At 70.8% G+C, this 111,750-nt stretch carries 102 protein-coding genes, 1 tRNA gene, 1 pseudogene and 1 riboswitch (1 of these 105 only partly in view); of the genes and pseudogenes, 49 read left to right on the top strand and 55 right to left on the bottom strand.

Going from position 1 to position 111,750, the window contains the following annotated elements:
• Nucleotides 1-389: the 3' portion of a dihydrofolate reductase family protein gene (locus ACVCAG_RS20825; RefSeq protein WP_440081482.1), read on the top strand. It extends 184 nt beyond the left edge of the window; the window shows 389 of its 573 coding nt (coding positions 185-573); its start codon lies beyond the left edge, outside the window; the stop codon is at nt 387-389.
• On the opposite strand, the gene ACVCAG_RS20820 is transcribed toward ACVCAG_RS20825, so the two are convergent.
• Nucleotides 371-1,081, bottom strand: a complete 711-nt coding sequence (locus tag ACVCAG_RS20820; RefSeq protein WP_440081481.1) for a helix-turn-helix domain-containing protein — start codon at nt 1,079-1,081, stop codon at nt 371-373. The genes ACVCAG_RS20825 and ACVCAG_RS20820 overlap by 19 nt on opposite strands.
• Nucleotides 1,082-1,445: 364 nt before the next feature.
• Between ACVCAG_RS20820 and ACVCAG_RS20815 the strand changes: the two genes are divergently transcribed.
• The 3 genes from ACVCAG_RS20815 to ACVCAG_RS20805 are packed head-to-tail and all read left to right on the top strand — an operon-like array spanning nt 1,446 to nt 4,050.
• Nucleotides 1,446-2,423, top strand: a complete 978-nt coding sequence (locus ACVCAG_RS20815; RefSeq protein ID WP_447190118.1) for an ABC transporter ATP-binding protein — start codon at nt 1,446-1,448, stop codon at nt 2,421-2,423.
• A 52-nt stretch (nt 2,424-2,475) separates the two neighbouring features.
• On the top strand, nt 2,476-3,237 hold the full coding sequence (locus ACVCAG_RS20810) for an ABC transporter permease (RefSeq protein WP_447190117.1): 762 nt from the start codon (nt 2,476-2,478) through the stop codon (nt 3,235-3,237).
• Nucleotides 3,238-3,246: 9 nt separating this feature from the next.
• On the top strand, nt 3,247-4,050 hold the full coding sequence (locus tag ACVCAG_RS20805; RefSeq protein ID WP_447190116.1) for an ABC transporter permease: 804 nt from the start codon (nt 3,247-3,249) through the stop codon (nt 4,048-4,050).
• Between the two features lie 24 nt (nt 4,051-4,074).
• Here ACVCAG_RS20805 and ACVCAG_RS20800 read toward each other — a convergent pair whose 3' ends face one another.
• Nucleotides 4,075-5,361 carry a hydroxyacid-oxoacid transhydrogenase gene (locus tag ACVCAG_RS20800; RefSeq protein ID WP_447190115.1) on the bottom strand — a complete coding sequence of 429 codons (1,287 nt, stop codon included), beginning with the start codon at nt 5,359-5,361 and terminating at the stop codon, nt 4,075-4,077.
• Between the two features lie 193 nt (nt 5,362-5,554).
• On the opposite strand from ACVCAG_RS20800, the gene ACVCAG_RS20795 reads away from it, so the two are divergent.
• Entirely contained in the window at nt 5,555-6,136 is a 582-nt protein-coding gene (locus ACVCAG_RS20795) for a hypothetical protein (RefSeq protein ID WP_447190114.1), read from the top strand.
• Nucleotides 6,137-6,259: 123 nt separating this feature from the next.
• Here ACVCAG_RS20795 and ACVCAG_RS20790 read toward each other — a convergent pair whose 3' ends face one another.
• Nucleotides 6,260-6,664, bottom strand: a complete 405-nt coding sequence (locus tag ACVCAG_RS20790) for a nuclear transport factor 2 family protein (protein WP_440081473.1) — start codon at nt 6,662-6,664, stop codon at nt 6,260-6,262.
• Between the two features lie 126 nt (nt 6,665-6,790).
• Between ACVCAG_RS20790 and ACVCAG_RS20785 the strand changes: the two genes are divergently transcribed.
• Entirely contained in the window at nt 6,791-7,369 is a 579-nt protein-coding gene (locus tag ACVCAG_RS20785) for an SbtR family transcriptional regulator (protein ID WP_440081472.1), read from the top strand.
• Between the two features lie 90 nt (nt 7,370-7,459).
• Here ACVCAG_RS20785 and ACVCAG_RS20780 read toward each other — a convergent pair whose 3' ends face one another.
• Nucleotides 7,460-7,819, bottom strand: coding sequence for an ATP-binding protein (locus tag ACVCAG_RS20780; protein ID WP_440081470.1), 360 nt, complete (start codon nt 7,817-7,819; stop codon nt 7,460-7,462).
• A 433-nt stretch (nt 7,820-8,252) separates the two neighbouring features.
• On the opposite strand from ACVCAG_RS20780, the gene ACVCAG_RS20775 reads away from it, so the two are divergent.
• The 6 genes from ACVCAG_RS20775 (at nt 8,253) to ACVCAG_RS20750 (ending at nt 14,230) form a co-directional block, all read left to right on the top strand.
• On the top strand, nt 8,253-9,080 hold the full coding sequence (locus ACVCAG_RS20775; protein WP_440081469.1) for a Scr1 family TA system antitoxin-like transcriptional regulator: 828 nt from the start codon (nt 8,253-8,255) through the stop codon (nt 9,078-9,080).
• Nucleotides 9,071-9,277, top strand: coding sequence for a DUF397 domain-containing protein (locus ACVCAG_RS20770; protein WP_440081468.1), 207 nt, complete (start codon nt 9,071-9,073; stop codon nt 9,275-9,277). The genes ACVCAG_RS20775 and ACVCAG_RS20770 overlap by 10 nt, the downstream gene beginning before the upstream one ends.
• A gap of 86 nt (nt 9,278-9,363) precedes the next feature.
• A complete protein-coding gene (locus tag ACVCAG_RS20765) occupies nt 9,364-10,041 on the top strand; it encodes a methyltransferase domain-containing protein (protein ID WP_440081466.1) in 678 nt (225 codons plus the stop codon).
• A gap of 78 nt (nt 10,042-10,119) precedes the next feature.
• Complete coding sequence (locus ACVCAG_RS20760; protein ID WP_440081465.1) at nt 10,120-10,572, top strand: NUDIX domain-containing protein; 453 nt, start codon at nt 10,120-10,122, stop codon at nt 10,570-10,572.
• Nucleotides 10,573-10,706: 134 nt separating this feature from the next.
• Nucleotides 10,707-13,814 carry a CARDB domain-containing protein gene (locus ACVCAG_RS20755; RefSeq protein WP_440081464.1) on the top strand — a complete coding sequence of 1,036 codons (3,108 nt, stop codon included), beginning with the start codon at nt 10,707-10,709 and terminating at the stop codon, nt 13,812-13,814.
• Nucleotides 13,815-13,867: 53 nt separating this feature from the next.
• On the top strand, nt 13,868-14,230 hold the full coding sequence (locus tag ACVCAG_RS20750; RefSeq protein ID WP_440081462.1) for a hypothetical protein: 363 nt from the start codon (nt 13,868-13,870) through the stop codon (nt 14,228-14,230).
• A gap of 197 nt (nt 14,231-14,427) precedes the next feature.
• Here the strand turns inward: ACVCAG_RS20750 and ACVCAG_RS20745 are convergent, their stop codons facing one another.
• From ACVCAG_RS20745 to ACVCAG_RS20735, 3 genes are all read right to left on the bottom strand, one after another.
• On the bottom strand, nt 14,428-14,802 hold the full coding sequence (locus ACVCAG_RS20745; RefSeq protein WP_440081460.1) for a DUF427 domain-containing protein: 375 nt from the start codon (nt 14,800-14,802) through the stop codon (nt 14,428-14,430).
• 148 nt (nt 14,803-14,950) lie between these two features.
• Nucleotides 14,951-15,874, bottom strand: a complete 924-nt coding sequence (locus ACVCAG_RS20740; protein WP_440081459.1) for a GNAT family N-acetyltransferase — start codon at nt 15,872-15,874, stop codon at nt 14,951-14,953.
• A 361-nt stretch (nt 15,875-16,235) separates the two neighbouring features.
• The gene (locus tag ACVCAG_RS20735) at nt 16,236-16,865 is read right to left on the bottom strand and encodes a TetR family transcriptional regulator (protein WP_440081458.1); all 630 of its coding nucleotides are present in this window, start codon (nt 16,863-16,865) and stop codon (nt 16,236-16,238) included.
• A gap of 163 nt (nt 16,866-17,028) precedes the next feature.
• Between ACVCAG_RS20735 and ACVCAG_RS20730 the strand changes: the two genes are divergently transcribed.
• Entirely contained in the window at nt 17,029-18,069 is a 1,041-nt protein-coding gene (locus ACVCAG_RS20730) for an aldo/keto reductase (RefSeq protein ID WP_440081457.1), read from the top strand.
• Nucleotides 18,070-18,167: 98 nt separating this feature from the next.
• Here ACVCAG_RS20730 and ACVCAG_RS20725 read toward each other — a convergent pair whose 3' ends face one another.
• Nucleotides 18,168-18,452 carry an antibiotic biosynthesis monooxygenase gene (locus ACVCAG_RS20725; RefSeq protein ID WP_440081456.1) on the bottom strand — a complete coding sequence of 95 codons (285 nt, stop codon included), beginning with the start codon at nt 18,450-18,452 and terminating at the stop codon, nt 18,168-18,170.
• A gap of 166 nt (nt 18,453-18,618) precedes the next feature.
• On the opposite strand from ACVCAG_RS20725, the gene ACVCAG_RS20720 reads away from it, so the two are divergent.
• The 3 genes from ACVCAG_RS20720 (at nt 18,619) to ACVCAG_RS20710 (ending at nt 20,863) form a co-directional block, all read left to right on the top strand.
• Nucleotides 18,619-18,936, top strand: a complete 318-nt coding sequence (locus ACVCAG_RS20720; RefSeq protein WP_362687523.1) for a hypothetical protein — start codon at nt 18,619-18,621, stop codon at nt 18,934-18,936.
• 134 nt (nt 18,937-19,070) lie between these two features.
• Nucleotides 19,071-19,571 (top strand): SigE family RNA polymerase sigma factor, encoded by a 501-nt coding sequence (locus ACVCAG_RS20715; RefSeq protein WP_440081454.1) that lies wholly within the window; start codon nt 19,071-19,073, stop codon nt 19,569-19,571.
• Nucleotides 19,568-20,863, top strand: coding sequence for a TolB family protein (locus tag ACVCAG_RS20710; RefSeq protein ID WP_447190113.1), 1,296 nt, complete (start codon nt 19,568-19,570; stop codon nt 20,861-20,863). The genes ACVCAG_RS20715 and ACVCAG_RS20710 overlap by 4 nt, the downstream gene beginning before the upstream one ends.
• A 68-nt stretch (nt 20,864-20,931) precedes the next feature.
• Here the strand turns inward: ACVCAG_RS20710 and ACVCAG_RS20705 are convergent, their stop codons facing one another.
• Together ACVCAG_RS20705 and ACVCAG_RS20700 are read right to left on the bottom strand one after the other, a co-directional pair.
• The gene (locus ACVCAG_RS20705) at nt 20,932-21,885 is read right to left on the bottom strand and encodes a PfkB family carbohydrate kinase (protein WP_440081452.1); all 954 of its coding nucleotides are present in this window, start codon (nt 21,883-21,885) and stop codon (nt 20,932-20,934) included.
• Between the two features lie 42 nt (nt 21,886-21,927).
• On the bottom strand, nt 21,928-22,713 hold the full coding sequence (locus ACVCAG_RS20700) for an IclR family transcriptional regulator domain-containing protein (protein WP_440081451.1): 786 nt from the start codon (nt 22,711-22,713) through the stop codon (nt 21,928-21,930).
• 261 nt (nt 22,714-22,974) lie between these two features.
• Between ACVCAG_RS20700 and ACVCAG_RS20695 the strand changes: the two genes are divergently transcribed.
• Together ACVCAG_RS20695 and ACVCAG_RS20690 are read left to right on the top strand one after the other, a co-directional pair.
• On the top strand, nt 22,975-23,847 hold the full coding sequence (locus tag ACVCAG_RS20695) for a DUF4253 domain-containing protein (protein WP_440081450.1): 873 nt from the start codon (nt 22,975-22,977) through the stop codon (nt 23,845-23,847).
• Nucleotides 23,848-24,212: 365 nt separating this feature from the next.
• Nucleotides 24,213-24,363, top strand: a riboswitch (cyclic di-AMP (ydaO/yuaA leader).
• 267 nt (nt 24,364-24,630) lie between these two features.
• Nucleotides 24,631-25,458, top strand: coding sequence for a hypothetical protein (locus ACVCAG_RS20690; protein ID WP_440081449.1), 828 nt, complete (start codon nt 24,631-24,633; stop codon nt 25,456-25,458).
• Between the two features lie 137 nt (nt 25,459-25,595).
• Here the strand turns inward: ACVCAG_RS20690 and ACVCAG_RS20685 are convergent, their stop codons facing one another.
• The 6 genes from ACVCAG_RS20685 to ACVCAG_RS20660 form a co-directional block, all read right to left on the bottom strand.
• Nucleotides 25,596-25,967 (bottom strand): hypothetical protein, encoded by a 372-nt coding sequence (locus ACVCAG_RS20685; protein WP_440081448.1) that lies wholly within the window; start codon nt 25,965-25,967, stop codon nt 25,596-25,598.
• 12 nt (nt 25,968-25,979) lie between these two features.
• The gene (locus tag ACVCAG_RS20680) at nt 25,980-26,366 is read right to left on the bottom strand and encodes a roadblock/LC7 domain-containing protein (protein WP_440081447.1); all 387 of its coding nucleotides are present in this window, start codon (nt 26,364-26,366) and stop codon (nt 25,980-25,982) included.
• A gap of 52 nt (nt 26,367-26,418) precedes the next feature.
• Nucleotides 26,419-27,312, bottom strand: a complete 894-nt coding sequence (locus ACVCAG_RS20675) for a hypothetical protein (RefSeq protein ID WP_440081446.1) — start codon at nt 27,310-27,312, stop codon at nt 26,419-26,421.
• A 4-nt stretch (nt 27,313-27,316) separates the two neighbouring features.
• Nucleotides 27,317-27,697 (bottom strand): roadblock/LC7 domain-containing protein, encoded by a 381-nt coding sequence (locus tag ACVCAG_RS20670; RefSeq protein ID WP_440065748.1) that lies wholly within the window; start codon nt 27,695-27,697, stop codon nt 27,317-27,319.
• Between the two features lie 144 nt (nt 27,698-27,841).
• Nucleotides 27,842-29,062, bottom strand: coding sequence for a DUF4032 domain-containing protein (locus ACVCAG_RS20665; RefSeq protein ID WP_440081445.1), 1,221 nt, complete (start codon nt 29,060-29,062; stop codon nt 27,842-27,844).
• Nucleotides 29,063-29,125: 63 nt separating this feature from the next.
• Entirely contained in the window at nt 29,126-29,773 is a 648-nt protein-coding gene (locus tag ACVCAG_RS20660; protein WP_440081444.1) for a class II aldolase/adducin family protein, read from the bottom strand.
• Between the two features lie 331 nt (nt 29,774-30,104).
• On the opposite strand from ACVCAG_RS20660, the gene ngcE reads away from it, so the two are divergent.
• The 7 genes from ngcE (at nt 30,105) to ACVCAG_RS20625 (ending at nt 36,078) form a co-directional block, all read left to right on the top strand.
• A complete protein-coding gene (ngcE, locus tag ACVCAG_RS20655) occupies nt 30,105-31,559 on the top strand; it encodes an N-acetylglucosamine/diacetylchitobiose ABC transporter substrate-binding protein (protein ID WP_440081443.1) in 1,455 nt (484 codons plus the stop codon).
• Nucleotides 31,560-31,565: 6 nt separating this feature from the next.
• The gene (locus ACVCAG_RS20650) at nt 31,566-32,477 is read left to right on the top strand and encodes a carbohydrate ABC transporter permease (RefSeq protein ID WP_386155842.1); all 912 of its coding nucleotides are present in this window, start codon (nt 31,566-31,568) and stop codon (nt 32,475-32,477) included.
• Nucleotides 32,477-33,385, top strand: a complete 909-nt coding sequence (locus ACVCAG_RS20645) for an ABC transporter permease subunit (protein ID WP_440081442.1) — start codon at nt 32,477-32,479, stop codon at nt 33,383-33,385. The genes ACVCAG_RS20650 and ACVCAG_RS20645 overlap by 1 nt, the downstream gene beginning before the upstream one ends.
• Nucleotides 33,386-33,492: 107 nt before the next feature.
• Nucleotides 33,493-34,095, top strand: coding sequence for a hypothetical protein (locus tag ACVCAG_RS20640; RefSeq protein WP_440081441.1), 603 nt, complete (start codon nt 33,493-33,495; stop codon nt 34,093-34,095).
• Nucleotides 34,082-34,372 (top strand): 4a-hydroxytetrahydrobiopterin dehydratase, encoded by a 291-nt coding sequence (locus ACVCAG_RS20635; RefSeq protein WP_440081440.1) that lies wholly within the window; start codon nt 34,082-34,084, stop codon nt 34,370-34,372. Before ACVCAG_RS20640 ends, ACVCAG_RS20635 begins: the two co-directional genes overlap by 14 nt.
• 18 nt (nt 34,373-34,390) lie before the next feature.
• Entirely contained in the window at nt 34,391-35,353 is a 963-nt protein-coding gene (locus ACVCAG_RS20630) for a pyridoxal-phosphate dependent enzyme (RefSeq protein WP_440081439.1), read from the top strand.
• 152 nt (nt 35,354-35,505) lie between these two features.
• Nucleotides 35,506-36,078 (top strand): hypothetical protein, encoded by a 573-nt coding sequence (locus tag ACVCAG_RS20625; RefSeq protein WP_440081438.1) that lies wholly within the window; start codon nt 35,506-35,508, stop codon nt 36,076-36,078.
• A gap of 142 nt (nt 36,079-36,220) precedes the next feature.
• Here the strand turns inward: ACVCAG_RS20625 and ACVCAG_RS20620 are convergent, their stop codons facing one another.
• Entirely contained in the window at nt 36,221-37,207 is a 987-nt protein-coding gene (locus ACVCAG_RS20620) for a pirin family protein (protein ID WP_362687463.1), read from the bottom strand.
• Nucleotides 37,208-37,372: 165 nt separating this feature from the next.
• Nucleotides 37,373-38,782 (bottom strand): serine hydrolase, encoded by a 1,410-nt coding sequence (locus ACVCAG_RS20615; protein WP_440081437.1) that lies wholly within the window; start codon nt 38,780-38,782, stop codon nt 37,373-37,375.
• Between the two features lie 184 nt (nt 38,783-38,966).
• Between ACVCAG_RS20615 and ACVCAG_RS20610 the strand changes: the two genes are divergently transcribed.
• Complete coding sequence (locus ACVCAG_RS20610; RefSeq protein WP_440081436.1) at nt 38,967-40,793, top strand: ATP-binding protein; 1,827 nt, start codon at nt 38,967-38,969, stop codon at nt 40,791-40,793.
• 30 nt (nt 40,794-40,823) lie between these two features.
• On the opposite strand, the gene ACVCAG_RS20605 is transcribed toward ACVCAG_RS20610, so the two are convergent.
• Nucleotides 40,824-41,672, bottom strand: coding sequence for a fused MFS/spermidine synthase (locus ACVCAG_RS20605; RefSeq protein ID WP_440081435.1), 849 nt, complete (start codon nt 41,670-41,672; stop codon nt 40,824-40,826).
• 124 nt (nt 41,673-41,796) lie between these two features.
• On the opposite strand from ACVCAG_RS20605, the gene trhA reads away from it, so the two are divergent.
• On the top strand, nt 41,797-42,465 hold the full coding sequence (trhA, locus tag ACVCAG_RS20600; protein WP_440081434.1) for a PAQR family membrane homeostasis protein TrhA: 669 nt from the start codon (nt 41,797-41,799) through the stop codon (nt 42,463-42,465).
• 116 nt (nt 42,466-42,581) lie between these two features.
• Here trhA and ACVCAG_RS20595 read toward each other — a convergent pair whose 3' ends face one another.
• Complete coding sequence (locus ACVCAG_RS20595; RefSeq protein WP_440081433.1) at nt 42,582-43,781, bottom strand: amidohydrolase; 1,200 nt, start codon at nt 43,779-43,781, stop codon at nt 42,582-42,584.
• 336 nt (nt 43,782-44,117) lie between these two features.
• Between ACVCAG_RS20595 and lat the strand changes: the two genes are divergently transcribed.
• Complete coding sequence (gene lat, locus ACVCAG_RS20590; protein ID WP_440081432.1) at nt 44,118-45,419, top strand: L-lysine 6-transaminase; 1,302 nt, start codon at nt 44,118-44,120, stop codon at nt 45,417-45,419.
• Between the two features lie 25 nt (nt 45,420-45,444).
• Here the strand turns inward: lat and ACVCAG_RS20585 are convergent, their stop codons facing one another.
• The 8 genes from ACVCAG_RS20585 to ACVCAG_RS20550 form a co-directional block, all read right to left on the bottom strand.
• Nucleotides 45,445-45,699, bottom strand: a complete 255-nt coding sequence (locus ACVCAG_RS20585; RefSeq protein ID WP_362687442.1) for a helix-turn-helix domain-containing protein — start codon at nt 45,697-45,699, stop codon at nt 45,445-45,447.
• A gap of 153 nt (nt 45,700-45,852) precedes the next feature.
• A tRNA-His gene (locus tag ACVCAG_RS20580) sits at nt 45,853-45,928 on the bottom strand.
• A 76-nt stretch (nt 45,929-46,004) separates the two neighbouring features.
• A complete protein-coding gene (gene orn / locus ACVCAG_RS20575; RefSeq protein WP_362687439.1) occupies nt 46,005-46,607 on the bottom strand; it encodes an oligoribonuclease in 603 nt (200 codons plus the stop codon).
• A gap of 22 nt (nt 46,608-46,629) precedes the next feature.
• Nucleotides 46,630-47,829, bottom strand: coding sequence for a DUF2510 domain-containing protein (locus ACVCAG_RS20570; protein ID WP_440081431.1), 1,200 nt, complete (start codon nt 47,827-47,829; stop codon nt 46,630-46,632).
• A 55-nt stretch (nt 47,830-47,884) separates the two neighbouring features.
• Nucleotides 47,885-49,327: a hypothetical protein gene (locus ACVCAG_RS20565; protein WP_440081430.1), complete on the bottom strand. Its 1,443-nt coding sequence runs from the start codon at nt 49,325-49,327 to the stop codon at nt 47,885-47,887.
• Nucleotides 49,328-49,346: 19 nt separating this feature from the next.
• Nucleotides 49,347-51,035 (bottom strand): protein kinase domain-containing protein, encoded by a 1,689-nt coding sequence (locus ACVCAG_RS20560; protein WP_440081429.1) that lies wholly within the window; start codon nt 51,033-51,035, stop codon nt 49,347-49,349.
• A 127-nt stretch (nt 51,036-51,162) separates the two neighbouring features.
• A complete protein-coding gene (locus tag ACVCAG_RS20555) occupies nt 51,163-53,046 on the bottom strand; it encodes a protein kinase domain-containing protein (RefSeq protein ID WP_440081428.1) in 1,884 nt (627 codons plus the stop codon).
• 81 nt (nt 53,047-53,127) lie between these two features.
• Nucleotides 53,128-53,790 carry a pyridoxamine 5'-phosphate oxidase family protein gene (locus ACVCAG_RS20550; protein ID WP_440081427.1) on the bottom strand — a complete coding sequence of 221 codons (663 nt, stop codon included), beginning with the start codon at nt 53,788-53,790 and terminating at the stop codon, nt 53,128-53,130.
• 67 nt (nt 53,791-53,857) lie between these two features.
• On the opposite strand from ACVCAG_RS20550, the gene pdxR reads away from it, so the two are divergent.
• Nucleotides 53,858-55,264, top strand: coding sequence for a MocR-like pyridoxine biosynthesis transcription factor PdxR (gene pdxR, locus ACVCAG_RS20545; protein WP_440081426.1), 1,407 nt, complete (start codon nt 53,858-53,860; stop codon nt 55,262-55,264).
• 174 nt (nt 55,265-55,438) lie between these two features.
• On the opposite strand, the gene ACVCAG_RS20540 is transcribed toward pdxR, so the two are convergent.
• A complete protein-coding gene (locus ACVCAG_RS20540) occupies nt 55,439-56,521 on the bottom strand; it encodes a GNAT family N-acetyltransferase (protein ID WP_440081425.1) in 1,083 nt (360 codons plus the stop codon).
• 197 nt (nt 56,522-56,718) lie between these two features.
• Here ACVCAG_RS20540 and ACVCAG_RS20535 point away from each other — a divergent pair, with 197 nt between their 5' ends.
• Nucleotides 56,719-57,744 (top strand): phosphotransferase, encoded by a 1,026-nt coding sequence (locus ACVCAG_RS20535; protein WP_440081424.1) that lies wholly within the window; start codon nt 56,719-56,721, stop codon nt 57,742-57,744.
• A gap of 311 nt (nt 57,745-58,055) precedes the next feature.
• The gene (locus ACVCAG_RS20530) at nt 58,056-59,369 is read left to right on the top strand and encodes a GH39 family glycosyl hydrolase (protein WP_440081423.1); all 1,314 of its coding nucleotides are present in this window, start codon (nt 58,056-58,058) and stop codon (nt 59,367-59,369) included.
• Between the two features lie 15 nt (nt 59,370-59,384).
• Here the strand turns inward: ACVCAG_RS20530 and ACVCAG_RS20525 are convergent, their stop codons facing one another.
• The 9 genes from ACVCAG_RS20525 to ACVCAG_RS20485 all read right to left on the bottom strand — a co-directional run bounded on the left by ACVCAG_RS20525 (nt 59,385) and on the right by ACVCAG_RS20485 (nt 74,080).
• The gene (locus ACVCAG_RS20525) at nt 59,385-60,608 is read right to left on the bottom strand and encodes a DUF418 domain-containing protein (protein ID WP_440081422.1); all 1,224 of its coding nucleotides are present in this window, start codon (nt 60,606-60,608) and stop codon (nt 59,385-59,387) included.
• Between the two features lie 102 nt (nt 60,609-60,710).
• Complete coding sequence (locus tag ACVCAG_RS20520) at nt 60,711-63,980, bottom strand: hypothetical protein (protein ID WP_440081421.1); 3,270 nt, start codon at nt 63,978-63,980, stop codon at nt 60,711-60,713.
• 278 nt (nt 63,981-64,258) lie between these two features.
• Nucleotides 64,259-65,062, bottom strand: coding sequence for a polysaccharide deacetylase family protein (locus tag ACVCAG_RS20515; RefSeq protein WP_440081420.1), 804 nt, complete (start codon nt 65,060-65,062; stop codon nt 64,259-64,261).
• Nucleotides 65,059-66,009 (bottom strand): glycosyltransferase, encoded by a 951-nt coding sequence (locus tag ACVCAG_RS20510; protein WP_440081419.1) that lies wholly within the window; start codon nt 66,007-66,009, stop codon nt 65,059-65,061. Before ACVCAG_RS20510 ends, ACVCAG_RS20515 begins: the two co-directional genes overlap by 4 nt.
• Before the next feature lie 2 nt (nt 66,010-66,011).
• A complete protein-coding gene (locus ACVCAG_RS20505; RefSeq protein WP_440081418.1) occupies nt 66,012-66,842 on the bottom strand; it encodes a glycosyltransferase in 831 nt (276 codons plus the stop codon).
• A gap of 155 nt (nt 66,843-66,997) precedes the next feature.
• On the bottom strand, nt 66,998-68,125 hold the full coding sequence (locus tag ACVCAG_RS20500) for a GNAT family N-acetyltransferase (RefSeq protein ID WP_440081417.1): 1,128 nt from the start codon (nt 68,123-68,125) through the stop codon (nt 66,998-67,000).
• A 521-nt stretch (nt 68,126-68,646) separates the two neighbouring features.
• Complete coding sequence (locus ACVCAG_RS20495) at nt 68,647-71,088, bottom strand: sigma factor-like helix-turn-helix DNA-binding protein (protein ID WP_440081416.1); 2,442 nt, start codon at nt 71,086-71,088, stop codon at nt 68,647-68,649.
• 201 nt (nt 71,089-71,289) lie between these two features.
• Nucleotides 71,290-73,080: a substrate-binding and VWA domain-containing protein gene (locus ACVCAG_RS20490; protein ID WP_440081415.1), complete on the bottom strand. Its 1,791-nt coding sequence runs from the start codon at nt 73,078-73,080 to the stop codon at nt 71,290-71,292.
• A gap of 370 nt (nt 73,081-73,450) precedes the next feature.
• The gene (locus ACVCAG_RS20485) at nt 73,451-74,080 is read right to left on the bottom strand and encodes a cation transporter (protein WP_440081414.1); all 630 of its coding nucleotides are present in this window, start codon (nt 74,078-74,080) and stop codon (nt 73,451-73,453) included.
• Between the two features lie 161 nt (nt 74,081-74,241).
• Here ACVCAG_RS20485 and ACVCAG_RS20480 point away from each other — a divergent pair, with 161 nt between their 5' ends.
• The gene (locus ACVCAG_RS20480; protein ID WP_440081413.1) at nt 74,242-75,015 is read left to right on the top strand and encodes a DUF4184 family protein; all 774 of its coding nucleotides are present in this window, start codon (nt 74,242-74,244) and stop codon (nt 75,013-75,015) included.
• On the top strand, nt 75,008-75,964 hold the full coding sequence (locus ACVCAG_RS20475) for a TrmH family RNA methyltransferase (protein ID WP_440081412.1): 957 nt from the start codon (nt 75,008-75,010) through the stop codon (nt 75,962-75,964). Before ACVCAG_RS20480 ends, ACVCAG_RS20475 begins: the two co-directional genes overlap by 8 nt.
• Before the next feature lie 147 nt (nt 75,965-76,111).
• On the opposite strand, the gene ACVCAG_RS20470 is transcribed toward ACVCAG_RS20475, so the two are convergent.
• Complete coding sequence (locus ACVCAG_RS20470) at nt 76,112-76,858, bottom strand: phospholipase (RefSeq protein ID WP_440081411.1); 747 nt, start codon at nt 76,856-76,858, stop codon at nt 76,112-76,114.
• Nucleotides 76,859-77,174: 316 nt separating this feature from the next.
• Between ACVCAG_RS20470 and ACVCAG_RS20465 the strand changes: the two genes are divergently transcribed.
• Entirely contained in the window at nt 77,175-77,429 is a 255-nt protein-coding gene (locus ACVCAG_RS20465; RefSeq protein WP_440081410.1) for a hypothetical protein, read from the top strand.
• Here the strand turns inward: ACVCAG_RS20465 and ACVCAG_RS20460 are convergent.
• The 7 genes from ACVCAG_RS20460 to ACVCAG_RS20430 form a co-directional block, all read right to left on the bottom strand.
• A complete protein-coding gene (locus tag ACVCAG_RS20460) occupies nt 77,419-77,820 on the bottom strand; it encodes a RidA family protein (protein WP_440081409.1) in 402 nt (133 codons plus the stop codon). The two genes, ACVCAG_RS20465 and ACVCAG_RS20460, sit on opposite strands and share 11 nt — an antisense overlap.
• A 121-nt stretch (nt 77,821-77,941) precedes the next feature.
• A complete protein-coding gene (gene atzF, locus ACVCAG_RS20455) occupies nt 77,942-79,810 on the bottom strand; it encodes an allophanate hydrolase (RefSeq protein ID WP_440081408.1) in 1,869 nt (622 codons plus the stop codon).
• 129 nt (nt 79,811-79,939) lie between these two features.
• Nucleotides 79,940-81,556, bottom strand: a complete 1,617-nt coding sequence (locus ACVCAG_RS20450; protein ID WP_440081407.1) for a hypothetical protein — start codon at nt 81,554-81,556, stop codon at nt 79,940-79,942.
• Between the two features lie 3 nt (nt 81,557-81,559).
• The gene (locus ACVCAG_RS20445; protein ID WP_440065790.1) at nt 81,560-82,240 is read right to left on the bottom strand and encodes an isochorismatase family protein; all 681 of its coding nucleotides are present in this window, start codon (nt 82,238-82,240) and stop codon (nt 81,560-81,562) included.
• A 241-nt stretch (nt 82,241-82,481) separates the two neighbouring features.
• Complete coding sequence (locus ACVCAG_RS20440; RefSeq protein WP_440081406.1) at nt 82,482-83,129, bottom strand: FCD domain-containing protein; 648 nt, start codon at nt 83,127-83,129, stop codon at nt 82,482-82,484.
• A 127-nt stretch (nt 83,130-83,256) separates the two neighbouring features.
• Complete coding sequence (locus ACVCAG_RS20435; protein ID WP_440081405.1) at nt 83,257-84,282, bottom strand: serine hydrolase; 1,026 nt, start codon at nt 84,280-84,282, stop codon at nt 83,257-83,259.
• A 216-nt stretch (nt 84,283-84,498) separates the two neighbouring features.
• Entirely contained in the window at nt 84,499-85,041 is a 543-nt protein-coding gene (locus tag ACVCAG_RS20430; RefSeq protein ID WP_440081404.1) for a VTT domain-containing protein, read from the bottom strand.
• A 160-nt stretch (nt 85,042-85,201) separates the two neighbouring features.
• On the opposite strand from ACVCAG_RS20430, the gene ACVCAG_RS20425 reads away from it, so the two are divergent.
• The gene (locus ACVCAG_RS20425) at nt 85,202-85,783 is read left to right on the top strand and encodes a hypothetical protein (protein WP_440081403.1); all 582 of its coding nucleotides are present in this window, start codon (nt 85,202-85,204) and stop codon (nt 85,781-85,783) included.
• 139 nt (nt 85,784-85,922) lie between these two features.
• Here ACVCAG_RS20425 and ACVCAG_RS20420 read toward each other — a convergent pair whose 3' ends face one another.
• The 3 genes from ACVCAG_RS20420 to ACVCAG_RS20410 are packed head-to-tail and all read right to left on the bottom strand — an operon-like array spanning nt 85,923 to nt 91,255.
• On the bottom strand, nt 85,923-89,294 hold the full coding sequence (locus tag ACVCAG_RS20420) for a BTAD domain-containing putative transcriptional regulator (protein ID WP_440081402.1): 3,372 nt from the start codon (nt 89,292-89,294) through the stop codon (nt 85,923-85,925).
• 53 nt (nt 89,295-89,347) lie between these two features.
• Entirely contained in the window at nt 89,348-90,409 is a 1,062-nt protein-coding gene (locus ACVCAG_RS20415; protein WP_440081401.1) for a lysylphosphatidylglycerol synthase domain-containing protein, read from the bottom strand.
• Between the two features lie 54 nt (nt 90,410-90,463).
• Nucleotides 90,464-91,255 carry a PIG-L family deacetylase gene (locus ACVCAG_RS20410; RefSeq protein ID WP_440081400.1) on the bottom strand — a complete coding sequence of 264 codons (792 nt, stop codon included), beginning with the start codon at nt 91,253-91,255 and terminating at the stop codon, nt 90,464-90,466.
• A 102-nt stretch (nt 91,256-91,357) separates the two neighbouring features.
• Here ACVCAG_RS20410 and ACVCAG_RS20405 point away from each other — a divergent pair, with 102 nt between their 5' ends.
• Nucleotides 91,358-92,542 carry a glycosyltransferase gene (locus ACVCAG_RS20405; protein ID WP_440081399.1) on the top strand — a complete coding sequence of 395 codons (1,185 nt, stop codon included), beginning with the start codon at nt 91,358-91,360 and terminating at the stop codon, nt 92,540-92,542.
• Between the two features lie 303 nt (nt 92,543-92,845).
• On the opposite strand, the gene ACVCAG_RS20400 is transcribed toward ACVCAG_RS20405, so the two are convergent.
• A complete protein-coding gene (locus ACVCAG_RS20400) occupies nt 92,846-93,244 on the bottom strand; it encodes a hypothetical protein (protein ID WP_440081398.1) in 399 nt (132 codons plus the stop codon).
• Nucleotides 93,245-93,377: 133 nt separating this feature from the next.
• Between ACVCAG_RS20400 and ACVCAG_RS20395 the strand changes: the two genes are divergently transcribed.
• A complete protein-coding gene (locus ACVCAG_RS20395) occupies nt 93,378-94,718 on the top strand; it encodes an amino acid permease (protein ID WP_440081397.1) in 1,341 nt (446 codons plus the stop codon).
• 414 nt (nt 94,719-95,132) lie between these two features.
• Here the strand turns inward: ACVCAG_RS20395 and ACVCAG_RS20390 are convergent, their stop codons facing one another.
• Nucleotides 95,133-96,428: a hypothetical protein gene (locus ACVCAG_RS20390; protein ID WP_440081396.1), complete on the bottom strand. Its 1,296-nt coding sequence runs from the start codon at nt 96,426-96,428 to the stop codon at nt 95,133-95,135.
• A 98-nt stretch (nt 96,429-96,526) separates the two neighbouring features.
• Here ACVCAG_RS20390 and ACVCAG_RS20385 point away from each other — a divergent pair, with 98 nt between their 5' ends.
• From ACVCAG_RS20385 to ACVCAG_RS20375, 3 genes are all read left to right on the top strand, one after another.
• Nucleotides 96,527-96,901 carry an anti-sigma factor antagonist gene (locus ACVCAG_RS20385; protein WP_440081395.1) on the top strand — a complete coding sequence of 125 codons (375 nt, stop codon included), beginning with the start codon at nt 96,527-96,529 and terminating at the stop codon, nt 96,899-96,901.
• An 87-nt stretch (nt 96,902-96,988) separates the two neighbouring features.
• Nucleotides 96,989-97,354: an anti-sigma factor antagonist gene (locus tag ACVCAG_RS20380; RefSeq protein ID WP_440081394.1), complete on the top strand. Its 366-nt coding sequence runs from the start codon at nt 96,989-96,991 to the stop codon at nt 97,352-97,354.
• A 259-nt stretch (nt 97,355-97,613) separates the two neighbouring features.
• Nucleotides 97,614-98,510: a hypothetical protein gene (locus ACVCAG_RS20375; protein WP_440081393.1), complete on the top strand. Its 897-nt coding sequence runs from the start codon at nt 97,614-97,616 to the stop codon at nt 98,508-98,510.
• A 179-nt stretch (nt 98,511-98,689) separates the two neighbouring features.
• Here ACVCAG_RS20375 and ACVCAG_RS20370 read toward each other — a convergent pair whose 3' ends face one another.
• Entirely contained in the window at nt 98,690-99,427 is a 738-nt protein-coding gene (locus ACVCAG_RS20370) for a glycosyltransferase (protein WP_440081392.1), read from the bottom strand.
• A 323-nt stretch (nt 99,428-99,750) separates the two neighbouring features.
• A complete protein-coding gene (locus ACVCAG_RS20365) occupies nt 99,751-100,035 on the bottom strand; it encodes a hypothetical protein (RefSeq protein WP_440065807.1) in 285 nt (94 codons plus the stop codon).
• A 230-nt stretch (nt 100,036-100,265) separates the two neighbouring features.
• On the opposite strand from ACVCAG_RS20365, the gene ACVCAG_RS20360 reads away from it, so the two are divergent.
• From ACVCAG_RS20360 to ACVCAG_RS20320, 9 genes are all read left to right on the top strand, one after another.
• Nucleotides 100,266-101,714: a helix-turn-helix domain-containing protein gene (locus tag ACVCAG_RS20360; protein ID WP_440081391.1), complete on the top strand. Its 1,449-nt coding sequence runs from the start codon at nt 100,266-100,268 to the stop codon at nt 101,712-101,714.
• The gene (locus tag ACVCAG_RS20355) at nt 101,714-102,619 is read left to right on the top strand and encodes a phosphotransferase (RefSeq protein WP_440081390.1); all 906 of its coding nucleotides are present in this window, start codon (nt 101,714-101,716) and stop codon (nt 102,617-102,619) included. Before ACVCAG_RS20360 ends, ACVCAG_RS20355 begins: the two co-directional genes overlap by 1 nt.
• 23 nt (nt 102,620-102,642) lie before the next feature.
• Entirely contained in the window at nt 102,643-103,086 is a 444-nt protein-coding gene (locus tag ACVCAG_RS20350; protein ID WP_440081389.1) for an SRPBCC family protein, read from the top strand.
• Between the two features lie 107 nt (nt 103,087-103,193).
• The gene (locus ACVCAG_RS20345) at nt 103,194-103,940 is read left to right on the top strand and encodes an IclR family transcriptional regulator domain-containing protein (RefSeq protein ID WP_440081388.1); all 747 of its coding nucleotides are present in this window, start codon (nt 103,194-103,196) and stop codon (nt 103,938-103,940) included.
• A 189-nt stretch (nt 103,941-104,129) separates the two neighbouring features.
• Nucleotides 104,130-105,305, top strand: a complete 1,176-nt coding sequence (locus ACVCAG_RS20340) for a 4-hydroxybenzoate 3-monooxygenase (RefSeq protein WP_440081387.1) — start codon at nt 104,130-104,132, stop codon at nt 105,303-105,305.
• Nucleotides 105,306-105,618: 313 nt separating this feature from the next.
• Nucleotides 105,619-106,275, top strand: a complete 657-nt coding sequence (locus ACVCAG_RS20335) for a DUF998 domain-containing protein (RefSeq protein ID WP_440081386.1) — start codon at nt 105,619-105,621, stop codon at nt 106,273-106,275.
• Between the two features lie 166 nt (nt 106,276-106,441).
• Nucleotides 106,442-107,419, top strand: a complete 978-nt coding sequence (locus tag ACVCAG_RS20330; RefSeq protein ID WP_440081385.1) for a phosphotriesterase family protein — start codon at nt 106,442-106,444, stop codon at nt 107,417-107,419.
• Nucleotides 107,420-107,485: 66 nt separating this feature from the next.
• The gene (locus ACVCAG_RS20325) at nt 107,486-108,928 is read left to right on the top strand and encodes a WGR domain-containing protein (protein WP_440081384.1); all 1,443 of its coding nucleotides are present in this window, start codon (nt 107,486-107,488) and stop codon (nt 108,926-108,928) included.
• Nucleotides 108,929-109,026: 98 nt separating this feature from the next.
• Nucleotides 109,027-109,926, top strand: a complete 900-nt coding sequence (locus ACVCAG_RS20320; protein ID WP_440081383.1) for an MOSC N-terminal beta barrel domain-containing protein — start codon at nt 109,027-109,029, stop codon at nt 109,924-109,926.
• 121 nt (nt 109,927-110,047) lie between these two features.
• Here the strand turns inward: ACVCAG_RS20320 and ACVCAG_RS20315 are convergent, their stop codons facing one another.
• The gene (locus ACVCAG_RS20315; protein WP_447190112.1) at nt 110,048-111,424 is read right to left on the bottom strand and encodes a ricin-type beta-trefoil lectin domain protein; all 1,377 of its coding nucleotides are present in this window, start codon (nt 111,422-111,424) and stop codon (nt 110,048-110,050) included.
• 63 nt (nt 111,425-111,487) lie between these two features.
• Nucleotides 111,488-111,750, bottom strand: a pseudogene (locus ACVCAG_RS20310) (chitinase); the annotation flags it as partial.

Raw genomic sequence — 111,750 nt, 5'->3', positions numbered from 1 at the left:
ACGAGCTGTTCGCGCCGGTCTGGCCCGACTCGGAGGACCACGCCGCCTACAAGGAACTGCCCAAGTACGTGGTCTCGTCCACGCTGCCCGACGACGCCCTCGTCGAGGGATGGGGCCCGATAACGATCCTGCGCTCGACCGAGGACGTCGCCGAGCTCAAGAAGAGCGAGGGGGGCGCGATCTTCATCCACGGGAGCGCGGAGCTCGCCCGGCGCCTGTCGGACGCGGGTCTGATCGACCGGTACAACCTGCTCGTCTTCCCGGTGCTGCTCGGAGCCGGGAAGAGCCTGTTCGGCAGGGCGGACAGGGACAAGCAGGCACTGAGCCTCCGGGCGTCCGAGGTTTACTCGAACGGTGTCGTCAAGATGATCTACGACGTCGTCGGCTGATCCAGATCCAGGGCGATCGCACCGCCGGTGCCCTCACGGAGTTGTCGCGCCGTACGCCCGACGTACCGGCGCAGCGCACGAGCCAGGTGCGGCTCGTCGAAGTAGTCGAGCTTGGAGACGACATCGGCGACCGGGGTGCCGGCGGCCAGCAGCGCCGAAGCGTTGCGGACGCGTTCGATCTGCCGTACGGCGCCCCGGGTGATCCCGGTCGCCGCGCGGAACCGGCGTTCGACGGTGCGTTCCGAGACCACTGGACGGTGGCCTCGGCGGACCTCGGCGACGAGCGGGTCACGCACCACGGCCTCGGCGCGCACAAGGCGGTCGACCAGGGCCTCGGCGTCGTCGGGGCCGGGCGTCTCCCAACGGAGACCGTCCAGCGGGAAGGTCCTGTGCGTGGCGTCGGGGAGTTCGACGCCACTGTCGACCAGGGTCGGCGTGGGCACGGCCCGGAGCCAGGTGCCCACCGCGAACTCGATGCCGACGAAGGTCGCGCCCTCCGGCACCGGCGCGGTGCCGGTCCTGGTCTCAGGGCCGGAGATGTTCGCGTGCGCCGTGCCCTCAAGCTCCCAGAACACCAGACCCCAGCACGCCGTCGCCACCGAGGTCATCTCCGCGACCCGCTCGCTCGCACAGGTCCACACGGTGTCGACCCAGGGTGAGTCGGACGCGCGAGTCTCGAACCGCAGTGCCACGGGAGAAGGATAGGCGCAGTTCGTCGTACGCCCGACCGGGCCGCCGTCGTGCCGGCCGCCGCCCGCCTCACCGCGAACCCGTACCGGCCGGAAGCCGGCTGCCGTGACGGTCGTCCCGGAGGCCGGCGAGCCGGACGACGCCCCCGGGTCGCCGGCGGGTTCCTGACCGGCGCGCCGGATCTCCGTCCGGGGCGTGGGTGGCGCTCACGGAAGTGCCGTTTCGGAACGTCCGCCTCGACGTGCATCGTTCCGCCTGACACGTAAATATATTGCGCAAGATGAGATATCTCTTGCAAAATCACGTCATGAAGATCCCGTGATTTATAGGCAACATGACTGATCGTGCTGGGGAGCCGAGGTGTCCATGGCGGGCGATGACAGTGCGGCACCGCTGATCCAGGCGGAGGGGCTGAGGAAGACGTACCCGCCCAGGGACCGGCGAGGCACCGGGTTCCAGGCCGTGGCCGGGATCGACTTCCACGTCGACCGGGGGGAGGCCTTCGGGTTCCTCGGCCCGAACGGGGCGGGCAAGTCCTCGACGATGCGCATGCTCGGCTGCGTCTCCCCGGCCACCGCGGGAACCCTGCGCATCCTCGGCATGGACCCCGCGCGCGACGGCCGGAGGATCCGGGCGCGCCTGGGCGTGGTCCCGCAGGACGACGTGCTGGACCCCGACCTCACCGTGCGCGAGAACCTGACGATGTACGGCCTCTACTTCGGGCTGTCCCGCCGCGTGATCAGGGAGCGCGCGGAGCGCCTGCTGGAGTTCGCGCAGCTGGAGGAGAAGGCGGGCGAGAGCCTGGGGGCGCTGTCCGGCGGCATGCGGCGTCGGCTGACGATCGCCCGCTCCCTGATCAACGAGCCGGACATCCTCCTGCTCGACGAGCCGACCACCGGTCTCGACCCGCAGGCGCGGCACGTGCTGTGGGACCGGCTGTTCAGGCTGAAGCAGCAGGGGGTGACGCTGCTGCTCACCACCCACTACATGGACGAGGCCGAGCAGCTGTGCGACCGCCTGGTGGTGATGGACAAGGGGCTCATCGCGGACGAGGGATCACCCCGGGAGCTCATCCGCCGGCACTCGACGCGCGAGGTCCTGGAGCTGAGGTTCCGGATCGACGAGCACGAGCAGGCCGCGGAGAAGCTCCAGGACCTGGTCAGCCCCGGCGAGGGGGAGCGGGTGGAGGTCCTGCCGGACCGGGTGCTGGTCTACACGCACGACGGCGAGGCGGCGCTGGCCGCGGTCACCGCCGCGCGGATGACCCCGATCACCGCCCTCGTCCGGAGATCGACGCTGGAGGACGTGTTCCTGCGCCTGTCCGGCCGGACCCTGACGGACTGAGGCGGACGACATGTCCACGTTCCTGACCCTGACGGACCGAGGCGGACGACGCATGCCCATGTTCCTTCGCGAGTTCTCCTCGTGGATGCTCCGCTACCGCCGCTCCTGGAAGGGCACCATCGTCATCAGCGTGGCGAACCCGCTGCTCTTCCTGGTGGCCATCGGCGCCGGGCTCGGACAGCTGGTGGACCCCGCGTCGCTGGGCGGCCTGAACTACCTGGAGTTCTTCGCCCCCGGGATGCTGGCCGCCGCGGCGATGCAGAACGCCTACGTCGAGGCGGCGTTCGTGGTCCACAGCTCCCTGAGACAGGGCAAGGGCTACCTGGTGGCCGCCGCGACCCCGCTGGAACCCCGCGACATCATGGCCGGGCACCTGCTGTTCATGGCGTTCAGGATCGGGACGAGCGCGCTGGCGTTCGCCGTGGTGATGGCGGCCTTCGGCGCCACCCGCTCCCCGTGGGCCGTCCTCACCGTGCCCGCCGCCCTGCTGACCGGCATGGCCTTCGCGGCCCCGCTGGCGGCGTGGACGGTGACCGTCGAGACGTTCAACACCCTCAACACGGTGTTCCGGTTCGTGCTGATGCCGATGTACCTGTTCTCCGGGACCTTCTTCGCCGTCGAGACGCTCCCCGACTGGCTGCGCCCGCTGGCGTACGTCCTGCCGCTGTGGCACGGCGTCGACCTGTGCCGAACCCTGAGCCTGGGCACCGCCACCCCCCTCACCTCCGCGATCCACGTCGGCTACCTGGCCGCGCTCACCGCCGGGGGCGTCGCGGTGGCCCTGACCACGTACCGGCGACACATCCACGTCTGAGGGGCCGACATGCCGCAGAACCCGGAGAACCGGGTGCCGCCCGCCGTCCCCCGCTGGGGCGGCGCGCACTTCCTGGTGTTCCGAAACCTCCGGGTGCACACCGGAGGCAACCCGTGGACCATGGCGATGTACTCGATCTTCGAGCCCGTCCTGTACCTGCTCGCCATCGGCGTCGGCATCGGGCGGCTCGTCGGGGACGTCGACGGGGTGAACGTCACCTACGCCGCGTTCGTCGCGCCCGGCCTGCTCGCCACGGCGGTGATGAACAGCGCCCTGTACGAGACGATGGAGGGCGCCTTCGTCAAGTTCACCCACGAGCGGCACTACCGGGCGATCCTGTCCACCCCCGTGTCCCTCACCGGGATCGTCGCCGGCGAGGTGGCGTGGGCGGTGCTGCGCGGCTTCGTCACCGCGATCGGATTCCTCCTCGTGATAACCGTGTTCGGGCTGGTCCCCTGGCCGGACGCCCTGGTCGCGGCGGCCGGGACGCTGCTCGTCGCCTTCGCCTTCGGGAGCGCGGGACTGGCCGTGACGACGCGCATCAGGGCGTGGAACGACTTCCAGTACGTGCAGCTGGTGCTGCTGCCGATGTTCCTCTTCGCGACAACGTTCTACCCGGTCACCGTCTACCCCCGGGTGATACAGGTCATCGTGGAGCTGCTGCCCCTCTACCACGCCGTCCAGCTGCTGCGCGGCTGCGCCCTCGGCCGGATCGACTCCGGCCTGATCGTGAGCGTGCTCTATCTCCTGGTCATGGGAGCGCTGGGGCTCGTCGTGGCCAGGAGACAGTGGGCACGCGTCATGCTCCACTGAAAGGTGTTCTCACCAACGGCGCCTTCACCACAGGGCGATGGAACGGCTCAGGATCCCGGCCGCGTCGTCCTCGCCGACCGGGCGCGGGGCGGTGGCGAGCAGCCGCTGCTGCCTCATCGCCCCCTCCGCGAGCGCGGGGACGTCCGCCTCGGTGTACCCGACGCCGCCGATGCCGTTGGGCATCCCGACGTCGCGCATCAGCCTCGCCAGCACGCCGGGCAGGAACTCCGCGAGGTCGCCGGGCCTGGCGGCGGACGGGTCGAGCAGCTCGGCCGCCCGCACGTGCCGTTCCGGCCGCGCCTCGAAGGTGAACCTGAACGCCTCGGGGGCGGTCAGTGCGACGGCCATCCCGTGCGGCACCATCGGCTCGTCCCCCGGGTAGCCCTCGGGGCGGAAGTCCCGCACGCGCCCGGCGATCGGGTAGGCGTTGGCGTGCGGGATATGCACGCCCGCGTTGCCGAACCCCAGCCCGGCGAACGTCGCCGCCAGCGCCATCCGCGCCCTCGCCTCCTTGTCGTCCCCGTCGCGTACGGCGGCGCGGAAGGACAGCGCGAGCAGCTGCAGCGCCCGCTCGGACCACATGTCGGCCACCGGGTTCGACCCGCAGTACGGGACGCGCTCCTCGGGACGCTTGCGCTCGTAGGAGGTGTACGGGCGGGCGGTGTAGCTCTCCAGGGCGTGGCAGAGGATGTCCATCCCGGAGGCGGCGGTGACCTCCGGGGGCTGGGACAGCGTCAGGTCCGGGTCGACGACCGCCAGGACCGGGCGGAGCCGGGCGTGGCTGATCCCGGTCTTGACCTTCAGATCGAGCACGTCGAGCACGCAGATCGTGGTGCTCTCCGACCCGGTGCCCGTCGTCGTGGGCACCGCGACCAGCGGCTTGAGCGGCCGTGACGGCGCCAGGCCACCTCCCACGGGCGCGTTGACGTAGTCCATCAGCCCGCCCGGGTTGGTGGTGAGCAGGTTGACCGCCTTGGCGGTGTCGATGCTCGACCCGCCCCCGACGGCGACGAAGGCGTCCCACGGGCCGGAGGCGCGGGCGTGCTCGACGGCCGCGAGCAGGCTCTCGTCCGTCGGCTCGACGCGCACGCCGTCGTACACGCCCGCCTCCATGCCGAAGCCCGCGAGCTGCTCGGCGATCCGCCGCGGCGCGCCGGTCGCGGCCACCCCCGGGTCGGTGACGACGAGGACGCGGCGCGCGCCGTACTGCCCGAGATCGAAGCCGATCTCGGCGGAGGCGCCCGGCCCGAACTTCAGGGCGGGGGCGCCGTAGGTGAAGACGGACTCGGGGTTGCTCGGAGTACTGAACACGTCCGGCTCCTCTCTCGCGATTCTGACCCGTGCCATCGGACGGGGGCATCCGCGTCAGCGAGCATACCCATCGGTATGTCGCTCCGGCCCACCCGCCGGTCTTGGGGCTGGAGCCTTTCGAGGGCGACTGGAGCCTTTCGAGGGCAAGAAGCCTGCAAGCCGATGACAAGCCGGGCTCCATATCGTCGCCGCCATGATGAAAAGAACGATCGCGGTGACCGCCGTGGCCGGAGCCGCCGTGCTGGCGGCCCAGCTTCCCGCGTCCGCGGGTTCCTCCACCGCGCTGCTCCGGCTGCGCGCCGGTCTGACGCTGGAGATCCCGAACTCCTGGCGGGTGTACGGGACCGCGGACCAGATCCGGGTGGTGACCGGTGCCTGCGCTCGGCCCGAGGGCGGCTACTTCCAGCCCAGGTGTGACAGCTTCTGGGTCATGGGGCCGAAGACGCTCAGGCGCGGGGGAGAGGGCTTCCGGCGCTACGACCCCACGCAGGGCCCGTACTACCCTGCCTCCGACGTGCAGCGCTGCCTGGCCTACCCCAAGTACGGGCAGGTCATGGGCAAGGCGGTCGTGGTCGGCTACCGGAACGTCGGGGTGGCGCACAGGGCGCACTACCGGGTCTGGCCCGGCCGGTGTGTGTCGTACAGCAGCAGCGAGCAGAAGTCGACGTTCAACCAGCGCGAGTGGTACCTGCCGCAGTCGAAGATCCTCGTCGTCGACCAGTGGGCCACCCCCGGCCTGGCCACGATCCTGAAGAACGCCGTCTGGGACGACTGATCCCGGAACGGGGTCCGGCCCCGGGCAGGACGGCGTGGTGACGGTGAACGGCGGCGGACCAGGGCCTGAACCTGTTCCGCCGGCCTGCTTGCCCGGGTGCCCCGCGAGGGCGTGGAGCCGTTCCTATCCGGCGCCCAGAGGGGCTCGCCGCGCGAGCACCCTGCGATGGCTGATTCGCCAGCCCCGGTCGCCGCGCGAGACCGTGTCCTCGTAGGTCACGCTTCCGCACGTCCCGTCCGCCATGATGCCGATGCCCTTGGACAGAGCGCGTACGTGATCGTCGGCTGTTTCGGTGACAACGATGTTCGTCACGTGGTGGCCGACCGGATTACGCTCGCCCATGGCCAGCGCCGCGTCGCGAAACGCGGCCAGCCCCTCGATGATCCCTCCACCCAGATCACTGACGTCGTAGACGGCGTCGGCGGTGAACAGCTCGTGCAGCCGGTCGAGTCTCCCGGTGTCGATCAGGTGACCGTGCATCGAGATCAGCTCCGCGATGGCCACGCGATCCTCGGCGGTGAGCGCCATGGCAGTCCTCCCGTAAGGCCTCCGATGAGGCCCGTCGTCAACCCGGGTGAGCGATATGGGGACCTCCCCGTTTACGGGTACTACCATAAGCGGGGAAGTCCCCATTAACAAGTCTGGAGCAGGCAGATGGCGCGTACGGGCGACAGGCCGACCACTCCCGGGCGAGGGCGCAGAGCCGACGCCGCACGGAACGCCGGGTTGCTGCTGTCGGCGGCGAGAGAACTCTTCGAAGAACACGGTCCCGAGGTCGCGTTGGACGACATCGCGCGCAGAGCGGGCGTGGGCAACGCGACTCTCTACCGGCACTTCCCCACTCGTGGCGACCTGCTCGTCGCCGTGTACGCGGAGGAGGTCGCCGCACTCTGTGAGCGGGGTGCGGCACTGCTTCGGGAGCCGTCGGCGGTCGAGGCGCTCTTCGACTGGCTGGACGGCTTCGTCGTCCACGTCGCGACCAAGCGTGCCCTCGCCCTCGCGGGCACCGAGAGCAGGAACGAGCGGCGCACCGAACTGTTCGATCGCTGGCATGAGTCGATGAGATCGACCGCGGAGGCTCTGCTCCTCAGGGCGCAGGAGGACGGCGCCGTCCGATCCGACCTCGCGGTAGGTGACCTGCTGGCCCTGACAGGTGCGGCCGCCGTCGCCGGCGCCGACGCGAGCCATGCGCGACGGCTGTTACGGATCCTGCGCCACGGCATGGCACTGTAAGCCCCCAGCGCCCCCCTTGCTCCCCTCGCCGTAATGACGGGGAGGTGTCCGTACGCACCCCACCACCTTCGAGTGGCCGGGTGCGCGGATCTACCCCGGCACCCGGAACCAGACCGACCCGCCCGCGTCGTCGCGGTGCGAACCCCATCCGGCCGCGACCATCTCCACCAGCCACAGCCCCCGCCCGCCGTCGTCGTCCGCCTCCGGCACGCGCACGGCGGGCGCGCTCGCGGCCGACCCGTCGTCGGTGACCTCCACGTGAACCGTCGTGGTGGTACGCGCCACGTAGACGGTCACCCGTCCATCCGCCGTACGCCCGGAGTCGGAGTGGGCCACGGCGTTCGTGGCCAGTTCACTCAGCAGGAGCAGCACGTCGTCGAGCACCGGAGCTCCGACCCGCCCGATCAGCAGGTCGCGCGCCCAGGCCCGAGCCTCCGGAACGGATTCCACCCGCCCGGGAAACACCTTCCGCCACGCGCCGTACGGCCCACCCGCCCACGGCGCTGTCGCAGCTCCGTCACCGTGATGTCCAGGACAGCCGTCCTCTTTCCCCGCGGTCTCCTTTTCGGATCTCACACGGTCACCGCCGTCACGCTCCTGTCCTCCGAGTGCCTCCGGCGAGCGCGATCGAGGCGTGAAAGGTCGCCGTTCTGGTCATTCATCACTCGTCTCGTCCCTGGTTAAAGGCGATGGGATGCTTTCTTTTCCGTCCTGTCGAACCGAGAGGACGTGTGATTAGATTGCCCTCATGAGAGGTGAGGACATAACCGGATCGGTAATCCGAGAGATAGCTGAAAATGCCGACGGCCGGCCTGTCGATACCAAGAGCTGACATCGCCCATTAACCCAAAAGGCCGTTTTTCTCTATTTCAGGAGGAATGCGATGAGCGTCGAGACCTCCCCGGAGCCCGGATCTCCGCACGCGCGTTTCGGGGCCGAGATGCGCCGGTTGCGCGAGGCCGCGCAACTGTCCCAGAGCGCAGTGGCCTCACGCCTGGGATGCACGCAGACGCAGGTGAGCCGCCTGGAGTCCGCCACCCGCACGCCGTCGAGATCCGACGCCGAGCGGCTCGACCTGCTCTTCGGCTCCAACGGCAGCACGCACTTCACGGACCTGCGCCGACACATCGTCGCCCGCCCCAGCGGCCCGGCCTGGTTCATCGGCTGGGCCGAGGAAATAGAACCCGCCGCCCTCGTCCTCCGCTCCTGGGATCCCCTACTTGTCCCAGGTCTGCTGCAGACGGAGTCCTACGCCCGGCACCTCTTCACTCATGGCCCCCGCGCCACTCCCGACGAGGTGGAAGAGCGTGTCCAGGCTCGCCTGCGCCGTCAGAGAATCCTCGACAAGGACAACCCCCCGATGCTCCTGGTCCTCATCGACGAGGGCGTCCTTCGTCGTCGCGTCAACGGCCCCGAGGTGATGCGGGAACAACTCGGCCACCTGCTGGAGGCCGCCCAGCGGCCTACGCTCGCCGTTCAAGTCGTCGATCCGGATTGCACCGCAGGTATGTTGGGCGCTTTTATGATCGCCGAACTCCCGAACGGTCAACCGGACACCATCCATGTGGATTCGTCGATCGAAGGGCACGTCACGACCGACCAGGATTCCGTGACCTCGATATGGAACAGATATGAATCCATACGTCGATGGGCTTATCCTGACCGCATGTCCCTCAAAATGATCGAGGAAGCGAGGCAGGAATGGACCTGAGCGCCGCTGTGTGGCGGAAGTCGTCGCGCTCCGGAGACAACGGTGGCCAGTGTGTCGAGATCGCCGCCAACCTGCCGGGTGTGGTCGCGGTTCGCGACAGCAAGGACCCTCGTGGCCCCAAGCTCCTCTTCACCCCCGCCGAGTGGCGAACCTTCGTCGATGGCGTCAAGATCGGTGAGTTCGACCGACTGACCTGACGGGAAACACGACACCCGGCGCCGTCGAGAACCGGTTCAGCTTCCACCGGACAGATGCGGCGACCGACGAGAGGGAGTGCGCCCCCTTGGCGGAACTGCTCGATGACGAGGCGTTGGAGCGCTCGTCGGTGGTGGCGAACCGGGTGATGAACCGGGAGCGAGGGCTGACCGGTTCCAACGGGTACGGCCGGGAGCTGGGCATCGAGGTGCTGGAGGTCCTGCGTGAGCGGACTCCGACCGGGCGGCGGGTGCGCTGGCTCGACCTGTGTTGCGGTTCGGCCCGTGCTCTCTTCGAGGCCTCCCGACACCTCGGGGACGAGGTGGAGATCGTCGGTGTCGACCTGGTCGACTTCTTCGCCGGGCCGTCGCGCCCGCCGAGGCTGCGGCTGGTCACCGTCTCGATCACCGGCTGGGAGCCCGAGGAACCTTTCGACCTGATCACCTGTGTCCACGGTCTGCACTACGTGGGCGACAAACTCGGTGTCCTGTCCCGGGCCGCCGGCTGGCTGGCCGAGGACGGCCTGCTCGTCGGCAACCTCGACACCCGGAGCGTCCTCGTCGAGGACGGCGTGCCGGCGGGGCGCCGGCTGGCCTCGGCGCTGCGGGAGGCCGGGCTGGACTACGACCCCCGGCGTCGCCGGATCACCTGCCGGGGCCGGCGCGTCGTCGAGCTGCCCTACCGCTATCTCGGCTCCGACGACCGCGCCGGACCCAACTACACCGGCCAGCCCGCGGTCGACTCCTACTACGTTCACGGTTCGTGAAGCCGGGCTCGGGCGCCATGGCCCGAGCGGGTAGCGTCTGATCTTCAGGCGGGCGCCGGCCCGCGGATGGGACTCACCGTGAAGAAGCTGATCATCCGGCTCTGGAGGCTGACCAGCGGCTCACTCCAGTGGCGCATCAACTGGCTTCGGCACGCCACGTTCATGGTCGGTGTGACCGGCGTAGTGCGCGACCAGGACGGCAACGTCCTCCTGCTGAAGCACCGCTTCTGGCCGGAGGGCAGGCAGTGGGGTCTCCCGACCGGCTACGCGAACAGGTCGGAGACCTTCGAGGACACGGTCCGCCGCGAGGTGCGGGAGGAGACCGGGCTGAAGGTCCACGTCGGGGAGCTGGTCCGCCTGAGGAGCGGCTACCGGCTGCGCCTGGAGGTGGCCTACGAGGCCGAGTTCGCCGGCGGCACGCTCAAGCTCGACGATTTCGAGATCCTGGAGGCGAGATGGTTCGCCCCGGACGACCTGCCGGCGGAGCTTCAGGAGTCACACCGCCTCCTCATCCAGCGTAAGTACATCTAAGGCCTGTTTCATAAGTTGATCACAGCCACTCGTTGATGGCGGCGACCGGTGAGATTTGGGTACGGGGGTACTCAGGCGCCGGACCGGCCCACGACGGACGATGCTCTTCTGGCAGCACTCCAGGGGAGAACGTCATGGGCTTAAGAACGAAGGCCGGTCTGTCATTCGCGGCGATGCTGGCGCTTTTCCTGGCCTCCATACCGCTCATCGCCACTCCTGCGGCGGCGGCGCCCCCCGGCATCAAGATCATCTTTGAGATCGAGTACCTCTTCCAGGTCGAGGACCCTGACAGCGGAGGGGTGGGCGACGGCGACTACTTCCCCAGGGTGAAGATCGCCGATGGCCCGCTGGTGACGGGCCCCCGCATCGAGGACGACGAGTTCGAGCCCCGCGGCCTGCCCGAGGCGCCCGGCGGCTGGACCTTCACCTACGAGAACTGGCCCGGCGACAAGCCCACCGTGGACATCACGGTCGCGATGTGGGACTACGACAGCGATTTCAACTCCAACTCCGACCGGATGGACATCAGCCCCAACAACGAGGACTGGGAGCTGAACCTCACCTACGACCTGCGCTCGGGCACACTCTCGGGCGACCAGCTCGTCTTCGGCACCCCGTGCGTCCGGTCCGACGGCCGGACGGCCAAGGGCCAGTCCTGCATCCAGGGCGACGGCGACCATGGCATCCCCCGCAACAACGACGGCCGGATCACCAAGATCGGTATCACCGCCGGCGCCGAGATGCCGGACACCGACCTCGACGGCATCCCGGACCTCATCGAGCTGTCCGGCATCAGGAACGCGGCCGGCGACGTGCTCGTCGACCTGCCCGCGCTCGGCGCCGACCCGTGCCGCAAGACGGTCATCCTGCAGCTCGACCACATGGAGGACGCCGCCCCCGCCACCAGGCACTCGCACGAGCCCAAGGCGGGCGCGATCGCCCTGGTCAAGAACGCCCTGGAGGACGCGCCCATCGCGGCCACGAGTCCCTGCCCCTACCCGGGGACGCGTCAGGACGGCATCGACTTCATCTACCGGGAGGGCGCGCAACTGGCCGAACAGGCCCAGCTGGGCCTGAACACCAATGACTTCCGCAATGCGCGCACCGCCAACTTCCCGGCCGAGCTCGCCCCCTACGCGCACTACGGGATCTTCGCGCACCGCCTGCTGAACGCCGTCGGAACCTCCGGCCAGTGCTGCGAACCCGTCCGTGACAACAACAAGGACTTCATCGTCACTCTCGGCGACTGGCGGACCATGTGCGTGGCCGACTTCACCGCCGACTACGGCGGCGACGGCATGCTGCAGACGACCGCGGCCGGAGACGACGTCACCACCGGAACCCAGATCCACGTCGGCGACAACCGCAGGTGCGACACCACCAGCGCCCACACGACGGACGTGCAGGTGCTCACCCGGGGCACGGGCGATGTCGACGCCAATGTCGGCACCGACCAGGACCAGGCCGGCACCATCCTGCACGAGCTCTTCCACGCCATGGCCCTGCGGCACGGCGGCAACGAGAACGTCAACAACAAGCCCAACTACCTCAGCGTCATGAACTACTTCTTCCAGACGGGCATCCCCAACAGCGCGCCGCCGCTGCTGGTCGACGAGTTCCGCGACTGGAGGGTGGGCGCAGTGCGGCTGGACCTGTCCGACGGCGGGCTGCCCCAGCTGGTCGAAGGCGGGCTGAACGAGACAGCGGGCATCAGCGACGGCACGGACTGGACGTTCTGGTGGGCCCCCAACGTCGCCAACCCGGGCGGCGACCCCGTGATCCGAGCCGGCGCCGGCAACGGGCCGCTCAACTGGAACGACAACCGCACGGCCGGCACCAACGTCCCGATCATCGACACGACGAACCAGCCGGTGAACATCAACGACGCGGACGGCCTGACCACGCTCACGGACCACAAGGACTGGCCCGCGATCAGGTTCAGGGCGCAGTCCCCCGACCGCGTCGGCTGGGCCTGCAGCGCCTGGCCCGCGGGCGCGCCCACCTGCGGAGGCGCCGGGGGCGACGTGGAGCCGGAACTGACCTTCGACACCGCGATCCGGCAGGAGATGTCCTTCTTCAACCTTTACAACCCCGACCTGGCCATCGAGAAGACCGTCGACAAGGCCGACGCCGAGCCCGGCGACACCCTCACCTATCAGGTCAAGCTGGACAACATCGGCACAGGCGCAGCGACCCAGACAAGCGTGAAGGACGCCCCGCCGGCCGGCGACGTCCAGACGCGTCAGGTCGGGCAGCTCGGCGCAGGCGGCACGAAGACCGAGGCATTCACCTATGAGGTCCCCTGCGACACCGAGGACGCGAAGGTCCTGACCAACAAGGCCGAGGTGACCGCGAAGGACCTCGCCGGTGGAGCCGAGGCCAACACGGCGAACAACTCCGCGACCGCCTCGACCAAGGTCCACGCGCCCAAGCTCACCCTGGACAAGCGCGCGACCGCCACGGTCAACGCGGGCGAGGCGATCACGGTCGACCTGAAGGTCGCCAACGTCGGCAGTGGCAAGGCCACCGGCGTCGTCCTGACCGACACGCTCCCCAAGGAGGTCTACTACAGCCAGGCCCTCGACCAGGGCACGGGCCCCAAGCCGACCGGGGTCACCCGCAACGCCGACGGGACGACGACGCTGACGTGGTCGCTGGGCGAGCTGGCCGCGAGCGGTGACCAGTCGGTGCAGTTCACGGCCAGGCCCAGCCTGCTGTTCGTCGCCGGGGACAAGCTGACCGACCACGCCTCCGTGGCGTACGGCAACGCCAACGGCTGCACCTACGAGCCGGTGGCCGCGTCGGCCACCACGACGATCACCGAGGTCACGCCGACCCGTGACCCGCGCTCGCACGGCTACTGGAAGACCCACCCCGAGGCCCGCACAGCCGAGTTGCTGGCCCGGGTCCAGGCCACCTACCAGCAGTTCGACAGCTCCGCGAACGGGGCGCTCGACAACACCGAGGCCGACGCGGTGCTCTCGGCCGGCGGTTCACAGCCTGGTCCCGCCAGGTTCCAGCTGCTGGCGACTCTGTTCGACCTGGCCGCGCGGCAGATCAACGCCTCGACGAAGATCGACAGCAGGCTCACCCGCGCGCTCGGGACGACCACGGTCGGACAGGCCGTCCGGTACGGCTTCGCCACGCTGGACCTGCCGGTCAACAGCTCGACGGCCCAGCGCTACGCCGACACCACCGCCCTGCTCGACGAGATCGTCAACAACAGGAGCGAGGTCTACTAGGCCTGTTTCAGAAGTGGATCATATGAATGATCCACTTCTGAAATGGTCTCCGGGTGAGTCGTGGGGATCTGACCGCCGCACAGTGGGCGGCACTGGGAAACCGGCCCGCCGCCCGGCGTCTGCTCCAAGCGCTCCTGCTGGGGATGGAATCGGTCATGGACGGCTCTGCCCCTGATCGCCCTCGTCCCGGCACCGGCGGGGCCGCCGCGACACCCGGGGAACCCGCCCCCACCCCCGCCAACAACTGCGTCGTCGATGTGATCGGAGGATTGGACGAGCCAGGAACGGAGCACTGCTTCCCCACGTTCACCGAGGCGATCCGGTTCGCCACCGACGACGCCGTCACCGACGCTCCGCCCACCGCCGTCGAGGGTGTGGACGACCCCGTCCTCGACGCGCTGCTCGGTCGGAGCTGACCGGCAGTGCCTTACCGGCCCGAGCGGCGGTCCGCACAGGCCGCCGCTCGGGCCCGGCCGTGTTCCCGGTTCCCGGAAAAGGTCTCGCACCGGGAACGCCGAGGACACCGGGAACACCGGGAACCCAGGAAACACCGGGACACCGGAGACGCGGAGCACAGGGAGCACCGGGAAAGCGCATCGGGTCCAGGCGGTGGCTACTCGACCACGATGGAGTCGACCCGGTCGGGATAGAAGGCGACATGGTCCTTGATCTCGGCGACGGCCGGGTGCGGCGACTCGTAGAACCACACCGCGTCCACCGCCTGCTTCCCGTCCACCGTGACGGTGTAGTAGCTCGCGTCGCCCTTGAACGGGCAGTAGGTGGCGGTGTCGGTCCGCTCCAGCAACGAGCGGTCGACGTCGGCGATCGGGACGTACTGCACCGGCGGGTACGCCGCCTCCCGCAGCGTCAGCGCGCGCCGCGAGTCGGCGACCACCTGGCCCCCCACCGAGACGACGACCCGGGCCGGGTTCGCCGTGATCGTGATCGGATGACTGGGGCTGGGCTGCAGGATGGGCTTGTCGGTCATGGCGGGACCCCTTTCTGTCATGTCCAGTCTGCCGGACCGGTGTGCCCGCGCCCTCGCGCCCCCCGCGCCCCCGCGCCCTCGCGCCCCCCGCGCCCCCGCGCCCTCAAGTTCCCAGGGTGAACATGGGCCGGACACTTCCGCGCATCGTTCACAGATCACGCAACAGGCTCCAGTATCCGACGTCCGGCACCATGCCGAGTGCCTTGTTGGCACGGATGATCGGCGTGTTGGATTCGTCGTTGTGGGTGGTGACGCTTTCGGCCCCGGTCCGCTGGGCGTACAGAAGTGAACCCGCCTTCACGGCGGTTGCCACTCCCTGTCCCCGGAAGTCGGGATCGGTGCCGGTGAAACGCACGTACCAACTTCGCCCCTGCGGTATCAGGATGCTCATACCCTTGTGCCGGACGGACCCGGCATCGGGTGAATCGGCAAGCAGATACACGCTCCCGGGTGGGAATTGCAGAAGTCGTGCGCGAACGTCGACAGGGCGGTTTCCGTAGGGGAGGGGAAGCCCGATCCTGCAACGTGTGAAGCACTCAAGGATGAGGTCTTCTTCGGAGGCCATGGTCGCTCTCCGGATGCGCACCCCGGCTCGTTCGGCCGTCTCGGCCGCCCGCGCGGCCAGCGAGTACCCGGAGCCGGTCAGGTCGAAGCGGAAACCCAGGCTGTGATGCGCGACCGTGAAGCCGTGACGTTCCGCGAACGCGCGCCCGCGAGGCAGATCGTCCCGGATCGAGCAGGTCGCCGTTCCGCCCTTCAGGAGTCGCAGCCCGGCCTCCACCCGCTCGGCGAGTGCCGAGCCGACGCCGAGACCCCCGGCGCCCGCGTCGACGGAGACCAAAGCCGAGACGGTTTCGGGAAACACGGGATCCGCCGTGAGTTTCGCCGCACCCACGACGGCGTCCGCTCTTGCGGCGACAATCGCGAGAAGAGGCGCGGGGGCCGAGTTTCCGGCCAGCTCCGACAGGAGAACGTGGCGGACATCGTGGGCGCTCGTCTCGTTCAACAATTCGACGGCACGGGAAAGGTCCTGCGGGCCCATGGGGCGTATCTGGTATTTCTGATCACTCACGGGAAATTCTCTGTTCAGTCTCGATATGGAGATTCGCCGCAGGGGGAGCCCTGGTCGCGACAGTCCTCCCGAGGGGTTTCCCGGGCATGCGGCGAGCCTTCCGAAGGGAAAACGCGTCAAGGGGTGGGGCCGTGGCCGGCGGCCACGATCCAGCACATCACCCTGAGCTTCGTTCACGGGGCTCGAAGCAGGCCCTGAGCGGGCAGGTACCGGCAGGGCCACCCAGGAGAAGGCGCGCCCGCGGGGCTTGTGCTCGAACGCCGGACAGGGAATCGGCGGGCCGTCGTCGAGGCGGCCATACGGACACCCCTCGACGCGTGCGGCCGACTCGCGCCTGAAGCGTTCGCCTGCTCTGAAGCGTTTACCTGCCGTGGTCCGCCGGGCGGCGGAAGACGCCGTACCACCAGGTCAGTGCCATCTCGCGGGCGAACGCGGCGTCGTCGCCGGGATCCCCGGCGGTGACATGGTCGACGAGGGCCCGTTCGCCGCCCATGACGATCACCCGGGTGGCGCTCACCGGGTCGAGGTCGGCGGGGACGTGGCCCGCGTCCTGCTCGGCGCGGAGCATCGCGATCGTCCAGTCCGTGAACTGGTTGACCTCCCTGCTCCAGAAGTCACGCACGGTCGCGTCGTAGGTGGCGACCTCGGCGATCGCCTGCCGTACGGCGGCGTGTTTCCGGTAGACCTCCACCACCCGCAGGAAGGCGTCCGCGAGACGTTCGGCGCCGTCCGACGGGTCCCACGCCGAGGTGAGGTCGAACGAGGAGGCCATGAGCTCGGTGGCCAGACGCATGAGCAGGTCGATCTTGTCGCGGAAGTGGCTGTAGAAGGTCGAGCGGGCGACGCCGGCCTCAGTGGAGATCTGTTGCACGCCGAGCTCGGTGAAGTTCGCGCCGTTGATCAGGAGACGCTGCGTCGCGGCCAGGATCTCCGCCTCGGCCGAGGTGGGACGGCCGACGCTCGCGGTGCGTCGTCGAGTAATCGAAGGCATATCCGGATCCTAGGTCGTCGCTCGGCGGCGAACGGCGCGCTACACCTCGTCCGGACATCGTGTAGCGTAATTTTCGGACACAGTGTCCGGACGTAGCGACCGAACGGGTGCGGGATGCCCGGCCGACTGCCGTGGACCGGACGTACACGCGAAGGAGTAGCTGGTGAAATATCGTCTGCTGGGACGTACCGGGGTCTGGGTCTCGGAGATCTCCCTGGGCGCGATGACGTTCGGCGGCAAGGACCACCCGGTGTTCCACAACCTCGGGGCACTCGGGCAGGAGGAAGCGGATCGGATCGTCGGCACGGCACTCGACGCCGGGATCAACTTCATCGACACCGCCGACGTCTACGCCGACGGCGAGAGCGAGGAGATGCTCGGCCGGGCGGTCGGACGGCGACGGCGGGACGTGGTGCTCGCCACCAAGCTGTTCGCTCCGGTCGGGCCGGGACCCAACGACCAGGGGCTTTCCCGTCTGCACGTGATGCGGGCCCTGGAGGACAGCCTGCGCCGGCTGCGGACCGACTACATCGATCTCTATCAAATCCACAACTACGACCGCCTGACGCCGCTCGAGGAGACGCTGAGCGCGCTCGACGACGCGGTACGACAGGGCAAGGTCCGCTACATCGGCTGTTCCAACCTCGCCGCCTGGCAGGTCAGCAAGGCGCTGGGCATCTCCGCGCTGCACAACCAGGCGAGGTTCGTCGCCAATCAGATCCAGTACTCACCGGCGACGCGCGACGTCGAGCGTGAGCTGGTGCCGTTGGCGGAGGACGCGGGGCTGAGCCTGACGGTGTGGCAACCGCTTCTCGGCGGATTCCTCACGGGCAAGTTCGACCGAGGCGGGGCGACCACCGAACAGGACTCCCGCCGGGCCCGTAACGGCTTCGACTTCGTGCCGTTCGAGGAGGAGAAGGGCTTCACGGTGCTCGACGTGCTGCGGACCGTCGCCGCGCGGCACGAGGTGAGCCCCGCCCGGGTCGCGATCGCCTGGCTGCTCGCCCAGCGCGCCGTCACCAGCGTCATCGTCGGCGCGCGCAAGCCGGAACAGCTCACGGACAACATCGCCGCCGGTGACCTGACGCTCACCGAGCAGGATCTCGCCGAACTCGACGAGGCCGGCCGGCCGCCGGTCGCCTACCCGAACTGGATCCAGGAGTGGTCCGCCCAGGGCCGGACCCCGGCCGGAAACCTGGCCTGACGCGCCGCCTCGGGTGACGGGCGCGGGGGAACGGTCCGGCCTGGATGAGGACGCCGGCATTTGTAAGGGGGATTCGTAAGGGGGAAGAGCCCGCCGGGTCAGGCGGGGCCGACACCGGAGATCTGGTAGCGCGCCACCTCGGCGTCGCGGATCGCCGCCTCCTGGTCGTCGCCCGGCCCGGAGCCCCGGAAGGCGTCGAGGGTCTCCTCCGACTCCCACCGCTCGTAGACGTTGATCCGGCCGGCGTCGACGAGGTCGGCGCCGAGCGTGAAGTCGAGGCAGCCGGACGAGGCGCGAGCCTGCTCGACCACGCTCACGCACCCCCGCAGGTAGCCGTCACGGGCATCGGGGTCGACCCGGATCCAGCCTGAGACAATGATCATGACGTCAGGGTACGGTCCGCCACCGACAGAACCGCCGTCACGCGCGACCGGGTGACCGGCGGGCTTGGCAGGCGCCGATCTTTCCGTACCGTTCGCGCATATCAGGCGTCCGCCGGGCACGTAGGATTCGACGGCCGGGCAGGCGAGGCGAGAACGAGGACGTGGTGTGAGCTTTGATCTCGGAGTCTGGTTCGGGACCGAACCGATCACCGCACGCGAGGCCCTTCTCAGGTATCTCGCCTGGGACGAGAGCGGAGCCGCCCCCGGTGAGCCGCGCCCGGAGGTGGCGGCCTTCTACGAGGAGCTGACGGCGCTCTTCCCGGACCTGACCGCCGAGAACTACGGCACCTCGCCATGGTCCGAGCCGCTGACCGTGGGTGAGGACTTCGTGCTGATGAACGCCGTCTTCCCCCGGGCAGGAGAGGTGTGCCGCGTGGTGCTGGAAATGGCGGCACGGCATCGGCTCGTGCTCTTCGAGCTCTAGCGGGCCGTGGCAGACCGCGGGGAGCGGGTGGACGGCGACGTCTTTCGCCGCCGGATTCAACAGTTTCGCCGCCGAGTCCGTCTGAGTTGTGACGGAACCGGAAAGCTGTGACGGACTCGTAAAGGCGAAGGCAATTGGACGACGAATCCCGTTTCGCGGACTTCGTCGCTGAGCGGGCGGATGCACTGCTGCGTTACGGCTACGTGCTCAGCGGTGACCCTCACGACGCGGCCGATCTCACCCAGGAGGCGCTGGTCCGGCTGCATCGGGCGTGGTCCCGGGTGCGCCGCAAGCACGATCCGGAGAACTACACCAGGATGATCATGGCTCGGCTGCACATCGGCACCTGGCGGCTGCGCCGTCGCGAGCGGCTCACCTGGGACCTTCCGGAAAGGGCCCATCTGGACGTGCTGCCCTCCGACGTGGAACAGGGGTTGTGGCGGGCGCTCGAAGGTCTGCCCCGCAAGCAGCGGGCCGTGCTCGTCCTGCGGTACTACGAGCAGCTGACCGACGTGGAGATCGCCAATGTTCTCGGCATCTCCCGGGGGACCGTCCGCAGTCACGCGTCGCTCGGCCTGAACAGGCTTCGCTCCGCCGTACCCCATCCCGCAGCGGCCAACGGGAGCACCCGATGAACGACGACCTGGAAGCCAACCTCCGCAGTGCCCTCGGCCACGCCTCCGAGCGCGCGCCGCACGCGCCGAGCAGCCTGTCCGCGCACATCGTGGCCCGTTCCCGGCGTCGCGGGACGCGCGCGCGGGCCCTGGCCACCGCCGCCGCGGCCCTCGCCGTGGCGGTGGTGGCGGGTGGGCTCGCGGTGGCGGTACGCGGCGCCGCGAACCATCCGGACCCGACGGCGGCGGACCCGACGGCCGTGTCGAGCGCCGGGACCGCGGAGCCGCGCCTTCCGGGCGAGGTGTCCGAGATCCCGGACCCTGTCGAGAAGGTCTGGCCGCAGGCGGTCAGGAAGATCCCGGCCCTGCTGCCCGACGGGCGCGAACTCCGGCCGCACGCCTTCATCGACGACCACACGCTGCTCACCGGGACCTGGTCGAGTCTGGAGAAGTCCGACGCCCTCTACGCCTACGACATGGACAGCGCGAAAATCCGCAAGATCACCGACATTCCCACGCCGAAGGGGACGGTGACGTTCGCCTTCGACTTCACCATCGGCGCCGGACAGGTGGTCTGGTGGACGACTCGCAACATCGGTGACGAGAAGCTCGCAGATCTGTGGGCGGCCCCGCTCGCCGGCGGCGAGGCCCGGCTCGTGGCCTCGCACCGGAACGGCGAGGAGGACGCGGACGAGGCTCTCGACCCGCCGGCCGTGACCGGCGACGGCAGGATCGCCTTCTCCTTCAGGGAGAGCGACGGCGTCTTCACCGTCCCCCTCGGGGGCGGGGCGGTGAAGCCCGTCGCGGGCGCGGAGAGACATCACGTCATGCGCTGGCCGTGGGTCGGTACGGCCGGGATGTTCGACTTCCTCGAAGAGACGACCTCCGCCGAATTGACGGCCCTGGCCGAACTGCTCAACGTGGAGACCGGGGAGAAACGCACGGCAGTGGTCAACCCCGGTGAGCTCGACGTGCAGTGCGGGCTGACCGCGTGCATCGGCAGGAAGGCCGGCGGCGGGTTCTTCCACCGGCTGCGCGACGGTTCCCGGGAGAAGGAGTTGCCGTTCGTCCCGGCCCATGCGTCCGGCGATTTCGTGGGCCGCTTCCAGAGCTCGACCTACCGCAAGGAGAGGAAGTCGGAGGGTGCCCTCCTGCACGATCTGGTCACCGGCAGATCCGGCGATTTCGGGGTCCGTCCCGGCAAGAACGGCCTGCAAATACCGGGGCCGGGGGCCGGGATGAGCGGTGAACGGCTGATCAGCTACCGGCTCGGGGACCAGCGCGTGGTCATCGACCTCAGCAAGATCGACTAAGGCGCCGTCGCCACGGGCCCGGCGTCCCGCCCCGCACCGCGGGCCGCCGCTCCCGGGAAGGGCCCGGTTCAGCGGCTGACCGCGTCCACCGTGTCGGCCGGGCGCAGCAGGTCCAGGTCGGAGCGGCGGGGCAGGCTCTCCCAGTCGCCGTCGGCGGTGACGGCGAAGGCTCCCGCGGCGCCGGCCGTGGCCAGGCGCCGCTCGGGGGCCGCCCCGGCGAGGGTCTCGGCGATCCAGCCCGCGGCGAAGGCGTCCCCGGCGCCCACCGGGTCGAGCTCGACGACCCGGTAGGGCTCCGCGTGCCGTACGGTGCCGTCGGAGAGCTCTATCGCGCCGAGGGCGCCGCGCTTGATGAGGACGTGGCGCGGGCCGAGGGCCGACAGGGCTCCGGCCAGGGTGAGCGGGTCGTCCCCCTCGACGACCAGCCGGGCCTCGGCCTCGGTCGCGAACAGGACGTCCACGGAGGCGACGGTCTCGCGCAGCGCGGCGGAGGCCTCGGCGGGCGTCCACAGGGCACGGCGGTAGTTGACGTCCATCGACACGATCGCGCCCGCGGCGCGAGCCTCGGCGATCGCGGCCCGCACCGCCTCGGCGGCGGACGCCGACAGCGCGAGCGTGATGCCCGTGACGTGCAGCACGCGTGCCGAGCGGATCAGCGAGACGTCCAGGTCGGAGGGGCGCAGCCGGGATCCGGCGCTCGCCGAGCGGTAGTAGCGCACGTCGACCGTCTCGGCCGTGCGCCTGCTCTTGATCATCAGGCCGGTGGGCGCCTCGGGATCGACCCGCATCCCCCGCACGTCGACGCCCTCGCCGGCCAGCGTCGAGCGCAGCAGCTCGCCGAACTCGTCGGCGCCCACCCTGCCGATCCAGGCCGCGCGCCCGCCGAGGCGGGCGACGCCGATGGCCACGTTCGACTCCGCGCCGCCCACGCCGAGCCCGAAGTCGCGGGCGTGCCTGAGCGGGCCGGTGCGCCGCGCGGTGAACAGCGCCATGCTCTCACCGAGCGTTACCAGATCAGTCATGGAAAACGGGTCCTTAGGGAGTCGGCGGGCGGGCTTCGTCGGTCATCGGGTCGACCCGAGCTTTCTGGAGATGCGCAGGGCCGTCTCGGCCACCAGGGGACCCAGGTCTCGCACCCGCGCGGCGGTGATCCGGGAGGTGAGGCCCGAGATGGAGATCGCCGAGGTGGCGACGTCGTTGTGGTTGAAGATCGGCGCCGCGACGCAGCGCACCTCGGGCTCGTTCTCGCGGTCGTCGACCGAGTAGCCCCGCTGCCGGATCCGGCCCAGCTCGGCGCGCAGGCGCGCGGCGTCGGTGATGGTGTACCGGGTGACGTGCGGCATCCCGGCGGCCACGATCTCCTCGACGGCCTCCTCCGGCTGCCAGGCGAGGATCGCCTTGCCCACGGCGGTGCGGTAGACGGGGTTGCGGCTGCCGATGCGCGAGGCCATGCGCACGTTGGTCTCGTTCTCGACCTTGTCGATGTAGACCACGTCGGGCGGATCGTAGACCACGAGGTGGACGGTCTCCCTGGTCTCCGCCATCAGGCGGTGCGACTCCTCGGCGGCCACCGTCCGCAGGTCGAGGGTGGACAGGTAGGCCTGCCCGAGGTGCAGGGCGCCGCTGCCCAGCCGGTATGCGCCGCTCCTGCGGTCGCGCTCCAGGAGCCTGGCCTCGATGAGCGGGGCGGTCAACCGGAGCACCGTGCTCTTGGACAGGTCGAGCGCCTCGGCGAGCCGGGTGAGCGACAGGCCGTGGCCCGCACCCGCGTGGTCGCGTACGTGCGCGAGGACGGCGAGGGCGCGTCGGAGCGAGGCCGACCGGTTGCGTTCCGGAGCGGGCTCACTCATCGCGGCTTCCCAATGTGATCCGGCAATCGAATACCTGGTCAAGGTAGGCGAGTACCCCGCCCTGCGGCCACTTTGCAGCACAACGTTCTGCACTGCACAACAAACCGCGCCTGGCCGGCCGGACGGACGGTGGAGGACGGGCACCCACCCGGTTCCGTTTCTCCCCACTACCGATAATTTTTGCCTGGACCAGGGCAGAACTGTCCCTCGGGATGGTTGACAGGCCAAAATTGGTCCGTGGTCAGGATCGGATCGGTAGAGATGAGCGATTGTGAGAGTGAGCGACTTCCGCCAGTTCTGGGCCAGCTGTTCGCCGATGGAGCCGACGGAGCCGACGGGAGCGAGGGCGGCGACGGGACCGGCGGGGGCAGGGGCAGGAGGCTCTCGGTGGAGCTGCCGCCGGGGGACGTGGTGTGGCCCGACCCCGGTTACGCCCAGCTCGCCGTCCGTCGCCGTCCGGCGTTCTGGCTCAGCGAGGTGGCGGTCTCCGGCGAGTACTGGGCGCGGCTGAGGGCCCAGCACGAGCGGTCGGGCCTGTGGCCGGTGCTGCTGGAGGACTCCGTCCAGCCCTGGTCGGCCGGCCAGATCGCCCCGGACACGGCCGGTCAGATCGACAACTACCACGCCGCCGCGTTCATGGCCGAGGTGTGGTCCGACTGGATCGCCAAGGCCAACCTCGACCAGCTCGAACTGCTCGAGCCCTTCGGACCCGAGTGCCCCGGCCCGGCCCCCCCGGGCAGGCTCGCCGCAGACCCCGGCGTGGTCGCCGACTGGTACGCCGGGCTGGTGGCCGAGCGCAGGACCCCGCTCGGGCTCGTCGCGGTCGAGCGCGGGGCCGACGCCCTCGCCGTCATGGGCTGGCAGGGCGCCCTCAACCACAACGAGTGGATGGTCCCGCTCGCGGCCGTCGTGCGCAGCTGGGAGGACAGGTTCGGGGTGCGGGTGGTCGGCATGGGTTTCAACACCCTCGACCTCAGCGTCGCCGCGCCCCCGACCACCTCCGAGCACGCCCTGCACGTCGCCGCGGAGCACTGGACGTTCTGTCCCGACAGCATCATCCAGGGGGCGGGGAACCTCATCGACTACGCCGAGCAGATCAAGGGCAGGAACGCCTGGTCGTTCTGGTGGGACTGAGCGGGGCCGGGCGGGACCGGTCGGCCGGGGACGACCCGCGGGGCGGGCTCCCCTTGAGTGAACCTTTACGGAAAGGGATCGGCCGGCCTGGGGAGGGCTCGCGAGGCGGCGTTCCGCCGCGTGGATCTCCGGGCGCGGGGCCCTGGAACGGGGCCCGGGACGGGGTTTCGGGGCTGGACACCGAGATGGGGGAGACATCCGTGCTGGTAGGACGGGTGTTGGCCTGACGGGGCGATCGATGAGGCTTCCTTGAAGCTTGTAGGTAGATCTTCTGGGGTTTTCATGGTGTTTGCTTTGCTTTGTCCGGTTTTGGTGGGTAGTGTCCACAGTCATCGGTAGGCGACCTGCCCTTCACAAGAGGGAGCGGCCGGCCGACGTCGAATCCCGAGGGCCCGCAGGGGCCCCGGAGCCGGGGAACCACTTTTCCGGGGTGAATCCGCCGCGACCACGCGGCGGTAGGGCAACTCCACCGCCCGAACCCGTCAGCTAACCCGGTAGACGAGATGGAGAGGAGATCCCCTCATGGATCACCGCGTTACCACGTCGGTGCAGCCCTTGTCCGTGCCGACCACCTGAACTTTTCCCCCCTTCCGCCGACATCCCCCGTTCCCCCCGGACCTTCTCGCCGCGCCTGATCGCGGCACCTTCCAGATCGTGCTCCGCGTAGCGATTGCCTGAGATTCCGGCTACGCCCCCTTTTCCGACGAGCGCGTCCCCGCCAGTGCACCCCTTCGGTGTGTCGCACGTGGCTGCCCCGTTCCCTCGCGAAAGAGCCTTTTCTCCATGCGCCCCTTCCTTGGTTTGCACAAGAACGGCCTGAGCAAGTTCACCTGGCAGAAGAACAAGCCCCGCGGAAGCCGCCTCGCCGCCGCCGCTCTGGTCGGCGCGAGCGTCCTCGCCGCCACCGGTGTCGCGGTGGCGCTGCCCGCATCCACCTGTTTCGCCGCCACCGCCGACCCCGAGGTCGGGGTGGCGAAGGCCAGCGCCGAGTCCGTCCTCCTCCAGGGCGCGACCACGGCCTCCTACTTCTGGGACGACTCCTCCGGCCGGGCCGGTGACACCGGTCTGCCCGCCAGCGGCCGGCCGATGCAGAAGGGCATGATCGCCAGCCCGAGCTGGCCCCTGCTCACCGAGGGTTACCTCATCTACAAGGGCAAGAAGGCCAAGTTCTTCGTCGGCGACCGCGGCCCCGGTTCCCCCTCGAACCAGGGCATCATGATCGACATCGACGCCAAGACCTTCGCCGACCTGACCGGTGGAACGTTCAACGCCAGCACGCTCGGCGTGGACGGCAACGGCGGGATGGGCCACATCGACATCAAGTACGTGGTCACCAAGTGGGGTGACGGTACGGGGATAAAGAACCACCCCGTCGCGTTCTCCACCGGTGCCTGGAGCCGCAGGGACACCAGCCCGGCCAAGCCTCCGACGGTCGTCTTCGCCAAGGCCCAGGAACTGGGGATAGGCGTGCAGACCCAGCCGGTGAGCGCCGCGGTGCGGCCGTGGACCGGCAAGCCCAAGGTCATGGTCGAGTCCGCCTCCTGGCACGCCCCGGCCGGCGTGGCCGTCGCCGGTGCCCGCGCCGCCGAGATCGGCGCGGGGAAGGGCTGAGCCGGAGCCGCCGCCCTCCGGAGTCCTCCGGGAACGCTCCGAAAGGGCTCCGGGAGGGCTCCGGGAGGACTCCGGGAGGACGCTGAGAGGACTCCGGTGCGGTCCGTGCCTCCCGGGGCGCGGACCGCACCGGAGGATCAGACTTCGAGCTTCTCCTCGATGCCGCGCAGGGTGTGCCGCGCGAGCGCGAGGTTGGCCCGGTTCCGGTCGAGAGCCAGGTAGAGGAACAGCCCTTTGCCGCTCCGGCCGGCGATCGGGCGGATCACGTGGTACTGCGTGCCGAGCGTGATGAGGATGTCCTCGATGCCGTCCTTGAGGCCGAGCGACTCCATGGTCCGCATCTTGGCCTTGACGACCTCGGTGTTACCCGCGGCCGCGATCTGGAGGTCGAGGTCCTTGGACCCGCCGAGCGCGCCCAGCGCCATCCCGCTGTTGTAGTCGACGACGACCGCGCCGACGGCACCGTCGATCGCCATCATCTCCTTGAGCGAGATGTCCATGTTGCCCATTGCTGTCTCCGATCACTGGGGTATCGATGTGCGCGAACCGGCGGCGGCCAGTCTGGCCGCCGTCTTGCGGCCCTCCAGCCGGAGCAGCCCGAGGTTGGTCCCCGGGCGCGCCAGGACTGTGAGGACGATCTTGGGTCCGGCGGCGTAGAACGCCGCGTAGCCGTTGGTGCCGGAGATCAACGTCTCCTCGAAGGTGCCCTTGCCGGCCATGCTCGTCATCCGGCGGCTGAGGGCCAGCACCGCGGAGGAGAGCGCCCCGGTCTGCTCGGTGTCCCTCTCCAGGTCGCTCGCTATCGTCAGACCGTCGACGCTGCACGCGATGCTCCCGTTCACGTCGGGTACGCGTTCTCGCAGCGCCGCCATCTCGCGCCGTATCTCCTCACGCAGTTCCACCGGCATCCTCCTTCCGATCAGCTTCAGCGTCCGCAGCCTTATCGGCATGTGACCGGGCTCAAGTCATCGCCTCCAATGCGTTCCTGAGCCGGATGAGCAGACTGACGTCGGCCGGGTCCCCGTTCGCCCTGGGAAGCCACTGCGACGTCTCCGGAGAACCCGTACCGGCCGCCGGGATCTCCGTGGCACCCCTCGTCCGCCTGGGCAGCGGCGCCGGCGCCTCGGGAGCCCCGGGAGCCCCGGGAGCCCCGGGGGCCTCTGCCGGAGCGGGCTCCGGGAGGCGGAGCAGCCCGGACGAGGCGAGCTGCCGTACGGCGAGCAGTACCGAGTACGCGGGACGGCCCAGCTTGCGCGCCAGGTCGGCCGGGGTCGCCGTGGAGTCGGCGCCGACGAGCACCTCCCACTGGAGCGAGCTCAGCACCACCCGCTGGGCGCTGATGCGCCCCAGCGGGACGACCGGGAGCGTGTCCAGCTCCGCGGACGGCCAGGTCTGTTCCAACTGCGCCTTCCTTCGCTCGCACTCCCGGAGCAGGCCGGTCGCGTCGAAGTACCACTGCGGTCCGAGCCAGTGCCGCTCTCCCCGCCGGAACCTGGGCCGGTGCCCGGTGGCCTGCAGCAGGAAGTACGCGGCGTCGAGCACCGCGCTCAGCACGCAGAACTCCAGTTCCCCCCTGGTGAGCAGGCCCCGCGCGACCAGCTGCTCGCCCCCCGACGGCTGGGGGGTACGCGCGTCCGGTGGCCGGCGGGTGGCGGCCTGCCTGACCTGCCGTACGGCGTGGGCGGATATCCCGCGGCAGGCGCCCAGCAGGTCCTCCAGCCGGGGGGCCGCCGCGCTCTCGGCATAGGTCACGCGACCGTCGGTGAGGTAGATGATCCCCGCCTTGCCGAGTCGCAGGGAGCCGGTGGCGTGGTCGCCGGCGAGCCCGCTGAGGATGTTCTCGACGTTCGGCATGATTTCACGTCGATATCAGACGGCCGGAAAGGGCCTGGAGACGGTGGCGGGCCAGTGCCAGGTTCGAGCGTTCGAGATCGAGCCTGACATAAATGACCAGAGGGCCGTCGAAAAGCGTTTCCAGCGGCCGCAGCAAATGGTGGCCGCCGTCCGTGGTGATGATCATGTCGTTGATCCGGACCGTGCCGCCGGGCGAGGCGAGGGCGAGCCCGTCGAGCGTCGCGCGCAGGGTCTCGCTCAGCCCCGCGGCCGACCTCTCCACGTCGGCGTGGCGGCTCGCGCCGCCGGTGGCCACCGCGGTCCCGCTGGTCTGATCGATGAGGATCGCGTCCAGGGCACCGGGGATGGCCATTACCTCGGTGAGGCAGTCTTCGATTCCGAGCACGTGCTCTCCCTCGCCAGCGACTTCAAGCGTCGCCCGGTCAGCGTAGGGACACCTCTCGGTAACCGAACTTCCTGGCTAGGGCTTTGATAGGAGAAGGCATACGATTCTCCAACCGAGTAGGAAGTTACATACCCTGGGTGGAAATCAACCCGTTGGGTCGTCGGTGATGAGTGCCTTTTCGTCCGGCTTGAAAACAAGAATGTTCTTCACATAGGAATTCACCGCGGCGGGCAGGCCGACGTCGTTCCCGGCCTCCTCCGACATGTACCAGCGGTGGTCGAGCACCTCGTGGAAGAACTGGGCGGGCTCCAGCTTGCCCCGCAGCTCCTGGGGCACGGCCAGCACCGTGGGCTGGAAGACCTCGGCCAGCCAGCGGTGGGCCACGATCGCCTCGTCCTCGTGGCGGAGGCCGTGCGACACGCGGAAGGAGTCGAGGTCGTTGAGGAGGCGCCTGGCCTGGTTCTCCTCCACGTCCAGTCCGGTCAGCCGCAACAGCCTGCGCTGGTGGTGCCCGGCGTCCACGACCTTGGGCCGGACGATGAGCCGGCCGGTGCCCGCCTTGCGGCGGACCATCATCTCCGCGACGTCGAACCCCAGGGAGTTCAGCCGGCGGATCCGCTGGTCGATCATGTGCCAGTCGACCTCGTCGATGATGTCGTCGGAGGTGAGCTCGCTCCAGAGACGGTGGTAGCGGCGGACGACCGAGTCGGCGATCTGCTCGGGGTCGATGGAGGGGTGCAGCAGCTGACCCGCCTCCAGGTCGAGCATCTCGCCGAAGATGTTGGTGTGCGCGACGTCGATGTCGTACAGCCGCTGGCCCTCGCTGAGCATGGGGTGCAGCTCGCCCGTCTCGGCGTCGACCAGGTAGGCGGCGAAGGAGCCCGCGTCCCGGCGGAACAGGACGTTCGACAGCGAGCAGTCGCCCCAGTAGAAGCCGCTGATGTGCAACCGCACGAACAGCACGGCCAGGGCGTCGAGCAGCCGGTTCAGCGTCTCCGGCCGGACCGTCCCGGACATGACCGCGCGGTAGGGCAGGGAGAATTGCAGGTGCTGGGTGACGAGCGCCGAGTCGAGCGGCTCGCCGTTCGCGTCGGTCCGCCCGGTGACCACGGCCACCGGCTCGACGGACGGGGTGTCCATCCGGCTCAGATCCCACAGCAGGCGGTATTCGCGCTTGGCGTAGTACTCGCTGATCTCCTTGATCGCGTACACCTTGCCCGACAGGCGGGCGAAGCGCACCACGTGCCGGGAGATGCCGCGGGGCAGGGAGACCAGCCGGTGCTCGGGCCACTGCTCCAGCGGGACGTCCCAGGGCAGGCGGATGAGGTCCGGATCGCTCGGGGCGCCGGTGAGCTGGAGGGGCATGCGGTCAGTCCTCGCGACGGGAAGTCCGGCGGTGTGCCGGTCGGACAGGTGGTCGTGCCGTGGTCAGTCCTCGCGGCGGGGGAAGGTGGGCGGGTCGAAGGCGCGCCGGACCACCGCGGCGAGTTGCTCCTCGGTGAGCACGCGGGGTTCGCCGACGCTCCTGGCCCGTACGTAGACCTCGCAGAGCCACTCCAGCAGCCGGGTCGCCTCGAAGGCCCCGTCCAGGTCGTCGCCGATCGTGACCCCGCCGTGGTTGGCCAGCAGCGCGGCACGCCTGTCCTTGAGGGCGGCCCTGACGGAGGCGGCGAGCTCGGGGGTGCCGTAGGTGGCGTACTCGGCGACCCTGACGGTCCCGCCGAGCAGCAGGACGTTGTAGTGGATCGGCGGCAGCTCGCTCATGGTCGTGGCGACCACGGTGCCGAAGACGGAGTGGGTGTGCACGACGGCGCCCGCGCCGGTGGCCGCGTAGACCGCCAGGTGCATGGGGGTCTCCGAGGACGGCCGCAGGTCGCCCTCGACGAGGTGGCCCTCGATGTCGACGACCGGGCAGGCCTCGGGCTCCAGCCGGTCGAGGGAGACGCCGCCGGGCGTCACGGCGACCAGATCGCCCGCGCGCACGCTGAGATTTCCCGCGGTCCCGACGACCAGTCCGGTCGCGGCGGCCCGGTGGCCGTACTCACACAGCAGTCGGCGCTGTTCGGCCAGCAACATGTCCCCAAAAGTAGGGGGTTGCGGTATCAGGCGGCAAACCCTCATTATCTGGTCTAGACCGGTTGTCGCCCCTCGATGACCGGGGAGCATGGTTCCTTTACCTTCCCATCGGCCGTGCGTCAACGGTTGGCCGGGAAATATCGGCTACTGTGTGCCGTTCTGTCATTGGATTGCACTTCCCTGGCGTTTGGTTTCTACCAGATATGTCGCGAGGACATCACGGCTCGGTCTAGACCGGATACGAGCTCTTGACGGTGGACTCCGGGGGTACGTACCTTCGGGCAAACGTTTAGGAAACTTTCCTAATTGATCCCCCGTTCAGGAGGGTTACATGTCCAACTCGGCCGGTACGCCCGGAGATATCACCCGGCGGCAGATGCTCCGCCGGATCGGCATGAGCGCTCTGATCGCCGGCCCCGGCGCCGGACTGCTCACCGCCTGCGCCACCGGCGGCGCGGCCCCCGCGGCCCCGGCCTCCGCCGCCCCCTCCGCGGGCGGCGCGGTCTCCGCGAAGAACCCGTTCGGCGTCGCCGCGGACGCGCCGCTCGAGGTCGTCATCTTCAAGGGCGGCCTGGGTGACAGCTACGCGACCGAGGTCCACGAGCCGCTGTACAAGAAGGCGTTCCCGCAGGCCCAGATCAAGCACGTCGCCACCCAGCAGATCGCGCAGACCCTGCAGCCGCGGTTCGCCGGCGGCGACGTCCCCGACATGATCGCCAACTCCGGCACCGACCTGATGGACAACGGCGCCCTGCAGCAGGAGGGCCAGCTCCTGGAGCTCACCGAGCTGTGGGACGCCCCCTCGATCGACGACCCGAGCAAGAAGGTGCGCGACATGGTCGCGCCGGGCACCGTCGAGTCGGGCCTCATCGCCGGCAAGCCGTACCTGATGAACTACGTCTTCTCCGCGTACGGCCTCTGGTACGACTCCGCGCTGTTCGAGAAGAACGGCTGGACCCCGCCGAAGACCTTCGAGGAGTTCAAGGCCTTCGCCGAGAAGGCCAAGGCCGCCGGGGTCACCCCCTTCGCGTACGCGGGCAAGAACGCCGCCTACTACGCGTACTGGATGATCCTCATCTCCGCCGCGAAGATCGAGGGCAACCAGATCCTGGTCGACGTCGACAACCTCGTCGACGGTGTCTGGCAGCGCGACTCCATGAAGCAGTCCGCCGCGGCCTGGGCCGAGATCGCCAAGTACATGGACAAGTCCTTCGAGGGCCTGATCCACACCGAGGTGCAGCTCCGCCAGAACCAGGGCAAGGTCGCACTGTACCCGTCGGGCTCCTGGCTGGAGAACGAGCAGAAGGCCCAGACCCCGGAGACCTTCAAGTACGCGCTGACGCCCACCCCCAGCGTCACCGCCGCCGACAAGATGCCGTTCGAGGCCATCCGCGCCGCCGCCGGCGAGGCCTACATCGTCCCCGCCAAGGCCAAGAACCCCAAGGGCGGCCTGGAGTACCTGCGCATCATGCTCTCCAAGGAGGGCGCGCGCGGCTTCACCGAGAAGTCGGGCAACATCACCGTGGTGACCGGTGCCGCCGACGGCCTGGAGCTGTCGCCCGGCAACGCGAGCCTCAGCGCCGCGCAGACCGCCGCCGGCCAGAACATCGTCACCTTCAGCAGCTTCGAGAACTGGTACAAGGAGTTCGAGACCGAGCTGCGCAAGCAGACCAACGCGCTCATGTTCGGCCGCATCTCCGCCGACGAGTTCTGCGAGAAGATGCAGAAGGCCGCCGACAAGACCAAGGCCGACTCGTCCATCACCAAGCAGAACCGGACGGTGTAGCTCCCGATGCGGCAGGGCAAGTATCCGTTCATCGTCGGCTTTCTCGCCGCGCCGGTCCTCCTCTACGTGGTCTTCGTGATCAGCCCGTACATACAGGCTTTCTACATCTCGATGACCAACTGGAAGGGCATCTCGGCGAACCCCCAGTTCATCGGCCTGGAGAACTTCACCAGGCTCTTTGACGACGAGGTCTTCTGGGCCGCGGTGCGGCACCACGGTGTTCTGCTGCTTGTCATGCCGCTGGTCACGATCGTGATCGCCCTGTTCTTCGCCTTCCTGCTCAACCTGAGCGGCGGGCAGCGGGGCGGCCGGATGACCGGGATCTGGGGTTCGAAGGTCTATCGTGTGATCTTCTTCCTGCCCCAGGTCCTGGCCGTCGCCATCGTCGGCGTGCTCTTCCAGGCGATCTACCGCCCGGACGGCACCGGCGTGATCAACGGCCTGCTCGGCAAGGTCGGCATCGACCCGGTCGGCTGGCTGATCGACCCGGACATCGCCCTGTTGTCGATCATCGCGGTGATGGTCTGGCAGGCCGTCGGCTTCTACGTGGTCCTGTTCTCGGCCGGCATGTCCTCCATCCCCAAGGACGTGTTCGAGGCCGCCGCGCTGGACGGCGCGGGCCGGTTCACCCTGTTCTTCAGGATCACGATCCCGCTGCTGTGGGACACCATGCAGGTCGCCTGGGTCTACCTCGGCATCGCCGCCTTCGACGCCTTCGCCCTGGTCCAGGTCCTCTCGGTCGACCGGGGCGGGCCCGACAACTCCACGACGGTGCTGCCGATGGAGATCTGGCGCACGGCGTTCAACTTCTCCAAGTTCGGCTACGCGTCGGCGATGGGCGTGGCGCTGTTCTTCATGACCATCACGTTCGCCGCCCTCACCCTGCGCGTGACCCGGCGCGAGAGGATCGAGTTCTGATGGCCACGGACACGGCGCGCAAGCCCGACGCCACCCGCCCCTCCGCCCCCGCGCCCGTCAGGCGCCGCGTGAAGAACCCGCTCGGGGTCTTCGGCGCGCTGTCCCACGTCGCGCTGCTGGTCTGGGCGATCCTGATCATCGGCCCGATCGTCTGGACGTTCCTGTCCTCCTTCAAGACCAACACCGAGATCTTCGGGGACGCCATCACCCTCCCGGCCTCCTTCGGCTGGGACGCCTGGGGCCGGGCCTGGGAGAAGGCCCACATCGGCCAGTACATGCTGAACACCGTCTTCGTGGTGGCGTGCAGCACGGCGGGCACCATGCTCCTGGGCTCGATGGCCGCGTACGTGCTGGCGCGCTACACCTTCCCCGGCAACAGGCTCATCTACTTCCTGTTCGTGTCGGGCATGACCTTCCCGGTCTTCCTCGCGCTGGTCCCGCTGTTCTTCGTGGTGAAGAACCTCGGCCTGATCGACACCCACCTCGGCTTGATCCTGGTCTACATCGCCTACTCGCTGCCGTTCACCGTCTTCTTCCTGTCGGCGTTCTTCAAGACGCTGCCCACCTCGGTGGCCGAGGCGGCGATGATGGACGGCTGCTCGCACACCCGGACGTTCTTCCAGGTCATGATGCCGATGGCCAAGCCGGGCCTGATCAGCATCACGATCTTCAACATCCTGGGCCAGTGGAACCAGTACCTCCTGCCGATCGTGCTGCTCTCGGGCAACGTCGAGGACAAATGGGTGATCACCCAGGGCGTCGCCAACATCTCCACCAGCGCCGGGTACGAGGCCGACTGGCCGGGCCTGTTCGCCGCGCTGAGCATGGCCATCATCCCCGTCATGATCATTTACATCATCTTCCAGCGCCAGATCCAGTCGGGCCTCACCTCCGGCGCCGTCAAATGACCGGATCCGGTCAAAATACGAGCTCCGGCGAGTAATCCCAGGAGTGTCGTCGGGAGTCGTTCATATTCGGAACGACTCCTGTCCCCTCCCCACGGAGAACCCGACACATGGCCCTCCTCGACCAGGACTTCCCCTTCCCCTTCTTCGGCGCGGGGGAGGCGAGCTACTACATGTGGGCCGAGGTGCACGTACGCTTCGCCCGGCAGCCGAGCACCTCCCAGCGCGCGGTCATCGTCGACACCGTCCCGGCGCCCCTGCGCGGGGCGCTCGACTGGTGCGAGGGCCGCCAGCTGATGGTGGCCAGCGGCCTGTTCCTGCACGGCACGGTGGTCCACTCCTACCCGGCCGTCCCCGGCGAGTCCGACCGCATCGGCGACGACGGCTGGCTGTACGCCGCCCCCTCCCGGATCGCCGCGCTCAACGCCGACATCGAGAGATGGCTGCTGCGCATCCACCGGGAGTGCCCGATCCTGGCGGCCTACCGCGCCGAAGACCCCGACAGCGGCGGCACCCGCCTGTCGGACTGGCACGAATGGAGCCTCGCCCGGCTGCCCGGCCTGCTGCCCGAGCTGGAGCCCCTCCTCGACCAGGCCAGCCACGCCACCGCCATGGCCCAGGGCATCATGGCCATGGCCCGCCGCGCCGGAAGCCTGCCCAGGCTTGGCGTCTTCGCCGGAGACATGATCTCCTGGGAGGATGAACCTGCTTGACGACTCCGCGGTGGACGAGCGGCTGACCGGCCTGCCCGAGTGGCGGCGCGAGGGCGACGAGATCCGCCGCACGATCACCGCCACCGACTTCCCCGCCGCGATCCGCATCGTGAACGAGATCGCGGTCGAGGCCGAGAAGCTCGACCACCACCCCGACATCGACATCCGCTGGCGCACCCTGCACCTGGCGCTCAGCACGCACAGCGCGGGTGGCCTGACGGAGCTCGACTTCACCCTGGCAGCCCGCATCGACGAGATAGCCTCGGCCGGCGCCTGAACCGCTCCTCGGCCGATCATGACCGATCCGGGACACGGGCCGCGGGAGTTCGACCGGACGCCGTCCTCGCCCCTCGTGGAGCTCGACGACCCCCGGCTCGCCCGCGCGGGCGTACGCGTGATCCTGAAGCGTGACGACCTGATCCACCCCCTCCTGCCGGGCAACAAGTGGCGCAAGCTCAAGTACAACCTCGCGCGGGCCGCCGAACTGGGCCACGAGACCCTGCTCACCTTCGGCGGCGCCTACTCCAACCACGTGCGGGCCGTCGCCGCGTCCGGAGCCCGCTTCGGGTTCCGGAGCGTCGGCGTCATCCGGGGCGAGGAGCACCTGCCGCTCAACGACGTGCTGGCCTTCGCCGCGCGCTCGGGGATGCGGCTGGTCTACATGGATCGCACCACCTACCGCGCGAAGGGCACCGCGCCCGTGGTCGAGGAACTCCACCGGAGGTTCGGCCGGTTCTACCTGCTGCCCGAGGGCGGCAGCAACGAGCAGGCCGTCCGCGGCTGCGCCGAACTCCCCGGGGAGATCGACGTACCGTTCGACGTCGTGTGCTGCCCCGTCGGCACCGGGGGCACGCTCGCGGGCATCGCCGCAGGGCTGGCCGCCGGGCAGCGGGCCCTGGGCTTCTCCGTCCTGCGGGGAGCGCGGTTCCTGGCCGACGACGTCGCCAGGCTCCAGGAGGCCGCCTACGGCGAGGTGTCGGCCAACTGGACGATCGACCACGACTTCCACGCCGGGGGCTACGCCAGACGCGCTCCCGAACTGGACGCGTTCGCCGACGACTTCGCCCGCCGGCACGGGATGTCGCTCGACCGGATCTACGTGGCGAAGATGATGTGGGGCGTCTTCACCCTGGCGGAACGCGGGGCCTTCCCCAGGAACACCACGGTCGTCGCCGTGGTGACGGGTCCGATGGAGGCGGCTCCGTCCTCCCGCCCAGCGCGGGCCGACGACGGCGGGTGTCTCCGGCCCCCGCCGTGACCTCCGCCTTCCCGCGCGGCGCGGGGACCGTCCGGCCCCCGCCGCGGATCTCCGGGGCGGCGTGGCCGGGAGCGGTCAATACCGAGCGTGGTCGTATGATCACTCGATATGGTGGGCGCTGCTCTTCTCCGGCCCGGTCAAGGAGATCGTGGATGCGCATTCTGGGAGTTCTCGCCGCCGTCGCCCTGCTCTGCACGGGCTGCGGCGAGCAGGTCGCCGCGCCCCATCCGGCCGGGCACAGTCCCAGCGCGGGTCCGAGCGCCGAGGGGATCCGCCTCGCCGGAGGCGGCACGTTCACCAGTCCCGCGCCGCGCGCCACCGCCATCGTCTACGACACCGCGCTGGTGCCCCCCGGAGCCTCGGCGCGGGTCACCGTGGAGTCGGGAGCGGTGCTCGCCACCGCCAAGGTCATCGCCAAGGGCATGCTCCACAATCGCACCTACGGGGCGCACCTGCACGTCAACGCGTGCGGTTTCAAACCGGAGGACGCCGGGCCGCACTACCAGCACTCCCATACCCAGGCGAGCGCCGAGAACGAGGTCTGGCTCGACTTCACCACCGACGTCCGGGGCGACGCCATCGCCACCACCACCCAGGACTGGGCGCTCGTCCCGGGCCGGCTGCCCAAATCGCTCGTGATCCACGCCAAGCCCACCCGCACCACCGGCGCCGAGGCCGGCAGTGCCGGCCCCCGCGTCGCCTGCGTCACCCTCACCGAACGCTAGGTCCGGCATGAGCCAGGCATGAGCCCGTCGGCGGGTCCCGGTGCCGGGGCCATGGCGTCCTCGGCCGCGATGTTCCGATCCGTGCCGGATCCCGGCCTCCGGGCCGCGCCGGATCCCGGAGGCCGGGCCGCGTGTTCCGCGATCAGGCGTGACCGGCGGGGATGGTGCCGAGACGACCGGCCTGGTAGTCCTCGAACGCCTTCGCCAGCTCCGCCTGGGTGTTCATCACGAACGGCCCGTAGTGCGCGACCGGCTCGCCGATCGGGCGGCCTCCGAGCACGATGACCTCCAGGTTGGGGCTGCGGCTCTCCTGGGTGCCGGCCGCCGAGAGCGTGATGGTCTCGCCGTCGGTGCCCAGGCCGGGAAGGTTGCCGAAGCCGTCGAAGACGGCCAGCTGGCCCGACTCGATCGGCTGCCGGTCACCGCCGACGGTGCCGCGTCCCGACAGGACGTACGCGAGCGCGTTGAAATCCTTGCGCCAGGGGAGCGTCAGCCGGGAGCCGGGGCTGAGGGAGGCGTGCAGCAGGGTGATCGGCGTCCGGGTGGAGCCGGGGCCGGTGAACTCGCCGACCTCGCCCGCGATGAGGCGGACCAGCGCTCCGCCGTCGTGGCTGCTGAGCAGCACGACGTTGGTCCTGCCGATGTCCTGGTACTTCGGCGCGACCATCTTCTCGCTGCCCGGCAGGTTGACCCAGAGCTGGATCCCGTGGAACAGGCCGCCCTTCTGGACCAGCCACTCCGGGGGGGCCTCCTTGTGCAGGATGCCGCCACCGGCCGTCATCCACTGGGTGTCGCCGTCGGAGATCGTGCCGCCGCCGCCGTGCGAGTCGGCGTGGTCCATCACGCCGTCGATCATGTAGGTGACGGTCTCGAAGCCCCGGTGCGGGTGCCAGGGGGTGCCCTTGGGCTCGCCCGGCGCGTAGTCGACCTCACCCATCTGGTCCATCATGATGAACGGATCGAGATACTGGGACTTGATCGTCGCGAGTGCCTTGCGGACCGGGAAACCCTCTCCCTCGAATCCGCTCGGTGCGGTGGTGACGGCCAGCACCTGGCGCTCGCGGGTCGCGTTCAGCGGCTGCGGCAGGCGGGGCAGGGTCAGCGGGTTCTCTACGGTCACGGCCGGCATTGTGGATTCCTTCCTGCGATGTTCGCAGGTGATAACTCAGTTGATGTTTCAACTATTCCATGACGAACGAGGCCGTGGCAACGAAGTGCCACGGCCTCGACGGTGAAGCCCGCCCGTCCGGGGGACCACCTTCCGGCGGCTGTTCACCGCCGCCCCTGGAAGTGACTACTTTCGGGTGGCCAGCGCGAAGCCGCCCCGGCTCAGCGAGATCAGCTCGGAGGCCGCGACCCGCTCGTCCAGCGCGCCGGCGGGGTCGCTGGTCAGCGCGGTCACGACGTAGGTCCTCCCTCCGGCCGAGCGGGCCAGGTACGACAGGTCGAAGACCCCCATCTCGGAACCGCCCTTGGCCCAGACCAGCGGCCACTTCTTCTCGTCGAGCCCGAGGCCGACGTCGTTGGCGGACATCACCGCGCTCACCTGCCTGCCGCCCAGCTTGAGAAGCCCCGCGTAGGCCCGGCAGACGTCGCGGGGCGAGCCGAACCACTCCAGCGTGTCGATCTCCCTGGGCTTCTGCCAGAGCACGATGTCCGACAGCGACTGCCCGGCGACCGTGTCCTTCAGGTAGGCGCGCTTGCCGGCGGTGTCGAGCGCCAGGTAGGCGCGGGCCTGCGCGGGGTGGTTCACGCCCTTGAGCAGGAAGACCTCGCGCGTGGTGAGGAAGGGGAGGTTCCGCTCGGGATGGCTCGACCACCGCCGTACCTTGGCCTCCACCGCCTTGCGGCCGACCGTGTGGATCAGGACGTCGGTGGCGGTGTTGTCGCTGATCGAGATCATCAGCTTGGCGGCCTCCCTGACCGTGGTGGTGCCGCCGTCGGGGCGGCCCGTCAGCCCGTCCTCGCCCAGGCTCTTCCACTCGGGCTTGATCGTGAGCTTGGCGTTCCAGCTCAGCCCGCCGTCGCGGATCTTCTCGGCCACGGCGCCCAGCACGTACAGCTTGAAGATCGAGCCCAGCGGCCGTACCGTGTCCGGCGCCACGGCGTGCGCGACGTCGCACCTGCCCCGCGCGTCGATCTCGGCGGCCAGGAAGCCCACCCGCGGCGCGACCTCGCGGAGCCGGGCGTCGAGCTTCTTCCAGCTTCCGGGAGCGGCGGGCATGGAGGGCTCGGGGGGCGTCAGCCCGAGCAGGTTGATCTTCCCGTCACCGTCCACCCCGAGCTGCAGGGCGAACGCCTGCTCGCCGATCACCCCGGTCCCGGCCAGCGCGGACGGCGTCTCCTTGGTCAGTTTCTCCAGGCGGAACCCCTTCGACGCCTTGAGGAAGGCGTTGACGCCGTTGACCGTCAGCGACGAGAGGTAGCCGGAGTTGAGATGCTCCTTGAGCTCGCTCTCCGCCAGCGGTGCCCGGTCCGGCGCGCCGAGGAACCAGCGCAGCCGCCGGCCGGCGGGGCTGTCCGGGATCTCCGGCTCGGCGAAAGGTCTTCCCGCCGTGACCGTCTCGGCTGTGACCGCTTCCACCGTGACCGCCCCCGCCGTGACCGCCGACGCGGGGACGGCCAGTGGCAGGGCCGTCATCGGAACGGCCGTGACGGCGACGGCGACGGCGAGCAGGCGCTTCGATCGGAACGGCAACCGCATGAGATGCTCCTCGGGATGTTCTCCGGCGTTGCGGCCATCTCCCCGATGGCCCTCATCCGAAACTAGGAAGCGTTCCCGGCTCGTGACACCCGGCGGTCCTCCGTCCCGCCGGTGCGGCGAACCGCACCGGACGTGCGGACAACCCCCTGGACGGCGGAGCCCGCGGCAGGTCACCCTACGTCCCATGACGTCCACGGCCTCTCGAACCGCTCCGGCGCCCGCATCACCGCCGGGCCCGTCGGGCACGTCGGCGTCCGCCCCGGTCCGCGCCCTCGCCGTGTCCATGGCCGCGGTGTCGGTGGCCGGGATGGTCGCGGGCGGCGTGCTGGAGGCCGGTATGCCCGTGCCGTTCAGCCAGTGGCTGTTCGTCGTGGCCTGCGCGCTGCTGCCCTCGGTCGGCCTGCTCATCGCGGTCAGGCGTCCCGACAACCCCTACGGCTGGCTGCTGCTGGCCACCGCCGCCTGCCTCGGCCTCGGCTGCCTCGGCGTGGGCGTCCTGGTGGCGTACGGCGACGCTCACGGTCCCCTCGCCGTGGCCGGCGCGCTGCTGACCTCGCTGTTCTCCGGCTTCTACGGTCTGAGCTGGGTGTTCATCCCGCTGATCTTCCCCGACGGCAGGTTGCCCTCGCCGCGCTGGCGCCCGGTCGCCTGGATCGCGGGGGTGGCGATCCTCCTGCACTGGCTGGGCATCCTGCTGAGTCCCGACGAGGTCTACGCCTCGGCCTTCTCGTACGGCAACCCGCTGGGGCTCGAGGGCACGGCCGGGCTGCTCGCCGCCCTGGTGGGCGGGTTCGGGCAGCTGGTGGTCTTCCTCGTGGCGCTGTCGGTGCTGGCCTCCCTCGTACTGCGCCGGCGGCGCGGCACCCTCGTCGAGCGACGCCGCCTCCGCTGGATGATCCTCGGGATGGTGGCCGCCCTGGGCGGCTCCGTGACAACAATGATCTTCGGGCAGGGTGGCCAGGCGGTGAGCTGGGTCGGCGCCGTGACGGCGGTGGCCGCGCTGCCCGCGGTGATCGCCACCGTCGTGTTCCGCCACAACCTGCTCGACATCCGGATGGCGGTCAGGGGCTCCAGGTTCTTCCTGGTCTTCGACCTCAGGCCGACGGTGGACGAGCTCCTGACGGAGCTCGGGCCGGGCCTGGAGGAGGCGGACCCGGTGGAGCAGCTGGGAAGGTTGGCGGAGGCCGTACGGGCGGGCCTGGAGACGCGGTGGGCCGCCGTGGCGCTCGCGGACGGCACGCGGGTAGTGGCGGGCCGGGAGGACGGGGAGGCGGTGCTCACGGTCCCGGCGGGGCTGGGGCACATCGCCTGCGGCCCCAAGGTCGCGGGGCGCTTCAACGCCGAGGACCGCAGGCTGCTCGGCTCGCTCGCGGTGCCGGTCGGGCTGGCGATCCAGAGCGCGGGACTGGCGGCACGCCTGGTCAACGCCCAGGAGGCCGAGCGGCGGCGGATCGAGCGCAACATCCACGACGGGGCACAGCAGCAGCTCATCGCGCTGATCGCGGGACTGGAGCTGGCCCGCGCCACCGGCGGTGGCCCCGGCAGCCTGGCGCTCCTGCGTGAGCAGGCCCGCCAGACCCTCGTCGACCTGCGGGAACTGGCGGCGGGCATCCACCCGTCCGTGCTCAGCCAGGGCGGCCTGGCGGAGGCGGTCGAGGAGCGTTGCTCGCGGCTGCCGGTCGCCACGACCGTGACGGTCGATCCGGCGCTCCGCTCGCGGCGCTTCCCCGACGAGATCGAGGGGGCCCTGTACTTCACGGTCAGCGAGGCCGTCGCCAACGCGCTCAAGCACGCCGAGGCCTCCAGGATCGAGGTGCGGCTGGCCTGGTCCGGCGGGCGCCTGCGGGCCGCGGTCTCCGACGACGGCAGGGGTTTCGAGCGGGGCGAGCCCGGCCGCGGGGGGCTGAGCGCGCTGGCCGACCGGATGGCCGCGCTCGGCGGTGGCCTCGACGTCTCCTCGACGCCCGGCGAGGGCACCCTGGTCGGCGCCTGGGTTCCCGTGCCGGGCTGAGGGGCCAAGCCGAAGGGGACGGCGAGTGGGTCAGCCGAAGACCGCGGGCGGGGGGACGGGGACGACCACGGCGTCGCCGTCGTTCAGCGGGCGGGCTCCGGCGATGAAATTGACGATGTCCTCGCCGTGCACGCAGCGGGCCTGCGTGAGCCCGCCCGCGGCCCTCCGGGTCAGGCCGGAGACGGGCAGGGGCACGCGGGAGGCGGCGACGATGAGGTTCCCGAAGCGGCGTCCCCGCATGACGCCGGGCTCGGCGAGCAGCACCACCTGGGGGAAGGTGCCGCGGACGGTGGCGAGCACCCGGCGGGTGAAGGCCAGCCCCTTGCCGTCGGCGACGTTGATCAGCAGGGTGCCGCCCGCGCGCAGGACGCGGGCGACGTCCCCCATGTACTCGGAGGTGGCCAGGTCGATCGGCATCGTGGCACCGCTGAAGGCGTCCAGCACGAGCAGGTCCGCCGAGGCGTCGCCGAGCCCGGCGGTGGCGGTGCGGCCGTCGAGGATCCTGACCTTGAGCCGGGGTACCGACTTCAGCCGGAGCTGGTCCCTGACGAGCTGGACGAGCCCCTCGTCCGGCTCGGCGACGACCTGCCGGGAGCCGGGACGGGTCGCCGCGACGTAGCGGGGCAGGGTGCAGGCGCAGCCGCCCACGTGCACGGCGTCCAGCGGACCCTCGTCGAGCAGGTCGATGACGTCGGCCATCAGCCGGACGTACTCGAAGTCGAGGTAGGTGGCGTCGTCGAGGTCGACGTACGACTGCGGCACGCCGTCCTTGGAGACGACCCAGCCGGAGGGCCGGTCGAGGTCCTGCAGGAGATCGACCTCGCCGAAGGTCACCGGATACCGTCCCGGCATCGGCTCCCGCGCTTCCCGCCTGCCCATCGGTCCGGTCCTCTTTTCCCTGATGTGAACCCGAAGGGGAAACCATATGCGCAGCCGCGACCGGTTGACGCCATGTAGGACAGATCACAACCTACGGATGCGTAACTTACGCTAGCGTAGGTTCATGGCCCCGATCCTTGCCGAAACGCTCGCAGAGTCCGTCAAACCCCGTCTTCGGGGCTGGTTGCACGCCGGGGCGCTGCCCGTGGCGCTCGTCGCGGGATTCGTCCTCGTCGCCCTGGGACCCACCCTGGAGGCGAGGCTCGCCGCCGCGATCTACGCGATCACCTCCGGCCTGCTCTTCGGCATCTCGGCCACCTACCACCGCGGGACGCTCTCCCCGCGCTCGGAGGAGGTGCTCCGGCGCCTCGACCACGCCAACATCTACCTGATCATCGCGGGCACCTACACGCCGTTCGCGCTGCTCGCCCTGGACGGGGCGGCCGGCGCGGTGGTGCTCGGCGTGATCTGGACCGGCGCGACCGCCGGGGTCCTCTTCCGGGTGCTGTGGACCGCCGCCCCTCGATGGCTCTCGACCGCGCTCTACATCGCCCTCGGCTGGACGGCCGCCTTCGTGCTGCCCCAGCTCGTGGAGGGCGCGGGGGTGGCCGCGGTGGTCCTGCTCTTCCTCGGCGGGGTGCTCTACACGGCGGGCGGGGTCGTGTACGGCATGCGCCGGCCCGACCCCTCTCCCCGCTGGTTCGGTTTCCACGAGGTCTTCCACGCCTTCACCGTCGCCGCCTACCTGGCGCAGTACGCGGCGGTCTCGCTGGTGGTCTACGCGGCGGTGTGACGCGCCGACGGGCCCCGTACCGCCCGGCCTGTCCGGCCCGTCCGGCCCGTGTCATCCCGCGCCCGGTCCACTCGTCCCGCGCCCGGCACGCTTCGCGCCCGCCCCGCCCGGTTCGCTCAGCGTGCGGCGAGGGTGAGGCGGCGGGTCGCGAGCTCGGCGTAGAGCGCGGCGCCGTCGGGCAGCACCGCGTCGTCGAACCTGGCCTCGGGGGCGTGGTTGTAGGCGGCCCTGCCCGGATCGACGTCCGCCGGGCAGGCGCCGAGTGCCACGAAGGCCGACGGCACCTGGTCACAGACGAACGAGAAGTCCTCGGAGCCGGTGAACGGCTGGGGAGCCTCGACGAAGCGCCGCTCGCCGTAGACCTCGCGGATGGCCTCGCCGGCGAAGCGGGCCTCGGCGCCGTCGTTGACCGTGACCGGGTAGCTCACCTCGTAGTCGGCGTCCACCTCCAGCCCGTGTGCCGCCGCGATGCCCCTCACCAGGGTCACCGCCCGTTCCTGGACGCGCGCGTGCGCGGTGGCGGAGAACGACCGGACCGTGGCCTCGAAGCGGGCCTCCTCGGGGATCACGTTGTCGGCGCTGCCCGCGTGGAAGCTGCCGACGGTGACGACCACGGGGTCGAACACGTCGAACCCGCGCGTCACCATGGTCTGCAGCGCGGTGACCATTTCGCACGCCGCGGGGATGGGGTCCTTGGCGCGGTGCGGGGAGGCGCCGTGGCCCCCGGCGCCGCGCACGGTCACCGTGAACCTGTCCACGGCGGCCATGATCGGGCCACTCCGGGTCACGAAGACGCCCTGGGGGAGTATCGAGCTGATCACGTGCAGGGCGTAGGCCGCGACCGGGCGCTCGCCCGTCACGTCCAGCACGCCCTCGTCGATCATGATCTTCGCGCCGCCGGGGCCCTCCTCGCCGGGCTGGAACATGAAGACCACGTTCCCCGCGAGCCGGTCGCGCCCGGCGGCCAGCAGGTGCGCCGCGCCCGCCAGCATGGTGGTGTGCAGGTCGTGGCCGCAGGCGTGCATCCGCCCGGCCATCCGCGAGGTGACCGCGGCGTCGCCCCGCTCGGTGACCGGCAGGGCGTCCATGTCACCCCTGAGCAGTACGGTCGGGCCCGGCAGGGAGCCGCGCAGCACGGCGGTGATCGAGCTCAGCCTCTCGCCGAGCCGTATCTCCAGGGGCAGGCCCGACAGTGCCGTCAGCACCTTCTCCTGCGTGCGTGGCAGGTCGAGGCCCAGTTCCGGCTCCCGGTGCAGGGCGTGCCGGAGGCGGACCAGCTCGTCCCGCATGTCGGCTGCGGATTCGCGAAGGGACATCGGGCTTCCTCCTGGCGGTCGTACGGCCTTATCGCACGATAGGCCGATTTAACCGGTTTGTGGGCTCGAGAGGGGTGATCTTCGGGAAGGGAGACGGTCATCCGGGGAGACCGGGTCGCACGGCTCCGGGTCCGAGTCCGGGTCCGAGTCCGGGTCCCGCCCCGGCTCCGGGCGTACGGTCCCGCGCCCGGACCGCGTTGTCCCGCGCTCGGACATCCGTGCCCTGGTCGCGCGTACGCAAGAAAATCTTCACAAGAATCGGATCTAGCGCGTAACGTCTCCGTGTAGATGTGTCAATGACGGGGGATCATCTTCTCGGACCACCGTGGAGGGTACATGGACGTTCATGGCCGTCTCGCCCGTCATCTGCTCGTCGACGGCTACCGGCTCGTGCTGGACCTCGAACGGAGCCGGGGGTCTCGCCTCGTCGACGCCCACACCGGCCGAAGTTATCTGGACTTCTACACCTTCTTCGCCTCGGCGCCCCTCGGGGTGAACCCGTTCGACGACGATCCGGAGTTCCTGGCGCTGCTCGGCAGGGTCGCCGCGAACAAGCCCGCCAACTCCGATCTCTACACCACCCACCTGGCCGACTTCGCCGAGACGTTCGCCCGGGTGCTCGGCGACCCCGAGCTGCCGCACCTGTTCTTCGTGGAGGGCGGCGCCCTCGCCGTGGAGAACGCGCTGAAGTGCGCCTTCGACTGGAAGAGCCGTCTCAACGCCTCGCGGGGGCGCTCCCCGGAGCTCGGGACCAAGGTTCTCCACCTCACCCGCGCCTTCCACGGGCGCAGCGGCTACACGCTCTCGCTGACGAACACCGACCCGATCAAGACCGACCGCTTCCCGAAGTTCGACTGGCCCAGGATCGAGGTGCCCGCGATCCATCTCGGCGACGTCGAGGCGGCCGAGGAGAGGTCCCTGGCCGCGGCGCGGGCGGCCTTCGAGCGCCACCCCCACGACATCGCCTGCTTCATCGCCGAGCCCATCCAGGGCGAGGGCGGCGACAACCACATGCGGGCGGAGTTCCTGCTCGCGATGGAACGGCTCTGCCACGAGCACGACGCCCTCCTCGTCATGGACGAGGTGCAGACCGGCGCGGGGACCACCGGCACCCCCTGGGCGTACCAGCAGCTGGGCCTGCGCCCCGATATCGTGGCCTTCGCCAAGAAGGTGCAGGTGGGCGGGATCATGGCGGGCCGCAGGGTCGACACGGTGCCCGGCAACGTGTTCCAGGTCAGCGGCAGGATCAACTCGACCTGGGGTGGCGGGCTGGTCGACATGGTCCGTTCCCGCCGGATGCTGGAGATCGTGGAGCGCGACGGCCTGATCCCGCGCGCGGGCAGGCTCGGCGCCGAGCTCCTCGCGGCGCTGCGGGAGATCCAGGAGAGCTACCCCGACCTGGCGGAGAACGCGCGCGGGCGCGGCCTGATGTGCGCCTTCGACCTGCCGGACGCGGTGGAGCGCGATCTCCTGGTGGCCCGCCTGCGGGAGGAGGAGGGCGTGCTGGTCCTGCCGTGCGGCGAGCGGTCGGTACGGCTGCGACCGGCGCTCTCGATCACCTCGGAGGAGCTGGGGGAGGGCACGTCCGCCATCGCCCGTGCCCTGGAGGCCTCCCGCTGCCTGCGCCTCTCCGCCTAGCGGTACCGGGGTTCCCCGCGCCGGGCTAGTGGGGCTGAGGTTCCTCGCGGGCCGCCCGTTCCAGCCACAGGTCGATCGCGGTGACCCGCGAGTCGACGCCGAGCTTGGCGTAGATCCGGTTCACGTGGTTCTTCACGGTCTTCTCGCTCAGGAACAGGTGCTGGGCGATCTGCCCGTTGGAGCGACCCGTCGCGATCAGTTCCATGACCTCGGTCTCACGCCTGCTCAGACCCGTCACGACTCTGGGCTCTGCGTCGAACGGGGCATCGTCGACTCTCATCCGGCCTCCGTGGCTGCAACACGGTCAGGTCGCCGAAACCCCCGATCCTAACGGCGTAGCGATAGCAGCGAGCATAACCTGCAATATCCACTTTTGGTGGGTAATGAGGCTGGAAATGAAGAACGACCGGTCCCTGGGGACCGGCCGTTCTCGTGGGGTGAGCGAGGGGACTTGAACCCCCGGCATCTAGGACCACAACCTAGCGCTCTGCCAACTGAGCTACGCCCACCATTGCCGCCGCAGCAGCACATGAAAAGTGTAGCGGTCTTTGGGAGTCGTTTCGTACCGGGTTTCTCGTGAAACGCTCAAGCTCTGTGCGTGGACACGCCCTCGGCCAGTTCCCTGGCGGTGGCGGAGTCGGGGCCCGGCTGGGGCACGAAGACCGCCGCGCGGTAGTAGCGCAGCTCCCGGATGCTCTCGACGATGTCGGCCAGCGCCCGATGGCCGCCCTGCTTCTCGGGCGAGGCGAAGTAGACCCGGGGGTACCAGCGCCGGGCCAGCTCCTTCACCGAGGAGACGTCGATCATCCGGTAGTGCAGGAACGCGTCCACGGCCGGCATGTCGCGGGAGAGGAACGACCGGTCCGTGGAGATGGAGTTACCGCACAGCGGGGCCTTCTTCGGCTCCCGGATGTGGCCCCTGATGTACTCGAGCACCATGGACTCGGCCTCGGCCAGCGTGACACCGCCCCCCAGCGCGTCCAGCAGGCCGGAGGCGGTGTGCATCTCCCGCACCACCTCCGACATCTGCTCAAGGGACTCGGGCGGGGGCTTGATGACCACGTCCACCCCCTCGTCGAGCTGGTTCAGCTCGCCGTCGGTGACCACGCAGGCCACCTCGACAAGCGCGTCACGTCCAAGGTCGAGCCCGGTCATCTCACAGTCGATCCAGACCAGCAGGTCACTCATAGCCCTCAGGGTAGTACTCACTTCACGAGAGCTTGAATGACTTGATCACCTTGTCTGCCACGGATAGGTCGAGATTGTCCGGTACGGAGACGTAGGCCAGCGCCGGACGCCTGCCCTCGCCGCGATCGACGATCACGAACGCGGCCCGCTCCCGCTTCCACTTCCAGCCGTTGGCCTTCGACTGCTCGGAGAAGTCCAGGTCGAAGACGAACAGCCAGGCGTCCCTGCCGCTGACCTTGACGGCCTTGTCCTCGACGATCTTCCGGCGGTGCGGGGGAGCGTAGAAGGCGGGCTCCACGACCTGCAGCAGCGTCGTGGCGACCGAGCGCATGCTGTCGACGCCCTGGTAGCCGTACTGGTCGGGAAGCTCTCCGGTCAGCACGTTGCCGAGCCAGTTGCCGCCCCTGCCGTCGAAGTTCTCCTGGGCGACGGCGACGGCCGCGCTGGTCCAGACGAACCCGAGCCCGCCGCCGACGCTGGGAGGCACCTCCCACGGCTCGCCGGGCATCTCGTACGACAGGCCGGTCACCGGGTCCGTGACGCGCCCGTCCACGGCCTGGGGCGGGGGCGGCGCGCTCTGCGAGGGCGCGGGCGTCGCCTCGGGAGTCGGCTCCTGGCTGGGCTCCAGGGTCGCCGTGGGAGGCGGTGTGGGGAGTCCGGTGGGCCCGCCCGCGGTGTTCCCGCGCTCGGGGCTGATCAGGTACATCGCGGCGACCACGATCACGACGATCAGGATCAGCACGCCGCCGCCGCCCAGGATCCACGGCAGAGGGCCGCTCTTGCGCGGCGGCGGCCCGGACGGGTAGCCGTCGTACGGCGGGAGGGGCATCTGCGCCGTGTGGCCGTTCGGCGGCCCGCCCCACTGCGGCTGTCCCGTGCCCGACGGCACCTGCGTGGCCTGCGGGTGCGTGGCCGGACCGGACCACTGGCCGGAGGGGCCGGAGGGGCCGGGGGAACCTGCCCCGGGGGGTCCTTCCGGCGCGGGGCGCGGCCCCATCTGCTGGGGGCCGAGCCCGGTCGGATGCGGCCCTGTCCGCCCGGGGCCGGGTCCCGCGGAGTGCGGCTGGAGGAAGGGGCCGGTCTGTGGTCCCGGCGCCGCGCCCTGCCCTGCGGGAGCGTCCGTCTGATGGGTGGCGTCGGTCCACTGGTTGCCGTCCCACCACCGCAACAGCGGTGAGCCGTAGGGGTCGGGATACCAGCCGGAGGGGGTCTGCGTGGTCATGGCCGCCAGAGTAGTAAGAACGGCTTTATGCCGCATTGTGGACCTTGGTGATCACTCATGAACATTTGTAGGTGAAGGTGGCTCTGTCCTGAAGCTTCTTCCCCTCGGGGACCGGAGCGAGCAGCATCAGGGTGGCGGTTCCCTTGAAATTTCCCTCGCCCTTGACCGTCCACTCCAGGCTCACCTCGTGCGAGGTGTCCCCGGACGCGAGCCGGTCGGTCTGCGCGATCGGCTCCTTGCGGTCGCTCCGCTTCCACTGGTAGCGGACCTCACCGCCCGCGCCGTTGGTGGACAGCACGCCGGTGATCTTGACCGTCGTGTCGCACCCCTGCGCCTTCCTCGGGGCGCTGACGTCCACCTTCGTCACCTCCAGCGGTGTCGCCGGACCCCGGAACAGCCAGATCGCCAGCGCGCCCACGACCATCAGCGCGAGGATCGCCGCGGCGAGGACCGTACGGCCGCGCCTGCGCCGCGCGCGGGGAGCCGTGGCGGCGGCGAGCCTGCCGGACGGCAACTCGGTCTGCTGCTGGTCCCGGCCGGCCCGCCACAGCTGGGCGGCCGTGGTCTCCGACGGCACCCCGGGACCGAACCGCATGACCACGTCCTCGGGCCGGCGCTCGTCACCCCCCGCGCCGCGCCGGTCGCCGGCCCCAGTGGCGCGCGGATCATCGGCCTTCGGGACGTGCAGCAGCGTGACGATGTCCCCCTCGTCGGGGGCGGGCCGCGCGGGGGCCGGATGCCCGCCGGAAGCGGGCGCCTCGTGCCCCGGCCACCGGTGCAGGGTGGCCACGAGCCTGTCGCGGGTGGTGAACCCGGACGGCAGGACGTCCCGCCCGGCGAGCAGCGCGTCGCGCGCGGGAGCGAGCCCCCTGATGGAGGCCGTCGCCGCCACCCTCTCCAGCAGCCCGGCGGCCCCGCGGTCGGCCGAGGCCCAGGTCGCGGCCAGGCCCCGGGCGAGCGACGCCCAAGCCGCCACGTCGCGTTCCGGCGCGGGAGGGCGGCCGAGCAGGGCGTCGGCCAGCCCTCGCTTCGCGAGCAGCGCCGACCCGTCCGAGGCGATCACCACGGTGCCCGGGTGCAGCTCCCCGTGGGCGAGCCCGGAGGCGTGCACGGCCAGCAGCGCCTGCGCGGTCTCCACCAGGACGGTGGCCGCGCTGCCCGCGTCGGGCCGGGGCGACCCGGGCGAGCCGGACGACAGCAGGTCGCCCACCGTCGGGCTGACCGGTTCCGAGGTGATCAGCCAGACCTCGTCCCTGGCCGTGATGAGGTCGGCGATCGGGACCAGCCCGGTCGTGCCGCTCTGGGTGAGCCTGCGGTCGGCGACCACGGCCGCGACCAGCCGTTCGCGCGCCGCGGGATCGGCGACCAGCCGGGGATCGAACCTGAGCGCGCTCCCCGGCCGCCCGTCGGCCGCGACGGCCGACGACCAGATTCCCAGGTCGTCCGCCCAGGTACGACCGGTCAGCCGGAACCCGGCGGCGCCTCCCCCGGTGCTCATATCGCGATCGTTCCCCTGTCTACCGGCGTTTCCGGTGCCGTCCCGCCATGCCGCGCTTGACGGCCAGTGTGAACGGTACGGCACCGCTCGTCACCAGGCCCAGCGCGAGGAAAGCGGCCGGGGTCGCCTCCACGGGCGGCAGGGGCGACGCGGTGAGGCGCGGAGGCGGCTCGGTGTTCGAGGGCGAGGTGCCCGGCGACGAGGGGTCCGTCACGGTGGGGGAGGGCTCCGTGGTCGGCTCCGTCGTCCGGGTCGGGGCCGCGGTCGGCCGGGTCGGGGTGGCGGACGGCGGCCTGGTCGTGGGACGGCCGGTGTCGCGGGGACCGTCCAGGGTGGCGCTTTCCTCCGAGGTGGGAGTCGGCGCCGGCTGCTGCGTCGGCTTCCTCGTCGGCCGTGTGGTGGGCCTTCTGGTGGGCCTCACCGACGGCGTGGGCGTCGTGGCCGCCGACGTCGCGGTGGGCGCCACGGGCGGAAGGCCCGAGGTGGCGGCGGTGCTCGGGGTCGGGGTCGGCGAAGGCGTCGGCGTGGCCGCGGACGGCGACTCCTCCACCGGCTCGTCGGTCTCGTCGGTCTCGTCCCCGGGGATGAGCGTCTCCAGCGGGTCCGAGGGGGTCGGGCTCTGCGAGGTGACGGAACTCTGTGACTGGATCTCCGTGGAGTCGCCCGAGCCGACCAGCACCGCGGTCAGCCCGCCGATCACCGCGATACAGCCGACGCCGATGAGGATCTTGACGCTCAGCTTGCTGATCGAGGAGGTTTTCTCCCAGCCGCCGTCGCCGCCGTCGAGCTCGGTCATGGCCAGCGAGGTGTCGGCTCCGGGGACGGGCACGTCCAGCGGGAACATCGCGGCCAGCAGCCCGGCGATCCCGGCCAGGCGGCGACGGCCGCGCTCCTGCCAGTCGGGGCCGTAGGCGTCGGCGGCCACCGCCTCCAGCTCGGTGAGGAAGGCGGTGGCGGTCGGCGGCCGGTCGGCAGGGTGCTTGGCCAGACCGCGCTCGACCAGCCCCTGCAGGGCGGTGGGCACCTCCTCGATCGGCGGAGGCGTCACCTGGTGCTGGCGGGCCAGCGCGGCGATGTTCGTGGCCCGGAAGGGGCGGGTGCCGGTCAGGCACTCGAAGAACACGACGGTGGCGGCGTAGACGTCGGTGGCGGGCCCGGCGGGGCCGCCCACCCACTGCTCGGGAGCCATGTAGGGCGGCGTGCCCGCGGGGGTGTCGCCGTCGCCGGAGCGGACCGCGATGCCGAAGTCGACGAGCTTGCTCCTCCCGTCGGCCTCCACCATCACGTTCTCGGGCTTGAAGTCGCGGTGCACCACACCCGCCGAGTGCGCGGCGGCCAGTCCCAGGAGCGAGCCCTTGAGCACGAGCAGCGCGGCCTCGGGGCCGGTGGGCCCCTCCGAGCGCAGCAGCGCCCGCAGGGCGACGCCGTTGACCAGTTCCATGACGATGGCCGCGCCGTCGCCGGTCTCGACGTAGTCGTACAGCCGGACGGAGTGCGGGCTGCTCAGGGTGTTGAGCACCCGTGCCTCGTGCCGGAAGCGGGCCACGAACCCGACGTCGCTCCTGAGCTCGTCGGACAGGTACTTGATCGCCACCATGATGCCGTCGGCGTCGTGCCGAGCCATCACCACACGCCCGGCCGCACCGGCGCCCAACTCGCGGATCTCGGTGTATCCGGGGACTCGCCAGGCCGATGGCGTGCCGTACATAACGGTCTCCTCAGTTGTCTGGGCCCCCACCCATAACAGACGGACCGTAGCCTAGCGATAGATAGCGGCATTCCGCTCATTAACCGCGAATCAGTCTCACAGTACGGAGCTGATCAGTGGTTATCCGCTACGCGCGGCTCGATTCCCCCGGCGAGGAAGGTATGACCGAAATACCCATTTTCGGTCTTGCGCTGCGGGTGGCCGACGGTTTCGCGGTGGCCCGCGCGGTGCGGGTGACCGTCACCTGCGGTCCGGGGCGAGTGGTGCGGGTGACCGTCGGCCTCGGAGTGGGCTTCTGCGTGGGCCTGGAGGTGGGCGCGCCCGTCCCGGGCGCCGTCGGAGCCGGCCTCGGGGTGCGCGTCGGCCCGGCGCACGGGGAGGTCTCACCGCTCGCGCCGCTCGCGCGGCCCGAGGGGAGACCGGTCACCACCACGTTCCAGGCGGCCCCGCACCCCACCCGGGGAAAGCCGAACCTGACCGTACGCGAGTAGCTCGTCGCGCCCGACAGCGGCACGACCGTCCTCCGCACGGCCTGACCGGCGCGGAAGACCACGCGCAGGCGTACCTGCCGGGCGTTCGCGGTGTCGACCGAGACCGCGACCAGGGCCGCGCCCCGCGCGTTGACACGGGCCCGCACCACCTCCACCCGGCGTACCCCCACCTCGGGCGGCGCGGTGGAGGGGCCGGTCGTCGGCGTCGGAGGGGAGGACGGTGGCGGCGTCGGCGGCGTCGGCGGGAGGGAGGACGGCCGGGGCGTCGGCCCGCCGGGCGTGCCGGTGGCGGGGGGAGCGCTCGTCTCCCCGGCGGTGGGGCCGGCGGAGGGGACGCTCTCCCCGGTGGGTCCGGACGACGGGACCGGTTCCGCGGACGCGGGAGGGGAGAAGGCCGCGGAGGAGGGCGCGGGCAGGGACGGCGACACCTGGCCCCGCGTGCCGGGCGAGGGGGGCAGGGGCGGCGTCGCGGCGACCACGTCGATCGTGCGAGGCCGCTCGGGCCCTCCCGAGGTGAGGGCGTACACGCCGGCGCCGCCCGCGACCAGCATCACCCCCGCGGCGCCCGCCGCCACCCCGGCGGACTTCGACCGCAGCGTGTCCAGCACCGTCCTGAACAGCGTGGTCCCGGCCACCGGGCCGGGGGCGGCGGGCGGGAACAGCAGGGGAAGCAGCGCCACCAGGGCGGCCAGCCGGGCCCGCCCGCGCTCCTCCCAGTCCTGCCCGTAGCCCGCGACCGCGACGCTCTCCAGCTCCGCCAGGAACTCCCCGGCGCCGGCCGGCCGGTCACCGGGCCGTTTGGCCATGCCCCTGGCGACCAGGGGCCTGACCGGCTCGGGGACCTCCTCCACCGGGATCGGCGCGGTCATGTGCTGGTGCATCAGCACCACCCGCTCGCCGGAGCGGTACGGGCGGTGCCCGGCCAGGCACTCGAAGAAGACCGCCGTCGCGGCGTAGACGTCGCAGGCGGGGGAGGCGGGGGCGCCCGCCCACTGCTCGGGAGCCATGTAGGGCGGGGTGCCCGCGGCCCGGCCGCCCTCTCCCGCCCGCACGGCGATGCCGAAGTCGACCAGCTTGCTGATGCCCGTGGTCTCGACGAGCACGTTCTCCGGCTTGTAGTCGCGGTGCACCAGCCCGGCCCGGTGAGCGGTGGCCAGCCCCGCCAGCGAGCCCTTGAGCACGGTCAGCGCCGCCTCGGGCCCCGTCGAGCCGTGCTCGCGCAGCAGCTCGCGCAGGGAGACGCCGTTGACGGCCTCCATCACGATGGCGGCGCCGCCGGGCACCTCGACGTATTCGTACAGCCGGGCCACGTTCTCGTCCGCCAGCTCCACCAGGAGCCTGGCCTCCTCGCGGAAGCGGGCGAGGAAGCCCGGGTCGTCCCTGAGCCACTCGGCCAGGTATTTGATCGCCACCCGGGTGCCCGACTCGTCGTGACGGGCGAGGACCACCCGCCCGCCGCCGCCCGCGCCGAGTTCGCGCAGCTCGGTGTAGCCGGGGGGTGTCCAGCCGATGGCCGTCATGGCCGCCTCCATGGTTCGGGGGCCGGATAGGGGCCTCGGTATGGAGACGCGTGGCGCGTGGGACGGGTTTGCCGGAGAGGCTTACCGAACGGGCATGGTTCGCGACGCGATGTGCTCGGGTACGGCCAGGTCCCAGCTCAGCGCGGGATCGGGCTCGGGCGTGCCCCAGACCTGGCGCAGCGGCAGGACCCCGGCCCAGATCGGCCGCCCGTAGTCCTCCTCGTCGTCGACCGGCGGGCCCTGGCGCACCTTCACCGACGCCTCGGCGAGGGAGAGGGCGAGCACCATGGTCGCGGCGAGCTCCTTGCCGGTGGGCCTGCGGGTGGCGTCCCACTGGCCGGGGGCGAGCTGTTCGGTGATCGCCCGCAGCCCGGCCAGGCGCTCCTCGGCGTCCACCACCCGGCGGGGGCGGCCGTAGACCATGGCGGAACGGTAGTTGAGCGAGTGGTGGAAGGACGAGCGGGCGAGCACGACGCCGTCCACGTGGGTCACCGTGACGCAGACCTCGTCCGCGTTGCGCAGGGAGGTCGCGCCGGTGGAACCGTGCAGGTAGAGGGTGTCGCCGATCCGGCCGTAGCCGGTGGGGACCACCATCGGGGAGCCGCCGACCAGGACGCCCAGGTGGCAGACCAGCCCGGCGTCCAGCACCGCGTACAGGTCCTCCCGGGAGGTCCGGCCCCTGTCCTTCGCGCGGTTGAGGGTGGTGCGGGGAGTCGTGGAGAGCGTGGGGAGCGTGGGGAGCATGGCACTAACCTAGGAAGAAGTGGATATAAAGAACACGTCCACTTTCACACGCTTACAGGAGACCACTTTGCCGCGCTCCTCCGTCGACCTGCCCGTATCGGTGGACCGCGAGGCCGGTACGGCGCTCGCCGTCCAGCTCGGCGACCGTCTCAGGGACGCCATGCGCGGCGGCGCCCTCTCCTCCGGAGAGCGCCTGCCCTCCACCCGGGCCCTCGCCCGCCAGCTCGCGGTGAGCCGCACCGTCGTCACGGAGGCCTACCAGCAGCTGTACGCGGAGGGCTGGCTCGAGGGGCGCCACGGCTCGGGCACCTACGTGGCCGACATGGCGGTTCCCGCCGAGGGGAGGGCCCCCGTTCCGGCGGCGCCCGTTCCGTCGCCGGTCGGCGGGAACGGGAACGGGAGCGGACACGGGCACGGGAGCGGGCGGGGGATGATCGACCTGCGTCCGGGACAGCCGTGGGTCCACGACTACGACAGGGCGGCCTGGCGCAGGGCCTGGCGAGGGGCGGCCGACCTGCCGCCGGAGAGCGATCCCGACCCCCGAGGCCTGCCGAGGCTGCGTGCCGCGCTGGCCGAGCACCTCCGCAGGACCAGGGCGATCCCCGTCGGGCCGGAGAACATCATGGTCACCCGGGGCACCGGCAACGGGCTCGACCTGATCGCCGCCACCCTCCTGCGGCCCGGTGACCGGGCGGGCGTCGAGGAGCCCGGCTACCGCGTCGCCAGGAACGTCTTCGCCGGGCGGGGCGCCGAGCTCGTTCCCTGCCCGGTCGACGAGGACGGCGTCATCGTGGACGATCTCCCCGGCGACCTGCGCGTCCTGTACACCACCCCCGCCCACCAGTACCCCCTCGGCGGGCGCCTGCCCATCCCGCGCAGGGAGCGTCTCCTCACCTGGGCCCGCCGCACCGGCGCGATCGTCGTGGAGGACGACTACGACGCCGAGTTCCGCTACGACGTCGCCCCGCTGCCCGCCCTGCACGGTCTCGATCCCGGCCGGGTGGTGCTGCTGGGCAGCCTGAGCAAGGCCCTGTCACCCGACATCGGCGTCGGCTGGCTGGTCGCCCGCCCGAGCTTCGTCGAAGCCCTCGCCGTGACCAGGGACGCCCTGGCCGACCGCACGAGCGGCCCGGCCCAGCAGGCGGTGGCGGCGCTCCTGGAGAAGGGGGACCTGGACCGGCACCTGCGCCGCACGCGCCTGGAGTACGCGCGCCGCCGCGCCGCGGTCGTCGACATCCTCGGCTCCGGCAGGGTCACGGGCGACACCGCGGGCCTGCACGTCATGGTGGAGTTGCCCGAGGACGCGGTCGAGCCCCTGGTCGAGGCGGCCCACGCCCGGGGCGTGCTGCTCGACTCGATGGCCCGCCACTACTACGGGCCGCGGCTGCGGCACGGCCTGGTGATCGGCTACGGCTCCGCGTCGCGGGCCGACCTCAGGCGAGGTCTCTCGGTGGTCGCCGAGCTGATCGGCTGACCGGTCCCCGGGGCCGCCCGGCGGATCGCGGGAACGGCCGCGCGCGTTGTCGCGGAGCGACCGTCGCCGGGGCCGCCCGGCGGGGTACGGGGACGGCCGCGCGTCCTGCGGGGCGACCGGTCACCGGGTCCGCCGCGGCGTGGGACCGTTCCCACACCGCGGCGGCGAACCGGCTCACGCCTGCATGGACGTCCTCAGGCGGCCGTACGTCTTGAGGGCGCGGTCGGCGGTGGTGCGCAGCAGCGGGCTGGCCAGGACCGTGCCGCGCGCCTTGCGCACCGGCACGCGCAGCATCCAGTGGAGCCCGGCGCCGGGGCTCAGCCGGGCGATCCGGCCCTCCGCGACCTCGTACTCGCCGTTCTTGAGCTTCTCCTTGTACTCCTTCTCGCCGCGGCCCATGTCGATGACCTGGATCCCGGCCTCGGCGGCCTTCTCGGCCATGGCCAGGTGGTGGATCAGGCCGGGGGAGTATTTCGCGAAGGAGGTGTCGTAGGCGGGGAACCAGCCCGCGAGGGTGGTGGCGGTGCGCAGCCCGAAGTGCCCGGCGACCGGCTTGCCGTCCGCGTACAGCATGTCGAGGACCCCGCCGAAGTGCTCGGTGTCGGTGGCGAGGAACCGCTCGACCAGCTCCACGATCCACGGCCGGGCGAACCGGTCGGTGCGGCCGGTGCGGCGGTACTGCTCGGTCTTCCAGCCGAGCAGCGTGCGCAGCGGCGCCAGGTCGGTGGTGGCGTAGTCGTGCCGGAGCGGCCCGACGTCGCGCTGGAGCTTGCGGCTCTTGTACGCCGTCGAGCGGTAGGTCTTGCCGGAGGTCACCTTGATCGTCTCGATGTACGGCTCGTAGCCGTCACGCAGGTCGATGATCGGCGAGGGGTGTCTGCAGTGCCCCGGCTGGAGCAGCGGCTGCCCGGCGATCAGGTGGTCGAACTCGTAGACGGCCAGGCCGCACTCCCTGATCAGCCGTTGCGCGTCGATCTCCACGTCCTTGGCGTGCACCAGCCCCTGTGCATCGGTCAGGCCCGCGGCGACGGGCATGCCGATGCCCATCGGATGGCGTTCGAAGGGGAAGAACCCGACCACGTCCGGCCCGTCGTGCAGCACCGCCACCCGGACGCGTTCCTGGAGCGCGCCAACGGTGACGGTGAACTCAGGAGACAGGAAGGGGTTGTCGAAGGCGGGGTCGGCGCCTTGAAGGGTTCTCCATCGGTCGATGTCGGCTGGGCCGAGGTCACGGGGCTGAACGATTGAGACGCGCATGAGCTCCTACTGGGATGTGCGGGGTCCCCTACGTCATCCAATGAAGGATGTCGCAAAGCCCAAGCATGCTGGTAGGCACGTAATGTAACGATAAAGGACAGAACGCAGCTCGGGTGGTGTTGACCGCAACGTTTCGGAATCTCATTGGGCGACCCCGGCTGGCGCCGCTGACCCGAGTGACGTTCTAATGGTTGGCCATGAGCACCCCTGGCATCGACTGGCCACGCCTTGTCGGATGGATCGCGGCCAATGTCCCGGGCGTCGGTGAGCCTACCGGGGTCTCCATGATCGCGGGCGGCAGATCCAACCTGACGTACGTCGTCGAGACCTCCGGGCGCCGCCTGGTACTGCGCCGCCCCCCGCTGGGGCACGTGCTGCCGACCGCCCACGACATGCGGCGCGAGTGGCGGGTGATCTCGGCGCTCGCGCCGACCTCGGTCCCCGTGCCCGAACCGGTCGCCTTCTGCGACGACCATGACGTGATCGGGGCGCCCTTCTATCTCATGGGACACGTGGACGGCGCGGCCGTGCGGACCCGGGAGGACGCCCTGGGGCTCACCCCCGTCCAGACCCGGCGGCTGTCGGAGCGGCTGGCCGAGGTGCTCGCCGCCATCCACGCGATCGACTACAAGAGGGTGGGGCTGGGGGACTTCGGGCGTCCCGAGGGATACATGGCCCGCCAGCTGGAGCGCTGGGGGCAGCAGTGGGAGCGGTCGAAGACCGCCGAGCTGCCCGCGTACGACCGCCTGGTGGCCCGCCTGCGCGAACGCCTGCCCGCGCGCTCCGCCTCGACGCTGGTCCACGGCGACTACCGGCTCGACAACACGCTGGTACGGCTCTCTCCGGATCCCGGCATCCTCGCCGTCGTCGACTGGGAGATGTCCACGCTCGGCGACCCGCTGGCCGACCTCGGCCTCACCCTCACCTACTGGCAGGACCCCGGTGACGAGGAGCGCGCCTCGGTCCCGGTCGCGGCGGGCGTCACCGTGGCCCCGGGCTTCCTCACCGCCCGCGAGTTCGCCGCCCACTACGCCAAGGTCTCCGGCGCCGACCTGTCCGACCTGGACTTCTACGTGGCCTTCGGCAACTACAAGCTCGCCGTCATCGTGGAGGGCATCCACGCCAGGTTCAGGCAGGGCAAGACCGTCGGCGAGGGCTTCGAGCACATCGGCGCGGCCGTCCCCACGCTCGTCGACCGGGCCCTGAGGGTCCTGGGCGGCTGAACGGCCGCCCGGTGGTCCCCGCGCTCGCGCCGCCGGCGCCGGGATCCGCGGCCGGGGCAGGGCCGGGTGGGCGCACGGGCGGACGGCAACTACCGTAGAAGTTTCAAGCGTCATGCAAGCCGCCGCGGATACGCTGGCGGCGCGGCCGGTAACGCTTGCCTGTGAACCATGCCGGGGCACCGTCACGTCCGACGCCGCTATGGAACGCTACATTCGTTGACCTGCGAGGATCGAGGAAATCGGTGATACCGACTAACGGACGGCACCAGCGACGGCGCCCGGCCTGGCCGGTCGCACTGGGAGCGTTGGTCGTGACGGCGGCACTCGTGGTCGGCATCATCGCCTATGCCGCCAAGCCGGACGTTCCGCGCGGACAAACCATGACCATGGCCCCGACTCAGGCGGCGCCCGTGCTGGAGGCACCCCCCGTCGTCCAGGACTGGCCGCGCTGGGGCATCACCCACACGGAGTTCAGCGCCGACAACGAGGGCAGCGAGGTCACCGAGGCCGCCTCCCACATGCTCAGCCGGGTCCCGATGCTGCAGAACCAGCACATCATGGGCTGGGGCGCGGGCAACCCCGAACCGGCGCCGGGCAGGAACGACTTCCGCGACCTCGACCGCCGGATCAGGTTCATGTCCGGCTCCCAGTCCATCCCGATCATCACGCTGTGCTGCTCGCCGGACTGGATGAAGGGCGGCAGTTCGGGCAGGACCGACTGGACGCAGCTGGAGACCGCGCCGCGGCCCGAGCACTTCGACGACTACGCCAAGCTCGCCGCGACCGTCGCCAGGCGCTATCCCACCGTCAAGCACTTCATGGTGTGGAACGAGCTGAAGGGCTTCTGGAACACGGCCCAGAACCGCTGGGACATCGAGGGCTACACCGAGTTCTACAACAAGGTCTACGACGCGCTGAAGGCCGTCGACAAGAACATCAAGGTCGGCGGTCCCTACGTGTCGGTCGGCAGCACCAGCACCCCCGAGCAGGGGGCGGAGATCCAGGGCCCGTGGGGGAGCATCGTCCAGCGCGACCTGGAGGCGGTCGAGTACTGGATCGAGAACAAGAAGGGCGCCGACTTCATCGTCGTCGACGGCGCCTCGGTGACCAAGGAGGCCGGGGCCTTCCCCGACGAGTTCACCGCCCTGGGCAAGTTCGGCGCCCTCACCCGATGGCTCCGGGAGAAGAGCGGCGACCTGCCGGTCTGGTGGGCCGAGTGGTACGTCGAGCCCATGAACAGCGACTGGGAAGAGGACCGCCGCATCGCCGTCCACACGGCCGCGATGATGGAGTTCGCCACCAGCGGCGTCACCACCTCGCTCTTCTGGAACCCCCAGCGCAAGTCCACCGGTGACGACCAGGCCTGCCCCGGCTGCCTGTGGCACCCGACCACCGGTGTCGAGATGCCCATGGCGGGCATCATGAGCGGCTTCACCAAGTGGTTCCCCCTCGGGGTCCCGCTGGAGGCGGTGACCTCCTCGAACGCGAAGGTGCGGGTCCTGGCCCAGGAGCGCCAGCTCGTGATGGTCAACACCACCGCCGCGGACGCCGTCACCGTCGTGGACGGCAAGCAGTTCCAGCTCAAGCCGTACGAGGTCAAATGGAGCGAGCGCGCGGGAGCCTAGCGACGCCGGCGACGTCTAGACGTCGCCGCCCGGGGAGCGGGCGGGCCTGCGCCGGTTGGTGAACCAGCGCAGCAGCCACTCCACCGGCCCGTAGCGGTGGCGGCGCAGCCACCACCGGCTCCAGACGGCCTGCACCGCGAAGATGCCGACGCCGATCGACACCACATGGAACGGGCTGACCTGGTCGACCAGGCTCAGCCCGTAGCCGGTGAAGATCAGCGAGCTGATCAGCGACTGTCCCAGATAGTTCGTCAACGCCAGCCTGCCGGGCGCCACGAGCGCCCCGGCCAGCCGCGGCACCGCGGGCAGCAGGCGCAGCAGGGTGGCGGCGTAGGCGGCGGCCAGCAGCGGCGCGGTGACCAGGTTCACCGCCTGGCCGACCATGTGGTACGCGTGCCCGCCCCCCGACCAGGTCGAGTGCGCGTAGACCAGCGCCCCGGCGAGCCCCGCGGTGAACCCCGCCCACTGCAGCCGCCGCAGCGTGGCCGTGTGCCCGGACAGGTCGGTCAGCAGCCGCAGCTTGCCCAGGGCCAGCCCGACCAGGCACGCGGCGAGCACCGTGGGCCCCTGGAAGAAGACCCGCAACACGAAGATCTTGGCGAGCTTGTGCAGGTGCTCGTTGATGATCATTGACGCGGAGCCGTGCAGGGCCCGGTCCGACACGGCGGCCTGCGCCGCGCTCTCCGACACGGCCTCGGAGGCGTCGGTGCCCAGCGCCGCCAGCACGGCCAGCAGCAGCACCCCCACGGCCAGCGCCACCGTCATCGCGAGCGCGGCGATCATCGCGGTGCGCGGGGTGATCCGCCGCACCGCCAGCAGGACCAGCCCCACGATCGCGTACGTCGCCAGGATGTCACCGGGGAACAGCAGGATCCCGTGGGCCAGGCCGAGCAGGAACAGCCCGCCCAGGCGGCGCAGGAACCGGGGGACGAAAGCCGCCCCCGACCTGTGGGCCGAGTCGATCTGGAGGGTGAAGCTGTAGCCGAACAGGAAGGCGAACATCAGATAGAACTTGTTCTCGAAGAGCACCGAGACGACCCAGCGCACCTCCCAGTCGAGCGGCGCCGAGAACGACGGCGCCGCCAGCCCCGCCATCCGGTATCCCGAGGCGAGATAGGTGATGTTGACCACCACGATGCCGAACAGCGCGAAACCGCGCAGCGCGTCGACCGCCGCGATCCGCCGTCCTGTGACCTCGGTGGAGGCCCCCGCCCGGCCACGGGGTTCCTCTGCGAGCATCTGACCGTCCTTCGAGCAGTTCGAGACGTGCGCCCCCCGGCGAACGGTGCTCAGTATGGCGCGCCCCGATCGTCCGCCGAGAGACTTTGTCCTTTGCTGAGGTCAGGAGCCGATGACGATGAACCTCTCCACGATCACCCCTACGGCCAGCACGAACGCGGGCACCGCGACGAGCAGGATGCGCCTCCTCGTCCTGGACGCCTGATCGCGGCCACGCAGGCGGAACACCTCGTAGCCGAACAGCGCGATCCACGTCACGCCCAGCGCGCCCAGGCCGATCGGCGTCCACGGAGAGGTCGGGTCACTGCCGCCGGTCGGCGCTCCCGGCTCGGGGATCTCGGCCCCCTCGGGGTAGGTCTTGAGCGTGTAGACGGCGGCGTCCTCACCGTTGAAGACCCGCTTGAGCTCCTTGTGGGCGTCGAGCGCGGCGCGGAACCTCGGCGCCCAGTCCGTCGGGAAGCCGTGGTTGAGCTGCAGGTATCCGGCCTGCCCGCGGGTGGCCACCAGATAGGTGTTGGGCGGCGACACCCGGAGCTTGTCGATCACCGTGGAGAGCTGCGCCGGGTTCTTGTCCACCAGCACCTGCTGGTAGGAGATCTTGTCGAAGTCGCGTTCGCCCCACGGGATGCTCGGGGTGACCTCCTCGCCGACCACCGGGACCAGGTAGAGGACGCGGGCGCTCGGCTTGTCGTGGTCGTAGACGTAGTGCATCGCCGCGACCTCGCTGGCGGAGACCCGCTCGAACTGCTCGTTGCCGTACCGTGCGACCAGGAAGACCATCGCCAGCACCATGGCGCACCCGGCGGCCAGCAGCAACGAGATCCGCCGCGTCAGCTCCGGGTTGAACCGGATGTTGCGCTTGCGGATCGGCACCGTCTCCTCCGGCGCGTCCTCGGTGCCCGCCGGGAGGTTCGGGAAGAAGGCGTACGCGGCCAGGATGCAGGCGCCGGGCAGCGCGAACAGGTAGATGCGCAGGCCGATCTCGCCGCCGTAGTTCTGCAGGCCGAGGGCGAGCACCGGGATGCACAGCAGCAGCAGGGCCGCGCGGTCGCCGACGCCGCGCCGCAGGCGGCGGAACAGGCCGGCGGCGGCCAGCGTCAGGATGACGCCGCAGATGCCCAGGCGGGCCATCAGGACGAGCGCGTGCTTGGGGTCGCTGCCGTCGATCCGGTCGCCGGTGTTGCTCTGGAGGTTCTCCAGGATCCGGCCCAGACCGCCGAAGAGCTGGTCGATGTGCCCGCTCCAGAAGGCGACCGTCTGGTAGCTGATCCACGCCAGCACCATCAGGCCCAGGAAGAAGGGCAGCCCCCAGCTGAGCGAGGAGCGCCGCAGCAGGATCAGGCCGGTCAGCGCGCCGAGCATCATGAACGGCGTGATCTGGTGCGAGGCGGTCGCGGTCGCGAACAGGCCGATCAGCACGATCAGCATGATGGCCCGGTCGTAGACGCCGGTGGAGTGCGGCAGCTCGCCCGGCGTCAGCCCGTCCAGGCGGGCCAGCAGCCGCCGGACGAACCCCTTGGCCGGCATCGGTTTCTCGCGGGGCTCCACCTTGCCGAACCAGCGCAGCACGATCGCCACGAAGGCCAGGTAGATCGCGTACGTGAAGCCCTGGGAGGAGAAGTAGTCCTGGCCGATCCACTGCACGATGACGAACAGCAGCGCGGCGAACCAGCGGGCCCGGGTGGTGGCGACGACCTGGCGCAGGATCAGCACGAACGGCAGGAGGTACAGCAGGTTCGACAGCAGCGGCGTCCACCGCATGATCGTCGTCAGGTCGGTGACCCCGGCGGCCTTCGTGATGAACCCCACCAGCGCGAAGAACCCCGGCCACGCCAGGCGGGCGTCGAGAAGGGCGGAGGACTCGCCGGTGCGGTTGATGTACTCCACGAAGCCCGCGTGGACGTAGGCCGTGTGGAACCTGGCCTCGTCCTCGATCAGGGCGGCCGCCCCGTGTAACGCGAAGGTGATCGCCGCGATCTGGAAGAGCAGCAGGAACTTGCGGTCGGTGTTCTGCGCGATCGTGACGAAGAACGCGACGAGCATCAGCAGGATCGCGGCGAACGCGGTCGGCGGCATGGCCGAGATCAGGCCCACACCGTCGATGTCGTTCAGGTCGACGCCCCGCAGCGGGCCCGGCGCGACGCGCAGGGCCAGCACGTACATGATCAGACCCTCGATGGTGAGGACCGGCGGCAGCCACACCATGGCCGACTGCATCACGGCCTGCAGGCGTGAGGGCCTGGCGGCGGGCGTCGCGGACGGGGCCCCGGCGGCGGTCGCCGCGGACGGAGGCATGGCGCTGGTCGCCGGTGCCGCCTTCCCCGCTCCCTTCCCGGCCCCCTGTCCCGCCCCGGAACCGGTCCCCGAGCTCCTCTGCGTGCCCTGTGGGGCCTGGTGGGCCGCTGGGGTTTCTGTGACCTCGGGGAGGGGCTTGGAGACTTCCAGGGGCTGCCTGGGCGCCCCGGCGGACCTTCCCCGCGGCTCTCCGCCAGGACGCCCGGCGGACTCCCCGGAGTCAGAGGGCTGCGAGGACGCTGAGGATCCCGCGGCCGGCGAGGGTTCCGAGGGTTCCGAGGGTTCCGAGGGTTCCGAGGGCCTCCGAGTGGTGGAGGCGGGCTTGAGGAGTGGCGCGGCCCGGCCGGGCAGGCGCATCTCCGCCGTGGTCTCGAATCTGTCCTCGTCCTCGTCCCCGGTGGGCGCGGGCGGGGCCTCGGCCGTCTCGGCCGTCTCGGCCGTCTCGGCCGTCTCGGCCGTCTCGTCCTCGGAGACGCCGGCCGGGGGCGAGGCGACCGGGCGGAGGGGAAGCCTGATGACGGCGGTGACCTCCGGGTCGTCGCCGTAGACGCTGTCATCCGGCGCGTCGCCCGCTTCGTCCGAGGTGTCCGCGGCATCCGTGGCGTCCGCCTCGTTCAGGGCGTCCGCGTCGTCCGCGTCGTCCAGAGCATCCGCCTCGTCTGAGGCGCTCGCGGCATCCGCGGTATCCGCCTTCTCTGAGGCGTCCGCGTCGTCCAGCGCGTCCGTGGCGTCCGTGGTATCCGCGGCGTCCGTATCCGGCGGCGTGCCGTCGTCGGCCGCGTCGTCGCGCGGGTCGCCCCCCGAAGCCTCCTCGCCGTCGGACGTCTCGCCGCCGGGACCGTCGCCGTACGGGCTCCCGCCGGGCGTCTCGCCGTCGGACGTCTCGTCGCCCGGAGCCTCGCCCTCGGCGATCTCGTCGTCCGGGAACTCGCCGGGAGCCTCGTCGTCAGGCGCTTCGAAGGGCGCCGTGCCGGTGGGCTCGCCGTCGGACCCGGTCCGGGTTCCGTCCGAAGGCGCGGGGTGGGTGGGATCGATCTCCCCGACCTCGGCGGTCTCCGCCGCCCCCGTCGTCGTCACGTCATTACCTGCCCGTTGCCTCACGTCTAACATCATGGCGGCTACGCGGACCAGGGTGTGACGAGTCACCGCGGAGATCCGTCATGTCCGGGCGCTTCGCGTAGATCGTTAAGAAGCGGTACAGCGGCCGTTCTCCAGCCGGGCGGCCCCCCTCCCGACGCCTCCGCTCCCGGGGGAAGGGGCGCCGGACGGAGCGGGGACCGCCGGTCACACCGGGTCGGCCACCGGTGCGCGACCCGCCCCGCGGATCGCGCGTCCCCCGGAGCGCACCCGGCCGTTCACGCCTGGCCGCGCACCCGGCGCAGACCGTATCGTGTGCGCCTGACGACGGCGTATCCCTTCGTCAGCATTCGTTCCCTCATGTAGATCAGCGGGACCTGGTTTCCCTCGACCGCCCGGCTGAACATCTTCATCGACGTGCCCTCGGCGACGGTCAGGCGCGGCAGCGCGAGCACGTCGTGCCGGTCGGCGGCGATGGCGTTGTTCACCGCGCAGGCGGCCCAGTATCCGGCCTTCCTGACCTCGCGCCGCACGCGCACGCTGGAGTAGCCGTACGGGTAGGCCATCGTCGAGACCAGGGAGCCGATCTTGTCCTCCAGCAGGGCCTTGTTGCGCCGCAGCTCCTGGCGGAGCTCGTCCTCGGGCAGCTGGTCGAGCTGGGGATGGCTGTGGCTGTGCCCGCCGATCTCCATGCCGCACGAGGCGGCCTCGCGGGCCTGGCTCCACGACAGCATCGTGTCGAGGGGCCTGCCCGCCGCGTCCTTGCCCGCGTCGCGGACCCACCCGCTGGTCAGGAAGACCGTCGCGGGGAAGTCGTAGCGTTCGAGCAGGGGCAGCGCCTCGCTGTGGAAGTCGGCGTACCCGTCGTCGAAGGTCACCACGACCGGCCGCTCCGGGATGGAGCGGCCGTTGTTGTTGTGCAGCGAGGCGACCAGGTCGGCCACCGTCAGCGGCGTGAAGCCGTTCTCCTTCAGGTAGGCCAGCTGCTCGGCGAAGGCCGAGGGGCGTACCGCCAGCGGCTTCGTCTCGGCGTTGGGCCGGTCGGAGACCGAGTGGTACATCAGGATCGGTACGCGGATCATGACGCACGCACCCGCTTCAGTTTCAGTCGAAGGGAGCCGACGATGTAACCCCAGGTCGTCCAGGCGAGGCCGACGACGATCGCCCCGGCCCTGCCGAGGCCGGACGGGTCGCCCCGCAGCGCCTCGCCGACCCCGCGCAGCGCGCCCAGCGGCAGCGCCTTCAGCGCGTGGGCCCGCTCGCTCGACAGTCCGTCGCCGGCTCCCACGCTCTGGGCGACCAGAGCCTTGGACAGGCCCTCGGCGAAACAGCGCGAGCGGAAGTAGGCGAACGTCGAGCGTACGGGCGGCACCTTGTGGCCGATCACCGCGGCCGGTTCGAACAGCATTCCCGAGCCCGGCATCCGCTGCGAGAGCCGGATGCAGAACTCGGTCTCCTCACAGCCCAGCGGGCGGGGTTTGCGTCCCTGCACGCTGCGCCCGATGCCGGTGTGGAACCCGCCGACACCGCCGATGACCTCCCTGCGGAAGGCCGCGTTGCCGCCCATGACGTTGCGGATCCGGGCTCGTTCCGTGGGCATGCCGAGATAGCTGCACCCCACGGTCCAGTCGAACTCGTGGGGATACCAGCCGGGCCGGTGCCCGATGCCCCACAGCGGCCTGGTCAGCCCGCCCACCCCCACGATGGTCGGGTCCTGGAAGCCCTCCTCCAGTGCTTCCAGCCAGCCAGGCTCCGCGACGGCGTCGTCGTCCAGATACGCCACGATGTCGCCGGAGGCGGTCGCCGCACCGGTGTTCTTGCCACCGGACAGCCCTTTCTCCTGAGCGTTCTCCACCACGATCGCGCCGGGATACTCCTTCTTGAGCCTCAGGTGGAGATCCGGGTTGTAGTCGACGACCAGGATGATCTCGTGCGGCTCGTGCGTCTGGTTCTCGACCGACTCGACGGCCGCCCGGATGTCCTCCCAGCGGTCCTCGGTGTAGACGCAGATGACGACACTGCTTCTCATGGTTACGCGGCGCCCTGGTCGGCGGCCGGGGCGGCGGTGGCCGGCTCGTGAACGACGGGAGCCGGGTTGCTCCGCCACTCGCGGATGATGGTCTTCAGCACCCGGATGCCGTCGCGGACGGCGTGCAGGTTGCTCTCGCCGTGGATGCGGCAGCGCTCGTGGCTGGGGACCTCGTGAACCTTGAGACCGGCCTTGGCGGCGCGGACGTTCATCAGGGTCTCGATCTCGAAACCGTCGCAGTCGAGGTTGAGGACGTCCAGGTGGCGGGCCCAGAAGGCGTTGTAGCCGTAGCACAGGTCGCTGTAGCTGGTGCCGTACATCCTGTTGACCAGCGCGGTCAGTGTCTTGTTGCCGAACTTGCGGATGAACGTCAGGTCGTCGCTGCCGCCGCCGGACGCGTACCGCGAGCCCTTGACGAAGTCGGCGCCGGTGACCAGCGCGCCCACGAACTGGATGATCTCGCGGCCGTCCGTGGACCCGTCGGCGTCGATCATCACGATGATGTCGCCGGTGCAGGCGGCGAAGCCCGCCGACAGCGCGTCACCCTTGCCCTTGCCGGTCTGGTGCACCACGCGGACGTTGGGACGCAGCCTCCTGGCCACGGCGACGGTGTCGTCCTTCGAGTTGCCGTCGACCAGGACGATCTCGTCGATCCACTGCGGCAGCGTGGCGAAGACGTGCGGAAGGTTCTCCGCCTCGTTCATGGCGGGGACGACGACGCTGACGGTGGGGGAGATCGCCATGTTGGGCGTGATGGGGGTGAACCGCTCGATGGGTGGCACCGCCCTCAGCGGTGGCTTGTTGTTGTAGTGCTTGGTGATCTCGGGACTCATTGTGACGGATGTCCTTCCGGGCGGTCGGTCGTCAGGGGTGACTGGCGGACGGACCCGGGGCCTTCGCCGGTCGGGACGACCGGCGGAAACGGCGAATGCGATGAGGGATGCATGCGAGGGTCCTGGCGGGTGGTGTGGTGATGAACGGGAGCGGTCTAGCCGACTCCCCATGGTTCCTTGACGACCGGAGTGCCTGATTGGTTCTGCGCGGGGGCGCGCATACGGCCGAAACCCTTCAGCACACGATCGGCAAGCCTGTACAAATTCGGGCGATCTGTAACGATCGTTCGTGCCTTGTTGACGGGGGTGCGGCCGATCCAGTGGACGGCGGCGGCCGGGGAGGGACGCGACACGCGGCCTTCCGCGACGAAGAGGTCACCGCTTTTCAACCAGCTCTTGTACTCGCGTCCGCCCTTGCCCATGTCGACCTGCTGCAGCCCGGAGTTCGCGGCGTGCTCAGCCATGTGCAGGTGGTGCATGATGCCGGGGGAGTAACGCGCGAACTCGGTGTCGTAGGCCGGGAACCAGCCCACCAGGGTCGTCGCCGTCCGGAGGCCGAAGTGGCCGGCGACGGGCCTGTCTCCGGCGTAGACCATGGTCAGGACGCCCGCGAAACTCTCGGACCTCGCCGCGTGCATCTCGTCGAGCAACTGGACGATCCACGGCTGGGCGAAGCGGTCGACCCGGCCGGTCCTGCGGTACTGGTCGGACTTCCAGTTGGTGAGCGTGCGCAGCGTGCCCGGGTCGGCCGAGTACCACTCGAAGCGGATCTCGCCCTGCTCGCGGCCGAGCTTGCGCTCCTTGTAGCGGACCGTCTTGAGGTTCTTCGGCGAGTTGGCCTTCACCTGCTCGATGTAGGTCTCGAACCCCACGCTGAGGTCCATCACCGGAGCCGGTCGCACGTCCGACTCGTACGGTGCGAACGTCGGCTGGCCGGGGACCAGGTGGTCGAAGTCGAAGACGGAGAGCTTGCAGGCGCGCAGCAGGGTCCGGACGTCCAGCTTGAGGCCGGGGACCGAGATCAACCCGTGGCAGGTGGTCAGGAAGCCGCCGAGAGGCTTGCCGATCCCGAAGCTGTGGCGCTCGTAGGGGAAGAACCCCACGATCTTGCCGCCGTCCTGGATGACCGCGACACGGACGTAGTCGCGCAGCCGCCCCATGGCGAGTGTGAACTCCACGGAGAGGAAGGGGTTGTCCAGCGACGGATCCGCCACCTGCAACTCCCGCCATCGTGAGATCTCGGGCTCCCCGAGGTCCTCCGGGCGAACGATGACGATGTTCACCTTGACCTGGCCCCCTGTTCGGTCTGCAAGCTCCCGCTCCCCCGATACAACACGCGTAGTACGTATATGAAGCCGCCGAGCACCGCAATCGTCGCGACTCCGGCACGGGGCGACCATGCGTCAAAGGTAAGCATGGCAGCGGCCAGGAGAACGTTCACAACCAGGCTCGCTGCCGCACCCACTGATAGTGCCGCAAGCGGGTCACGATCACGCAACAGTCCTACCACTGCGGCGCCCGGAACGACCAACAGGAACAGGGGCGTAAGGAACAAGCGTAACGGAGTGTCGATGTCGGCTAAGGCGATCACGGCTCCCGCGACACAGGCGAGAGTGAGGGCCCACTTGAGCCCCCTGCGTTTGATCGACATCTCCGAGCTCCTGGTTGGTAATGACGTGACTGATCGCGCTCTTCATGTGACCAATCACTCAACATGGACGTCAATGCCGACGCTCGGCACCAGTCCATGGTTTACCTGATCCACGGGAGAAGTCTCGGTGTTAGGTAAAACGAGATGCGGGAATCAGCCCGTCGCCTCCTCGGAGCTCGCTCCGGCGGAGGGGGTCGGGGTCGGGTCGGGAGCCGGCTCGTCCTGAGGGGTGGAGGCCTCGGATTCAGGGCTTTCCCAGGAAATCGCGCATCCGGCGTTGCCCCCGGCGGACCTGAACGCGACCCGCCCGGTGCCGCTCTCCGACGGATCCTTGGCGGTGACCCAAATCACGCTGCTCGAGCCCGCCCTCAGCTGCCCTTGCGCGGGATGGACGTCGAGCCCGCCGGAGGTGGTCGCCGACCACGAGACCGTGGCGTTGCGTGCCGCGAGCCGGATCTGCCCGGCGCCCTCCCCGATGTCGCCCGGACACGAGACGCTCAGCCGTCCGGCCGCGGGCGGCCTGGCGGCGGTGCGGGTGGGGCGGGGCCGCCCCGCCGTGGGCGCACGGCTCGGTGCCGGTCGCGCCGCGGTGGCGGTGGGGACGGCGGGGGCGGGCGCCTCGGTCCTCCGGCTCCGCTTCGGGGTGGGCGTCGGCGCGGCCTCCGCCTCCGGGTCCTCCGGCGGCGAGCCGGGCTCCGGCTCGGGGCCGGGCTCCAGCGTGATCAGCGCGGGTTCCGTCCCCGGCGCGGTCTGGGGGTCCCTCAACGCCCCTCCGGCCAGGTCCTGCCCGCCCACCACGACCACCGCCCCGGTGGCGGCCAGCACGCACACCACCGCCAGCAGCACCGGCCCCCTGCGCCCGCGCCGCCGCCGCCGCTGCGCGGGCGGCGCCTCCGTCCTCCGCTTCCCCTCGCCGGTGGGCGGCGGTGTACGCCGGACCCCGGGGTCTCCCGCCGGTGACGTGCGTCGTACCCTGGAAGCCTCCTCCGGTGACGTGGGCCAGACCTCGGTGCCACCGGCCGGCGGAGTGGGCCGGGCCTCACCGCCCTCGGGAGACTCCCCGGGCCACGCCTCGTCGGGGGACGACGCGGGCCACACCTCGTCGTCGGGAGACGACGTGCGCCAGACCTCACCGTCGGGGGACGGCGCGGGCCACACCTCGTCGTCGGGAGACGACGTGCGCCACGCCTCGCCGTTCGCGTACGGCGGTGTGCGCCAGGTCTCACCGTCCGTTGACACCTCGGTGTTCTCGGGTGGTGTGGTGCGCCACGCCTCGCCGTCCGCGGGGGGTGCCGGCCAGGCGTCGGGGTTCGTCGTCGGTGCCGGCCAGGCCTCGGCGCTCACGGCCGGTGCCGGCCAGGCCTCGATGTCCACGGGGGGTGGCGCGTGCCGCGCATCGCCGTCCGCGGGCCGTGACGCGCGCGGGGTCCCGGCGTCCGTCCACGGTGCCGCGCGTCCGGGCTCGCCGTCCGCCGGCGACGCCATCACGTACCTCGGCGCCGTCCCGATCTCGGGGTGGCGCGGCACGCTCTCCGGGGAGCGTGTCCCGGTGTCCGCGTGTCCCGCCCGCGCCTCCGTCCCGGTCGGCCACGCCCTCGCGTCCGGGTGTGACGTCCCGGTGTCCGCGGGGAGCGCCGCGTGCCGGGAGCGGGTGCCCCCGGGGGGCGTGCTCCCCCCGCCCGAGGGAGAGCTCTCGTCGCGTGCCCGCCTGCCGCCCGCGCCCCTCCTGCCGCCCCACCGGCGGCCCCCCGTGCGCCGTTCGGCCGCGACGGGGAAACCGGCCTTGTCGAAGCCGTTCCCGGCGACGATGGCGGCGCGGTCCTCGCGCGCCTCCGGGTTCACGCAGGTCTCGATCACCCGGCGGCGCAGGGAGAGCGGAGGGTAGGCCAGGGGCACCAGGTCCAGCAGCCGCCCGGCCGAGACGTGCCGATCCCTGCGCTCGACGCAGACCTCGCAGCGGCCGATGTGGGCCGACAGCCGCCTGCGCAGCAGCGTGGTGAGGGGGCCCTCCCACGAGTCCACCATCGCCGACAGGTCGGGGCAGTGCGCCCGGCCGACCTTGGCGAGCACCACGGCGGCGGCCGCGTTCTCCAGGTGGTCGCGGGCCCGGCCGAGTCTCGCCGTGACCTGGCGGGAGGTCAGCCCCAGCACCGCGCCGACCTCGCCGCTGCCGAGGTCGTGGCGGAGCGACAGTTCGAGCACCTCGCGCTCCTGCCCGCTCAGCTCCGCCATCGCCTCGTGGACCAGGGCCGCCAGCTCCCGCTCGCCCGGGTCGTCGTGGACGTCGGGCGGCGGCGCCGACCCCCGCGGGCCGTCGCGCCCCTCGTCCGCGCACCGGATCCGCACGAGCGCGTACAGCCACGCGCGCAGGCGGCCGGGCTCGCGCAGGCGGTCCACGCCGCCCTGGGCCGCGACCAGGGCGGCGTGCACGGCACCGGCGGCGGCCTCACGGTCGCCCAGCAGCGAGTGGGCGTAGTCGTTGAGACGTTCGGCATAGGAGTCGTAGAGGCTCGCCGGCGCCGTTGTGTCGGCACGCCGCAGCGCCTCAACGAGTTGTTGATCGTCGGTTCGGCCGACGGTCGGCCATCCGGGCACGGACATTCCTCCCCCGCGAGACGGGCTCGTTCACGGGTTTCACCACTCACCCGTTCCAGCCCACACGCGTAGGACGCCACCTCCCGGCAACCGGTTGACCAAAGGGGTTCATATCATGCCGACACGGTATGACCTGGGAAAACTGCTACGGCTGGTGCCAATGTGACACCAGCCGTACAGGATGAAGGTGAGGAGGAAGGGTCAGTCGCAGTTGGGAGCGCAGAGCCGGCGCTTCATGCCCTCCAGGAAGAACTTCCTGACCTCCAGGATGTTCTTGGCGATGTACGCGTCACCGGCGGTCGCCTTGGCCAGGGCGTCCATCTGGCGCTTGCCCTTGGGTGCGTCGGGGCCGAAGGCGATGATCAGGACGCTGACCGGCTTCTCCGGGTCGAACTGCTCCTTGAGCCGCTTCAGGATCTGCTGGTTGCTGATCCCGCCGTCCGGGTCGTCGTTGCCGGCGCCGTCGGTGAGGATCAGCACCGTGTTGATCTTGTCGCTCTGGTACTCGTCGGTCATCTGCTTGTAGGCGGCGGCGAGGGTGTCGTTGAGACCGGTGTCGCCGGTCGACTTCGCCCGGGTCGTGATCAGCCTCTGGTTGATCACGTCCCTGCGCAGGACACCGTTCATGTCCTCGGTGAGCGGGCCGACCGGGACCGTCTCGCGGTAGTCGACCCCCTGGCCGTTGAGATGGGTGGAGAACTCCCACAGTCCCATCTCGCTCTTGGCCGGGAAGAGCTTCATGCCCTCGACGGCGATCCTGCTGATCGCCTGCATCCGGGTCAGCCCGGTACCGGGCACCGGGAGGGCCATGGTGCCCGAGACGTCCAGCAGGGTGATGAGCCTCGTACCCAGCTTGATCCGGGACCAGGTCTGGGACATCCTCGCGACGGTCTTGCCGTCGGGCGGCTCGATCGCCTGCGGGGCCTTGGCCTGGAAGCCGTCGGAGCCGGAGATCGCCTTGCCGCCCTTGCCGTCAGGGGTGCGGAACCCCTGGTCCTGCAGCGTCTTCCTGGACGCCTCGCTGCCCAGCTCCTTGCGGAACGCCTCGGCGGCCTTGCGCACGGCGGCGTCCTCGGCGGTGATCACCACCGGGTAGTCGAGGTTGATCGTCCCCTCGGCCGGATAGAGCGGCACGGCCGGGACCTCGGGCTTCTTGGACTTGTTGAACGCCCAGACCCCCTGCTCCGAGGAGATGCCCAGCGGGGCCTTGCTGCCCTTGACGCCGAGGCTGGCCAGCAGCGCGTCCTGGTCGCGGACCGTCGACGTCGACCCCGACAGGCTCTTGAGCGCGCCGACCAGCTGCTCCTCGCCCGCGCCGGAGGCCGTGGCCACCCCGGCGGCGGCCAGGAGCGCGCCGAGCCCGGCGGCGTTGAGCGAGGGATCCAGCACGAGGACGCGAACCTTGCGGCCTGGACCGTCCACGTTGGCCACGTTGGCGGCGTTGATCATGCCGCCCCAGCTGGCCTCGCCGAAGCTCTTCTTCAGGTTCGGCACCACCGAGCCGGAGGCCACCATGACGATGGGGGAGTGGGCGATGGACTCGCCCGCCTCGGGCACCTCCTGGTTCCTCGCCCGCAGGTTCGTCACCCACAGCTTCGAGTCCGGGATCCACATGTCCATCGCGGCGGCCTTGCCGCCGCTGAAGGAGGAGGCCACGGTCGCCGAGGCGCCCTTGGTCACCGTGACCGTGGCGCACCTGCCCTCGACGTCGTGGGCCGCCTTGTTGAAGCGCCCGGCGATCTGGGACAGGGCGGGCTGGATGTCCGGGGAGGCGGTGATCCGCAGCGGGAGCGCCTCGCCCCCGCACGCCCCGGCGCCGCGGTCGCGGTTGATGACCACGAACGCGGCGACGCCGAGCAGCACCGCGAGGGCGACGGACCCGGCCAGCGGGACCAGCACCTTGCCACGCCCCCCGCGCCTGCGTCTGGGCTGCGGTTCCTTGTACGGGGTGTAGCCGTCCTCGAGTTCATCCGTCCGGTGACGTCCGCCCACGATGTCCTCTTTGGTGTCGATGTCATGGAGCTAGCGGGTCACCCTATCGGGAGGTCGTCCGCAATATTCACGGAACTGTACTGGGAATGGTTACTGGGGCAAAAAACGCATTTCGGTACCGCTGTTACCGTATGTGTCGATCACGAAGCCCTGCGTCCGCGCGGGCCGCGGACGACCGGCGGTCGCGGAGATCACCTGGTCGGGCGGCAGAAACGCGGCAGGAACAACGGAAGATCGGCAACGGGAGACAGGTGACCGGCGGCCGGTGGAACCGGATGGCCGGCGACGGGGAAAGGCGATCGGCGGCGGCACCCGCGGCGATCGACGGACGGCGGCCGGGGAGCCCTGCGGCGGCGGTCGGGAAGGGCGATCAGTGGCAGCAGGAGTGCCCGCGCCACGCCCTGAGACCCTCGCGCGCCGCCACCGCCGCCAGCAGAACCGCCATGGCGGGATCGATCCACCACCACCCGGCGGAGTTCAGCGCGAGCCCCGCCAGCACCCCCGCCGCGAGCAGGGCGCACAGGAGATTCTGCGTCCCCTCGCCTGCGGTCGCCGCCGAGTGCAGCCGCACGCCCAGCCGCCGCTTGGCCATTCCCAGGAACGGCATGCCGACCACGCTGGCCGCCGTCACCACGATCCCGAGCACGCTCGGCACGGCCCGGTGGCCCGCGTTCAGGTCGTGCGCCACGTGCAGCACCAGGTAGGGGGCGAGGATCCAGAAGCTGATCGCCACCGCCCTGCGGGCCCGTACCTCGGCGTGCGCGGACCCGGTCCTCGCCCCGGTGAACCGCCAGACCACGATCAGGCTGGCCGCCGCCTCCACCAGGGCCGACACGCCCCAGCCGATGAGGGCGACCGAGTGCGCCCCCAGACCGGCGGCGATGCCGAGCACGCTCTCGGCGCCCAGCCAGACCAGAGTGGCGAGGGAGAGCGCGCGAGCCCTGCGGGCGTCACGCAGCCACTCGGCGCTCGGCGGCGCCAGCACGATCTGATCGGTCACGACGACCTCCGGATACCGATCGGCAGCGCTCGGTAATCTATACGTCACGAAGTGTGTGAGGCGGGAAAGTGGTAAAGCTCCACGCGGTGACAGCGGCGTGTTCCCACGAGGCGGCCGTGTCGCAGGATTGAGCCGTCCAGCAGATCGTCGGAGGGAAACCCGTGCCGTTCACGCCCAGTCACGTCGCAGCCGTGCTGCCGTTGATCTCCTCGGAGCGGATACGCCGGTTCCTCGATCCCTGGGCCCTCGCCCTGGGCGCCATGGTGCCCGACCTGCCGATCTTCTTCCCGTTCCTGCCCGACTACATGATCTGGCACTCCCTCAGGGGCGTCCTCACGATCGACCCGTTCGCCGTCGTCGTGCTGCTCGCCGTCTTCCACCTGGTGCTCCGCGACCCGCTGACCGCGCTCCTGCCTCCCACCCTCGCCGGGCGTGCCGCCTCGCTGACCCCCGGCATGTACGGGCTGCGGCGGCTGCCCGCCGTGATCGCCGGAGGCGTCGTGGGCGCTCTCACCCACAAGCTCTGGGACTCCTTCACCCACTCGTACAGCTCGGCCCTGTGGGGCTGGAGCTGGCTGGACACCCGGGTGGCGGGAGTGATCCCCCTGTTCCGCCTGCTGCAGTACACCTCCACCGTGATCGGCCTGGTGGTCGTCCTCTGGTGGGCCTGGCGCGGACTGGCCGGGATGGAGCCGCGGCCGGTGCCCGAGCGGCTGCTCCTGCCCGCGGGCGAGCGGGCGGCCGTGCTCCTGGCCACCGCCGTGTCGATCCCGCTGGGCGCGGTCGCCTGGGCGGTGGCCTTCCCCCCGGGCAGCGGGGCCGAGCTCGTGACGAGGCTGGGCGCGGGGGTGGTCGTCGGCTGCTCCGCGATGCTGCTCGTCTACGCGCTGATATGGCAGCTCAGGCGGGTCATGGCAGTATTCGAGGGTGCCTGAAGCCATCGACCCCCACCTGGCCGACTACGCCAACCTGCGCGACGTCGAGCTGCGCAAGAGCATGGAGGCCGAGCACGGCCTCTTCATCGCCGAGGGGGAGAAGGTCATCCGCCGCGCCGTCGCGGCGGGCCACCCCGTGCGCTCCGTCCTCCTCACCTCGCGCTGGGCCGAACCCCTCGCCGACCTCCTCGGCCCGCTCGGCGATCGGGTCCACGTCGTGGACGACGCCGTCATGGAGGACGTCACCGGCTTCCAGGTCCACCGAGGCGCCCTCGCCGCCATGGAACGCCTTCCTCTTCCGGGGGTGGAGGATCTCCTGTCCGGCCGGGCCGCTCCCGGCGATGGGAGTCACCTCGCCCCGGCGGGGCCCGATCCCGAGGCCGCCGAACTCACGGCACGTCCCCTGCGCGGTTCCGCGACGGGGTCCGACCGCGAGGACGGCGAGCCCGTGGCACGGACCGGCTCACCGCCCCGGCGCATCCTGGTCCTCGAAGACCTCGTCGACCACGGCAACGTCGGCGCCATCTTCCGCTGCGCGGCCGCCCTGGGAGTGGAAGCGGTGATCCTCTCGCCGCGCTGCGCCGACCCTCTTTACCGGCGCTCGGTGAAGGTGTCCATGGGAGCGGTCTTCGCGATCCCGTACGCCCGCATGACCGACTGGTACGCCGGCCTGGCCGAACTGCGCGGAACGGGCTTCCGGACGCTGGCCCTCACCCCCGACCAGTCCGCCACGCCCATAGACAGGGCTCCCATGGCCGACCGGGTGGCCCTGCTGCTCGGCTCGGAGGGGGACGGGCTCTCCTCCCGCTGGCTGCGCGAGGCCGACGAGGCGGTCTGCATTCCGATGAGCCCGGCCGCGATGGGCATGGGCGTCGACTCCCTCAACGTGGTGGCCGCGGCGGCCATCGCCTGTCACGGCCTCATGCGAGGTTCGATCTCGGCGCCGTGAGGTGCTTCGATGACGCCGCTCACCACCACCCTGTGCACGCGATGTCGGGCCGGTTTCCGGCTTTACCGCAGGCGCGCATGGTGTAGCCGGAATGATTGTGCGCGACTGTGTACACCTGACGCCCCCCGTAGGGAATTCTGGTCACACTCAGTTGCTTCCAGGTGCCGCCGCCGTCGATCGACCAGTCGACCCAGACCGAGTCCCGTGGGATCCATTGGATGTCCTCCCCCACGCGCAGTCGGCGCCGGAGTGAAAACGTAGTTCGAACGTCCTGCCGAGCAGAGGCGCCGATCTTTCCGTCGAGATGAGCGTGGGATTCCACAGGTTGGGGTTTTCCCCGGCCCGGCACTTCGATGGATGCTGTGCCCCAAGACGGCGGACGGCGTAGTGGTAGAAGTCCGCGAGCCTATGGCATTCCTGCTGCGCGGCCCAGCCCCTGTACTCATCGCAGATCGTATACATGTCCTTCCTGAAGTTGTCGTCGACGCGCTTGCGGTTTTCCTCGGTGAGACGGTGCTGGATCCGGTAATTGCGATAACCGAAATCGTGGCGTCGGCAGGCGTAGTCGAATCTGTACCCCGATGGTGTGTCAGGTGACTTGGAGCAGTCGTCCGCCGTCCATCTGGGAGCGTCTCCCGAGCTGTTGTGCTTCTCGTCCCATACGGCCTCGAACTCGTCCAGGGAGTACTCGAAAGGGTGCCGGTCCGTCGCCTCCTCGAGATCGTCGAACGTTCGGAGCGTTCGAGCGTTCTCGGATCCCGCCCTCGTGGTCGCGCTCGCGGCATGCGTTCCGGTCGGGAGGGGGACGGAAAGGATGAGCGCTCCGGCTGTGCGCAGGACACGGTGAGGGCGATGGGGCATCTTTTCTCCGTTGGTTTTATCGGCGACGCGCATGGTGGAGACGTTCGCTTGTCGCCTACTTCTTATTCTCCGTGCCTTGTCACCTCAATCGTGCGCGATATTCCTGCCACGTTTCCGCCACCCGGCCGGAATTCCCGTGCCTCCGGTGTAAGAATATCGCAGGAAAGGACGCGGGGGCATTGATTTGACAGAGTGCGACAAAGGGTTTTATCGGAAAAGAATTCTCTTTGTGTGAGAAGTGTGGATTTCTTATAAAAATGAGAGGATTGCAGAACGAAATAACCCTTGCCTGCCTCTGGCGCGTCGCATCTTCGGTGGGTGATCGGGTTTTTTCACCATGGAGGTGGCGGTGCGCCTGCGCAGCAGGGTCATCCTGGCGACCGTCCTCACCGTCGCCGCCTGCGCTGTCGCCTGGCTTGCGTGCCTTCGGGTCGGGCCTGATGGCGACAGCACGGGAACGGTCGTCGGTCTTGTCGCTTTCGCGGTGGGGGCGCCACTGACCGTGTGGGCCGGTCCGGAGGATGAGGCGTTCCTGGTGAAGACCTTCAAAGGCTGGACGGAACCGCCGACGACCATGCGCCTGTTGCCGCTGGTCAGTCGATGACCAGTGCCGCGGGACGGCGCGCGTCCACCTCGATCTCGATCTTCATGCGGGGGTCGGCGAGGCCGCACACGAGCATCGTCGCGGCCGGGCGGACCTCGCCGAAACGGCGGCGCAGGGCCGGCCAGCAGGGCTCGAAGTCCTCGCGGTCGGGCAGCATGTACCGCACCCGGACGACGTCGGCGAACGAGCAGCCCGCCCTGGCCAGGGCCTCCTCGATGTTGCGCAGGCACTGCTCGGCCTGCTCGACCACGTCGTCGGAGATCGTCATGGTCGCGTAGTCGTAGCCGGTCGTCCCGGACACGTGCACCCGGTCGCCGTCGACCACCGCCCGCGCGTATCCGATCCGCTCCTCGAAGGTCGAACCGCTCAGGATCGCGAACCGCTCAGTCATACGGCCAACCGTAGATCCCCGGTCCGGTTCGCGCACGGTCCGTCTCCCGGGCCCGCGTCTCGGCGGGCGCGGGCCCGGACGTGCCGGAGCCGTCGCCGGTCCGGGGGCCGGATCGTCGGGACTACGGCAGGGAGAGGAGATAGTCCGGCCAGCTGCCGTGGTGACTGATGTCGGGGGCCTGCTCGGTGGCGTACGGCTCGCAGAGGAAGCCGTGCACCGCGCGTCCGTCGGAGAGCCGGATCGTGCCGAGGCCGAGGGGCGGGGTGGTCTGCGTCAGCAGGACGCCGAGTGCCGAGGTGCTCAGGTCGTACAGCTCGACCTCCACCTGGGCGCCGCCGGAGGTCGAGCGGACCAGCCCCGGGCGAGGCATGTCACCGTCGTCCAGGGCGTAGAGGCGGTAGAGGGGGGCCGTCAGGGCGATCCCCAGGCCGGTGGCGCCGAGGGAGGTGAGCCGGCCGTGCAGAGGTTGGCCGGAGCGGTGCGCGCCGACCACGGCGAGCACCGCCCGCGCTTCGGCGGGGTGGGCGAGGGAGGCGGCCGGTCGAGCTTCTGGTGTGCGCGTGCCCGGGACGGGGACCGCGGGGCCGCCGGTCAGGCTGTGGAAGGTGGCGCCGAGACCGGCGAGGAGTTCGTCGGAGCCCGCCGGTCCCAGGAAGGTGACGCCGTGCGGACGGCCGGTGGTCGTCGTTCCGGCCGGTACGGAGATTCCGGCCAGGTCGAGGAGGTTGGTGAAGGTGGTGTAGTGGCCGAGGATCGCGTTGCGTTCGATCGGGCTCTCGAGCATCTCCGCGACGGTGAAGGTGGTGGGCACGGTCGGGACCGCGAGGACGTCCATCGAGGCCCATGCCCGCCGGGTCTCCGCCTCCAGCGCGCGCAGGCGGTAGAGCCCCTCGAAGGCGTCCACCGCGCTGAGCGCGCCGCCGCCGGACAGCACCTTCAGGGTGACCGGGTGGACCTCGCCGGGGTTGCGGGCCACGAAGTCGCCGACCGCGGCGAGCCGTTCGGCGAGCCACGATCCCTCGTACAGCAGCCGTCCCGCGGCGAGGAACGGGTCGAGGTCGACGGGGACGAGCCGGTGACCGAGACCGGCGAGCCGTTCCGCCGCCTCCGCGAAGGCCGCCTCGGCGGCGATGTCGCCGAAGAACTCCGGTTCGCGCGGCACCCCGATTCGCAGGGGGTACGCGGAAGGCGGCACCGGACCGGGGACGGGGAGCGCGCGTGACCAGGGGTCGGCGGGTTCGAAGGCCGCGATGACGGACAGGACGGTGAGGCCGTCGGCGGCCGAGCGGGTGAAGACGCTCGGGCAGTCCAGCGACGCGCACGCGGGCACCACGCCGAGCGTGCTGACCAGGCCACGGCTCGGCTTGACCCCCACGGTTCCGGTGAGCGCGGCGGGCACCCGGCCCGACCCGGCGGTGTCGGTGCCGATGGCGAACGAGACCAGGTCCGCGGCCACCGCCACCGCGGAGCCCGAGCTGGACCCGCCGGAGATCAGGCCCGGTACCAGCGGCGACTCGCACGCGCCGTACGGGCTGCGGGTGCCCGACAGCCCGGTGGCGAACTGGTCCAGGTTGGTCTTGCCGACGAGGAGGGCGCCCGCCGCGAGCAGCCGTTCCACCAGCGGCGCACCGCGTCCCGGGACGTGGGAGTAGGCGGGGCAGGCCGCGGTGGTGGGCAGCCCGGCCACGTCCACGTTGTCCTTGACCGCGAACGGGACGCCGTAGAGCGGAGGACGGTCGTCCGGGTCCGGCCAGCGGCGGGCCAGCTCGGCCGCGTCGCCGAGCAGGTCCGCCGCCGGGCGCAGGGTGATCCACACGTGGTCGTCACCCCGCGCCGCGATCCGCGCGAGCACCTCCCCTGCGACATCGCAGGGGCGGGCCGTCCCGGAGCGGTAGAGACCGGAGAGGCTCTCCAGGTCCAGGCGAAGCGTGCTGTCCGTGCTGTTCGGGGTGGGGTGGGGCGTGCTGTCCGGATCAGGCGGAGGGCGCATGTGCCTTTCCTGTGTGTACGTGGTTTCCGGTGCCCGGCATGGAGGCACGGGGACGCGGACCGGTTCGCGGGAGTCGTCGGCGTGCGGCGTGCCCCGCGAGCCGGTGCCGGCCGGTTCGCGGGGCACCGCTCACGAGGTGGCGGGGGCCGCCGGCGAACCCGCGGCGACGGGTCTCGCGGCGGCAGGCTCGGGTGCGTCGGCGGCGACCGCCGCCTCGTCCGACGGCCTGGGCTTGAGGAATATGAAGGCGAGCAGGATCAGCCCCGCGAAGAGGTAACCCAGGGAGACCTGGCCGTTGGCGTTCCACTCGACCCGTTCACCGTGGATCAGGCCGACGAAGGCCAGGGCCGCGCCGGCGAAGGCGTACCCGGCGGCCCACAGGAACGACCGGTCGATGACGAAGGCCGTGATCGAGCCGAGCACCAGGCCGGCGAGCACGGCGCCCCCGCCGAGCAGGGCCGTTCCCTCGTAGACCGTCCCGCTCTGCGCGATCGTGTCGTACCCGACCTCCCGCGCGCTGGTCCCCGCGGCGGCGAGCGCGTTGTCCATGTAGCCCTGGGCCCAGGCGGCGATGTTGGGAATGATCGCGATCACCACGGCCACCGCGTGCGCCTTCGGCACCGACTGGAACGCCTGGGCGCCGATGAGCAGGCCGATGTAGAGCAGGATCGGCACGATCGCGGGCGCCGGCAGCACCGCGCCGAGCAGCGCGAACATGCCGAGGAAGCAGAACAGCGCGATCACGACGCCGCTCGCCATCGAGTAGCTCGTACGGCCGCCCGCGGACTTCCACCCCGGGTGGCCGATGTAGACGGCGGGCGGGAACGGCGAGCCCAGCATCGAGCCGACCACCGCGCCCGCGCCGTCGGCCAGGAGCACCGAGCGCAGGTTGTACGAGTCGCCCGCGGCGGCGGCGCTCTCCACGTTGCTCATGCCCTCGGTGAAGTTGTAGATGCCCAGGGGGATGGCGGTGGCCAGCAGCGGCGAGACCTGGCCGAGCCCTTCGAGCAGGCGGTCGATGTTCAGTGACGGCAGGCTCACCGCGATGTTCTCGGCGGCGGCGCCCACGTCGGCGGGGTTCATGTAGCCGCCGATCCAGGCGATCGCGGTACCGGCGAGGAGCGCGGCGAGCCCGACGGGGATGTTGCCCGGCAGCCTCAGGTCGGTGAAGAAGCCGACCATGATGATCACCAGCACCGGCAGCGCGATCCAGGCCGCCTCCCACATCTGCGCGGCGGGCCGCATCGAGATGAAGGCGATCGAGATGCCCGCCAGGGTGCCGAGCATCGCCGCCCTGGGAGTGAAGCGGCGGATGTACGGGCCCACGAAGGCGCCGATCAGCACGATGACGCCGATGATGAAGCACCAGGCGAGCCCCGCCACCCAGGCCTGCAGGGGGTTCCTGGTCGCCAGGTAGGTCGGCAGCATGATCACGAACACGACGATGAACATGTGCGGGACGCTGGGCCCGTACGGCATCGCGCACACGTCGGTGCGGTTCTCGCGGCGGGCGAGCCGCCGGGCGAGGTAGGTGTAGTACACGTTGCCGATCAGGAGCTGGATGCCCATCGCCGGGAGGATGACGCCGAAGACGTCGGAGCCGGGCAGGTGGACGACCCCGAGGCAGAGGCCGCTCAGCACCAGCACGTTGACCATCACGTTGAAGCCGAGGCCGAAGAAGGCGTTGGTGTCCCCGCCGACCCACCAGGGGAGCTTGAGTTTGACGGCGCCGGTTGTCGTGGTCATCGGTCAGCTCCGTGTTTCGAGTGCCTTGAGATAGCCGCCGGAGGGGGCGACCCAGCCGAAGATGCCGCCCTGGGCGGCGATCATTTCGAGCCCGTACCGCTGGAACTCGGCGAAGTACGAGCCCACGCAGTCGGACAGGACCAGGCACTCGTAACCCCGGTCGTTCGCCTCGCGGACGGTGGTGTGCACGCACACCTCGGTGGTGACACCGGTGACGATCAGGCTGCGGATGTCCGCCGCCCGCAGGGTCCGGTCCAGGTCGGTGGCGTGGAAGGAGCCCTTGCCGGGCTTGTCGACGACCAGCTCGCCCTCGGCGGGGGCCAGTTCGTCGATGATGTCGTGGCCGTACTCGCCGCGGATCAGGATCCGTCCCCGGGGGCCGGGGTCCCCGATGCGCAGCGACGGCGCGCCGCGGCCGAGCTTGGCGGGCGGGCAGTCGGACAGGTCGGGCAGGTGACCCTCGCGGGTGTGGATGACGGTCATCCCCGCCGCGCGGGTGGCGGCCAGCACCTCCTGGAGCGGCGGGATGACCCGCCGCAGCATGGACACGTCGTTGCCCAGGGTCTCCCCGAAACCCCCGGGCTCGACGAAGTCCCGTTGCATGTCGATGAGCAGCAGCGCTGTGTGTCGCGGATCGAATCCGTATGCGTACGGCTCGGCCTCGACGAGAAGCGGATCGGACACGTTGACTCCGTTCCTCGGATCCTCCTTTTGTCGATTGTCGACAGAATTGTGTCGGTGGTTTTCCCGCCCGGTTACGCTTCTGTTAGCGGCTCGGACCGGAGCGTGATCGCACCGCCCGGCGCGCGCCTCCCCGGTGGCCGGGCGTCGGCCGGGACGGTCGCCGAGCTCGATCAGGTCCCGGTCGGGATCCGGATGCGGACGCCGGTCGTCGGGCCCGGGACGCGCCCCTCGGCGGAGGTGTTCATCCGATGTAGGTGCGCGCCCCGTGCCGGGACAGGGCGTCGAGCGCGGTGGCCGGGTCGCCGGAGGCGATGGCCTCGAAGAGCCGCCGGTGCCGCTCCACCCCCTCGGACGGAGCCCGCTGCTCGGCCTCCCTGCGCAGGTTCGCGGCCATGTAGAGCTGCAGCTTCAGGATGACGGGCTCGTACGCCATCAGCAGCTGGCGGTGGCCCGCGAGCGCGACGAGCGCGACGTGGAAGCGCCGATGCGCCTCGTTCTCGCTGAACGGGTCGTCCAGCCGTACCGCCGACGCCATGCCCTCGAGCGCCTCGGCCAGCGCGGTCATGCCGTGGGCGCCGGAGAGCGGCAGCGCGGTCTCGACCGCGTAGCGTTCGAGCACGTCGCGCAGCCCGAACAGCTCGTCCACGTCGTCCCCGGTCAGCTCGGTGACGCGGGCTCCCCGCCGGGGCAGGTGCTCCACCAGCCCCTGCTGCCCGAGCGACCGAAGTGCCTCGCGCAGCGGCGCCCGGCTGATGCCGAACCTCTGGGTGAGCTGCTCCTCGATCAGCCGCTCGCCCGGCGCGAGGGCACCGGAGAGGATCTCGTGACGGAGCCGCCGCATCGAAAGCTCGACCAGGCTGGGGTGTTTCAGCTCCCCATCGGGTTCCACCCGTCCATCTCCTCTCGACGTGTGGAACAAACTCTCTCAGAGTTCGGCAGGATTTCCGCGCGCGGGATGGCGGCGCGGCCGGGGGACGGCCCGCGCGCTCGCCGGGAGCGCGCCCCTTCCGCCGTTCTCAGAGGTCCGGCGGGGTCTGCTCGCTCGCCCAGTCGAGGAGCCGCGTCGCGCTCTGGAAGCGCCGGTCGGCGTTGGACTCGCCGAGGATGACGCCCACGAGCCGGTGGCCGTCGCGGTCGGCGGCGAAGGACAGGCAGTATCCGGCGGCGCTGGTGTAACCGGTCTTCAGGCCCATGACCCCGGGTGTCTTGCCGAGCAGCTTGTTGGAGTTGGTCCAGGAGTGCGCCCGGTGCACCTTGGACTTCGCCACGACGTGGCGCCTGGTGGACGCGATGATCCGCAGCAGCGGGTCGCGCAGCGCGAGGTCGGCCAGCTTCGCCTGGTCCAGCGCGGTGGAGTGGCCGGGAGCCGGCTTCGGCAGGCCGTCGGCGTTGGCGTAACGGGTGTCGACCAGCCCCATCGAGCGGGCCGTGGCGTTCATCTTCGCCACGAACCTCGCGTTGCCGGGACCGTAGACGCGGGCCAGGGCGTGGGAGGCGTCCGCCCCCGAGGGGAGCATGACCGCGTAGAGCAGGTCCCTGACGGTGAGCCGCTCCCCGGCGCGCAGGGAGGCGTGGGTCGCGCCGTTCGCCGCCGCGTGCCGCACGTCCGCCGCCTGGATCGTGACGGTGTCGTCCGGCTTCGCCTCCCTGAGGACGACGTACGCCGTCATGACCTTGGTCAGGCTGGCCACCGGCATCCGCTTCCCCGCCTGCCTGCTCAGGTGGACCGTTCCCGTGCCCGCGTCGTACAGGTACGCGGCCCGTCCCGGCACCGAGGGCACGGCGCGCCGCTCCGCCGCGGGCGCGGAGATGAGGGTGAGCGCGCCGGACGCGGTGGTGAGGACGGACGCGCGGGGCGCGGACGGCGCGGTGACCAGGGCGGACGCCATGGCCCCGGTGCTCTGGACGTGCGCCGGAGACCTGCCGGGCGGCGCGGGTGCCGAGGACGGCGAGGCCAGAGCGGGCACCGGAGACACGGTGGCCAGGGTGACCGCGGTGACCAGCGCGGCGCGGGCTATGAGGCGTGTTCCCCCGTGATGCATGCGAGCCATGCTGACAGAGGCCACCGTTGATATGCGGAAGTTGGCGGTTTGGCTATGGAAAAGTTGACATCGGTGCCGTGTGCGGACGTGAAGGGACGATCACGGGAACGATCTCACCCGGCACATCCGGGTTCGCGCGACACGCGGGGCCGCCGTACGATCCCGGCCGGTGTCTCGCCCGGTGCCCGGATTCGCGCGACCGTCACGACCCGCGGCTCAGGCCGCGGTGGCCAGTCTCTCCGCCTCGCGGCGGGCGGCCCGGTGGCGGCGCCAGCGGACGAACCCGACGACCACCGCGACCGCCACCAGCGCGGCCAGGCCCGCCAGGAGCGGCGACCGCGCGGCCAGCCCCAGCCAGCCCCAGATCACCGAGTACAGGCCGAAGGAGGTCACCGGCACCCAGGTCAGGCAGCCGAGCGCGCTGGCCACGACGTACCAGGGGTAGGAGATCCGCAGCACCCCGGCCACCCAGGGCAGCGTGTGGCGCAGCCCCGGCACCCAGAAGCAGGCGTAGACGGCGAGCGCGCCCCACTTCCTGACGACGTTCTCGACCCGGGTGATGTTCTCCTGGCCGATCTTGGCACCCAGGCGCGAGGTGTAGAGCCTGGAGCCCACGACGTGGCCGATCCAGTAGTAGGCCTGGAACGCGCCGAACAGGGCCACGCCGCCGACGATCACCCAGAGCCACAGGGGCATGCCCAGGAAGGACGCGGAGGCCGGGTCGGGGATGCCCGCCACAACAGGTCGCACTCTGAACATCACCACCACGGTCGTTCCACCTGCCTACCTCGATATTAGGGCGGGCTTACCTGAACCGGCGGACCGGTGCCCTTCCCGGCGACCCGGCTGCAAGCGGACGTCAACTCCGGAGCAAGAGCCGTGGCGTACACCTGGGATGTAACGAAGGAAGGTGTCTGTCATGAGTCCGCGTAGCAGTGTGGCGCCGATGGTGGCGAGTGGAACCGCGAGTGCCGTCAAGCTGCTCGTCGCCACCCTCGCCTTTGCCGGAGCCTACCTGGGGGTGGAGGCCACCCACGGCACCCAGGCCCGGATCCCGGCCGGCGCGGCGGCGCAGGCGCCGGTGCGGACGGTGGAGCTGTCATCGCGGTCGATGCCGGCCACGGAGCGGGTCCCGGCCGCCACGGAGCGGGTCTCCGCCACGAGCGAGGTTCCCGCCGCGGGCACGGTCACGGCCCCCGGCACGGTCACCGTCAGCGTGCTCGACGCGCTCGGTCCCTGCGACAGGCTGTACCAGGTTCGGAGCGTCGTCGGCAACGACGACCCCCGGGCCACCGTCTCCTACGGCTGGCGCCTGGAGCGCTGGAGCCCGGGCACCCGCCGCTGGCAGACCTACCTGGGCACCGGGTCCGGCTTCGGTGGCGAGAGCCAGACCGTCGAGTGGCAGCCCAGGATCGTCAACAACCCCGGCTGGTACCGCGTCGTGCTGTCGGTCTCCGGCGACGCCCCGCTGCGCAGCAAGAAGTTCCTCGTCAGCTGCTGATCCGCCCGCTCCGCGCCTCTTCCCTGGCGTCTGCCCCTGGGAAACGCCCCCGCGGGAAGCGCCGACCCCGGGAGGAGCCGACCCAGGGAAACGCCGCCCCAGGAGAGGCCGGCCAGGGGAGGCGCCGGCCCGGGAGGCGTCAGCCGCCGAGGGAGCGCTGTGCCGCCTCCACCCAGCGGCCCACGCCGACCCGCTCGGCCACCGCGAGGGCGTTCTCGTAGTGCGGCTTCACCGCGTCGGTGAAGCCCAGCCGCAGCGCCAGATCGCCCAGGGTCAGGGCGACCGGCCATAGCGCCACCACCCCGGTTCCGGCGCCCGCGATCCGGTCGGCGAACGGCTTCAGCGTGTCGTACGCCTCGATCATCCGCTCCCGGTCGTCCAGCAGCATGCCCGCCAGGGCCCGCCAGATCATCGCCAGCTCGTAGAGGAAGTCGGGGCGCACGGGCGTCTTCACCGCGATGACGGCCCTGGCGTCGCGGTGGTGGCCCGCCGAGGCGAGGGCCACCGCGTAGGCGTCGAGGGTCCACTTGGCCCCGCGCTGGTGCGCCTCGGCCAGCGGCTCGACCATCTCGGCGGCCCGCCCGTTCACCAGGTGCAGGCAGAACGTGGTGATCAGCGGCAGGTCCTGGCGGCCCTCCAGCATCCCGGCCTTGGCGGTCAGCCGGGCGGCCTCGCGGTAGGCGCGCTCCGCCCCGGCGAAGTCACCGGCGATCATCAGGCGCTGCCCGGCGTACCAGGCGACCACCGAGGCCGGCGCGGACAGGCCGTACTGCCTGGCCAGCCGCTCGGCGGCGGCCACGTGCGCGTCGGCCTCGGCGAACGCGCCCGAGGCGGCCGCGCACTCCATCAGCACCAGGTGGGCCAGCGCCTGCACCGAGATCTGCCCGGTCGCCTTGCCGACCTCCAGCAGTTCCCTGCCGATGACCTCGCGCTCGCCCACCGGGGTGATCCCGTACGACTGGCGCAGCCGCCCGCTCAGCGCGGTCGCCAGCAGGGCGGGGTCACCGGAGCGGCGGGCCAGCTCCTCGGCCTCCAGCGAGGCCTGCTCGCCCCGGGGGGTGGCCGACCCCTCCAGCTCCAGCGCGAGCGTGGCCAGCAGGCTCGCCCGCAGCGACTGCTCACCGGCGGGCAGCTCGACCAGCGCCTGCTCGGCGACGTCGACGATCTCCCAGGCGGTGCGGGTGAAGTCGCGGGCCATGCCCTTGTGCGGCACCGCCAGCGAGGCGGCCACCCGGGCGGTGAGTTCCAGGTTGCCCAGCGGCAGCGCCGCGTCCATCGCCTCACGCCGCCGCCTGCGGGCCGCGGCCATGTCGCCGCAGAGCGCCAGCGCCTTGATCAGCCGCAGGGTCAGCAGCAGCCGATCCCTGGTGCTGTCGGGCGTGTGGGTGATGCCCGACCTGTCGAAGGCGGCGATGGCCTGCTCCCACAGGGTGGCCGCCTCGCGGTGGGCGAAGCGCCGCTCGGCCTGCTCGGCGGCGAGCCCGGCGTAGTGCACCGTCTTGCCGGCGGTCTCGCTGGTGCCCGCCGAGTCGTAGTGGTGGGCCAGCGCGGCCACGTCGCCGGGGTTCCTGCGCTCGATCACCGAGGCCACCGCGGCGTGCAGCCGGGAGCGGCGCAGCCGGGAGGCGTCGGAGTACAGGGTGTCGCGGACCAGGTCGTGGTCGAAGCGCAGCATGCCGGGGCCCGGCTCGGTGACCAGACCGGCGAGCAGCGCCGCCTCCACCGCGTCGACCACGGCCTCCTCGTCGCCCGAGACGTCGACCAGCACGTCCACGTCGACGTCCCGGCCGATCACCGCGGCCTGCAGCAGGATCTGCTGGGCGGTCGCGGGCAGCCGGGAGATCCGCCTGCGCAGCACGTCGCGGACGCCGGAGGGCACGCCGGAGATCACCTCGGCGGCCGTCGCGCGGTCGCTCACCGCCTCGGCGTCGAGCAGGCGCACCGTCTCACGGACGAAGAAGGGGTTGCCGCCGGTGCGCTCGACGATGCTGTTGACCGCGTCCTCGTCGACCTCGCGCACGCAGGTCGCCCTGACCAGCTCGGCCACCGCCTTGGTGTCGAGTCCGGTGAGGCCGACCCGGACGGGACCGAGCCTGGCCAGCGCGGCCAGCACGTCGGCCTGCTGGTCGCTCAGCTCGCTGTCGCGGCAGGTCACCACCAGCAGCACCCGGCTGGTGGCGAGGAGGCTCGGCAGCGCGCGCAGCAGCGCCAGCGTCTGGTCGTCGGCCCAGTGCAGGTCCTCCAGGGTGAGCAGGATCGGCGTCTCCTTGGCGACGGCGGCGAGGTAGCCGCCCACCGCCCGGTGCAGCCGGAACCCGCCGGAGGCCTGGTCGTCGTCGGGCTCGGGGGCCGCGTCGTCGAGGAGCGGCGCCAGCAGCGAGGCGTACTCGCCGGGCCCGGCCGCGTTCACCAGGGTGCGCAGGATCTCCACCCACGCCCAGCCGGGAGGCGTGGCGCTGCTGTCGGGACAGGCGCCCGAGGAGATGCCCCATCCGTCGTCGGACAGCCGCCTGATGAGCTGGCGGACCAGGGTGGTCTTGCCCGCGCCCGCATCGCCGCTGATGATCGCGACGGTGAACCGGCCGGTCCTGGCCGCGGCGGTGGTCAGCCTGCCGAGCTCGGCGTCGCGGCCGACGAACGGCTCCGGCTCCAGCGGGGGAAGCTCCACCTGGGCCACCGTGGGCCTGGGCGGCCAGGTCTCCGCGGCCACCTGCTGGCGCTGCCTGCCCGGCGGCGGGGTGGCGAGTTGCAGGCCGGGATCCTGGGACAGGATGTCGGACTCCAGCTTGCGCAGCGCCGGGCCCGGGTCGATGCCCAGCTCGTCGGAGAGGATCGTGCGCGCCCGGCGCAGCGCCGCCAGCGCGTCGCCCTGCCGCCCGCAGCGGTACAGGCCCAGGGCGAGCAGCCGCCAGCCCTCCTCGCGGAGCGGGTGCTCGGTGGTCAGCGCCTCCAGGTCGGGCACCGACTCGGCGGGCAGACCCATCCGCAGGCCGCTGTCGGCGTGCCGCTCGCGGGCCACCAGGCGCAGCTCGGTGAGCCGGTTGACCTCGGCCTCGGCCCACGGCTGGTCGGCGAAGTCGGAGTACGGGGTGCCGCGCCACAGGCCCAGGGCCTTCTCCAGGCGGGCCCGCGCGGAGGCGGGGTCGTCGCCCTCCAGGTGCTCTCCGGCGGTACGGACCAGCGTCTCGAAGCGGAGCGCGTCGACCTGGTCGGGAGCGGCGCGCAGCGCGTAGCCCGAGGCCACGGTCACCAGCAGCCGGTTGGGGCCCCCGCGCGGACGGCCCGGCTCCAGCACCCTGCGCAGCCGGGAGATGTAGACCTGAAGACCCGATTGGGCACCCTTGGCCGCGTCGTCGTCCCACAGGTCGTACAGCAGGGAGTCGACGGGAACGACCTGCCCGCGCGCGACGAGCAGGCGTGCCAGGACCGCACGTTGACGAAGCCCGCCCAGGTCGAGCTCGTCCTCACCGGAATACGCCTCGACCGGGCCGAGAACTCGGAAAGCCACCATGTCAGCCGCCACGCTATGTGGGCCTTCCAATCGCATACAAGGTATTTCCCAATCTAGCGGCTGATCGACTCCTTTTCAGGGGCCGGAGTGGCGTTCTCGCGCCTGCGCAGGAACGTCCACACCCCCAGCGCCAGCCCGCCGAAGGGGATTTCGACAGTGTAGGTCCAGAACCCGAAAAGCAGGGCGGCGGCGGTGGCGGAGTCCAGCGGAGCGCCGAAGAAGACCAGCGCGCCGATGGTTCCGGCCTCCATTATTCCGGTACCGCTGGGAGTCACCAAAGCGGTGGTCAAGACCCTGGACAGGGCGAAGGCGGCGATCGACTGCGCCAGGCCGGGGTAGGCGCCGGTCGCGTGCAGGCAGACGACGAGGATCAGCCACTGGAAGCCGAGGAAGAAGACCATGCCCAGCGTCAGCCCGGCCCAGCGGCTCCGCACGATCTCGGAGGTGTCGGCCCGCAGCCTGACCAGCGCCCCGGAGGCGGCGTGCTCGCCGGGACGGATCCGGCCGGGCAGCAGCCGGGTCAGGGCGTCGAGGCCGCGGCCCAGCACGTTCGCGGCGCGGTCCCAGTAGAGGGCGACGGTCACCACGGCGACCAGCGCCAGGATGGACAGCACGCCGACCCAGCCCGCCCTGGTCACCGAGGGGCTGAGCGGCTGCCCGCTGAACAGCAGGGCCACGATGCCCGCCGCGGGCAGCAGGAAGCGGAACAGGGTGTTCCAGATGCCGGTGGTCAGCGTGGAGACCACCACCGGCCGGGTGGGAAAACCCCACCCCCTGGTCATCGCGAACGTCATCGCCACCCCGGCCGCGCCGCCGAAGGGGAGCAGGTTGCTCACCGCGCTGCCGCTCGCGTTCAGCGTCAGGGCCTGCAGGTGGGTCAGCCCGGGAAGGGAGGCGGTCAGCACGAAGGTGTAGGCGAGGAGGCTGAGCAGCCAGACGGCGGCCATCAGCGCGACCTCCCGGGGCCCCAGCGCGGCGAACTGCGCGCCGATCTGCGCCCAGGAGACGTGCTTGCCCGTCAGGGCCGCCACGACCTGGGGCATGAAGAACACGAGCGTGGCGGCGAGTGCCAGCGACACGACCGACAGCCCGACCTGGAGCAATCTGCTCTTCATGTGACACGCCCGCTCTTCATCCGGCACCCCCGGCCAAGTCTGCCGGTCCCCACCTCATCCTTTCGGAGGAACTTCGAAGGGGTGCCTCAGCCGGGAGCCTAGAGGGGCGTCCCTGCGGACGTACCACTCGGTGCCGAAGACGAGACGGTACAGAGGCTGGGGGATCTTGAGCATGACCCCGAGCGTGCGGGTGTCGGCCCCGGTGGCCTGGGAGGCGTGGGCGGCCATGCTCGCCCGCTTCTGGCGGGCGAAGCGCCGCACCGCGACCCGGTGGGTGATCACCTCGCCGGGGGAGTACGCCCGCTCGAAGGCCCGGATGTCGAGCTGCGGGTAGAACCTCCTGGCGAGCCGCAGCCCCCGCAGCAGGGGATCGCGGTTGACGGTGGCCTCCAGCACGATCGGGGTCCTCGCGATCTCGGCCGCCCGGCCGCCGACCCGGTGCACCTGGACGTGGTCGGGATGGCCGTAGCCGCCCGCCGGGTCGTAGGTCGTCAGCAGGTCGGCCTTCTCCTCGGTGAGGATGGCGGCCAGCCGCCGGGCGGCCTCCTCGGCGTCGGCGTCGATGAAGGCGTCGTCGGGCCGGTCGTCGGCGACCCCGCCGCCGGGCGCGAGCCCGGAGTCGCCGTAGCCGAGGTTCACCACGCGGGCGCAGCCGAGTGCCGCCGCCGATTTGTACAGCTCGGCCATGCGGGCGGCGCCCAGCGCCTCACCGGGTTCGAGGTCGGCCTGGCCCCGCTCTCCCGAGGTCGCCACGACGAGCACCACCCGGTGGCCCTCGGCGGCGAGCATCGCCATGGTGCCCGCGGTGAGCAGGGCCTCGTCGTCGGGATGGGCATGAAAGAACACTGCTGTCTTGACACTGCTGATCAGGCTCACTCCGTTCGCGCGACTCGGACGCGCCCACGCGGGGCACGCAGGCATGATCTCACGCGGGTCTACGCTGGCACGGTGAGGATCCTCCACATCAGTGACTGTTATCTGCCGCGTCTCGGCGGGATCGAGGTGCAGGTCGCCGATCTGATCCGGATGCAGCGGGAGGCGGGTCACCAGGTCGAGGTGGCGACCGCCACCCCGGGGGAGAGCCTTCCCGGGGTGCACAGGATCGTCGCGAGACTACCCTTCGACCTGCCGGTCCATCCGTTCGGGACGGGACACCTGCTCCGTCTGGTGAGAGCGCGGCGCCCCGACGTGGTGCACGTGCACACGGGCGCGGTCTCGCCGTTCGCCTGGATGGGCGTGCGGGCGGCGACCCGCGCGGGCCTGCCCGTGGTCGTCACCGTGCACAGCATGTGGGACCCGGTCACGCGGGCGGTCTACCGGGGACTGCGGCTGCTGTTCGGGTGGCACCGCTGGGGGCTGGTGGGCACCGCGGTGAGCGAGGCCGCCGCGCTGCCGATCCGCGCGGTGGCCGGGGCCGGCGTGCCGGTGCACGTGGTCTCCAACGGCCTGGACGTCTCCGGCTGGCGCTCCGCGCCCCTTCCCGCGTCTCCTGCGCCGTCTCCGGCCGATCACGTACGCCCCGGGCCGGGCGGGGATCCCTCGCCGCCCGAGCCGGAGGGCGGTCCGGTACGGCCCGAGCCGGTGCACGTCGTCGCGGTGGGGCGGCTCGCGCCCCGCAAGCAGCCGGTCCGGTTGCTGAAGCTCCTGCGGGAGGCCCGTGCCCAGGTGCCGGGGGAGACGCCGATGCGGGCGACCGTCGTCGGGGACGGTCCGGCCCGGTCGCAGATGGAGCGCTATCTGAGGGCCAACGGCATGACCGGCTGGGTCTCGCTCCCCGGCCGCTACAGCCGCGACCAGATCCGGGAGCTGCTCGCCTCGACGGACGTGTTCGTCGCCCCAGCGCCCCGCGAGTCCTTCGGGCTGGCGGCGCTGGAGGCCAGGGCCGCGGGGGTGCCGGTGGTGGCACGCGCGCAGAGCGGGGTGGCCGACTTCGTGCGGCCCGGCAAGGAAGGGCTGCTCGGGAGGAGCTTCGACGACCTGGTCGCGTCAGTGGCCAGGCTGGTCCGCGACCGCGAGCTGCGCGAGTCGATCGCGGCGAACAACCGGGAGACCGAACCCGCCCGCAGCTCCTGGCCCGCGGTGCTCGAGGGCTTCGAGCGCTGCTACGAGCAGGCCCGCGCCGCCAGGACCTGACGTGCCCCGCCTCGCGCGGGCGAGGTCCGGCGGTCGCGTGGGCCGGGGCGGAGCCGGGCGGGCTGGGTGGGCCGGGTGGGCCGGGTGAGGCGGGGCTGAGGCGGGGAAACGTGCGAGGCCCCTGCCGCGCGGCGGCAGGGGCCTCGATGGAACCCGATGGAACCCGATGGAACCCGATGGAGATGGTCGGTACGGCCGCCGCACCGCACTGCCCCCCGCAGGCGGGGCGGCGGCCGTACCCGGAGTGCCTCCTGTCACCAGGGGGCACGAGTCCGGTGGACGGGTTCGTCCAGGAGCGAGCGCCTAGGAGCAGGCCGCGGCGAGCTTGGTGCTCGCCTCCTGGGCCTTCGTCGCCAGCGATCCCGCGGCCGTGGCGGCCGCGGCCGGGTCGTTCGGGTCGATCTTGACCGACTCGAAGGACGTGGCGAGGTCGTTGAGGGCGGTGGCCACCTCGCCGTCGGCCGTGCCTGCCAGCGCCTTGAGGTCGGCGGCGAGCTTGGCGGTGGCGTCGTTGTACTTGTTGAGGTCACCGGCGCTCGCCGCGGCGGCGGTGGTGAAGTCCGCGAAGGGCTTCGACCACGCGGCCTCGGTGCAGACCGCGCTGTTGGCGGACGACGCGCCACAGGCGGCGGTCATCGATATGAGAGCGATTCCCGCGGCGGCGGCGACGGCGAGACGGCGGGAAGAGAGGGCGCGGAACATTTCTGCCTTTCATTGCATTTCGTGACAGTTGGAACTGTAGGCAGGGTTCCTTGCGGATCACTTTCATGGCACTTACAACAGTGACTCGTGTGACCTGACGTGATTTCGCCCCCGCGGTGGGTAAGGGCGAGGCATGGCTGAGGCGATCGTCGATCCCGGTTCCGGTCAGCACTCGCTCAAGCGGGTCATCGGGCGCAGGGTCCTCCTTCTGTTCGTGGTGGGCGACATCCTCGGCGCGGGCATCTACGCCCTGGTCGGGAAGGTCGCCGGACACGTCGGCGGGGCGCTGTGGGTGCCCTTCCTCGTGGCTTTCGTGCTGGCCGCGCTGACGGCGACCGCCTATGCCGAACTTGTCGGCAAATATCCTCAAGCAGCCGGTGCTGCGCTTTATGCCAATAAAGCGTTCAATATTCCCTTTGTCACTTTTATCGTGGCGTTCGCGGTGCTGATGAGCGGGATCACCTCGGCGAGTGCGGCCGCGCGGGCCTTCGGCGGCGACTATCTGGAGGAGTTCGTCACGCTGCCGGTCGTCGTCGGCGCGTTCATCTTCCTCGGCCTGATCACGCTGGTGAACTTCGCCGGGATCTCCGAGTCCATCAAGGTCAACGTGGTGCTGACGATCATCGAGGCGTTCGGCCTGCTGGTCATCATCGCGATCGGGATCTTCGCCCTGGTGTCCGGTGACGGCGACCCGGCGCGGGCCCTGGAGTTCCACCCGGCCAACGGCGCCTTCCTCGGCGTCCTGGGAGGTACGGCCCTCGCCTTCTACGCCCTGCTCGGCTTCGAGGACTCGGTCAACCTCGCCGAGGAGGCCAAGGAGCCGCAGCGAGACTTCCCCCGCGCGCTCTTCGGCGGCCTGACCATCGCGGCGATCATCTACATGGGGGTCGCGTTCACGGCGACCATGCTGGTCGACACCAAGACGCTGACGGACTCGTCAGGCCCGCTGCTCGAGGTCGTCAAGGTCGCCGGGCTGGCGTTCCCGCCCAAGTTGTTCGCCCTGATCGCGCTGCTCGCGGTGGGCAACACCGCGCTGATCAACATGCTCATGGCCTCGCGCCTGGTCTACGGCATGGCGCGTGAGGGGATCGTGCCGGGGGTCTTCGCGGCGGTCCATCCGACGAGGTCCACCCCGTGGGTGGCCATCGTCTTCACCGTGGGTGTCGCGGCGGTGCTGGTCGCCACCGGCGACGTGGGCGGCCTGGCCGACACCACGGTGCTGTTGTTGTTGTGCGTCTTCACGCTGGTCAACGTGGCCGTGCTGGTTCTCCGCAAGGACCGGGTGGACCACGATCACTTCCGGGCGCCGAGCTGGATGCCGGTCCTGGGGGCGGTGGTCTGTTTCGTCCTGGTGCTTCCGATCACCGGCAGGGGCGTGGACGTCTACGTCCGCGCGGGAGTGCTGCTCGTGATCGGAGTGGCCCTCTGGTTCGTCAACCGGCTGTTCCTCTCAGAAGGGCAGCGCTCGTCCTGAGGGCGTACGGAGGTCCAGGGCGACGGGTTTCCGGGGCGGCCGGGGCTTTTGGAGGATAAGAACCTTTTTCATGTGATACTCCCTCTTTGTTGGAGTTTGAGAGAGACTACGTCACCTGACCGACTTTTTCACGGATTTTTTACCAAGCGCGCGCAGGTCTGGGGTGGGGTCAGGGGTTCTAGGGGTCGTGTGAGCGCGCGGATCCGGGTGGTGTCCAGGGCGGAGGTCTGCCCTCCGGCGTCCCGGTCGTGTCGTCGAGGGCCTTGTCGTAGCGTTTGGGAGTAATAGCCCGCCATGTCCGCACAGTAAGCGGCTCATGTTTCCGGCAGTGACACCGTGTGTTCCAAGTCCGCGACCTCGGCGCCGCGCGAGGCGGCCGGGCCGCGACCTCGGAGACGAGATCAGCGGCGAGTATCAGCGGCGGAGCACGAAGGCCTTCTCGTCGTCGCCCACGCCGACCGAGCCCACCGCCCACAGCGTGCCGGTGCCCGGCACCCGGGTCAGGCCGGTGCCGCCGACGTCGTCGGTCTCGTCGTACTGCTGGGTGGTGGTGTAGGTGCGGAACAGCGGACCGTACTCGCGTGACCAGACGGTGCCGTCGAAGCGGAGGATGAGCACCTGCCCGGCGTGATCGGCGTCGACGCCGCTGATCCACAGGTCACCGGGGCCGGAGGCGGTGACCCCGTGCAGGCTCCCCCGGGAGACCGGCACCTCGACCCGCGTCCAGCGGGTCCCGTCCCAGCGCATGACGAGCGGCCGCGTCTCCTCGCCGCCCGCCCGGGCGTCCGGCGGCGTCTCCGCCTGGGCGCTCGGTCCGGTCCCGTCCTCCGGTCGCGTCCCCGGCCGGGCCGCCGGGGCGGCGGAGACCTGCCCGACCGCCCACACCTCCGACGGCGAGACCTGCCAGACCTGGCTGAGCCGGCCGCCGGGGATCGGAGGCGTCTCCAGGCTCTCCCACGATCCGGCCGTGCCGTGCCAGACCAGCGGGGTCCGGGTCTCGCTCGTTCCCACCGCCCAGACGTGCCCCGCCCCGGAGGTGATCGCCTCGAAGGTGCCCCCGGTGCTCAGCGCGTTGCGGAACTCGCCGCCCGCCCACTCCAGGACGACCGCGCCGGAGGGGCCGTTCGCGGTGAACCACGCGTCGCCGCCGCTCGCCGTGACGTCCGACAGCCGGTAGTCCTCGGCCACCCCGAAGGGCCGGTGCGGAGCCCACGCCCGCCCGTTCCAGTGCGCGGCGAGCGCGCTCGGGCCGTTGCCCACCACCCACACGTCGTCGGGCCCGGCCGCGCCGACCCCCTCCAGGTGGTGGGCTCCGGCCTCCTCGCCCAGGGGCATCTCCCGCCAGCGGTTCCCGTTCCAGCGGAGGACGGCGGGCGTGCCCTCCCTGTCCTCGGCGCTGTCCTGGTATCCCACGGCCCAGGCGTCGCGGGGCCCGGTCGCCGCCACGTCGAGCAGCGCCGTGCCGCCCGACAGCTTCGCGCCCCCCACGGCCGTCCACTCGGCGGACGCGGCGACCGCCCCGGTCGCCACCGGACTCGCCGAGGGGTCCCGCGGCGTGAGGCCCGGGGAGGTGGAGCCGGGGGAGGCTGGGGTCCGCGAGGCCGTACCGCCCGGCGCCGGCGTCGCGGTGGGCGCCGCCGGGGCCGCGCCGCACGCGGCGGTCAGGAGCGTTCCGACGACCAGTACCGCCACCGGGCGCGCTTTCAGCATGCCACCATTGTTCCGCATGCCTTCGTCGTCCGGCCGTGCCCGCGATGATTAGAACCGCCTGGCTGGGGCACCGGGGACTTAGGCGGGAGAGGATGCCGATGTCGAAGGCTGAGAGGGACGAGAGATTCCGCGTCCGAGCCGACAAGCACAGCCATTTCACCGCCCTGCACGCGGTGGGGGCACTGGACTACGGGTCCTCCCCGCTGCTGAAGGAGCAGGCCGACGCCGCGTTGGGTGCGATGGACCACCCGCGCCTGGTGATCGACCTCACCGAGGTCACCTTCTGCGACTCCACCGGATACGGCGTGCTCATGTACGCCCTCACCCGCGTCCGCAGGGTCGCGGGCTCCCTCGTCCTCGTCGGCCCCTCCACCGTGATGAGGCAACGGCTGAGCCGTCTGGGGGTGGCGGAGCTGTTCGACACCCGGCGCACGGTCGAAGAGGCGGTGGAGGCGTTTCCCGAGACGACGTGAACGGCCGGGCCTCTCCGCACCAGGGCGATCCGTACCGTATGGGACAGTTACTGTTGCTTGGGCAAAGGGTCGGTCAGAGGGTTGGTCATGTTCATGGGAGATGAGCCGGAGACGGTCTTTACCGCCACATCCGGACTGCACGGTACGACGCTCGTCGTACGGGCGAGTGGAGAGCTTGATCATTACCACACGTCCGTGCTGCGCGAGGAGATGGGGAGGGCATGGGACTCCCTGCCCTCGCCGATGCTGATCCTCGACCTGTCCGCCCTGACCTTCTGTGACTCCTCCGGGATCGGCGAGCTGCTCCAGGTGCGCCACCAGGGCCTGAACAGGGGGGTGCGGGTCATTCTCACCGGCGTTCAGGGCAACCTGGCCAGGCGGCTCCACCTCGCCGGCCTGATCCAGGTGTTCGAGGTGTTCCCCTCCGTGGCCGACGCGCTCGAGGTCGCCTGAGGCTCCGGCGCGTACGGGGTGCGACGGCGCCTCTTGATCTCGGTGGGACGGTCCGGCAGAGTCGTCCCGTGTCTGCGTGCCGGCGCCGGGCACGGGCCGGCCGAGAGGGTGCATGGTCACGAGGTCGCGGATCCGGGGTGTGCTGGTGGCACTCATGGCCCTTGTCGTCCTGGCCGGTTGCTCCACGGCCGCGACGCCTCCGACGGTCCCGCGGGCGCAGCCGTCATGGCATTCCCTGAACGACCCGGACACAGGTGCCGTGGCCGAAGAGGTCTGCCCGAAGGGCGACGGGCCGAGAGGGGTGGACTGCCGGTCGAAGGTCCCGGGATACGACACCTGCGTGAAGCGCCATCCGGCGAAGACCTCTGTGACCTCCGCCACGCTGTGCCGGCAAGCGTTGATCGTCCAGGTGGGATGCAGGTTCGGAGAACGGGCTGTTTTCAACGACGGAAAGGCCTGTGCCGCGTCGTTCGAGTCCTATCTGTCGTGCCGGACGGGAACTCCCGTCCGGTCCGACGAGGTGTGCGCCGCGGGTGAGAGAGAGTTCGCGCGCTGTCCGTTCACCTTCGACCCGGCCGGTGGATTCGACTGCGTGAAGGCACGGGACGCCTACTACGAGTGTCGCGACGACAGGCGGGGCGACGACCCGTTCTGCTCGACGTACATCGAGGTTCTCGGTTCGTGTCACACGCTGAGGGTCGGCTGCTCCGGCCTTCTCGACAGGTATCTCGTGTGCGTGGACGAGGATCTTTCCCCGAACGAGTGCGCCTTCGGTCTCACCATGAGAACGAACTGTCTGCGGGATCTCAAGGACGGCATCTTCCGGCAGACCGCGACATGTGACTCCATATGGCGTGGTTCCCTCAGGGACTGCGGTGGCACGCAGGGGCTTGACGTAGACGGGCCCACACCCTGTACGGGTGGTGGCGCCTGGCAGACGTCGAGTCACTCGATCTGCGAGAAATCCGGGGAACCCGCGGAAACGGTCGGGGTGGCCTACGTGTATCCGTCGAGCGCAGGCGTTGGCCGGATGCCCGTTTGCTGGGCACCCGAGGACGGGGCGCGCCCGATGCTCGAGGCGGCCGGGGAGGCCTACGGCAAACGAGGCGTTCGCCTGGTACACCGTCACGGCGAAACCCGTCACGAACCCATGTGATCACCATGACGTCGCCTCCGGCGACATATGGATCATGTACTTCGAAGGGGACGAGACCGGGGAGCCGATCATCGTCGTGCGGGCGGGGTGACGCCGGCGCCGGTACCCCACGGCGACACCGACGGCGCGGACCGGCGTGCGCCGGTGTCCGCCCGATCTCCGTGGGAGCTCCCCGCGGGTCAGGCGGTGGCGTGGGTGGCGTGCTCCTGCCGCAGCCGGATGCCGCCGACGCGTCCCTCGCGCTCGCGGAGGATGGTGCGGAGCACCCGCAGACCGTCACGGACGGCGTGCAGGTTGCTGGCGCCGTGGATGCGGCTGCGCTCGTGGCTGGGGACCTCGCGGATGACGAGACCGGCCTGGGCGGCGCGGATGTTCATGAGGGTCTCGATCTCGAAGCCGTCGCAGTCGAGGTCGAGAGCGTCGAGGTGGCGGGCCCAGAAGGCGTTGTAGCCGTAGCACAGGTCGGTGTAGCGGGTGCCGTACAGCCGGTTGGTCATCTTGGTCAGCACCGTGTTGCCGAGCGAGCGGATCGGGCTGATGTCGTCCGAGCCTCCGCCGGGGGCGCAACGGGAGCCCTTGGCGAAGTCGGCGCCCTCGACCAGCGCGGTCACGAAGGCGTGGATCTCCCGGCCGTCGGTGGACCCGTCGGCGTCGATCATGACGATGATGTCACCGGTCGCCGCGGCGAAACCCTCGGTGAGAGCGTTGCCCTTTCCCTTGCGGGTCTGGCTGACGACGCGCAGTCCCGGACGGAGGGCCTTGGCCACGGCCACCGTGTCGTCGGTGGAGTTGCCGTCGACCAGGATCACCTCGTCGATCCAGGACGGCAGGGTCGCGAAGACGTGGGGGAGGTTCTCGGCCTCGTTCATGGCGGGGACGACCACGCTGACACTGAAGGCAAAGGGGGCGCTGTTCATGGTCACAAGGTCTACCGAACCGCCTGCAGAACGCTTGAAAGCCTCTTGCAACCCCGTAGGTGACGGAGGATCGTGCCTGTTGACCTCCCCTTGGGAGCGGCGGGAAGGTCTCTTCGCCAACCGTTCCCGAAGGGGAGGCGCGACCCGATGTGGATCGCCGGGGGTCGTCAGAAGGGGAGCGTACGACCCGAGGGGCTGCGCAGATCGAGCGGCACCGGTTCACGGGGCGGACGCGGACGTTGCACGACCAGGATCCTTTTCACGGTGCCGCTCCATTCTGGGCTTGATCACCGGGTGTTACCCATGCCAGGCCCAAGAATCACCTATCTCCGTATCACATGAAGAACACTGGCCACACGCTCCGCGGCCGTCGCGACGTCCTCCGCGTGGCCGATGCGCCCCGCCCAGGACAGCCAGAACCACCACTCGCCGTCCTCCTCGTGGGCGGCGAGCACGTCCTCGGTCCTGGCGGGGGCCATGGGGTTGATCACATGAAGCCGTGGATAAAGCCCTGCGGCCGACCTCAGCCGCACCTGGAAGGCGTGCGCCTCCAACTGGGCGGCCAACCGACGCAGGTGGTCGATGCCCTGGCCGTGCTCTGCCATCATCCGGATCACTCCTGGCGGACACTCGTGACTTGCTTCTTTGCAGAGTGCGGTTTTGTGGCACTTGAGGCAATCGGTCCCCCCGCAACCCCCCTCGGGAACAGTGGAATAGACCGGAAAGTCGTTGATGTTCCGTGGAGAAACCGCGAATAAAAGGAACGTCGCGCACAGCCGCGTTTACGCTGAGGTGCGTGTTTGTTAATGTTGTGTAAACAGCGACCGGGAGGGGCGCCGTGGCCCGAGGTGAGCATTCCCCCGCGTGCGCGCGACGGTGGCGGGAGCAGGCGGCGTCCAGGCAGTGGACCCACTGGCAGACCGCGCAGGCCATCCACGGCTGCTGCGGGGCGAGCCTGCTCAAGGCACACCGCCTGGCCAGGGGATGGTCGGCCAGGCAGTCCGTGCAGGAACTGGAGGAGCTCTGTGAGCGCCAGGACCTGGGCGAGGCGCGGGCCAGCATCGACCTGCTCAACGCCTGGGAGAACAACCGGGCACGGCCGCGCCCGCAGACCATCGATCTACTGGCCCGACTGTACCGCGCGAACGCCGTAAGACTGGGTCTGGCCGGAGACTACTGCGAGGACGGCGGGGGCACCAAGGTCGTGGTCGTCTCCGGCGGCGAGGCCCGCGCGCCGTACCAGACGGAGGAACGGGAACGGTCCGAGGACGACATCGAGCGGCGGGCGCTGTTCCACCACGCCCTGCTCGGCTCGAAGTCCGTGATGACCGGCCGGCTGCTGGCCGAGGTCGAGCGGACCCGCCAGGACCTGGACCGTACGCTCGCCCTGGCCACCGTCTCCGAGGAGCAACTCGACCGGCTCGACGAGCAGGTGCTGCGCTACCGGCGCGAGTACATCAGCAGCGCGCCGCTGCCGATGCTCTACCGGCTCATGCTGGAGCTGTCGGACGTCCGGATGCTCTCGCTGGCCCGCCAGCCCGCGATGGCCCAGCGCCGCCTGCTCAACGCCACCGTCATGCTGGCGCTGCTGTCGGCCGACGCGCTGATGAAGCTCGGCGACACCCGCCAGGCCCACGCCTGGTACGGCACCGCGCGCAACGCCTCCGACGACATGGGCGACGTGCGGCTGCGCGCTCTCGTCCGGGCGCAGCAGGCGATGCTCCCCTACTACTACGGCGACCTGGCCGAGACCGTGCGACTGGCCCGCGAGGCCAGGATGCTCGCCGGCAGCGCGCCGAGTTCCCCGGCGGCGCTCGGCGCGGCGGCGGAGGCGCGGGCACTGGCCCGGATGGGCGAGCACAAGGCCGCCAGGATCGCGCTCGCCGAGGCGGAGCGGATCTTCGCCAGGATGCCCCCCGAGGGCCACGACCACCTGGCGTTCCGCTTCTCCGAGCGGCGGCTGCAGTTCTACCGGATCGGCACCCTGATCGAACTGGGCGAGGACGTCGACTGGAACCCGGGGCCCGCCGGGCCCTCGATGCCGTACGCCATCGACCCGGTCCTCCTCCTGCTCGACCAGGCCGCGCACCTGGTCCGTGACGGCAAGATCGACGACGCCTGCCACCTGGCGGAGAAGGCGCTGCTCCAGGTCCCGCCGGAACACCGCACCTCCATCGTGCTCAACCGCGCGCGGGCGCTGCTGTCGGAGGTGCCGCAGACCAGGCACAGGGCGGCGGCGGTGCGACGACTGAACGACCTGGTCACCGGCGCGGCGCCGGTCGGCTGATGAACGCGCTCGCCGAGGAGGCGTTCACCGTCCTGCGGGAGGTCTGCGAGGACCTCGGCATCGACCACAGGGACGCGGAGTTGCTGCGGGTGCGCAGCAACGCCGTCTTCAAGCTGCGCAGCGAGATCGTGGTCAGGATCGCCACCGCTCCCAACGCGCTGACCCGGCTGCCGCTGGTCCTCGCGGTGGCGCGCTGGCTCGCCGAGCAGGGGTTTCCCGCGGTGCGCCCGGCCGACGAGATCTCCGAGCAGCCCGTGGTGCACGAGGGCAGGGTCGTCACCTTCTGGCACTACGTTCCGGCCAGCGGCCGTCCCACCACCACGGAGCTGGGCGAGATCCTGCGCAGCCTGCACCTGCTGCCGGTCCCGCCGGTGGCGTTGCGGCGTTTCGTCGACCCGCTGTGCGAGGTGCGCCGCGCCGTGGACCGGTCCGAGGAGCTCACCTCCTGCCAGCGGGCCTGGCTGCGCGACCGCATCGCGGAGCTGACGGAGCGCTGGTCGGACCTCGGCGTGGACGACGCGCCGGTGTTGCTGCACGGCGACGCGTGGATCGACAACCTGCTGCGCTGCACGGACGGTCACGTGGTGCTCTGCGACTGGGACGGTGTCGCGGTCGGCCCCCGCGAGTGGGACCTGGTCCACACCTACCACGGCCAGCGGCGCTTCGGCCTGACCGCCGCCGACGTGGACGCCTTCGCCGACGCGTACGGCAGCGACCTGCGTTCCTGGCCGGGATACTCCACTCTCATGGAGGTCAGGGACATCTACGCGGTGGGCATCCACATCCGCAACGCCGCCGCCGACCCGTTCTCCCGGCGCGAGCTTCCCCGCAGGCTGGACTCCCTCACCCGAGGTGAGCAACATGCCCGCTGGTACATGGCCGAACCCGTTACTGTCTCCCAGTAAAGATCTTAAAACGGGGGCATGGTATGCCAAAGGTCACTCTGCGTAATACTTTCCATGTTCGCAACACCCCGGAGGCGCTCCGCGCCCATCTGAGCCAGCCGCAGAGCTACGTGGGGCTCTCGCCGATGGTGGTCGCCGTCAAGGACGTCGAGCGGGGCGAGGCCGAGACCCGTTACACCTCGGTGGAGCGGTTCAGATTCTTCGGCCTCGTCAAGTACGACAACATGATCAAGGTGACGTTGCGGAGCACGCCGCGGACCGTCGAGGGTGAGGTCGACAGCCCCGGCGGGGTGCGCCTGGACTACCGGTTCACCCTCAACGAGAAGGACGGGGGCACCGAGGTCGAGGACATCCTCGTGGTGCACGCCTGGGTCAGGCCGCTGCTGGGCTACGCCGCGAGGAAGGCGCGCGAGGTGCAGCTCGCCCGCGCCGGGGTCCTCGCCTCCCGCCTGGGTTCCGCTCCCTAGGCTCCGGCCCCCGGGTTCCCTCCCCTGGATGCCGCCTCGGGTCCCGTCACGGGTCCCGTCACGGGCGGCACGGCGGGATCCGCGGGCCAGGACCTAGGCTGGGGCGCGTGAGGGCGCCCACGGTCACCGGGAAGGTCATGGCCATCCTCGGCGCGTTCCTGCCGGGAGACGTGCGGCTGACGCTCACCGAGATCTGCCGCCGGGCCGAGCTGCCGCCCGCCACCGGCCACCGGCTGGTCAAGGAGCTGGTGGAGGGCGGGTTCATGGAGCGGCTCCCCGACGGCTCCTACCGGGTCGGGATGCTGCTGTGGCAGATCGGCGCCCAGGCCGCGGAGCCGAGGGAGCTGCGCGAGCTCGCCCTGCCGTACATGGAGGACCTCTACGCCGCCACCCGCGAGAACGTGCAGCTCGCGGTGCTCCGCGACGACCGGGCACTGTACCTCGAGCGACTGCGCGGGCCCACCTCCGTGCCGGTCGTCTCGCGCGTGGCGGGGGAGTTGCCGCTGCACGCGACCGGGGTCGGCAAGGTCCTGCTGGCCTTCGCGGATCCGGAGACGGTGGAACGGGTGCTCGCCGGGGAGCTCACCCCGCACGCGCCGAACACGGTGGTGGACCCGGCGCGGCTCCGTACCGAGCTGGAGGAGGTCCGCAGGACCGGGATCGCCCGCACGCAGGAGGAGATGTCGGTGGGCACCTGCTCGGTCGCGGCGCCGGTACGGGGGGCGGGCGGCCGGGTGGTGGCGGCGCTGTCGCTGGTGACCTGGCGGCACACCGCCGATCCGCGACGGCTGGCACCGGCCGTGCTGTCCGCCGCCGCCGCCCTCTCCCGCGACCTCGCCGCCGCTCCCCGCTGAGCGTTCGCGGCCGCCTCGCGCCGCGTGTCTCCCGTCGCCGGTGTTTCCCGCCGCCGGCCTCCCGCTCCGGTACCTCCCGTTCCCGCCGGACGTTCACGGCCGCCCCCGCCCCCGCTCCCGCAGGGTGGGGTTTTCCGCTGAGCGGAAGGGGACGGTGTGCGAGGGCGGACGGTACGGAATGCTCGGTGCATGCGAACTCAGGTCGGGATCGTCGGCGCGGGACCCGCCGGGCTGCTCCTCTCCCATCTGCTCCACCTGCGGGGCATCGACTCGGTGGTCCTGGAGGCGCGGAGCAGGGAGTACGTCGAGCAGCGCGTGCGGGCCGGGGTGCTGGAGCAGGGCACGGTGGACGTGCTCAACGAGGCGGGTGTCGGCGACCGGATGCGCGCGGAGGGGCTTCCGCACCACGGCATCGAGCTGCGCTACGGCGGGGCCGGGCACCGCATCGCCTTCGAGAAGCTGGTCCCCGGGCGGGCCATCACCGTCTACGGCCAGCAGGAGGTCGTCAAGGACCTCATCGCCCGGCGGCTGGCCGACGGCGGAAAGATCCTCTTCGACGTCCCCGACGTCGCGCTGCACTCGCTGGAGCAGGACCCCTACCTCACCTTCCAGGGCGAGCGCCTCGACTGCGACGTGATCGCCGGGTGCGACGGCTTCCACGGCGTCTCGCGGCCGTCGATTCCCGAGGGCGTCCTGTCGGTCTTCCAGCGCGACTACCCGTTCGCCTGGCTCGGCATCCTCGCGCGGGTCCCGCCGTCGTCCGAGGAGCTGATCTACTCCCACAGCGACCGGGGCTTCGCGCTGCACAGCATGCGCTCCCCGGAGATCAGCCGCTTCTACCTCCAGGTCCCCCCGGACGCCTCGCTCGACGACTGGCCGGACGAGAGGATCTGGGCCGAGCTGCGGGCCCGCCTGGAGACGGTCCCGGGGTTCGCGCTGGCCGAGGGGCCGATCATCTCCAAGGACCTGTCGGCGATGCGCTCGTTCGTCGCCGAGCCCATGCGTCACGGCAACCTCTACCTCGCCGGGGACGCCGCCCACATCGTGCCGCCCACCGGTGCCAAGGGGCTCAACCTGGCCGTCGCGGACGTCCGGCTGCTGACCTCGGCCCTGGCGGAGTTCTACGCGACGGGCTCCACCGGACTGCTGGACACGTACTCCGACGGCTGTCTCAAACGCGTCTGGCGCGCCCAGCACTTCTCCTGGTGGATGACGACGCTGCTGCACACCTTCGACGCCGACGACCCCTACGGGCGGCGCCTGCAGACCTCCCACCTCGACTACGTCACCTCCTCCGAGGCCGCGGCGACCACGCTCGCGGAGAACTACGTCGGCCTGCCCTTCGACCCCGGAACCCTCCCGTGACTCCCGCCGGCCCGCACCCGCACCGATTCACCTCCGCACCGACTCATCCCTGTACTGACTCGTCTCCGCCGGCCGTGTCACCGTGCTGCGAGTGCCCCGGACGAGCCGCTCCTCGGGGCACAGCCCCCGGGAGCGGGACCCTGAGGGGGAATGCCCTACCACTACGGGCCTTCGCGCAGTTCAGGGGCGTATAGCGGTAAATATCCCCGATGGGCGGGCCCTACCCCGTCCCGGGGGCCATCCGGGACCGTTCAGGGGAGGCCGAGGGCTGTCTCCGATACTCCGTGATCTTGCTCGTCGCCATCGTTGAGGCATGGGAAGCCAGGCGTTCACGCGGCACACGATGATCCTCGGCGGCTACGCGGCGATCGGCGCCGGAGCCGTCACGATGCTCGGACTGCACGTGGTCACCGGTCTCGATCCGGTGCACACCGTGATCAGCGAGTACGCGTTCGAGGCGGACGGCTGGCTGCTGCCCCTGTCACTCACGCTCTTCTCCGTCGCGGCGACCATCATCGGGACCATGCTGGCCCGTCGCGGCGAGGATCGCGCGGTGGCCCTGCTGGTCGGGACCTGGGGCCTGTGCATGCTGCTGATCGGCGCCTTCCCGACCGACGAGCCCGGCGTGCCGCTGTCGATGTCCGGTGGCATCCACCGGTACGCGGCGTTCGTGGCCTTCCTCACGATGCCGGTCGCCGGGCTGCTCCTGGCCAGGCGGTACGCGACCAGCCCGTACGCCCGCCCGGTCCGGCTGCTCAGCCTGGCCGCCCTGGGCGTGCTGGTCCTGGTGGTCCTCCCGTACGTGGTGCGGATGCTCGGTGTGGACCTGACCAACGACGACATCCCCGCCGGGGTGATCCAGAGGCTGGTGGTGGGGTTCGAGGTGGCGGTGCTGGCCATGCTGGGGCTGGTGGCCGGTGCCAGGCACGGCCGCGTCCACCGTCCGCTCCCGGCGACCGCCCGCGCCTGACCGTTCCCGCGCGGTCCGCTCGGACCGACCGTTCCCGGCCGAACGTTCCCGCGCGGTCCGCTCCGCGTGGCAGGTTGACGGTCCCGGTGCACCGGCCTACCTTCGCAGGAAGCGACCGCTCGGTACGTCACCGCCGGCCGGTCGGACCATCCCCCGGAGGACGCGCATGCCGGTCGTGAACACCGTCAGAGGTCCCGTCGACGTCGCCGACCTGGGCCGGACCCTCATGCACGAGCACGTCTTCGTCCTCTCCCCCGAGCACGTCGACAACTACGGCAGGGGCACGTGGTGGGACGAGGAGTACCGGGTGGCCGACGCCGTCACCAAGCTCAGGGCGGTGGCGGCCAAAGGCGTGAAGACCGTCGTCGACCCGACCGTGTGGGGACTGGGCCGCTACATCCCGCGTGTGCGGCGGGTGGCCGACCAGGTGCCGGAGCTGAACATCGTCGTCGCCTCCGGGATCTACTCCTTCGACGAGGTCCCGCACCAGTACGAGCACCGGGGCCCCGGCCTGATGATGGACGTGCCCGAGCCGATGGTCGAGGACTTCTCCCGCGACATCGTCGAGGGCATCGCCGACACCGGGGTGAGAGCCGCGTTCCTGAAGTGCGCGATCGAGAGCAGGGGGCTCACCCCCGGCGTCGAGCGGATCTGCCGGGCGGTCGCCCGGACCCACCTGCGGACCGGCGTACCGATCACGGTGCACACCAACCCCTCCACCGGGAGCGGGCTGGTCGTCCTGGACCTGTTCGTCAAGGAGGGGGTCGACCCGGCCAAGGTCGTGCTCGGGCACTCGGGCGACTCCAACGACCTCGACCACCTGATGCGGCTGGCCGACACCGGCGCGACGCTCGGCATGGACCGCTTCGGGCTGGACGCCTACAACTCCACGGCGTCGCGGATCGCCACCGTCGTCGCGCTCTGCGAGCGCGGCTACGCCGACCGGATGGTGCTCAGCCACGACAGCGCGTGCTTCATGGACTACTTCGGCGCGGCCTGGGACGACGGCATACCGCTGGCCGCGCCCAACTGGCACTTCGGCCACATCCACGACGACGTGCTCCCGGCCCTGCGGGAGGCCGGGGTGAGCGACGCGCAGGTGGACCAGATGCTGATCGACAATCCTCGCCGCTACTTTTCCTGACTTTTCGTTATTTGTCGTACGGCTGCCCTACGCTCCCGGAAAGTCGATCAACCGAGAAGGTGGAGCATGGCCGCGCGGAGCACTTACCTGGAACTGTCCGAGGACGGCGGGAGCTCGCACAAGTTCTACGAGGTCGTGGTCGACGGAACCGAGGTGACGATCAGGTACGGCCGCATCGGCGAGTCGGGCCAGGCCAAGGCGTCGGCGTTCGCCAGCGCGGCGAAGGCCGAGGCGGCCGCCGCGAAGAAGATCAACGAGAAGGTCCGCCGGGGTTACGCCCCCGCCGTCCAGGGGGTGCGCCAGCGCCGCGCGGTCACCCGGCGCAGCGTGGAGAGCACCCGCTCCACCGCCACCCAGGCGCCGGTGCTGTGGCGCTTCGCCAGCGGCGCGGCGGCGTTCGGCATCTTCGTCGACTCCGAGCGCTGCTGGGTCGGCAACCAGCGCGGCGACGTCTACACCGTCACCCACGGCGGTACCGTCACCGGCCGCTTCAAGCTGCCCGACGGGGTCAAGTGCATCGTCGGCGACGACTTCTGGATCTACGCGGGCGCCGACGACGGCAAGGTCTACGACCTCGGCGGCAAGGTCCCCAGGGTCGCGTACGAGATCGCCGAGGACGTCGACATCTACTGGCTGGACATCCACGACGGCGTGCTGGGCGTCTCCGACCGCGCGGGGCGGATCACCACCATCGACCACGAGGACGAGTTCCAGTGGGCGCGCAAGGGCAGGGGCGACTCGGCCTGGATGGTCCGCTGCGACGACGAGGCCGTCTACCACGGGCACTCCACCGGGGTGGCCCGCTACGACGCCGCCGACGGCACGCCGGTCTGGGAGACGCCCCTCACCGGCGCGGTGCTGTTCGGCTGGCAGGAGGCCGACTCGGTCTACGCCGGAACCTCGCGCTCCGCCGTGCATCGCCTGCGCAAGTCGGACGGCGCCTCCCAGGCGGTCTACCGCTGCGACGCCACGGTCTTCTCCTGCGCCACCGCCCCCGGCGGCCGGTACGTCTTCGCCGGTGACAACCACTCCTCGATCTACTGCTTCGACCAGAGCGGCGAGCGCCTGTGGAAACTGGCGACCGGCTGCGGCTCCGCCTTCTCCATGCAGTATCTCGACGACCGCCTCTACATCGTGACCACCGACGGCACCCTGGCCTGCATCGACGCCACCGAGGAGGCGATCAGGGCGGCCCAGGACGGCACCGTCCCCGAGGCCGTGGACGTCAAGGCGTCCGCCGGGCTGGCGGTGGTGGAACCCACCACCGCGCTGGAGACCGTGGTGTTCGACACCGTCCCCGACACCGGCGACGGCGTGGTGGTGGAGTGCTTCCGCGAGGGCGAGCGGCTCCGGGTGCGGGTGGTCAGCGAGGGCTACGACGTGCGGCGCAACGTGCAGTTCCCCAAGGGCGTGCGCGAGGCCGGGGCCCGCTATCTCGTCGAGGGCGTCCGCTTCTCCGAGCGGGGCGGTTTCTACCGGGCGTACGGCGACATCAGGCGCCTGCTCTGATCTTCCCGCCAGGCTGTCGGCGGCAAAACTGACGAGATTTTGTCAGATACTGCCCCTTCCTGGCCTCTCTTCCGGGTGGATGTCCTAGCGTCCGATACATGGTGCACGACTTTCACGGTGCGGTCCCGGCGAGGACGGGGAAGAAATCCCCAGGTGAAGGCTCGGCGCGCGAGGGATTCGCGCGGGAGGGCTCGGCGCGCGGCGGGGAGAGCGCGGTCGCCGTCGTTGTGGAACTGAACGTTTTCCCGCTCAAAAGCGCGGGCGGCATCTCCCTGGCCGGCGCCGAGCTGACACCGACCGGGCTGCGGCACGACCGCGAGTTCATGCTGGTCCGGCCGGACCTGCGGCACCTGTCGCAGCGGGAGCTGCCCCGGCTGGCGACGCTGCGGCCCGCGTACGACGGCACGAAGCTCGTCGTGAGCGCGCCCGGGGCGGTGACACCCCTGGTCCACGAGCCGGTGGACGGGCCGGTGCTGGAGGTGACCGTGCACGGGAAGTCCTGCCAGGGCGTGGACCAGGGGGAGGTGGCCGCCGCGTGGTTCTCCGACCTTCTCGGAGCGCCCTGCCGCCTGGTCCGCTTCGCCGGTACCCGGCCCACCTCGCGGGGCGGCGGCACGCTGGCGTTCGCCGACGCCCACCCGCTCTCCGTACTGTCACGCGAGTCCCTCGACGACCTGAACCGGCGCGTGGACGGCCCGCTGCCGATGGACCGGTTCCGGCCCAACATCGTGCTGGAGGGCCTCGGTCCCTACGGCGAGGACGCGTTGTCCACGCTGCGCGTCGGCGCCGCCGAGATCGAGTTCATCAAGCCCTGCGCGCGCTGCGTCATCATCAACGTCGACCAGGACTCCGCACGCAAGAACGGCGAGCCTCTCCGGGTGCTGGCCGGCTACCGGACCCGGGTCTTCGAGGGCGATCGCGGCGTCATGTTCGGCCGGCTCGGCATCCCGCGCGCCCTCGGCACGATCGCGGTCGGTGACACGGTCACCGCGTCGTGAGCGGCGGCGAACGGGAGAAGCCCGTCGCGGGCCGGAACCGAGGGTGAGGGTTCCGGCCCGCGACGGGCCGGGTCAGGCCGGGTAAGGCCGGGTAAGGCCGGGTCAGGTCGGTCGGGGTCGGTCAGGTGGGGGCGTTCCACTTCTGGTTGGCGGTGCCGGTGCAGGTCCAGATCTGCAGGCGGGTGCCGTTGGCGCTGGACTGGCCGGTGGCGTCCAGGCACTTGTTGGCGGCCGGGTTCACGAGATCGCGGGTCGCGGCGTTGTAGGTCCACCGCTGGGCGGTGGTGCCGTTGCAGTCGTACAGCTGGATCTGCGCTCCGTCGGCGGTGGAGGCGGCGGTGACGTCCAGGCACTTGCCGAGGGCGCGCACGGTGCCGTCGGTGCCCAGGGTCCACTGCTGGGCGGTGGTGCCGTTGCAGTCGTACAGCTGGATGGGAGTGCCGTTGGCGGTGGAGGCGGCGGCGACGTCGACGCACTTGCCGCCGATACCGGTGATCTGTCCCGTACGGCCACCGCCGCTGGGCGGGGCGTAGACGCGGACGTAGTCGACGGTGAGCTGCTGGGGGAAGGTGGTGGAGGCGTCGGGCGAGCCGGGCCAGTTACCGCCCACGGCGAGGTTGAGGATCATGAAGAACGGGTGGTCGTAGACCCAGGGGTTGCCCCGCGTGTCGGCGGGGGTCTTCCTGGAGTACTGGACGCCGTCGACGTACCAGGTCACCGCGCCGGGTTCCCAGTCGACGGTGAAGGTGTGGAAGGCGTCGGCGAAGGCCTGGCCCGCGGGGAGGTTGTAGCTGCCGCTCAGCGGGTTGCCCCCGGAGTAGCCGGGGCCGTGGAGGCTGCCGAGCACCTGCCCGGGGACGCTGCCGACGTTCTCCATGATGTCGATCTCGCCGTTGGCGGGCCACTGGGCCCCTCCGGTGCCCAGCATCCAGAACGCGGGCCACATGCCCTTGCCCCGGGGGAGCTTCATCCGCGCCTCGAAGCGGCCGTAGGCGCGGGTGAAGGTCGCGGCGGTGGTCAGCTTGCCCGAGGTGTACTCGCACGAGCCGTACCAGCAGCCGAGTCCGGCGGGGTTGCCCTTGCGCGCGGTGATGACCAGGTTGCCCGCGCCGTCGTGGGCGATGTTCTCGTTGCCGGCCGTGTAGTACTGCCGCTCGTTGTTCCCCCAGCCGCCGCCGCCGACGTCCCGGCGCCACTTGGTGGTGTCGGGGCCGGCGCCGGAGGCGGCGTTGAACTCGTCCGACCACACGAGGGGGCCGGGGGCGGGCGCCGCCAGGGCCCGCTGGGCGGTGGGCTGGGCGGCGGTGCTCCGCGCGGCGGTGGCCTGGGCGCCCGCCGGGGAGGGGACGAGCGTGGCGGAGCCGAGGGCGAGGAGCGTCGCGGCCAGGAGGCCGCCGAGCCGCGCGCGCCGCGTCCGCGAGCGGCCCTGCGAGTGGTCCGGTGAGTGGCTCCGCGAGTGGCGGGGGCCGGGAAGGGGCGCCGGGCTGGTGGAGATCATCGGCTGTTCCTTTCGATCCGGTGTCCGCTGGAGGCTGGAAGGACTGGAAGGGGGCGTCACGGTCTAGAAGCCGGCCGTGATGCGGGTGAACTCCCAGTTGGGCTGGGAGATGCCGCTGCACTCGGAGCCCGCGTCGCCGCCGGGGCAGGGGCGGTCGCGGTTGACCGCCCAGTAGGCCAGGCGGGTCAGGCCCTTGGACCTGGCCCAGTCGCGGATCTGGGTCCAGGCCGCCACGGTGGTCAGCTCACCCTGGTCGGACAGGCCGTTCATGCCGGAGATGCCCATCCGGGCGTACGCCTGCGCGTCGGTCCAGCCGTTGGCGGCCT

The organism is Streptosporangium sp. G12 (genome assembly GCF_052983175.1).
The sequence above is the reverse complement of the archived record's forward strand: the minus strand, read 5'-3'. Positions and strand labels throughout refer to the sequence as shown.

Bases quoted from the DNA above. Each gene is read 5' to 3' on its own strand.
- ACVCAG_RS20515 (WP_440081420.1), bottom strand. From the start codon at position 65,062: ATGATCCGCGTACCGATCCTGATGTACCACTCGGTCTCCGACCGGCCC.
- ACVCAG_RS20640 (WP_440081441.1), top strand. From the start codon at position 33,493: ATGGCCCTCCTCGACCAGGACTTCCCCTTCCCCTTCTTCGGCGCGGGG.
- ACVCAG_RS20540 (WP_440081425.1), bottom strand. From the start codon at position 56,521: ATGCGCGTCTCAATCGTTCAGCCCCGTGACCTCGGCCCAGCCGACATC.
- ACVCAG_RS20415 (WP_440081401.1), bottom strand. From the start codon at position 90,409: ATGAAGAGCAGATTGCTCCAGGTCGGGCTGTCGGTCGTGTCGCTGGCA.
- ACVCAG_RS20620 (WP_362687463.1), bottom strand. From the start codon at position 37,207: ATGCCGGCCGTGACCGTAGAGAACCCGCTGACCCTGCCCCGCCTGCCG.
- ACVCAG_RS20435 (WP_440081405.1), bottom strand. From the start codon at position 84,282: ATGCATCACGGGGGAACACGCCTCATAGCCCGCGCCGCGCTGGTCACC.
- ACVCAG_RS20535 (WP_440081424.1), top strand. From the start codon at position 56,719: ATGAGCACCCCTGGCATCGACTGGCCACGCCTTGTCGGATGGATCGCG.
- ACVCAG_RS20585 (WP_362687442.1), bottom strand. From the start codon at position 45,699: ATGAGAGTCGACGATGCCCCGTTCGACGCAGAGCCCAGAGTCGTGACG.
- ACVCAG_RS20325 (WP_440081384.1), top strand. From the start codon at position 107,486: ATGGCCGCGCGGAGCACTTACCTGGAACTGTCCGAGGACGGCGGGAGC.
- ACVCAG_RS20425 (WP_440081403.1), top strand. From the start codon at position 85,202: ATGAGTCCGCGTAGCAGTGTGGCGCCGATGGTGGCGAGTGGAACCGCG.
- ACVCAG_RS20635 (WP_440081440.1), top strand. From the start codon at position 34,082: ATGAACCTGCTTGACGACTCCGCGGTGGACGAGCGGCTGACCGGCCTG.
- ACVCAG_RS20645 (WP_440081442.1), top strand. From the start codon at position 32,477: ATGGCCACGGACACGGCGCGCAAGCCCGACGCCACCCGCCCCTCCGCC.
- ACVCAG_RS20815 (WP_447190118.1), top strand. From the start codon at position 1,446: ATGGCGGGCGATGACAGTGCGGCACCGCTGATCCAGGCGGAGGGGCTG.
- ACVCAG_RS20810 (WP_447190117.1), top strand. From the start codon at position 2,476: ATGCCCATGTTCCTTCGCGAGTTCTCCTCGTGGATGCTCCGCTACCGC.
- ACVCAG_RS20755 (WP_440081464.1), top strand. From the start codon at position 10,707: ATGGGCTTAAGAACGAAGGCCGGTCTGTCATTCGCGGCGATGCTGGCG.
- orn (WP_362687439.1), bottom strand. From the start codon at position 46,607: ATGAGTGACCTGCTGGTCTGGATCGACTGTGAGATGACCGGGCTCGAC.
- ngcE (WP_440081443.1), top strand. From the start codon at position 30,105: ATGTCCAACTCGGCCGGTACGCCCGGAGATATCACCCGGCGGCAGATG.
- ACVCAG_RS20770 (WP_440081468.1), top strand. From the start codon at position 9,071: ATGGACCTGAGCGCCGCTGTGTGGCGGAAGTCGTCGCGCTCCGGAGAC.
- ACVCAG_RS20610 (WP_440081436.1), top strand. From the start codon at position 38,967: ATGACGTCCACGGCCTCTCGAACCGCTCCGGCGCCCGCATCACCGCCG.
- ACVCAG_RS20790 (WP_440081473.1), bottom strand. From the start codon at position 6,664: ATGGCGCTCACCGCCGAGGATCGCGTGGCCATCGCGGAGCTGATCTCG.
- ACVCAG_RS20510 (WP_440081419.1), bottom strand. From the start codon at position 66,009: ATGAGAAGCAGTGTCGTCATCTGCGTCTACACCGAGGACCGCTGGGAG.
- ACVCAG_RS20690 (WP_440081449.1), top strand. From the start codon at position 24,631: ATGCGCCCCTTCCTTGGTTTGCACAAGAACGGCCTGAGCAAGTTCACC.
- ACVCAG_RS20560 (WP_440081429.1), bottom strand. From the start codon at position 51,035: ATGTACGGCACGCCATCGGCCTGGCGAGTCCCCGGATACACCGAGATC.
- ACVCAG_RS20315 (WP_447190112.1), bottom strand. From the start codon at position 111,424: ATGATCTCCACCAGCCCGGCGCCCCTTCCCGGCCCCCGCCACTCGCGG.
- ACVCAG_RS20565 (WP_440081430.1), bottom strand. From the start codon at position 49,327: ATGAGCACCGGGGGAGGCGCCGCCGGGTTCCGGCTGACCGGTCGTACC.
- ACVCAG_RS20390 (WP_440081396.1), bottom strand. From the start codon at position 96,428: ATGCTGAAAGCGCGCCCGGTGGCGGTACTGGTCGTCGGAACGCTCCTG.
- ACVCAG_RS20450 (WP_440081407.1), bottom strand. From the start codon at position 81,556: ATGACCACGACAACCGGCGCCGTCAAACTCAAGCTCCCCTGGTGGGTC.
- ACVCAG_RS20700 (WP_440081451.1), bottom strand. From the start codon at position 22,713: ATGAGTGAGCCCGCTCCGGAACGCAACCGGTCGGCCTCGCTCCGACGC.
- ACVCAG_RS20785 (WP_440081472.1), top strand. From the start codon at position 6,791: ATGGCGCGTACGGGCGACAGGCCGACCACTCCCGGGCGAGGGCGCAGA.
- ACVCAG_RS20350 (WP_440081389.1), top strand. From the start codon at position 102,643: ATGCCAAAGGTCACTCTGCGTAATACTTTCCATGTTCGCAACACCCCG.
- ACVCAG_RS20385 (WP_440081395.1), top strand. From the start codon at position 96,527: ATGTCGAAGGCTGAGAGGGACGAGAGATTCCGCGTCCGAGCCGACAAG.
- ACVCAG_RS20335 (WP_440081386.1), top strand. From the start codon at position 105,619: ATGGGAAGCCAGGCGTTCACGCGGCACACGATGATCCTCGGCGGCTAC.
- atzF (WP_440081408.1), bottom strand. From the start codon at position 79,810: ATGCGCCCTCCGCCTGATCCGGACAGCACGCCCCACCCCACCCCGAAC.
- ACVCAG_RS20805 (WP_447190116.1), top strand. From the start codon at position 3,247: ATGCCGCAGAACCCGGAGAACCGGGTGCCGCCCGCCGTCCCCCGCTGG.
- trhA (WP_440081434.1), top strand. From the start codon at position 41,797: ATGGCCCCGATCCTTGCCGAAACGCTCGCAGAGTCCGTCAAACCCCGT.
- ACVCAG_RS20380 (WP_440081394.1), top strand. From the start codon at position 96,989: ATGTTCATGGGAGATGAGCCGGAGACGGTCTTTACCGCCACATCCGGA.
- lat (WP_440081432.1), top strand. From the start codon at position 44,118: ATGGACGTTCATGGCCGTCTCGCCCGTCATCTGCTCGTCGACGGCTAC.
- ACVCAG_RS20660 (WP_440081444.1), bottom strand. From the start codon at position 29,773: ATGTTGCTGGCCGAACAGCGCCGACTGCTGTGTGAGTACGGCCACCGG.
- ACVCAG_RS20695 (WP_440081450.1), top strand. From the start codon at position 22,975: ATGAGCGATTGTGAGAGTGAGCGACTTCCGCCAGTTCTGGGCCAGCTG.
- ACVCAG_RS20650 (WP_386155842.1), top strand. From the start codon at position 31,566: ATGCGGCAGGGCAAGTATCCGTTCATCGTCGGCTTTCTCGCCGCGCCG.
- ACVCAG_RS20460 (WP_440081409.1), bottom strand. From the start codon at position 77,820: ATGACTGAGCGGTTCGCGATCCTGAGCGGTTCGACCTTCGAGGAGCGG.
- ACVCAG_RS20710 (WP_447190113.1), top strand. From the start codon at position 19,568: ATGAACGACGACCTGGAAGCCAACCTCCGCAGTGCCCTCGGCCACGCC.
- ACVCAG_RS20625 (WP_440081438.1), top strand. From the start codon at position 35,506: ATGCGCATTCTGGGAGTTCTCGCCGCCGTCGCCCTGCTCTGCACGGGC.
- ACVCAG_RS20570 (WP_440081431.1), bottom strand. From the start codon at position 47,829: ATGACCACGCAGACCCCCTCCGGCTGGTATCCCGACCCCTACGGCTCA.
- ACVCAG_RS20370 (WP_440081392.1), bottom strand. From the start codon at position 99,427: ATGAACAGCGCCCCCTTTGCCTTCAGTGTCAGCGTGGTCGTCCCCGCC.
- ACVCAG_RS20525 (WP_440081422.1), bottom strand. From the start codon at position 60,608: ATGCTCGCAGAGGAACCCCGTGGCCGGGCGGGGGCCTCCACCGAGGTC.
- ACVCAG_RS20665 (WP_440081445.1), bottom strand. From the start codon at position 29,062: ATGCCCCTCCAGCTCACCGGCGCCCCGAGCGATCCGGACCTCATCCGC.
- ACVCAG_RS20735 (WP_440081458.1), bottom strand. From the start codon at position 16,865: ATGCCTTCGATTACTCGACGACGCACCGCGAGCGTCGGCCGTCCCACC.
- ACVCAG_RS20320 (WP_440081383.1), top strand. From the start codon at position 109,027: ATGGTGCACGACTTTCACGGTGCGGTCCCGGCGAGGACGGGGAAGAAA.
- ACVCAG_RS20605 (WP_440081435.1), bottom strand. From the start codon at position 41,672: ATGGGCAGGCGGGAAGCGCGGGAGCCGATGCCGGGACGGTATCCGGTG.
- ACVCAG_RS20675 (WP_440081446.1), bottom strand. From the start codon at position 27,312: ATGCCGAACGTCGAGAACATCCTCAGCGGGCTCGCCGGCGACCACGCC.
- ACVCAG_RS20505 (WP_440081418.1), bottom strand. From the start codon at position 66,842: ATGAGTCCCGAGATCACCAAGCACTACAACAACAAGCCACCGCTGAGG.
- ACVCAG_RS20420 (WP_440081402.1), bottom strand. From the start codon at position 89,294: ATGGTGGCTTTCCGAGTTCTCGGCCCGGTCGAGGCGTATTCCGGTGAG.
- ACVCAG_RS20395 (WP_440081397.1), top strand. From the start codon at position 93,378: ATGGCTGAGGCGATCGTCGATCCCGGTTCCGGTCAGCACTCGCTCAAG.
- ACVCAG_RS20430 (WP_440081404.1), bottom strand. From the start codon at position 85,041: ATGTTCAGAGTGCGACCTGTTGTGGCGGGCATCCCCGACCCGGCCTCC.
- ACVCAG_RS20365 (WP_440065807.1), bottom strand. From the start codon at position 100,035: ATGATGGCAGAGCACGGCCAGGGCATCGACCACCTGCGTCGGTTGGCC.
- ACVCAG_RS20725 (WP_440081456.1), bottom strand. From the start codon at position 18,452: ATGATCATTGTCTCAGGCTGGATCCGGGTCGACCCCGATGCCCGTGAC.
- ACVCAG_RS20685 (WP_440081448.1), bottom strand. From the start codon at position 25,967: ATGGGCAACATGGACATCTCGCTCAAGGAGATGATGGCGATCGACGGT.
- ACVCAG_RS20595 (WP_440081433.1), bottom strand. From the start codon at position 43,781: ATGTCCCTTCGCGAATCCGCAGCCGACATGCGGGACGAGCTGGTCCGC.
- ACVCAG_RS20745 (WP_440081460.1), bottom strand. From the start codon at position 14,802: ATGACCGACAAGCCCATCCTGCAGCCCAGCCCCAGTCATCCGATCACG.
- ACVCAG_RS20355 (WP_440081390.1), top strand. From the start codon at position 101,714: ATGAACGCGCTCGCCGAGGAGGCGTTCACCGTCCTGCGGGAGGTCTGC.
- ACVCAG_RS20795 (WP_447190114.1), top strand. From the start codon at position 5,555: ATGATGAAAAGAACGATCGCGGTGACCGCCGTGGCCGGAGCCGCCGTG.
- ACVCAG_RS20330 (WP_440081385.1), top strand. From the start codon at position 106,442: ATGCCGGTCGTGAACACCGTCAGAGGTCCCGTCGACGTCGCCGACCTG.
- ACVCAG_RS20470 (WP_440081411.1), bottom strand. From the start codon at position 76,858: ATGCGCGTCGCCGATAAAACCAACGGAGAAAAGATGCCCCATCGCCCT.
- ACVCAG_RS20615 (WP_440081437.1), bottom strand. From the start codon at position 38,782: ATGCGGTTGCCGTTCCGATCGAAGCGCCTGCTCGCCGTCGCCGTCGCC.
- ACVCAG_RS20555 (WP_440081428.1), bottom strand. From the start codon at position 53,046: ATGACGGCCATCGGCTGGACACCCCCCGGCTACACCGAGCTGCGCGAA.
- ACVCAG_RS20630 (WP_440081439.1), top strand. From the start codon at position 34,391: ATGACCGATCCGGGACACGGGCCGCGGGAGTTCGACCGGACGCCGTCC.
- ACVCAG_RS20340 (WP_440081387.1), top strand. From the start codon at position 104,130: ATGCGAACTCAGGTCGGGATCGTCGGCGCGGGACCCGCCGGGCTGCTC.
- ACVCAG_RS20705 (WP_440081452.1), bottom strand. From the start codon at position 21,885: ATGACTGATCTGGTAACGCTCGGTGAGAGCATGGCGCTGTTCACCGCG.
- ACVCAG_RS20400 (WP_440081398.1), bottom strand. From the start codon at position 93,244: ATGTTCCGCGCCCTCTCTTCCCGCCGTCTCGCCGTCGCCGCCGCCGCG.
- ACVCAG_RS20775 (WP_440081469.1), top strand. From the start codon at position 8,253: ATGAGCGTCGAGACCTCCCCGGAGCCCGGATCTCCGCACGCGCGTTTC.
- ACVCAG_RS20680 (WP_440081447.1), bottom strand. From the start codon at position 26,366: ATGCCGGTGGAACTGCGTGAGGAGATACGGCGCGAGATGGCGGCGCTG.
- ACVCAG_RS20550 (WP_440081427.1), bottom strand. From the start codon at position 53,790: ATGCTCCCCACGCTCCCCACGCTCTCCACGACTCCCCGCACCACCCTC.